Genomic DNA, 115343 nt, shown 5'->3' with positions numbered 1-115343 from the left:
CCGCCGGCAGCTTGAACCTCACCGACATCGTGATGGCGCAGTCCGGCGACGCCGGCATGTTCGAGTGGTTCATGTGGCCGCTGCTGCCGCTGTTCGTGGTCTATTTCATCTCCGGCGTGGCAGAGACCAACCGCGCGCCGTTCGACGTGGTCGAAGGCGAGTCGGAGATTGTCGCCGGCCACATGGTCGAGTATTCGGGTTCGGCGTTCGCGCTGTTCTTCCTCGCCGAATACGCGAACATGATCCTGATCAGCTTCCTGGTCTCGCTGTTCTTCCTCGGCGGTTGGCTGAGCCCGTTCCAGGGCCTGGGCATTCCCCTGCTGTCGATCGACGGCTGGTGGTGGCTGTTCGCCAAGGTGTTCTTCTTCGCCAGCTGCTTCATCTGGTTCCGCGCATCGTTTCCGCGCTACCGTTACGACCAGATCATGCGCCTGGGCTGGAAGGTGTTCATTCCGCTGACCATCGCGTGGATCTGCGTCACCGCGCTGCTGGCGTACTACAACGTTTTCACGCCGGGGCAGTGAGACAGGCATGAACCGCATCGTTTCCTACCTCAAGAGCCTGCTGCTCATCGAGCTGTGCCAGGGGCTTTGGCTGACGCTAAAGTACCTGTTCAAGCCGAAGTACACGCTGATGTACCCGATGGAGAAGACGCCGCAGTCGCCGCGCTTCCGTGGCATCCACGCGTTGCGTCGTTACCCCAACGGTGAAGAGCGCTGCATCGCCTGCAAGCTGTGCGAAGCCGTGTGCCCGGCGCTGGCGATCACCATCGACTCGGAAAAGCGCGAGGACGGTTCCCGCCGCACCACGCGCTACGACATCGACCTGTTCAAGTGCATCTTCTGCGGCTTCTGCGAGGAGTCCTGTCCGGTCGACTCGATCGTGGAGACGCACATCCACGAATACCACTTCGAGAAGCGTGGCCAGAACATCGTGACCAAGCAGCAGCTGCTGGCGATTGGCGACCGGCTTGAAGCCGAAATCGCCGAACGCCGCGCCAACGACGCCGCGTTCCGCTGAGGGCAACCATGGACTTTACGCAGATTGCCTTCCTTGCCTTCGCCGCCATGGCCACGGTCGCGGCGCTGGGCGTCATCAGCGTCCGCAACCCGGTGCACTCCGCGCTGTGCCTGGTGCTGACCTTCTTCTCCGTTGCCTGTACCTGGATCATTTCCGGTGCCGAATTCCTCGGCATCGCGTTGATCCTGGTCTACGTTGGCGCGGTGATGGTGCTGTTCCTGTTCGTGGTGATGATGCTGGACATCGACGTCGCGCCGCTGCGTGAAGGCTTCGTCCGCTACCTGCCGTTCGGGCTGGTGGTCGCGCTGATCATGCTGGGTGAAATGCTCACCCTGATCGGGGCCAAGGCCGAGATGGCCACGCCATTCGCGGACAACGCGGCGGTTGGCGATATTCCCAACACCAAGTGGCTGGCGAACGCGCTGTTCACCGACTTCATGCTGCCGTTCGAAGTCGCCGCGGTGATCCTGACCGTCGCGGTGATCGCCGCCGTGATGCTGACCCTGCGACGTCGTCCGGGCGCCCGTCATCAGAATCCGTCGGAGCAGGCTCGGGTTCGCTCTGTCGACCGGATCCGCATGGTCAAGATGGATGCGGTCAAGCCGGCTCCGCCCGAGGCGGACGCGGCGACGAATGAGGTGAAGCCATGAATCTGCTGGGAGAGGGCGTTGCCCTGGGGCACTACCTGGCGCTTGGCGCCGTGCTGTTCTGCATCAGCATCGCCGGCATCGTGCTGAACCGGAAGAACGTGATCATCCTGCTGATGTCGATCGAGCTGATGCTGCTCGCGGTCAACATCAACTTCGTCGCGTTCTCGCGCCAGTACGGCGATCCGTCCGGTCAGGTCTTCGTGTTCTTCATCCTGACGGTGGCGGCCGCCGAAGCCGCGATCGGCCTGGCGATCCTGGTAACGCTGTTCCGCAACCGTCGCACGATCAACGTCGGGCAGATCGACACCCTCAAGGGCTGAGCCGGACATCCGGATCAACGCCAGCGTCGCAGCGTGCCGGAAGAGGGCGCGGCGATCTGAAAGGCAAGCATTGGAATACCGATGGCAATCTCCAAAATTCACCTGCTGATCATCGTGCTCGCGCCCCTGCTGGGTGCGGTCCTTGCTGGTCTGTTCGGCCGTCGCATCGGGCGAATCGGCGCGCACAGCGCCACCATCGGCGGTGTTGCCGTCAGCTGCGCGCTTTCGATGTACGTGCTCTGGCAGCTGGTGTCGCACGGAGCGGCGCCGTTCAACGAGAACGTCTACACCTGGTTCCACATTGGCGGTTACGAGGCCCACGTCGGCTTCATGATCGACAAGCTGACCGCGATGATGATGGTCGTGGTGACCTTCGTGTCGTTGCTGGTGCACGTCTACACCATCGGCTACATGGAAGAAGATCCGGGCTACCAACGCTTCTTCAGCTACATCTCACTGTTCACCTTCTCGATGTTGATGCTCGTGATGAGCAACAACTTCATGCAGCTGTTCTTCGGCTGGGAAGCAGTGGGCCTGGTTTCGTACCTGTTGATCGGTTTCTGGTTCAAGCGCCCGACCGCGGTGTTCGCCAACCTGAAAGCGTTCCTGGTCAACCGGGTGGGCGACTTTGGCTTCCTGCTGGGCATTGCCGCCGTGCTGATGTACCTGGGCACGCTGGACTACGCGACGGTGTTCGCCAATGCGTCGACCATCGCCGACAAGACGATGCCGATCCTGGGTCATGAGTGGTCCGTGCCGACGGTGATCTGCATCTGCCTGTTCATCGGCGCGATGGGTAAGTCGGCGCAGGTGCCGCTGCACGTGTGGCTGCCGGACTCGATGGAAGGCCCGACGCCGATCTCCGCGCTGATCCACGCCGCGACGATGGTGACGGCCGGCATCTTCATGGTCGCGCGAATGTCTCCGCTGTTCCAGCTGAGCGAAACGGCGTTGGACTTCGTGCTGTTCATTGGCGCGACGACCGCATTCTGGACGGGCCTGATCGGCATCGTGCAGAACGACATAAAGCGCGTCGTGGCGTATTCGACCCTGTCGCAGTTGGGTTACATGACCGTGGCACTCGGCGTGTCCGCGTACTCCGCCGCCGTTTACCACCTGATGACTCACGCGTTCTTCAAGGCGCTGCTGTTCCTCGGTGCCGGCTCGGTGATCATCGGCATGCATCATGAGCAGGACATGCGCCGCATGGGCGGTCTGCGCAAGTACATGCCCATCACCTACATCACGATGGTGATCGGCACGCTGGCCCTGGTCGGCACCCCGTTCTTCAGCGGCTTCTATTCGAAGGACACCATCATCGAGGCCGCCGCCGAGCATGCGCACGAAGCGCACAACTGGATAGCGACCTATGGCTACCTGGCCGTGCTGCTGGGCGCGTTCGTTACGTCGTTCTACAGCTTCCGCCTGCTGTACATGACCTTCCACGGGAAGGAGCACTTCCACGATCCGGTGCCGGATCACTACGTGGCTCCAGAAGCGGATTCGACCGAGCACGAGGAAGCGCTGGCACACGACCACGGAGCGCACGCCGCCCATGGCGATGACCACGGCGCCGATCATGGTCACGACGACCACGCGCATACGCCGCACGAATCCCCATGGGTGGTAACGCTGCCGCTGATCCTGCTCGCAATCCCGTCGATCGTGATCGGCTTCATGACGGTTGGCCCGATGCTCTTCGGTACCGATGTGCTGGGGCATGCCAAGCAGCTGCCGTTCTTCCTGGGTGCGATTGACGTGCCGGAAGTGCAGGACACGGTCGGCAAGGTTGCCGAGGAATTCCATGGGCCGTTGGCCATGGCACTGCACGGCTTTACGCAGTGGCCGTTCATCCTTGCGTTCTCCGGCTTCCTCCTTGCAACGCTGATGTATCTGATCAAACCGGAGCTGCCGGCGAAGGCCCGCAAATTCTTCGCCTGGCCCGTGCGCGTGCTCGAGGAAAAGTACGGCATGGATACGCTGTGGATCGGCGGGTTCGCCGGTGGCGGCGTCCTCATCGGCAAGTTCTCGCGCTGGTTCGACACGAACGTGATCGATGGCGCGGTCAATGCCGGCGCTCGCGTCACCGATTTCTCCGCGCGCCTGGTGCGTCGCGTCCAGACCGGTTACCTCTACCACTACGCCTTCGCGATGATCCTCGGCCTGATTGCTGCACTGGCCGTGCTCATCCGTTACTGGCGATAACAAGAACAAGGACCTCGCAACGTGACTTCCTGGCCCTTGCTTAGCCTCCTGATCTGGCTGCCCATCGTCGGCGGCCTGCTGACACTCGCTTTCGGCAACGAGCGCCCGAATTCGGCACGCTGGTTCGCGATCGCGACCGCGCTGGCGACCCTGCTGCTCAGCGTTCTGCTGTTCACCGGAATCGATCATGCCAATCCCGGCATGCAGTTCCGCGAACTGCATGACTGGATCCCGGCCTACGACATCCGCTACAGCCTGGGTGTGGACGGCATCTCGGTCGCACTGATTGGCCTGACCACGTTGACGTCGCTGCTGGTGCTGATCTCCGCCTGGGGCTCGGTCGACAAGCGCGTCAGCCAGTACTACGCCGCGTTCCTGATTCTCGAAGGTCTGATGGTGGGCGTGTTCTGCGCGCTTGACGCCATGCTGTTCTACGTGTTCTTCGAAGCCATGCTGATCCCGATGTTCCTGATCATCGGCGTATGGGGTGGTCCGCGTCGCGTCTATGCATCGGTGAAGTTCTTCCTGTACACGTTCCTCGGCTCGGTGTTCATGCTCGCCGCGCTGATCTACCTGTACCTGAAGTGCGGAAGCTGGCAGCTGACGGACATGTACGCGCTGCAGCTGACCGCCAAGGAGCAGACGTGGATTTTCTTCGGCTTCCTCGCGGCGTTCGCGGTAAAGGTGCCGATGTTCCCGGTCCATACCTGGTTGCCGGATGCTCACGTTGAAGCGCCGACAGCGGGCTCGGTGATCCTGGCCGCGATCATGCTGAAGATCGGTGGTTACGGTTTCCTGCGCTTCACGCTGCCGATCGTTCCGGACGCCGGCATGGAGTGGGCGGGCTTCGTGATTGCGCTCAGCCTCATCGCGGTGGTGTACGTGGGCCTGGTGGCGCTCGTGCAGGACGACATGAAGAAGCTGATCGCCTATTCGTCGGTCTCGCACATGGGCTTCGTCACCCTGGGAACCTTCACCGCCTTCGCGCTGGTGCGGGAGTTCGGTAATTACGACGCTGCCCGCCTGGGCCTGCAGGGCGCGATGGTGCAGATGATCAGCCACGGCTTCATCTCCGGCGCGATGTTCACCTGCGTGGGCGTGCTGTACGACCGCATGCACAGCCGCATGATCAAGGATTACGGCGGCGTGGTGAACGTGATGCCGTGGTTCGCGACGTTCTTCGTGCTGTTCGCGATGGCCAATTCGGGCCTGCCGGGTACGTCGGGCTTCGTCGGCGAGTTCATGGTGATCCTGTCGAGCTTCCAGCAGCACCCGTTGATCGCGTTCGCCGCGGCTACCACGCTCATCGTCGGTGCTGGCTACACGCTGTGGCTGGTGAAGCGCGTGGTGTGGGGCGAAGTCGGCAATGCGCACGTGGCGGAGATGGAGGACATCAACTTCCGCGAAGCCATTGTGCTGGGCGTGTTCGCGGCGGGCGTGCTGGTGCTGGGTATCTATCCCAAGCCGCTGACCGACCTGATGGAACCCTCGATCGCCAACCTTGCCGCCCAGATCGCAACCAGCAAGCTCTAAGGGTCATCCCGGACGCGGGGAACCGCGTGGTCCAGAACAAAAGCAGGTCCCTCGCTCCGCTCGGGATGGCAGCAACAAACAGGAATCTCGATGGTTAACATGCCCACCGCCGCCGATCTGATGCCGCTTCTGCCCGAGCTGGTGCTCGTTGGCGCTGCGTTCGCCTGGCTGATGCTCGACCTGTTCATCGATGCGCGCCATCGCGTGATCACCCACTTCCTGTCCGTCGCCACGCTTGGCGTGGTGGTCGCGTTGATCGCCAGCGGCGTGGGCGGGCAGGGCACGGTGCTCAGCGGGATGTTCGTCCGCGACACCGCCGCCGACGTGATGAAGATCGCCATCTGCAGCGTCAGCGCCTTCGCGTTGATCTACGGTTGGCCGTACCTGCGCCAGCGCAACCTGTACCAGGGCGAGATCGCGGTGCTGATGTTGTTCGCGATCGCCGGCATGATGCTGCTGGTGTCGGCTGGCAGCATGGTCATGGTGTACCTGGGCCTGGAAATGCTGGCGCTGTGTTCGTACGCACTGGTGGCGGTGGATCGCGACAGTCCGATCGGCTCGGAAGCGGCGATCAAGTACTTCGTGCTGGGTTCGCTGGCTTCGGGCCTGATCCTCTACGGCCTGTCGCTGATCTACGGTGCGACCGGCACGCTGGATCTCGCGACGATTGGCGCAGCCGCCTACACGTCCAACCAGTCGACGCTGATGGTGACCGGCGTGGTGTTCGCCGTGGCGGGCATTGCCTTCAAGTTCGGCGCCGCGCCTTTCCACATGTGGTTGCCGGACGTCTATCACGGTGCTCCGACGCCGATCACGCTGTTCATTGGTTCGGCACCCAAGCTGGCGTATTTCGGCATGGCCTATCGCCTGTTGGAAACCGGTGCAAGCGCGCTCGACGATCGCTGGCGCCTGCTGCTGGCCGCACTGGCCGTGGCGTCGCTCGTGATCGGCAATCTCAGTGCGCTGGTGCAGAGCAACTTCAAGCGCCTGCTGGCTTATTCCACCGTGTCGCACGTGGGCTTCCTGTTCCTTGGCCTGGCCGGTGGTGGCAAGCAGGGCATGGCCGCAGCGATGTTCTACGCGATCAGCTATGCGGTGATGTCGGCTGCGGCCTTCGGTGCGATCGTGGTGATGGCCGGTCGTGGCTTCGAAGCCGACAACATCGATGACTACAAGGGCCTGAACGCCCGCAATCCGTGGTTGGCTGGCCTGATCCTGTGCGTCATGGCTTCGCTGGCGGGTGTGCCTCCGTTCCTTGGTTTCTGGGCCAAGCTGGCCGTACTGCGTGCCGCATTCGAAGGTGGCATGTGGTGGCTGGCCATCGTGGGTCTGGTGTTCGCGGTGATCGGCGCGTTCTATTACCTGCGCGTGGTCAAGGCGATGTACTTCGAAGAAGCCGACGAAGTCCACCCGATGAACGAAGACCAGCCGTTGCGCGTGCTCTTCGGCGTGAATGCACTGGCGCTGCTGGTGCTGGGCTTCGCCTGGAACCCGATCATGGCGTGGTGTAAGTACGCGTTTGGTGCGTGACCGGTTTGCGTAAGGACAGCCGCCGCATCGTCGATGTGGTCAATCAGGCGCTTGCGCAACCTGTTGCCGGTACGGACGTCCCGGACTCGAACCAAGGCGGCTGAAGAAAAAATTCACAAATGGCTTGCAAGGATTTTTGGAAGCCGTCATAATTCCGCTCCTGCTGCGGGGTGGAGCAGTCTGGCAGCTCGTCGGGCTCATAACCCGAAGGTCGTAGGTTCAAATCCTACCCCCGCTACCAGCTTCGGCTGGAGGAAGGCCTCTCACGAGGCTTTTCTTTTTTGGTCGTAAGGTCGGGCTTTGCGGTGATACCGGTTCATCGGCGTCACCGCACCGAAATCCAGTTGTAACGGACAAGGGGCCCACCGGGCCCCTTGTTGTTTTTGCGTTTCAGGTGCTCCACACCGCGGGACGTTCCAAGAGAAGACATGACGGACAAGGCCAACGAAATCGCCGCATTGCTCGCCCCGACGGTGACGTCGCTGGGGTTGGAGCTGCTCGGCGCCGAATACCTGCCCTCGCCGGGCGGGGCACTGCTGCGCCTGTACATCGACGTGCCGGCGCCGAACGAAGGCGACGAAGCCCGTTTGGTGACCATCGAGGAATGCGAGGCCGTGAGCCGCGAGGTCTCCGCCCAGCTCGACGTCGAGGACCCCATTTCCGGCAATTACACGCTGGAAGTCTCCTCGCCGGGCATCGATCGCCCGCTGTTCGGTGCCGCGCAGTTCGCCCGCTTCGCCGGCGAATCCGCCAAGGTCACGTTGAAGCTGCCGCAGGACGGCCGGCGCCGCCTGCAGGGGACGATCGCCGGCGTGCAGGACGGGGTTGTCACTTTCCTCGTCGACAACGCGTCGATCGCGGTTCGCGCCGACAACATCGACAAGGCGCGCCTGGTTCCCGACTGGGCCGCGCTGGGGCTGAGCGCCGACAAGGTCAAGCCGGGCAAGGCGCCGCGCCCTTCGAACAAGCAGTCCGACAAGAAATCCAACCACAAGCCGGCGGCAGACACGAAGCCGTCCCGTGCGGAGTAAAAAAAGATGAGCAAGGAATTACTGCTGGTCGTTGATGCGGTCGCCAATGAAAAGGGCGTGCCGCGTGAAGTGATCTTCGAGGCGATCGAAGCCGCATTGGCGTCCGCCGCGAAGAAGCGCTACCACGACCAGGATGTGCTGGTGCGCGTTGCGATCGATTCGAAGGACGGCAACTACGAGACCTTCCGTCGCTGGGAAGTCGTGGCCGACGACGTCGTGATGGAGTCGCCCGACCGCCAGATCCGCATGATGGACGCGATCGATGAAGCCGAAGGCGTCGAGCTGGGCGACTACATCGAAGAGCAGATCGAGAATCCCGAGTTCGGCCGCATCGCCGCACAGGCCGCCAAGCAGGTCATCGTGCAGCGCGTGCGCGAAGCCGAGCGCCAGCAGGTCGTGGACGGCTGGAAGGATCGCGTTGGCGAACTGGTCACCGGTATCGTCAAGCGCGCCGAGCGCGGCAACATCTACGTCGACCTGGGCGGCAATGCCGAGGCGATCATCCCGAAGGACAAGGGCATCCCGCGCGACGTGCTGCGCGCCGGCGACCGCGTCCGCGGCTACCTGTTCGACGTGCGCACCGAACCGCGTGGCCCGCAGCTGTTCATCAGCCGCGCTGCCCCGGAATTCATGATGGAGCTGTTCAAGCTCGAAGTGCCGGAAGTCGGCCAGGGCCTCGTTTCCATCAAGGCCTGTGCCCGCGATCCGGGCGACCGCGCCAAGATCGCCGTGCAGGCGCACGACAACCGCACCGATCCGATCGGCGCCTGCATCGGCATGCGCGGTTCGCGCGTGCAGGCGGTGTCGAACGAACTCAACGGCGAGCGCGTCGACATCGTGCTGTGGTCGGACAATCCGGCCCAGTTCGTCATCAACGCGATGGCGCCGGCGGAAGTGCAGTCGATCATCGTCGACGAAGAAAAGCATTCGATGGACCTCGCCGTCGCCGAAGACCGCCTGGCCCAGGCGATCGGCAAGGGCGGCCAGAACGTGCGCCTCGCCAGCCGCCTGTCGGGTTGGCAGCTCAACGTGATGACGCAGGACCAGGTCACCGCGAAGTCGGAAGCCGAGCAGTCCAACGCCCGCCAGCTGTTCATGGACAAGCTGGAGGTCGACGAGGAAATCGCCGGCATCCTGGTGTCGGAAGGCTTCAACACGGTCGAGGAAATCGCCTACGTCCCGGTCGGCGAACTGCTGGCAGTGGAAGGGTTCGACGAAGACATCGTCGAAGAGCTGCGCTCGCGCGCCCGTGATTCGCTGCTCAACGAGGCGCTGGCCGCCGAGGAAGAGCTCGACGAGCACCAGCCCGCCGCCGACCTGCTGGAAGTCGAAGGCATGGACGAGGAGCTCGCGTTCACGCTGGCTTCCCGCGGCGTGGTCACGCGCGACGACCTGGCCGACCTTGCCACCGACGAACTGACCGACATCGAAGGCATGGACGAGGATCGTGCCAAGGCACTGATCATGGAAGCGCGCAAGCACTGGTTTGAGTAAGCGGTAGGGCGGGTCTTGACCCGCCCGTGCAGGTTGAGGCGGGTTTGACCCGCCGACTGCGGATGAGCGGGTTGGACCCGCTTGTGAAATGCGGCGGGTCAAGACCCGCCCTACAATCGCCACCCTTGGAGTGCCTGGGGCGGCCAAACGGAACCGGAAACCGAATGTCGCAGCAAACCACCATCCGCAAGCTCGCTGAACTGGTGAACACGCCGGTCGAGAAGTTGCTGGAGCAGCTGGCCGAGGCCGGCATGAGCTTCAGCGGTCCCGACCAGGTCGTGACCAGCATCGAGAAAGTCAAGCTGCTCGGCTTCCTGAAGCGTTCGCACGGCAAGGCCGACCAGCCCGACGCCGTCGAGGCGCCCAAGAAGATCACCCTCAACCGCAGCCGCAAGGAAGAACTCACCGTCGGCGGCGGCAAGAACAAGGCCACGGTCGACGTGGTCGTGCGCAAGAAGGTCACGCTGGTCAAGCCGAGCGAGAAGCAGGACGGCGCACCGGCAACCGACGAACGCAGCGAGATCCTGCGCAAGCTGGAGGAATCCAAGCAGCGCAACCTCGCCGAACAGCAGAAGCTGGCCGAAGTCGACCGCAAGCGCGCCGAGGAACTCGAACGCGCCCGCCAGGAAGCCGAGGAAGCCGCGCGCCAGAAGGCCGAAGCCGAAGCCCGCGCCGCCGCCGAAGTCGCGCTGGCAGGGGCAGGCGAGGATGGCGAAGCGGTGGTCCGCAAGTCGCCGACCACGCACGGCCACGGCCATCCCAAGCACCCGGCCCCGGCCGCGCCGCGCGTGGATGATCGCAACGCCGCCAAGCACAAGACCCGCGGCTCGCACGTGATGGTCGCCGGCGTGGAAGACGACGATGCCGCCAGCCGCTTCGCTGGCCAGTTGCACCTGAGCGCCTCCGAACGCGCCCGTCGCACCACCGGTGCACGCGGCAAGTCCAGGCCGCAACAGCGTCGCCAGAGCGAACAGGCCCGCTCCGGCGGCGGTGCGCACGGCTTCTCCAAGCCGACCGCGCCGATCGTTCGTGAAGTCGCCATCGGCGACACCATTACCGTGGCCGACCTCGCGCAGAAGCTCGCGCTGAAGGGCGGCGACGTGGTGAAGGCGCTGTTCAAGATGGGCGTGATGGCCACCATCACCCAGAGCATCGACCACGACACCGCGGCGCTCGTGACCGAGGAACTCGGCCACACCGTGATCCGCGCCAGCGACAACAGCGCCGAAGACGCGCTGCTGGCGCACGTCGAGGAAACGCAGGGCGACAGGACCACGCGTCCGCCGGTGGTCACGATCATGGGCCACGTCGACCACGGCAAGACCTCGCTGCTCGACTACATCCGCCGTACGAAAGTTGCATCCGGCGAAGCCGGCGGCATCACCCAGCATATCGGCGCGTACCACGTCGAAACGCCGAAGGGCGTCATCAGCTTCCTCGATACCCCGGGCCACTCGGCCTTCACGCAGATGCGTGCGCGCGGCGCCAAGCTCACCGACATCGTGGTGCTGGTCGTTGCCGCCGATGACGGCGTGATGCCGCAGACGCGCGAAGCCGTGCAGCACGCCCGGGCAGCGAAGGTGCCGTTGATCGTGGCGATCAACAAGATGGACAAGTCCGGCGCTGATCCGCTGCGCGTGAAGAACGAACTGCTGGCAGAGCAGGTCGTCGCCGAAGACTTCGGTGGCGACACGCAGATGGTCGAGCTCTCCGCCAAGACAGGCGCGGGCGTCGACAACCTGCTCGACTCGATCCTGCTGCAGTCCGAAGTGCTCGAACTCAAGGCCGTGTCGACCGGCCGCGCCACCGGCGTGGTGATCGAATCCTCGCTCGACAAGGGCCGTGGTCCGGTCGCGACCGTGCTCGTGCAGCAGGGCGAACTCAAGAAGGGCGACTACCTCGTGTGCGGCGTGCAGTACGGCCGCGTGCGTGCGCTGTTCGACGAAACCGGTTCGCAGGTCGGCTCCGCTGGCCCGTCGATCCCGGTGCAGGTCCTGGGCCTGTCGGGCGTGCCCGATTCCGGCGACGACTTCGTCGTGGTCGAGGACGAGCGCCTGGCCAAGGACGTCGCGCAGCAGCGCGACACCAAGCGCCGCGAATCGCGCCTGGTCGCCCAGGCGGGCAATCGCATGGAAGACATCATGGCCCAGATGGGCGAAGGTGCCGGCCAGCAGACGCTCAACCTCGTGGTCAAGGCCGACGTGCACGGTTCCGTGCAGGCCCTGCGCGAAGCGCTCACCGGCCTGTCCACCGACGCGATCCGCATCAACGTCATCGGTGGCGGCGTCGGCGGCATCACCGAATCCGATGCAACCCTCGCGGCGACTTCGAAGGCGACGGTCATCGGCTTCAACGTCCGTGCCGACGCATCGGCGCGTCGCGTGATCGAAGGCAACGGCGTCGACCTGCGCTACTTCTCGATCATCTATGACGTGATCGACCAGGTGAAGCAGGTTGCTTCCGGCATCCTGGGCAAGGAAATCCGCGAAGAGATCATCGGCATCGCCGAGGTCCGCGACGTGTTCCGCAGCTCCAAGTTCGGCGCGGTCGCCGGCTGCATGATCGTCGAGGGCGTGGTCAAACGCTCCAAGCCGATCCGCGTGCTGCGCGACAACACCGTGGTGTTCGAAGGCGAGCTGGAATCGCTGCGTCGCTTCAAGGAAAACGTCGACGAAGTGCGCAACGGCACCGAGTGCGGCATCGGCGTCAAGGCCTACAACGACGTCAAGCCGGGCGACCAGATCGAGTGCTTCGAGCGCATCGAGGTCCAGCGCACGCTGTAACAGTCGAAGGGCAGTCGTCCCTCGCGATGCGGGGGCTGCCTTCGGTACAGGAGCAGGGCAGGTTCTCCTGCCCGCTCCGGAAATCAGGAAAAAATGCCCACCAAGTCCTTCCATCGCACCGATCGCGTTTCCGCCCAGCTCCGCCGCGAACTGGGCACGATCGTGCACGAGACCGTGCGCGAGCACGGCCTGCCGTCGGTCAGCGTCTCCGACGTCGAGGTCACCCGTGACCTCGCCCACGCCAAGGTGTTCGTCACCGCGCTGCAGGAAGAGCGTTCCAAGGAAGCCGTCAAGGCGCTCAAGGAGCTCGCGCCGCAGATGCGCTACCAGCTGGGTCGTGCCATGAAGCTGCGCCACGTGCCGGAGCTGCATTTCCACTACGACGACTCGGTGGACCGCGGCGAGCGCATCAACAACCTGCTGCGCGACAATCCGCCCGTCTCCGATGACGGCGACGCCGGCTGAGCCGTAGGGCGGGCTCAAGCCCGCCGTGCCGGGCCACCAACGGCGGGCAAGTGCGCGCGCCCCACGATCCCAGCGATGAGCAAGAAGCCCCGTACCCCCACCGTCAAAAAGACGTTCCGCAAGCTCGACGGCATCCTGCTGCTCGACAAGCCCCAGGGGCTGAGTTCCAACCAGGCGCTGCAACGCGTCCGCCACCTCTTCCGCGCGGAGAAGGCCGGCCATACGGGCAGCCTCGATCCGCTGGCCACCGGCTTGCTACCTGTCTGTTTCGGTGAAGCCACCAAGATCGCCGGCTTGCTGTTGGGCTCCCGCAAGGCGTACGAAACCACCGCAGTCCTGGGCCTGACCACCGACAGCGACGATGCCGATGGCGCGCCGTTGCTGGAACGCCCTATCCCGCAGGACCTCGACACCGCTGCAATCCAGGCCGCCTTGGCCCCGCTGCGCGGCCCGATCCGCCAGCGTGCCCCGATCTTCTCGGCCCTCAAGCAGGGCGGCGAGCCGCTCTACGCCAAGGCCCGGCGCGGCGAGTCGATCGAGGCGCCGATCCGTGACGTCGTCGTTGACCGGCTTGAATTGCTCGAACGCGATGGCCTGCGCCTGCGCCTGCTCATCGAGTGCGGTTCGGGCACCTACGTGCGCAGCCTCGTCCGCGACCTCGGTGAGGCGCTGGGCTGTGGCGCGCACGTCGCCACCCTGCGGCGCCTATGGGTCGAGCCCTTTGGCCGGCCGCAGATGTTCAGCCTGGAGGAGCTGCAGGCGATCGCCGGACGCTCCGAAGCCGAGCTGGACGCGTGCCTGCTGCCGCTTGAGGCCGGTTTGACTGCCTTCCCGAGCTGCACGCTGGATGCCACGCAGGCGGTGTGGCTGGGGCAGGGGCGGCAGATCCCGCTGGATGGTGCGATGCCGGCAGCGGTCGTGGTGGCCCACGGGCCAGACGGCCGTGCCCTGGGTCTGGGCGAGATCGACGCAGCCGGCGTGCTTCATCCCAACCGGCTGTTCAACCGGGTCTGACCCAACCGGGCGATCCAACCGGGCTGATCCGCCTCCACCCACCGGTACGGCCTTCCTTCGCGCCTGCGTCGCCATGCCGCCGTTTCGGGGCAGTCACGCCCAGTCAACGCGCGAAGCGCTGGTCGCGACGTTTTCTGATACGGCGGTTCAGCGGGTAAATCCGCCCGGCGGCGGTCGCAATCACCCCGGCTGGCTGCTACAATCCGCCGGCTTTTCAGGCGCTTGAGTAAACAGCCCGGAAAGCAATCTCCCATAGCAAGCGGCGGACCAGGCGGTGCGTCGGCAGTAGCCATTGCCGATCGCGTTCTGCAGGCCTCGCATCCACAAGGCAAATTACGATGTCCATCGATAGCAGCAAGATCATTGAAGAACACAAGCGCGGCGCGGCCGATACCGGCTCCCCGGAAGTCCAGGTCGCCCTCCTGACCGCCCGCATCGAACAGCTCACCGGCCACTTCAAGGTCCACAAGCAGGACCACCACAGCCGCCGCGGTCTGCTGCAGATGGTGAATCGCCGTCGCAGCCTGCTTGATTACCTCAAGCGCAAGGACAACGAGCGTTACAAGGCCCTGATCGAGAAGCTCGGTCTGCGCCGATAAGCTATACCAGCCGCGGCGCAGAGATGCGCCGCGGCTTTTTTCATGTCAGGCCAGGGAATGCGTTCGCGCAGATCCGGGTAACGCGGGCCACCGGTCCGCAGGTTGCGCAACGCAGCCGACCGCACGGGGCAGGGGCCTCGCGCGGAACGAATAAAACCGAGGAATCACCACCGTGGCAAAAATCACCAAGACCTTCCAGTACGGCAACCAGACCTACACCCTCGAAACCGGTGAGATCGCCCGCCAGGCCGGCGGCGCCGTCATGGTCTCCGTCGATGGCACCGTACTGCTGGTCGCCGCCGTCGCCGCCAAGTCCGCGCGCGAAGGCCAGGACTTCTTCCCGCTCACCGTCGACTACCAGGAAAAGTTCTACGCTGGTGGCCGCATCCCGGGTGGCTTCTTCAAGCGCGAAGGCCGCGCGACCGAGAAGGAAACGCTGATCTCGCGCCTGATCGATCGTCCGATCCGTCCTCTGTTCCCGGAGGACTACAAGAACGAAGTCCAGATCATCGCGACCGTCATGTCGATGAACCCGGAAGTCGACGGTGACATCCCGGCGCTGATCGGCGCGTCCGCCGCGCTCGCGCTGGCTGGCACCCCGTTCCAGGGCCCGATCGGCGCCGCCAAGGTCGGTTACAAGAACGGCCAGTACCTGCTGAACCCGACCGTCACCGAGCTCGCCGATTCGCAGCTCGAGCTGGTCGTCGCCGGTACCTCCAACGCCGTGCTGATGGTCGAATCCGAAGCGAAGATGCTGTCGGAAGAAGTGATGCTCGGCGCCGTGATGTTCGGTCACCGCGAGATGCAGAAGGTCATCAACATCATCAACGAGCTCGTCACCGAAGCCGGCACCAAGCCGTCGTCGTGGACCGCTCCGGAAAAGAACACCGCCATGATCGGCGCCCTGAAGGAAGCCGTCGGCGGCCAGCTCGCCCAGGCCTTCCAGGTCCGCGACAAGCTGCAGCGTCGCGACGCCATCTCGGCGATCAAGAAGGACGTGATGCAGGGCCTCGCCGGTCGCGCTGAATCCGAAGGCTGGAACGCCGGCGAGATGTCGAAGGAATTCGGCGAGCTCGAATACCAGACCATGCGTGGCTCGGTGCTCGACACCAAGGTCCGCATCGACGGTCGCGCGCTCGACACCGTGCGACCGATCGCCTCGAAGGTCAGTGTGCTGCCGCGTACCCACGGCTCCTCGCTGTTCACCCGCGGCGAGACCCAGGCGATCGTCGTTGCCACGCTGGGCACCGCGCGCGACGGCCAGATCATCGACGCCGTCTCCGGCGAGTACAAGGAACACTTCCTGTTCCATTACAACTTCCCGCCCTACTCGGTCGGTGAGTGCGGCCGCATGATGGGCCCGAAGCGTCGCGAGATCGGCCACGGCCGCCTTGCCAAGCGCGGCGTGCTCGCCGTGATGCCGACGATGGAAGCGTTCCCGTACACCATCCGCATCGTCTCGGAAATCACCGAGTCGAACGGCTCCTCGTCGATGGCTTCGGTCTGCGGCTCCTCGCTGGCGCTGATGGACGCGGGCGTGCCGATCAAGGCACCGGTCGCCGGCATCGCGATGGGCCTGGTGAAGGAAGACGACAAGTTCGTCGTCCTGTCCGACATCCTGGGTGACGAAGACCACCTCGGCGACATGGACTTCAAGGTCGCCGGCACCGCCGACGGCGTGACCGCCCTGCAGATGGACATCAAGATCCAGGGCATCACCGAAGAGATCATGAAGGTCGCGCTGGCCCAGGCCAAGACCGGTCGCCTGCACATCCTCGGCGAGATGGCCAACGCGATGAGCGCCCCGCGTACCGAGCTTTCCGAGTTCGCTCCGCGCCTGCTGACGATCAAGATCCACCCGGACAAGATCCGCGAAGTGATCGGCAAGGGCGGTTCGGTGATCCAGGCGATCACCAAGGAAACCGGCACCCAGATCGACATCCAGGACGACGGCACCATCACCATCGCTTCGGTGAACGCCGCTGCCGGCCAGGCCGCCAAGGACCGCATCGAGCAGATCACCTCCGACGTCGAGCCGGGCCGCATCTACGAAGGCAAGGTCGCCAAGATCATGGACTTCGGTGCGTTCGTCACGATCCTGCCGGGCAAGGACGGCCTCGTGCACGTCTCGCAGATCTCCAGCGAGCGCGTCGAGAAGGTCTCCGACAAGCTGAAGGAAGGCGACGTGGTCAAGGTCAAGGTGCTCGAAGTCGACAAGCAGGGCCGTATCCGCCTGTCGATCAAGGCCGTGGAAGAAGGCGAGGGCGTGCCGGCGGCGTAAGCTTCCGCACCATCGTCCAGTTAGCGAAAAAGCGGGCTTCGGCCCGCTTTTTCTTTGCTGTACCCGCAGGGGGCAACTACCGTACGGATTCAGACACCCTTGCGAGTAAGTCGGGCTGCAGCTGCCATCAGTGGCCGGCTAAGGAATGACCTTCCATGCCAGGTCGGCTACCGTCGCAACGGCCTGCTTGGTCGAGGACACGGCCGATTTCCAGATCGCGTTGGCGCCTGTGTTGGAATTACGCCAGAAAATGTCCGCCTTGTGGTCGCCGTCGTAGTCGCCCACATCGGAGATCTTCCAGGCGAGGTCGGTCACGCTGGTCACCGCCATCTGCTGTGACGAGGATGCGGAACGCCACAGTGCATTGGCGCCAGTGACGTTGTTCCGCCACAGCACGTCGTCCTTGCCATCGTTGTTGAAGTCGCCCACGCCCGCCACCTGCCAGTCCTGGCTGGCCACGGTCGTCATGGCCTGCTGCGTGGAGGAGGTGGCCGACAGCCACACCGCATTTTGCCCGGTGCTGGTATTGCGCCACAGGGCGTCGGCCTTGCCGTCGCCGTTGAAGTCGCCCGCACCTACGACCTTCCACGCCAGGTTGGTCACCGTCGTCAGCACGCGCCGCTGCGTGGAGAACCCGGAGTTCCAGATTTCGTCGTTGCCGGTGCTGTTGTTGCGCCAGAAGACGTCGCCCTTGCCATCGCCATTGAAATCGCCCGCCGCGACCACTTGCCATGCGGCGTTGGCCACGGTCGGGGTAGCCTGGCGTGTCGTGGAATTGGCGGATTTCCAGATGTCGTTGGCGCCGGTAGCGCTGTTGCGCCAGAAGATATCGGCTTTGCCATCGCCGTTGAAATCGGATTTGCAGGCGATCTTCCAGTCCTGGCTCGCCACCGTAGAAACTGCCGTTTGCGCCGTGGAGAGCGCTGAGCGCCAGATCCGGTTCGCGCCAGTGCTGGTGTTGCGCCAGAACAGGTCCGACATGCCGTCGATGTTGTAGTCACCGCGCGGATGGTAGGGAGCGGCCTGCACCTTGCAGGTGCTGGAACAGGTGTCGTTGTCGGAGGTATTGCCGTCGTCGCATTCCTCCAGACCTTCCAGCACGTTGTTGCCGCAGGTGGATGCCGGGATGCTGCCCACCACGCCGGCATTGTTGCGGGGAGCGGGTAGTCCACTGACGAAGTCATTGACGCAGTTGTTGGTGTCGTCCCCGGAGTCCAGCGTGGTGGGGGAACCCACCAGGTCAATCCGTCGAATTGCCGCCTTGCCGGGCAGTAGTCCACCCCCACTGAAGTTGAACGGCACGCCGACGCCGGTCTGGTCGCCGCTGTATCCGCCCCAGGCCACGCAGTCGATGGTGTCGAAGCACACCTTGCCGCCCGCTGAGATGAGCGCGGCACTCATGATCAGGTCCGCGTTCAGTCCGAAGAAGGTGACGGCCTGCGGCGTGGCGATGAGGATCTTTGCCTGGTTGGCGCCGTTGGAAACGTTGGAGGAAAAAGTGAACTCGCCGACGACGGTGCCGGCGCCGTTGTACACCGTCACGGGATGCCCACCCACGAAGTTCTGTCCGCCCGCATACATCTGCAGCACGACGTATTGCGCGGCAGGCGCGGCGGGTGTTCCCGCAAACACTTCCACGACCTTCATCAGGTGGAAGGTGGCGTGAGCGGGAGCCGTAAAGAGAGCGCCGGCGAGCAGTGCCGACACGGTGATCGATCTGAGCTGCATGGGGACACCTCGTGCCGTGGTCGGCTGTCGCGCGGATCCCGGGAGTAGGCAGCATCGCCGGGAAGCCATCGATGCGTGGTGAATACTCCTGTTCGAGCCGAGGGTCAACGGGCTGCGCGAGCGCTTTTGTATTGGTGCTCGCCTTGAACCAGTCGGGTCGTGTTGCTCGACGGTGCGGCTACGTCGGAATGCGTTGCGAAGGCGGGATAGGCCTTTCCCAGCATCCTTTTGTTCACCGCAGGTGAAGATCCGGTGCATGTGACATGACGCGGAATCCGTCCGCACCGTGGTGCATCCGGCCCCTGGCATGCCGCTCGGAGCGGCGGTGTCACGCACCAGTCCAAGTGCGAAGGAGCATCATTTCATGCGGCTGTAGCGCGCCGCGAAGAACATGCCCTGGCGACTACAGGCAGGCTCGTTGCCGACGGTGGACCGCGACTCCGGGCGCGGTCCTTTCAACATCCGGATTGGCGCGTTGCCCGTACGCAGCCCGAGGAAGCTGGAGAGAGCATGCGATGCCAACCGACTGGGCCGAAAGGCGACGAGACATGCGCGCGGCGTCGCCAATGAAAAAGGCCGGGCTACTGCCCGGCCTTTCTCGACTATCTGGTGGAGTGGAGGAGGATCGAACTCCCGACCTTCGCATTGCGAACGCGACGCTCTCCCAGCTGAGCTACCACCCCGATGGGAGCCAAAGTCTAGCGGCCCGGGGAAGGCCGCGCTAGCCCTGCGCGGCTGACGGGGCGGCGGCTGGCGCAGACAGGATCGGTGCCAGCGCGGGCTCCAGCGCTTCGCGTCGCCAGCCCGACAGAGCCGCGGGCCATTCGCCATCGTCCAACAGTGCCTGCAGCCAGCGTTTGGAAGCCAGCACGCCATCGGGCAGGCCCAGTTCCTCGGCGCGCTTGCTGACGGCGTCCTGCAGCTTGCGCAGGCGCTGCTTGTCGCGGGTTTCGGCCAGGCTGGCATCGGGCATTTCGGCTTCGTCGGCCAGCGGCGTGTTCAGCGCGAGCCACAGTGCCTCAGCGAGCTTGCGCGGCGCCTTGGGCTGCGACTCCAGCCACGCGTGCAGCGCAGTGCGATCCGCCGGTGGATTGCGGGTGAGGGCGACGGCGAGTTCGTTGTCCAGGATCCAGCCGCGCGGCCGGTCGTTGTCGCGCGCGTAGACGTCGCGCCAGCGGAGCACGCGCACCAGCCGCGCCTGCGCGTCGCGGTCGATGAATTGTGCGCTGCGCACCGCCAGGTGCGGCCAGCGTTCGGGACCTTCGCTGCGCGCGTTGCGGACGGTGCGTTCGGCGTCTTCCAGCAGCCACGGCATGCGACCGAGCTGTTCGAGCATGCCCTGCAGCGCGTCGTGCATCGCGGCGAGATGGCGGACGTCGTCCTCGGCGTAGTCGAGCTGCGACGGCGACAGCGGCCGGCGCAGCCAGTCCGATCGCGTCTCGCCCTTGGCCAGCGCGACGCCGGTGAGTTGTTCGACCAGTTTCTGGTAACCCAGCCCGGAGCCGATGCCGGCCAGTGCAGCCGCCTGCTGGGTATCGAACAGCGGGGCGGGCACGACGTCGCAGGCGTGCTTGAAGGCGACGAGGTCCTCGCTGGGGCTGTGCACCAGCTTGAGGATGGATTCGTCGGCCAGGATGGGTGCCAGCGCCTCGACCATGCCGGGCACCAGTGGATCGATCAGCAGGATCGTGTCGCCGATCGCCAGCTGCACCAGCGCCAGTTGCGGCCAGTAGGTGCGTTCGCGGATGAACTCGGTGTCCAGGCCGATGCGCGCGGGCTTGGTGGCGAAATGCGCTTGCAGCGCGGCAGGGTCGGCGATCCAGAGATGCATTGTCGGGTGGAGCGAAGGCGGAAAGTTGCCGCGGCGGGCGACAATAGCCTACTTTCGCCGTCGCCTGCCCACAGGAGCTTAGGTTGACTGGAAATTGGCGCGTGTTGCTCTGCCTCGTGGCGCTGGTCGGCGTTGGCGCCTGCGGGCGCAAGGAAGCCGCGGGCCCGGCCACGGACGACGCGCCGCTGGTCACCATCGGCGCGGATGTGAGTGTCTCGCCCGTGCCGCCGTGGCGCGCGCCGCGGATCGAGGTCGACGAAAGCAACATCACGGATCTGCGCAAGCGCGCCGCCGCCGCGTTGAAGCAATACCGCCTGTATGCGGACGCGGATTCGGCCATCCCGCTGTACCTGGCGCTGGTGCGGCACGCGCCCGAGGACGCTGCGATGCGACGCGGGCTGACCGACTCGCTCGGCGCCCTGCTGAAGGAAGGACGCGAGGCCCTGGCCGCGATCGACGACGAGCCGCAGGAGTTGCGGCACGCGCACGAAGTCGCTGCAGTCGCGCGCGTGGTCGCGCCGGCGGACCCGAATGTCGAAGCATTCCTGGACGGACTCGATCGCGCCGATGAGGCCGCACAGGCCAACAGGCAGGGCGAGATCGCGCTGAATGCCGGTCGCATCGGCGAAAAGCACGAAGCCGATGGCGCCATCGCGTATTTCAACGAAGCACTGCGTGAGCGTCCACGCGACGTTCGCGCGGAGCAGGGGCTCGCAGCAGCGGAAAGCGCGCTGATCCACCGGGCGGAAGTAGCTGCCGAACGCGACGACTACACCAGCGCGACGTACTGGCTGGAGGAAGCCGCGACCGTGCGAAAGGACGTGTCGACGGTGCGCGAGGCACGCGAGCGGATAGGGTTGCTGCGCGCGACGCGGGTCAACGCGCTGCGCGATGCCGGCATCGCCGAATTGAATTCCCCGACGCTGCCAGCACTGCGGCGTGCACGTGAACGCCTGGGCGACCTGTTGCGCATCGCTGCGCCGGGCGATCCCAGCGTGGCCGAGTTGCGCGAACGCATCGACCGGGCGACGCATTACGGCCTGTTCCGTCCGGGCCAGGTGTTCACCGACGCCATGCCGGGCGGTGGGCGCGGTCCGCAGCTGGTGGTGGTGCCGCATGGCGCCTTCAGCATGGGCGCGCCGCCGGAAGAAGCGGATTCCACCGAAGCCGAACGACCACAGCGCAACATCCGCTTCGATCGCGGCATTGCCATGGCCCGCACCGAAATTACCGTCGCCCAGTTCCGTCGCTTCGTTCAAGCGACCCGTTACCGGGCGCGCTCGACGCGACGCGGGTATTCATCGATCTACGACGAGCGCAGTGGCAATTTCGTGCGGGCGGGCAACGTCGACTGGCAGAGCGACTACATGGGCCGCCCGGCGGCGGACGACATGCCCGTGTTGCACGTGAGCGTCGGCGATGCCAACCGCTATGCGCAATGGCTGTCCGAGCAGACCGGGCAGCGCTACCGCCTGCCAAGCGAGGCGGAATTCGAATACACCCTGCGGGGAGGCTTCACCCAGCGTTTCCCATGGGCGGGCGAATCTCCGCCGGCCGCGACGGGCAACCTGACCGGTGCTGATGACGCCTCCGCCAACGGGCGGAGGTGGAGCAACGCTTTCAAAGGCTATGGCGATGGCGCCTGGGGGCCTGCCTCGGTGGGTACCTACAAGCCCAATGTGTATGGCGTGCAGGACCTGGAAGGCAACGTCAGCGAGTGGGTCGACGATTGCTGGCACAGCAATTACCGCCGCGCGCCGAAGGACGGTCGCCCCTGGCTCAATCCGGGTTGCCGCACGCAGGTGGTACGGGGCGGATCGTGGGCCAGTTCGCCCGCGCAGACGCGCTCGGCCTGGCGGCAGGGTACGGACGGGAACAACACCAGCGGCAAGGTGGGGTTCCGGGTGGTGCGGGAGATCTGAAACAGGGCATCCTTGTGCGCTGGCGGGGCGCTTGCCGTGACGTCTTCGCGGGGTGCATGCCGTCTCCGGAACCTTTTCACGGAAGCCTTGTTATTGAAGCGATTTCACAGCAGGCGACTACCGCAGCGTTAGACCACAAACGAACAACCGCAGGACCATAAGGAACCCCTATGAAGCGTGTGACCGGAATCGGCGGCATCTTCTTCAAATCAGCCGATCCCAAGGCGTTGAGCGCCTGGTACAAGAAACATCTGGGCCTCGACGTTACCGATTGGGGCGGCGTGATATTCCAGTGGGGCGGCGAAAGTAGCGAGTCCGGTATGACGGTCTGGAGTCCTTTTGCCCAGGACACGGCCTACATGGAGCCCAGCGCTGCCTCCTTCATGATCAATTACCGCGTCGAGAATCTCGACGAGCTGCTGGCGGTCCTGAAAAATGAGGACTGTAACGTCCTCGAAAAGACTGAGAGCTCGGAACAAGGCAAGTTCGGTTGGGTCATCGACCCGGAAGGCAACAAGATCGAACTTTGGGAGCCGCCAAAGGGGCAGTAGCGGCTGCGGTCCAACAACTCATCCAAGCCGGAGCCGCTCGTGGCTCGGCCCCATTCAGGCGATATGGAGCGAACATGAGAGTCGATCCCTTCGGGCGTGCCGACCAACAGATGCCGCAGCGCCGTGGTTTCGGCCTGGGCGGGATCCGCTGGTGGATCCTGCTGCTATTCGCTGGTTACGCGATGTGGTCTTGGTTCGGTAGCGCCAAGGTCGATCCCTACACCGGCGAAAAGGCGCACTACGGCGCGACGCCGGAAGAGGAAGTGCAGCTCGGTGCGCAGGCCTACCAGCAGGTGCAGAGCGACGCCTCGGCGCAGGGCGCGTTGCTGCCCGCGAACACGCAGGTCAGCCAGCAGATCCGCGAGATCGCCAGCCGCCTGATCAACCGGGTCCCGCAGGTCACTGCTGACCTGGCCGCGATGAACAACCAGCCGGCGCCGACCGATTACCAGAACTTCCAGTGGGACGTCAGCGTCATCCAGTCGCAGGAGGCCAATGCCTTCTGCCTGCCGGGCGGCAAGATGGCGGTGTACACGGGGTTGATCCCGATCGCGCAGAACCAGAACGCGATGGCCGTGGTGATGGGGCACGAGATCGCCCATGCGCTGCTTCGCCACGGTTCCCAGCGCATGGCGCAGCAAAAGCTCGTGCAGATGGGGCAGATGGCGGCCGGCGTTGCGCTAGGCGGCATGGATCCCGGGCAGCAGCGCGCGGTGATGGGTGCGCTGGGTGCGGGCGCGCAGTATGGGTTCCTGCTGCCATTCGGCCGGGCGCATGAAACGCAGGCGGACCAGGTCGGCCTGATGCTGGCGGCGGCGGCGTGCTTCGATCCGCGCGAAGCCATCCCGTTGTGGGAGCGCATGTCGGAGCTGGGCGGTGGCTCGCGTCCGCCGGAGTTCGCTTCGACACACCCGGACCCGGCCAACCGCATCCAGAGCCTGCAGGCGTTGATGCCGACGGCCGAGCAGTTCTACAGCAAGTACTGTCGGGGGCAGCCGCCGCTGAAGTAAGTGCTGGGGTGGTCGGGGCATCGTCGCCGCCTGTTTGGCGACACGGCAAAAAAAGAGCCCGGATCATCCGGGCTCTTTTTGTATTTGGACGCCGACGAAGTCAGCGCTTGGTGTCGGCCTTCGGCTTGGGCGGGGTAGTGCCCATGCTGCCGGTCATGTTCTTCTGGAACTCGGTCCACATGGCCATGTTGCGCTCGGTGAGCTGGTTCATCATCGCCCAGGGCGTCTGCCCGAGCAATCCGCCAATCTGGTTGCGGAACTGCTGCTGCTGGTCGAGGAAGATCTGCATCGACCGTTCCAGGTAGTTGCCCATGAAGCCCTGCAGCGAGTCGCCGTAGAAACGGATGATCTGGCTCAGCAACTGCGTGGACAGCACCGGTTCGCCGTCGGATTCATGCTCGGCGATGATCTGCAGAAGCACCTGGCGGGTGAGGTCGTCGCCGGACTTGGCATCGCGGACTTCGAAGTCCTCGCCATCGACGATCAGCTGGCGGACGTCCTCGATCGTGATGTAGCTGGAGATTTCCGTGTCGTAGAGACGACGGTTCGGGTACTTCTTGATGATGCGGATGGAGCTCATCGAAGACCGGCACACTCGGATCGTGGTGCCGCGCAGCATGGCGCAGCCGCCGCCGCGTTGCAACACGCGCGGTCATGTGCCGGCCGTCATGGGTCGGTTAACAGGGCTTGGCGAAAGCGATCTGTGGCATTGGGATCGATGGTGATCCCGCCAATCGCGGGCTCCACTCCCTTCGCAAGGCGAAGGGAGTGGGTGGAAACCCCTACCAGCCCATGTATTGGCCGCCGTTCGCCGACAGATTGGCGCCGGTGATCCAGCCCGCTTCGTCGGGGATGAAAAATGAGACGGCGTAGGCGATTTCTTCCGGGGTGCCGAGGCGGCCCGTCGGGATCTGCGTGATGATCTTGTTGCGCACCTCTTCAGGAACGGCCATCACCATATCGGTGCCGATGTAGCCCGGACACACCGTATTGACCGTGACGCCGAACTTCGCATTCTCCTGCGCCAGCGAGATGGTGAAGCCGTGCATGCCGGCCTTCGCCGCAGCGTAGTTGGCCTGGCCGTACTGGCCCTTCTGGCCGTTGATCGAGCTGATCTGCACGACGCGGCCCCACTTGCGTTCACGCATGCCTTCGATCACCGGGCGAGTGACGTTGAAGCACGAATTGAGGTTGGTATTGATGACATCGTTCCACTGTTGCGGCGTCATGCGGTGGAAGGTGGTGTCGCGGGTGATGCCGGCGTTGTTCACCAGGATGTCGACCGGGCCCAGCTGGCGTTCGACATCGCGGACCATCGCTTCGGCGTCTTCGGCCGTGGACACGTCGCCACGCGCGAGCACGACATCGATTCCCTGTGCACGCATCTGTTCCTGCCACGCCTTGGCTTTTTCCTCGTTGCGATAGTTGGTGGCGACCTTGTGGCCCATTCCGGCCAGGCGCTTGACGATCGAGGTGCCGATTCCACCGGTACCGCCGGTAACCAGGGCAATGCGTGACTGCATGATCTTCTCCGTAAGAGCGTGGTGACGCGAGTGTGGCAAAGCATTCTATGGAGCAAATGTGAACGGTGTATGTTGCGTTGCAGCGCCAGAGGGTTGCGCCGGACGCGGGATCTGCTCCGCGTTGAAATGTGTACGGGCAAGGCTGAGGAAGTCGGCCACGTCGGCGCCCGGGACAATGGCGGCAGGATCCTGCCCGAGCGCCGTCCATGCCGCTGCGAGCGAGGGCAGCGGATCGCCCGGATCGACGCGAAGCGCCCCTTCGGATTTCGACAGCTTCCGACCTTGCGCATCGACCACCAGCGGCAGGTGTGCGTAGCGCGGCGTTGGCAGGCCCAGCAGCCGTTGCAGCAGGATCTGTCGTGGCGTCGAGTCCAGCAGGTCCGCGCCACGCACGACATCGGTGATGCCTTGTGCTGCATCGTCGACGACTACGGCCAACTGATAGGCCCAATAGCCTTCGGTGCGGCGCAGGACGAAGTCGCCGACATCGCGCGCAACGTCCTGGGATTGGTGTCCCTGGATCGCATCGTCGAACCCGATCACGCTGCCTTCGCGAACGCGCAGCCGGATGGCGGGGTCCGGGCGTGGCGCCGTGGCCACGCAATGGCGATGGATGCCAGCGGTGGCGGCAAGGTCGCTGCGGCTGCAATGGCAGACGAAGGCATGGCGGTCGCGCAGCAGGCGATCGAGCGCGGACTGGTACAGCGTGTCGCGCTGGCTCTGCCTGACGATGGTTTCGTCCGGGTGCAGCCCGAATGCCGCGAGGGCGTCCAGCTGGCGCGTCGTAGCGCCGGCAACTTCGCGTGGCGGATCGACGTCCTCGACCCGCACCAGCCAGCGTCCGTTGGCCTGTCGCGCCAGCAGCCAACTGCCCAGCGCCGCAACGAGCGAGCCCATGTGTAGGTCCCCGGTGGGTGAGGGCGCGAAGCGACCGCGGTAGGGAAGTTGTGCAGTTGGTTCAGTCACGGTTTTGCCAATTGCCGTCCAGGAGTTGGCAGGAAGAGGTGTTGTGAGTATTGCGTGCGGAGGACTTCTTGAATTCCGCCGAGCCTGCCACATCTACGCTGGGAAGCAACGACAGCCGCACCCCACGCGGCAAGGTCCGATCGATCATGTTCAAACGCGTTTTCCTGTTCCTGGCCACCAACATGGCCGTGCTGGTATTGCTCAGTGCGGTGATGTTCGTGCTGCAGCGGTTCTTTGGCATCCAGTTGGGCAACCAAGGTGGCCTGCTGGTAATGGCGGCGATCTTCGGTTTTGGCGGCGCGATCATCTCGTTGCTGATGTCCAAGTGGATCGCCAAGCGCAGCACCGGCGCGCGCGTCATCGAGCAGCCGCGCAACGAGCTGGAGCAGTGGCTGGTATCGACCGTGCATCGCCAGGCGCAGGTTGCCGGCATCGGCGTGCCGGAGGTTGCCATCTACGAGGCCCCGGAAATCAACGCCTTCGCGACCGGCGCCAACCGCAACAACGCCCTGGTGGCAGTATCGACCGGCCTGTTGCGATCCATGACCCGCGACGAAGCCGAGGCCGTCCTCGGCCACGAGATCAGCCACGTGGCCAACGGCGACATGGTGACGATGGCGCTGATCCAGGGCGTGTTGAACACGTTCGTGATCGTGCTGGCCCGGGTGGTCGGCCAGTGGCTGGACGCCGCGATGAACGGCGACGAGGAGCGCGAAGGGCCGGGCATGTTCTATTTCATCACCGTGATGGTGCTGGACGTTGTGTTTGGCATGCTCGCCAGCGTGATCGCGATGTGGTTCTCGCGCTGGCGCGAATTCCGCGCCGACGCGGGCGGAGCGCGCCTGGCCGGTCGCGACAAGATGGTGGCGGCGTTGCGTCGCCTGTCGCAGACCCATGGTGAAAGCACGTTGCCGGGGCAGATCCAGGCGTTCGGCATCAGTGGCGCGGTCGGCCATGGCCTGCGCAGGCTGTTTCTCAGCCATCCGCCGCTGGAAGAACGCATCGCCGCGCTGCAGCGGGCGGCGTAACACGGAGCACTGCGGGATCCATGCCGGTCCCCGTACCGGTCTGATCGAATCCGCAAAGAAAAGCCCGCCAACCGGCGGGCTTTTTTCGTCATCAATCGGCAGCGCCTGAATCCGACCGCATCGGTCGGTCCGAAATCAACCGAACTCGTAGTCCATATCCGGCCCCGCAGGTGCCAGGAAGTGCCCCTGCGCGTAATCGATGCCCGCACCGAACAGCGTGGTCATGCTGCCCGCGTCCTGCACGTGTTCGGCGATGGTCTGCTTGCCCAGTTCCTGCGCTTTGGCCGCGAACTCGCGCACGCGCTTCTGGTGCTCGGGATTGGTGCCCAGGTCCTGCATGAAGCTGCGGTCGATCTTTATGAAGCTGGCGTCGAAGTGGGTGAGCAGCTGGAACGGGTTGAGACCGGTGCCGAACTGCTCCAGTCCCACCCGCACGCCGAATTGCGCCACGGCGGCCTGGAATTTCTGGGCGGCGCTGAGATTGGTGAAGACCTTTGACTCGGGAATCTGCAGCACCAGCAGGCGTCCGTCCACGGCATGCATCTGGAACTGTTCGCCGATGTAATTGACCAGGCTGTCGTCTTCGAGCGACGCCTGGGTGATCTTCACCAGCAGGCGCGTGCGCTTGTTCGCGCGCTGGCGATCGGCGATCAAGCGGATGGCGCGACCCACGACCCAGCGGTCGATGGCGCCCAACATGCCGTGTTCCTCCGCGATCGGGAGGAAGGTCATCGGCTGCACCAGTTCGCCGTGCTCGCCCTGCAGGCGCAGCAGGGTCTCGTACATCTCGTCCGGGGACCCGTGCAGCGGCACCAGCGGCTGGAAGTGCATGACGAAGTGGTCGCCGGCCAATGCCTCGCGGATGCGCGTCACCCACGCGGCGATGCGTTCCTCTTCCGCGCGATCGGTCGCGCCGGGGTCGAACAGCTGGACGCGGTTGCCGCCCACGCCAATCGTGGATTGCAGGCCGTGGTTCGCCTTGGCAAGGATGTTGGCGACGTTGGCGATCTTCTCGCCAACCTGTACGCCGCCGATGCTGATCGTGACGTTGAGCGAGTGGTCGCGCGCGGAGACGACCGCATTGGCGAAGGCGGCTCGCACCGTCTCGGCCAGCTTCGCGGTCTGGCCGTGGTCGCTGTTGAGGGTGAGCACTGCGAACTGGTGCTCGCCGAAGCGGGCAACCACGTCGGCCGGTCCCACGGATGCGGACAGGCGTTGGCCCACGGCAGCGATCAGGTCGTCGGCGGCGTCGAGGCCGATCTCCTGGAGCAAGCGGACGAAGTGGTCGGGTTCAAGCAGCAACAGGCCGTGCGGCGTGGCTTTTTCGGCGGTGGCGGCCACCGCGTCTTCGAGCGAACGCAGGAACGTGGCGCGGTTGAGCAGGCCGGTGACCTGGTCGCGCTGGCGCAGGGCTTCGACCTCGCGCGCGAGTTCCGGGTCCACCTGCTCTTCCTGCTTGCGCAGGATGACCTGCAGGCAGTTCTCGCCTTCGTAGGTGGCCTGGGTGAATTCCATGATCGCCGGGAAATTCTCGCCTTCCGGGGTAACGGCTTCGGTTTCGTAAGTCGGCGGTGGCGCTTCGCCCTTCGAGAGCCCCTTGAGCAGTTTCTTGAAGCCGTCGACCTTGGGCGGGGCCACCAGGTCCAGCAACGACATGCCCTCGATATCATCGAAAGATTCGAAGCCGAACAGCTCCAGGTAGGCCGCGTTGGCGCGGATGTGCATGCCTTCGTGGATGTAGGCGATGGCGTCGCGCGAGGAGTCGATCAGTGCGTCGCAGCGACGCTCGATCTCGCGCATCTGGCCCTGCATGCGACGAAACGAGCGGCGCGCTTCCAGGTCGAGCCATTCGGCGCGCACGACGTTGAGGATGTGGTCCATCTGCTCGCGCAGGGCCACGCCGCGCGCGCCCATGCGGGTAATCTTGAGCAGCAGCGATTCGTCCAACGCGTTGACCAGCACCAGTACGGGCAGGTCCTTACCGCTGGCGGCGACCTTCTCCAGGACCTTGTCCAGCGGAACGCCCGTGGCGTTCTGCGATGCGAGGATGACGTCCTGCAACTGGCCGTCGACCAGACTGGCGAACTCGTCCAGGTCCTCGGGACGCGAAGGGCGCACCGCGATGCCTGCATTGCGCAGGCCGCTGACGATGGCTTCTGCGGCCTCGACGCTGTCATCAACGACCAGCAGCCGCAGCGCCGTATCTTTGCCCAATTGCATTCCCCGTCCCTCCGAGCTTGCCGACGAACCGGCATCCTGCCGAGGGTCGCCGTGGCCCGGATTTATGACATGAAGCCGGCGCTCGCGTCCATTTCCTGAATCGGCCGATGTGGCGGAGTCGACATTTCTGCGGGGCTTGGGCGGCATGTCCTGTCCAACGTCGGATGCGGGCTAGAGCGGCCGCTTGCCGGGGTCGCCTGCAACCTCCCGCACCAGCCGTGGCACTAGGTAGCCTGACAGGCGCGATGCCAACGATTTGTGCAGGGCCCGGGCGTGCTCGTCGCTGACTTCGAAGTGCGCCGCGCCCTGCACGCGGTCGAGCTGGTGGAGGTAGTAGGGCAGCACGCCGGCCGCGAAGCTGCGTTCGCCCAGTTCGACCAGTGCGTCGACGGTATCGTTCACGCCGGCCAGCAGGACTGCCTGATTCAGCAAAGTCGCGCCCGCCGCGCGTAGGCGGACACAGGCGGCATCGACGGCGGCATCGAATTCGTGGGCATGGTTGGCATGCAGGACCACGGTCACCGGCCAGGGCAGGGCGCGCAGCCAGGCGAGTAGCGGCTCGTCGACGCGGTCGGGCAGGACGACCGGCAGTCGCGTGTGCACGCGCAGGCGCCGCAGGTGCGGGACCTGCGCGAGTGCATGGGTGAGCTCGGCCAGCTTGGGGGTCGCCAGCGACCACGGGTCGCCGCCGGAGAGGATGACCTCTCCTATGGAGGTGTCGGCGCGGATCACGTCGACAGCCTGCGCCCACCCATTGGCCGCGGCGGTTTCCTGCGCATAGGGGAAGTGCCGGCGGAAGCAGTAGCGGCAATGCACCGCGCAGCTGCCCGTGGCGATCAACAGCGCACGGCCCTGGTACTTGTGGATCACGCCATCGGCCGCCTTGGCTGCGGCGTCGCCCACGGCATCCAGGCTGAATCCCGGCATCGGCCGCATTTCCGCGTCCAGCGGCAGCACCTGGCGCAGCAGCGGGTCGGCGGCATCGCCGTGGCGCATCCGGGCTACAAAGGCGCGCGGCACCCGAAGCGGGAACTGGCGGGCGGCTTCGTCCGAAATCCCCAGGCTGGACGGATCCAGTCCCAGCAACGCCAGCAGTTCGCGCGGATCGCGCACGGCCTCGCGCCACTGCTGCTGCCAGCCGGGAGGCTGCAGGGGCGTGGGTTCGGCCGTTCCTGGAGCTAGCGGCCCGGAAGCCGACGGCTGGGAGAGGGAATGTCCTGCAGGTATCATGTCAGACCAGTCAATTCTGGCGCCGCCGGCGGACCGTATGGCCGTGGCAGCGCAGCCCGTCATTTTAGCCGTTCGCCGCCCCGCGGCGGCACGGCCCTACAGATCACTTTTTGGGAGTTTTTCGCATGGCCACCCTGGGCATGAACGACGTCAAGAACGGACAGAAGATCCTGGTCAACAACGACCCGTGCATCATCACCGAGACCGAATACGTCAAGCCGGGCAAAGGCCAGGCCTTCACCCGCGTCAAGTACCGCAGCATCAAGTCGGGCCGCGTGGTCGAAATGACCATGAAGGCGACCGACAACGTCGAGCAGGCGGACGTGGTCGATACCGATATGCAGTACCTGTACTCGGACGGCGAGTACTGGCATTTCATGAACCAGGAGTCGTTCGAGCAGGTCCAGGCCGACAAGGCCGGCATGGCCGGTGCGGACAAGTGGCTCAAGGGTGAAGAAGAGTGCGTGGTGACGCTGTGGAACGGCAGCCCGATCTCCGTGCAGCCGCCGAATTTCGTCGAGCTCAAGATCGTCGAGACCGACCCGGGCGTCCGCGGCGACACTTCCGGTGGCGGCGGCAAGCCGGCCACGCTGGAAACCGGCGCCGTGGTCCGCGTGCCGCTGTTCGTCGGCCAGGAAGAAGTGATCAAGGTCGACACCCGCAGCGGCGAGTACGTTTCGCGCGTGAAGTGACGATCTGGCGTGCGGCCGCGGTTTTGCACGACCGTCATCCTGAGTTGCAGGCGAAGGATCCGCCGGGTTGTTGCTGTTGTTCCGCGCAGCCCGGTATCCCGGAAAGCATCGTGACACCCAGGACGACAACACACAGGAAGACCGAATGACGACTGCTCCCGAAGCCTGCGACCTCCTCATCGAAGCCGGCTTCGTCGTCCCGGTCGAACCGCACGGCGTGGTCCTCGAAAACCACGCCGTTGCCATTCGTGGCGGCGCGATCCTCGAACTGCTGCCGATTCACGAGGCGCGGGCCCGTTACCAGGCGAAGGAAAACGTGTCGCGGCCCGACGCCGCGCTGATCCCCGGCCTGGTCAACGCACACACCCACAACCCGATGACGCTGCTGCGCGGCGTCGCCGACGACCTGCCGCTGATGGAATGGCTGCAGGGCCACATCTGGCCGATCGAAGGCGCGGTGATTGGCCCTGAATTCGTGGCCGACGGCATCACCCTGGCGATCGCCGAAATGCTCCGCGGCGGCACCACCTGCGCCAACGAGAACTATTTTTTTCCAGACGTGCAGGCCGCGGTCTACAAACAGCACGGCTTCCGCGCGCGCGTGGGCCTGCCGATCATCGACTTCCCCACGGCGTGGGCGAAGACGTCGGACGAATACTTCGATCGCGCGACCCAGGTCCACGACCAGTGGCGCCACGATCCGCTGGTGGCCATGACCTTCGCGCCGCACGCGCCGTACACCGTGTCGGACGATAACTTCGAACGCATCCGCATGCTGGCCGACCAGCTCGACGTCCCCGTGCACCTGCACACGCACGAGACCGCGCACGAGGTCGCCGAGTCGCATGAGAAACACGGCCAGCGCCCGATCGCGCGACTGGATCGACTCGGTCTGGTCAACGATCGCCTGATCGCCGTGCACATGACCCAGCTCACCGATGCCGAGATCGAGCTGTGTGCCCAGCGCGGCGTGAGTGTCGTGCATTGCCCGGAATCCAATCTCAAGCTGGCATCGGGCTTCTGCCCGATCGGCAGGCTGCAGAAAGCCGGCGTGAATATCGCCATCGGGACCGACGGCTGCGCGAGCAACAACGACCTCGACATGTTTGGCGAGACCCGCACCGCGGCGTTGCTGGCCAAGGCCGTCGCGCAGGACGCCTCTGCGTTCGACGCCGCGACTGCCTTGCGCGCAGCCACGCTCGGCGGAGCGAAGGCGCTGGGCTTCGAAGCGCAGATCGGTTCGATCGAGGCCGGCAAGCAGGCGGATCTGGCGTTGGTCGACCTGGGTCAGCTGGAAACCCAGCCGCTGCATCACGTGGTCTCCCAGCTCGTCTATGCAGCGGGCCGGCAGCAGGTCAGCGACGTGTGGATTGCCGGCAAACCCAGGCTGCGCGACCGCGTGCTGGTGGACATCGACATCGATGCCGTCATCGCCAATGCGCGGCAATGGCGCGACCGCATCGCCACGATCAGGATTTCGTGAGCCGTATCCCTGCTTTGGATTGGGCTCGTCACTCCCGCGAAGGCGGGAGTCCAGGGACGCTGCTTCCGGTCGGGAAGTGTCCCTTGGCCACCAGCTTCGTTGTTGCGAAACGTCTCCCGCGCTCGCGGGAATGATTCAACTGGGAATTGCCGCATGAGTCATCCTTCGCCATCCAATGACAATTTCAGCCAGGCCGAACTCGACAAGTTCGGTGCGTTGGCGCAGCGCTGGTGGGATCCGGAAGGCCCGCAGAAGGCGCTGCACGCGCTGAATCCGACGCGCCTGGGTTACGTGGCCGAACGCGCGCATCTGCAGGGCGCGCGCGTGCTCGACGTCGGTTGTGGCGCCGGCCTGCTCAGCGAGGCCCTGGCGCGCAACGGCGCGCAGGTCACCGCGCTGGACCTGGCGCCGGAGTTGATCAAGGTTGCCCGTCTGCATCGGCTGGAAAGCGGCGTCAGCGTCGATTACCGGCTCCAGTCGGCGGAGTCGCTGGCGCAGGAGATGCCGGGCGAATTCGATGCGATCACCTGTATGGAAATGCTGGAGCACGTTCCCGATCCCTCAGCCATCATCAATGCCTGCGCGGCGATGCTGAAGCCGGGCGGTCGCCTGTTCCTGTCCACGCTCAATCGCACGCCGGCTGCATTCGCGCTGGCGATCGTGGGAGCGGAGTACATCGCGCGCGTCCTGCCGAAGGGCACGCATCAATACCGCGACTTCATCAAACCGTCGGAACTGGCCGCGTGGCTGCGCGCAGCTGGCCTGCAGCTGGAAGACGTGAGTGGCCTGATGTACGAACCCTGGCGCAACGCGGCGCGGTTGATCCCGCGTACCGACGTCAACTATCTGGCTTGTGCGTGCAAGTCGGCGTGATGTAACAGCTGTTGGAGCCGGTGAGCGGTTGTCGTCCAGATGGGATGAGGAAACGTCACCGCAGCCCGATCAACATGCACTGACAAAAAACTGGTCCTTCGCTGCGCTCCGGACAACATTTCTTCTGACGATGCTTCCATCCACCTTTCCCAAAGCAGCGCTCTTCGACCTCGACGGCACGCTTGTCGACAGCGCCCCGGATTTCCTCGCCGTCCTCAACCGGATGCGGGCAGAGCGGGGACGCGGCGCCATGGCGCTGGAACAACTACGTCCGGTGGTGTCGAAAGGCGCCAGGGCGATGCTCGCAGCCGGTTTCCCTGACGTGGAAGCCGATCAGCGCGAGCAATGGGTTCGCGAATTCCTCGATGTCTACGAGCGCGAACTCGGTTGCCATGGCCAGCCTTTCGATGGCGTCGAGGCAATGCTGACTCAGCTTGAAGCAGCCGGCTGCCGCTGGGGCATCGTCACCAACAAACCGGAGTACCTGGCGAAGAAACTCATGCCGCTGCTGGGCTGGGAATCCCGCTGTGCGGTGCTGATTGGCGGCGACACGCTGCCTGTGCGCAAGCCCGATCCGTTGCCACTGCTGCATGCCGCGCAACTCATCGACATCGCCGCGTCCGATTGTGTCTACGTCGGTGATGACGAGCGCGACATCCTGGCCGCGCAGGCCGCCGGCATGCCATCGGTGGTGGCGCTGTGGGGCTATCGCCTCACCGAGGACGATCCGTTCTCGTGGAGGGGCGACGCGATGATCGACCGGCCCGGACAACTCTGTGATCCTGCCGCGTGGCCCGCCGCGTGCCCGACGCCATGATGATCGAAGGCGATGCAGGCCAGCGCGAAGAAGCCGGCTCCGGGCCGTCGGGTCACGGAGCACCGGAAGAAACCGGACTCGCCAGCTTCACCGGCAAATGGCGCGCGCGCTGGCCGGAGTGGGCGATCGCGGACGTGTTCGTGCCAATGGCGCAGCGCGAGGCGGCGCTGGCGTGGGCTACGCTCCAGCAGGAACTCACCGATGCCGCCTGGGGCGGCGCTGATCCGCGTCCTGGCGAGGCCAAGCTGGCCTGGTGGATGGAGGAGCTGCAAGGTTGGTCGCGAGGGATCCGCCGGCACCCTCTGGGCGTGGCGTTGCAGAAACTGCCGGCTGGCTGGACGCAACTTGCCGCCGCGTTGCCGTCGCTGCGCGACAGCCGCGAGCGACCAGCTGATGCCGACGAAGCGCGCGCCCAGGTGTTGCCTTTCGCGCAGGCGGTCTGCACGGTGGAGCAGGGTGTGCTCGGGTCGATGGACCAGTCGCATCAGCCGACGGAAGCCGTGATCGTGTGCCTGCTCCATGCACGCCTGTCGCAGCATCCGGGCGAAGCCGTCCCCCTGCAGGTCCTTGCCCGCGTCGGCAGCGATGCCGCAGTCACGCAGTGGTCGCATGACCTGGCGGACGGGCGGGCACAGCTTCGCCAGGCGATGCGCACCGCCAGCCGCGCCCGCCGCGTATGGACGGGACTTGCGTTGGCCCGCCTGGCCCAGGGTGAGCCGGTGCAACCGCTTGCGCGACTTGCCGCGCTCTGGGCGTCGTGGCGGGCCGCCCGTTCCTGATCCCACGCACCATCCCAAACCGGCCGATATCACCGACCCGAGCGCAGGGTGGCCGCGGCAAAAAAACGGCGCAAAAACAGACTGTTGCGCCCACAGGTAGAATGCCGTCGATTGCGATCCCGCCCGATGCCCCCACATCAGCCCGCATGAGCACACGCCCCGACCCTTCCCGCCGCCTTCCCGACGTCGCTTTCGACGCTGCCGCGGCTGCACGCCCGCTCGACTGGGTGGGCATGTCGAACATCGCCTTGCCACTGCGCGTGACCTCCAGCGCGGGTGACACCATCACCGTGCCTGCATCGGTCGATGTTTCGGTGGACCTGCGCGACGCCAATGCGCGCGGCATCCACATGTCGCGCCTATACCTGGAACTGCAGCACGCCTTCGCGAGCGAGACCGTCACCCCCGCAGGCCTGCGCCGCGTGCTGCAGACACTGGTCGATACCCAGGGCGGACTGTCCGGTCGCGCGCGGCTGGTGCTGCGTTACGAACAACTGCTGTTGCGTCCCGCGTTGGCCAGCGATCACGCCGGCTGGAAGCGCTATCCGGTCGAGATCGACGCGTCGCTGATCGATGGGCACCTTCGACTGGGGCTGCGCTTTGCCGTCGAGTACTCCAGTACTTGTCCGGCATCGGCGGCGCTCTCGCGCCAGCTCAATGCGGAACGATTCGTGGAGGATTTCGCCGACACCCGGCCGCTGTCCTCCGCGATCCACGAGTGGCTGGCATCTGAGCGTGGCCTCGCCGCCACGCCGCACGCCCAGCGCAGTCGCGCCGATGTCCATGTCGAATTGCGTCCGGCCTTCGACGAGTTGCCGCTGGCGGCACTGATCGATGCGATCGAGCAGGCGCTCGGCACGCCGGTGCAGACCGCGGTGAAGCGCGAGGACGAGCAGGCGTTCGCCCGGCTCAACGCCGAGAACCTGATGTTCTGCGAGGACGCCGCCCGGCGCGTAGCCTCCGCTTTGTCCAGCGACGCCCGCGTCGAGCGTTTCGACGCCCGCGTGTCGCATTTCGAGAGCCTGCACGCGCACGACGCCGTCGCGACCGTTACCGGCGAAGGGCGCGCCACGATGGACGTTCAGTCGCGCGGATAACGAACGCGCCGCAGCGCGCCGCGCCGCGATAGGCTTTAATCCGCAGGGATAACGAACGCGCCGCAGCGCGCCGTGATCGTGAAGAGCGACCGAGGACTTACTGCCCCAGCTCAAGCAGCAACAACGGATCGATCCGCACGTCGAACCGCGCCACGATGGACTTCAAGTCGCGGCGATGACGAACGCGCCGCAGCGCGCCGCGATCGTAAAGAGCGACCGGGGAATTACTGCCCCGGCTCAAGCAGCAACAGCGGATCGATCCGCACGTCGAACCGCGCCACGATGGACTTAATCCGCAGGTATAACGAACGCGCCGCAGCGCGCCGCGATCGTGAAAAGCGACCGGAGAATTACTGCCCCGGCTCAAGCAGCAACAGCGGATCGATCCGCACGTCGAACCGCGCCACGATGGACTTCAGTCCGCAGGGATAACGAACGCGCCGCAGCGCGCCGCGATCGTGAAGAGCGACCGAGGAGTTACTGCCCCGGCTCAAGCACCAACAACGGATCTATCCGCACGTCGAACCGCGCCACGATGGACTTCAGTCCGCAGGGATACGAACGCGCCGCAGCGCGGGGCGATCGTGAAGAGCGACCGAGAAGTTACTGCCCCTATTCAAGCAGCAGCAGCGGATCGATCCGCACGTCGAACCAGTTCATGCCCCAATGCAGATGCGGTCCCGTCGCGCGCCCGGTCGAACCTACCGCCCCGATCACCTGGCCCTGCAAGATGCGATCGCCCACTTTCACGTCGATGCGCGACAGGTGCAGGAAATTCGAGCTCACGCCGTGCCCGTGGTCCAGCAGTACGGTGCCACCGGTGAGGTAAAGGTCGATGTTGGCGAAGGTGACGACACCAGCAGCGGGCGCCTTCACCGGCGTGCCGGCCGCGGCGGCGATGTCCATTCCCGAGTGCGGCGACTTGGGCGTGCCGTTGTAGACGCGCTGGTTGCCGAAGCGCCCACTGATGCGCCCCTGCACCGGCCAGATGAACTTTTGCGCGAAATCGGCGCGGTCGTCGTCGCGATCGCGCGCCGCGGCCACACCTGCTCGCGCTGGATGCGCTCGGCGATCTCAGGCGGCGGGTTCACCGTCGAGGGTGGTACGCCGTTGATGTTCTCGATAGGCCAGTCGCGTGGCGTTACCGCGATGCTGATCGTGTCGCTGCTGCCATCCGGTCGCACCACTGCGATGCTGACCGGCCCTTTCTCGTCGCGGCCAACGCCGAACACCACGGTGCCGTAGGGGGTAGGGTGCAGCTGATGGCTGCCATAAGTGACCTGGCTGCCGACCGGTACTTTTCCCAGCACCATCGCGCCCTGCGACGCGCTTGGGGGGAAGACGATACGGTTGTCGGTCGATCCGGGCACATCCTTCGCGTCACTGCGGGGCGTGCCCACCACTGTCGGGTTCGCGGTGGGCGTCTGCGCGATGCCCGCGCTGGTGCAGGCGCTGACCATTGCTGCCAGCAGCGCTGTCCGCACCGCGCGTGCCTGCGTCACCGATCGAACTCCAGTCGCTGCCCCATGGCGTCGCCGACGAGCTGGTGGCCATCCCAAGCCAGCACGCCGTTGACCCAGGTGGAAGCGATGCGCGAATGGAACGTCGTGCCTTCGAACGGCGACCAGCCGCACTTGGACAACACGTCGTCGGCGTGGACCGTCATCGGCGTGTCCTCCACCAGCACCAGGTCGGCGGCGTAGCCTTCGCGCAGGTAGCCGCGTTCCTTGACGTCGAACAGGATCGCAGGGGCATGCGCGAACTTCTGCACGACCTGCGCGGTGGTGAGCTTGCCTTCATGCACCAGCTCCAGCGCGGCGACGAGTGCGTATTGCACCAGCGGCAATCCCGACGGCGCCGACGTGTAGGGACGATGCTTCTCTTCCAGCGTGTGCGGCGCGTGGTCCGTCGCCAGGACGTCGATCACGTCCGTCGCCAGCGCGTTGATCAGCGCTTCGCGGTCCGATGCGTCCTTGATCGCGGGGTTGCACTTGATCAGGTGGCCCAGACGCTCGTAGTCGGCGCGATCGAAACGAAGGAAGTGGACGCAGGTTTCCGCGGTGATCCGCTTGCCCTCGATGGGGCCGGGCTGGAACAGGGCGAGCTCATCGGCGGTGCTGATGTGCAGCACGTGCAGGCGGGTGCCGTGCTTGCGGGCGAGCGAGATCGCCAGCTCCGTCGACTTCATGCACGCCTGGCGCGAGCGGATGTCCGGATGGCACCAGGCCGGGATGTCGTCGCCGTACTGCGCCTTGTAGCGCACCAGTTCGGCCTCGATCATCGGCGTGTCTTCGCAGTGGGTGATGATCGGCGTGGGGCAATCGCGGAAGATACCGTCCAGGATTGCCGGGTTGTCGACCAGCATGTTGCCGGTGGACGCACCCATGAACACCTTCACGCCCGGCGCGTGGCGCGGGTCGAGGCGGCGGATCGAGTCCAGGTTGTCGTTGCTGGCGCCCATGTAGAAGCCGTAGTTGCCCCAAGCGCGACCGCGCGCGCGGCCGTACTTGTTCTCCAGCGCCGCCGAATCCAGCGTGGGCGGCGAGGTATTGGGCATGTCCATGAAGCTGGTCAGCCCGCCAGCGACCGCGGCGGCCGACTCGGTGGCGATATCGGCCTTGTATTCGAGGCCAGGCTCTCGGAAGTGCACCTGGTCGTCGATCATGCCCGGCAGCAAACGCCGGCCGTTGGCGTCGACGACGGTCTCGTTCGACCTGGGCGCGAGACCTGGGCCGATCGCAACGATGCGCCCGTGTTCCATGCGCAGGTCGCCGTCGAACTCGCGGCCCTCGTTCACCAGGCGGGCATTGACGATCAGGGTTGAGGACATGTGTGGGGTCCGTTTTTTGCGTCAGTGGGCGGGCGGGACGGGGTCGTGTCCGCCCGGATGCAGGGGGTGGCAGCGCATTACCCGGCGAGCGGCGAGCCAGCTGCCCTTGATAGGGCCGAAACGATCGATCGCTTCCATCGCGTAGACCGAGCAGGTGGGATGGAACCGGCAGGCTGGGCCCAGCATAGGGCTGATCCAGCGCTTGTAGCCGCGCAGCATTGCGATGAGCAGTCGACCTATCACGATTCCTTCATGCCATCAGGCGGTTACTGGCCCGGCCATCGTTGGCGTAGCGTGGTTCCATGGTTACAGCACCCGTCAGGGCGCACGAGTGGCGCGGGATTCACCCGATTTCGCAAGTGCACGAGTGCGGTTGCCGCAGTAGCCGGGGCAGGGTATAACAGCGCGCTTTCCAGATACAGGGCGACGGATCGCCGCAGGGTAGAAAGGCACGTTGCTTTTTTCGACCAGCGGCCCAACCCTAGTCCTCCGGGCAGGCCGACACGCTTGGCCCGGACCTGTCAGGGACGAACCAGCCGCAGCAAACAGCTAGCAGTAACCAGAGGACACGCCGCTCGTGGCAGCGAAGAAACCCGCGAAGAAGGCCGCCAAGGCCACCAAGAAGCCGGCTGCGAAGGCCGCCCCCAAGAAGACCGCGGCCAAGAAGCCCGCTGTTTCCAAGGCAGTAAAGAAGGTGGTGGCCAGCAAGCCCGCCGCCAAGAAGGCGGTAGCCAAGAAGCCAGTCGCGAAGAAGGTTGTTGCCAAGAAGGCCGCACCGGCCAAGCCGGTAGCAAAGAGCGCGGCAAAAGCCCCGGTGAAGGCACCCGCCAAGGCACCTGCGAAGGTGGCCGGCAAGTCCGTCGCCGCCGCGAAGCCGGTGACCAAGGCCGTTGTCGCCAAGCCGGCAGCAAAACCCGCCGCCAAGCCGACCGTTGTCAAGAAGCCTGCGCCGCGTCCGGCGACCAAAACGGCCCCCGTTGCCGTCGCGCCGGCCCCAGTCAAGCCGCCGGTCGCTGCCAAGCCGCCGGTTGCTGCCAAGGCGGTCGCCGCGAAGGCGCCGACGGCTGGCAAGGCGGCTCCGGCCCCGACCCCGTCGCGTGCGCCGGTCTCCCCGCGCCCGATTGGCAAGGTTGCCGTCGCGGTAACTGCGAACAAGGACAAGGCGCCCGCGCCTCGCGGTCCGATCAGGGTCGTCGACTACAAGACCGACGACGCCACCGGCCGTCCCATCGTGCCGAAGGGTTACGTGCCTTCCTCCGATGAGGAGTACATGAGCACGCTGCAGCTGGAGTACTTCCGCCAGCGCCTGATGAAGTGGCGTGCCGACCTGGTCGAGGAATCCAAGCAGACCATCGAGAACCTCAAGGACGAAGTCCGTGACGTCGGCGACGAAGCCGAACGCGCGACCCGCGAAACCGAGAACTCGCTGGAACTGCGTACCCGCGACCGCTACCGCAAGCTGATCAGCAAGATCGACAGCACGCTCAAGCGCGTGGACTCGGGCGATTACGGTTTCTGCGTCGATACCGGCGAGGAAATCGGCCTGGAGCGTCTCGAAGCCCGACTCACCGCCGAGCGCACCATCGATGCGCAGGAGCGCTGGGAGCACCTGCAGAAGCAGATGGGCGATTGAGCAACGCGCCCGTCTGGAATTGAAAAAGCCCCGCGATTGCGGGGCTTTTTTGTTGGTTGCCATCCTGCGGTGGATGTCCAACCCGTCTTTGCCGTTCCCCGCACCGACCGGGGAAGCCGTTCCCGGGTAGGGCGGGTCTTGACCCGCCACCGCGACGCGAGCCGGATCGTGATGTCGGGTCTTGACCCGCCACCGGATGACGGCGGGTTCGCGATGGCGGGTCGAGACCCGCCCTACTCAATGCAGTTCGCGAAGATCCAGTCGCCGCAGCTTCGGCGCCAGCTTCGCCGTCGCTCCGACCACCAGCAGCGTCATGCAACCACCGAACACCACCGACGGCACCAGCCCCAGCAGTCGCGCGGCGACGCCGGATTCGAACGCGCCCAGTTCGTTCGACGATCCGATGAAGATTCCGTTGATCGATGAGACCCGGCCGCGCATGTGATCGGGCGTCGCCAGCTGCAGGATCGTCGAGCGCAGCACCACCGACACACCGTCGCACATGCCCGACAGCATCAGCAGCAGCGCGGACAGCCAGAACGATTTCGACAGCGCGAAGGCGATGATGCACAGCCCGAATCCCGCCACCGCGTACAGCAGCACGTGCCCGGCGCGACGCTGCGGCGGATGCCGCGTCAGCCACAATCCCACGATCACCGCACCGGCGGCAGGGGCGCCGCGCAGGATGCCCAGCGCTTCGGGACCCGCGTGCAGGACATCGGCGATGAACGCCGGCAATAACGCGATCGCGCCGCCGAAAAGCACCGAGAACATGTCCAGCGCCTGCGCACCCAGCACGATCTGGTGGTTGAAGACGAAACGCAGGCCTTCGCCGATGCTGCGGAAGATCGGTGCGCGCTCGGCAGGCGGGGGCGGTTCGGTGACGCGAATCGTGATCACCGCGATCGCCGCCAACAGCGCGAAGGCGGCCGCAACCCCGTAGGCGACGGCCTTGCCACCGGTGGCGACCAGCAGTCCGCCAAGTGCCGGGCCGATCACCAGCCCGGCCTGCATGTTGACGCTGCTGACGCCTGCGGCACGTGCGTAGTCCCGGCGATGCAGCACGCGTGCCATCAGCGACATGTTCACCGGCGCGAAGAACGCACGTACCACGCCGCCCAGCGCGATTGCGGCGTAGATCGTCAGCGTGCCATGGCTCGGGACGAATCCACCGGCTACGCCGACCAGCAGCAGCGCCGTGGCGCCCAGTCCCAGGCACGCCGCCATGCCGAGCTTGCGGCGCGGCAGGTGGTCGACGGCGTAACCGGCGAACAACGCACAACAGAAATACGGAATGACTTCTGCCAGCCCGATCAGGCCCAGGGCGAACGGGTCATGGGTGATCTCATAGATGTGCCACCCGACCGTCACACCGACGATCTGGTAGGCCAGCATCGCCAGCAACCGGTACGCCAACAGGCCGGTGAAACCGCGGTTGCGGAGCAGGGAAGACGTCGTCGTTGCGACGGCGTCGGTCACCTGCTGCCCGCTCCGGGCGTTGCGCAGCCGTCAGCTAAGTGGCTGCGCTGAACCATCCGGCCGTGTCCGGCAGTTGCCTGCAGTTGCGCCTCAGCGAGGCGTCGCGCGCGCGCTCCCCGGGCTGGCGCCGCACGCATCACGCGTACTGCTGCGCCCGGTCGCGGATGAAGCCCAGCAGCGCCGCCAGTCCATTGCTGCGGGTAGGCGAAAGGTGCTTGACCAGGCCGATGTCGGCGATGTAATCGGGCTGGGTCGCCAGAATGTCCTGCGCGCTGCGTCCCGAGTACACGCGCAGCGCGAGGTAAACCAGGCCCGAAACGATCGCGGAGTCGCTGATCGCACGGAAGTCCAGCTTGTCCGCATCGCCTTCGGCGACGATCCAGACCATCGACTGGCAACCGTGCAGGCGGTTTTCCTCGACCTTCCATTCTTCCGGAAAGACGGGGAGTTTGCGGCCGAGGTCGATCAGGTACTGGTAGCGCTCGGCCCAGTCGCTGAAGAACGCGAATTCGTTACGGATGGCGCCCTGGGCGTCGCCGGTGGTCGGTTCGATGGGGAAAGTCGAGTCGTTCATGGTGCCTGCTGCTCCTCCCTTTCGCGTCAGCGAAGGGGAGGGTTGGTGAGGGGGGCTTGGTCGTCTCACGCCCGACGCCAGCGTACTCCCTGGGGTGTGTCTTCCAGCAGAATGCCTTCGGCCACGAGCTGGTCGCGGATGGCATCCGCGCGGGCGAAATCGCGGGACTTCTTGGCCGTCGCGCGTTCATCGATCAGCGCCTGGATGCGCGTGTCGTCATCACCGGTCGTGCCGCGGGCGAACCACGCGGCTGGATCCTGCTGCAACAGGCCCAGGGCCAGCCCGGCGCCAACCAGTTCGGACTTCAGGCGCTGCCTTTCGGCGGGGGCTTCGACCTTGCGCGCCTCGCCGGCGATACGCGCGATCTCCGCCAGCACCGCCGGCGTGTTGAGGTCGTCGTCCAGCGCGGCTTCCACGCTGTCGGGAATGCGCGCGTCGGCCTGCACATCCGCCAGATCGCGCAAAGTTCCGTACAGGCGATCGAGCGTGCGCACGCTCTGTTCGATCAGTCCGTCGGACCATTCCAGCGGCTGCCGGTATTGCGCCGACAGCAGGGCGTAGCGCAATGCTTCCGGCGGCTGCTCGCGTACCAGGTCGTGCACGCGCTGGATGTTGCCGACTGACTTGGCCATCTTGGCGCCGCCGAAATTCAGCATGCCGTTGTGCAGCCACCAGCGTGCGAACGGTTTGCCGCCGTGCGCGCATTCGCTCTGCGCGACTTCGTTCTCGTGGTGCGGGAACTGCAGGTCGACGCCGCCGGCGTGGATGTCGATGGTGTCGCCCAGGTGCGCTTCGGCCATGGCCGAGCACTCGATATGCCAGCCCGGTCGGCCGTAGCTCCACGGCGATTCCCAGCCGGGAAGGTTGCCGGTGGACGGCTTCCACAACACGAAATCGCCCGGATCGCGCTTGTACGGAGCAACTTCCACGCGTGCGCCGGCCAGCATCTCATCGGTGTCGCGACGCGAGAGCTTGCCGTAGCCGTCGAAGCTGGCGACCGAGAACAGCACATGCCCTTCGGCCGCATAGGCGTTGCCGTTGGCGATGAGGCGCTCGATCATCGCGATGATGTGCGGCACGTGGGCCGTCGCGGTGGGTTCCAGGTCCGGCGGACGCACGCCCAGCGCACCCATGTCCTCGCGGTAGGCAGCGGCGAACTTGTCCGTGATGGTGGAGATCGGCACGCCCTGTTCGCTGGCGGCGTTGTTGATCTTGTCGTCGATGTCGGTGATGTTGCGGGCGTAGGCCAGGCCACCGAAGCGGCGACGCAGCAGGTCGGCCAGCACGCCGAAAACCACCGGCCCACGGGCATTGCCGATGTGCACGTAGTTGTAGACCGTGGGGCCGCAGACGTACATCGTCACGCGGTCGGGATCGAGGGGCGCGAAGGCCTCGACGCGACGCGTCAGGCTGTTGAAAAGGTGCAGGCTCATGGGGTTACCGCGTTGGCTGGCGGTCATTCTAGGGCCTTGGACGCTGCCCTCCTAAAGCCGTGATTCAGGGGCCGACGCCGACAGTCGCCTACAATCCCCTTGAGCGGCCGAGCCCAGAAGGCACGCCGGACTGGATGAGTGCTTCGATGATGCGATCCCTGTTGCTGGCAACCTTGCTGATCGGTTTGGCCCTGTGGGCCGGCGCGGCGGGTGCGCAGCAGCACACCATCCTCCAGGCCGAGAACGTCCGATTCGACTACGCCCAGGTGTTGCGGGTGACGCCGGTCTACCAGACCCTCACCGCCACCCGGATAGAGCAGCGCTGCGACCCGGTCGAGCAGAAACCGGCAGGCGCGGTATCGAGGGCCGTGGGCGCGCTCAAGGATGTCCTGCGTCGCCAGCAGGAACAGAAGCAGGCGCCCGCCACCAACTGCCGCACGGTGGCGGTGGAGCGTGAGTTCCGCCGGCCTATCGCCTACGACGTCGACTACGTCTACCGGGGCGCCAAGTTCCGCTCGCGCCTGGCCGATGACCCCGGCGATCGCCTGCGGATCCGCTTTGCGGTCACCCCGGCCGTTCCTGGCGTGCTGACCACCGCGCCTTGATTCAGGCCCCCTGGCCTGAGTCGAGACAGCTGGCCTGCCATGCCCCATCCTGCTGATTCCGGATCGCCATGAGTCCGGGGTTGCGCCACCCTCCCATGCATGCGAGCATTCGCGCCCTCATGAAGTCCACCTGCGCCGCCGCTGACGTGATGACCTCCGCCTGGATGGCGGCGGGCATGACCTCGCGCGCGCGCCGACCGTTGCCGCCATCTCTGGCCGGGTAACGGTGCTGCACGCCATACGCACGATGGCATGACACACGAAAAGCCCAGCCTTCGCGCTGGGCTTTTTTGCTTTTCGGCCCAGCGACATCCCTGATTGTTTCTTGGAGACCGCGATGCAAGCCAAGCCCCACCACCGGCATTTCCTGAATACCCAGGACTGGTCCCGCCCGGACCTGGACGCCCTGCTGACACAGGCCTCGATCTTCAAAGGCAGCAAGGTTGGCGATGAGCTCAAGGGCAAGTCGATCGCGCTGGTGTTCTTCAATCCTTCCATGCGCACCCGTACCAGCTTCGAGCTGGGTGCCTTTCAGTTGGGCGGCCACGCGATCGTGCTGCAACCGGGCAAGGATGCCTGGCCGATCGAGTTCAACCTCGGCACGGTGATGGATGGAGACACCGAAGAGCACATCGCGGAAGTCGCGCGGGTGCTGGGCCGCTACGTCGACCTGATCGGCGTTCGCGCGTTCCCGAAGTTCATCGACTGGAAGTACGACCGCGAAGACATCGTGCTGAAGTCGTTCGCCAAGTACTCGCCGGTGCCGGTGATCAACATGGAAACGATCACCCATCCGTGCCAGGAGCTGGCGCACATCCTCGCGCTGCAGGAGCACTTCGGCACCACCGACCTTCGTGGAAAAAAGTACGTTCTCACCTGGACCTACCATCCCAAGCCGCTCAACACCGCAGTCGCGAATTCCGCGCTGACGATCGCTACGCGCATGGGCATGGACGTGACCCTGCTGTGCCCGACGCCGGACTACATCCTTGACGAGCGCTACATGGGCTGGGCCGAGCAGAACGTCGCCGAGAATGGCGGCTCGCTCAACGTGAGCCACGACATCGAGAGCGCCTACCGCGGCGCCGATGTCGTTTACGCCAAGAGCTGGGGCGCGCTGCCGTTCTTCGGCAACTGGGCTCCTGAAAAGCCGATCCGCGATCAGTTCAAGCATTTCATGGTCGACGAGGCCAAGATGGCGCTGACCAACAACGGCGTCTTCAGTCATTGCCTGCCGCTGCGCCGCAATGTGAAAGCCACCGACGCGGTGATGGATTCGCCGCAATGCATTGCCATCAACGAAGCCGAGAATCGCCTGCACGTGCAGAAGGCGATCATGGCGGCATTGGTGTCGTAGGGCGGGTTTTAACCCGCCGTTCCACAAACCATTCCCACAAAGCGACGGGTCAAGACCCGTCCCGCGAGAAACAAAATGACCAGCAAAGACATCGTCCTCGCCTTCTCCGGCGGCCTCGACACCAGCTTCTGCGTTCCCTACCTGCAGGAACGCGGCTGGAACGTGCATACCGTGTTCGCCGACACCGGTGGCGTGGATGCCGAAGAACGCGCCTTCATCGAACAGCGCGCCGCGGAACTGGGCGTGGCCTCGCATGTCACCGTCGATGGCGGCCCGGCGATCTGGGAGGGCTTCGTCAAGCCGTTCGTGTGGGCGGGCGAGGGCTACCAGGGCCAGTACCCGCTGCTGGTGTCCGATCGCTACCTGATCGTCGATGCGGCGCTGAAGCGTTGCGCGGAACTCGGCACGAAGGCCATTGCGCATGGTTGCACCGGCATGGGCAACGACCAGGTGCGCTTCGACCTTGCCGTGAAGGCACTGGGTGACTACGAAATCATCGCGCCGATCCGCGAGATCCAGAAAGAACACACCGAGGTCCGCGCTTACGAGCAGAAGTACCTGGAAGAACGCGGCTTCGGCGTACGCGCCAAGCAGAAGGCCTACACGATCAACGAGAACCTGCTGGGCCTGACCATGTCCGGTGGCGAGATCGACCGCTGGCAGGCACCGGGCGAGGGCGCCCGCGGCTGGTGCAAGCCGCGCGCCGAATGGCCGTCGCAGGCGTTGCAGGTGAAGGTCGGCTTCGTCAACGGCGAGGCCGTGACCCTCGACGGCGAGAAGATCGAAGGCCACAAGCTCCTCGCGAAGCTCAATGCGTTGTTCGCGTCTTATGGCGTCGGCCGCGGCATCTACACCGGCGACACGACCATCGGCCTCAAGGGGCGCATCATCTTCGAAGCGCCGGGCCTGATCGCTCTGCTCACCGCGCATCGCGCGCTGGAAGAGACGGTGTTGAGCAAGCAGCAGAACCGCTTCAAGCCCGACGTCGCACGCAAATGGGTGGAGCTGGTGTACGAAGGCTTCTTCCACGATCCGCTCAAGACCGATCTGGAAGCGTTCCTGGCCTCCAGCCAATCCACCGTCACCGGTGATGTCGTGCTGGAAACGCAGGGCGGAACGGTCAGCGCGATCGCCATCGAATCCAGGCACATCCTCAACGCCAAGGGCGCGACCTATGCACAGGCCGCGGATTGGGGCGTCGCGGAAGCAGAAGGTTTCATCAAGCTGTTCGGCATGAGCAGCACGCTGTGGGCCGAGGTGAATCGCTGAACTCTCGCTTCGCAGAGAGGTCGCTTTTCCATTGGCCGGACCGTTGTGCGCCGTGAAGCAGATCCTTCGCAGCGCCGAGGATGACAACACATGAGGACGAAATGCTCGACATCGTACTGAAGCACCTGGAAGCCCTGGTGTCCTTCGATACCCGCAATCCGCCGCGCGACATCGGCACGGGCGGAATCTTCGACTACCTGCGTTCGCAGCTCGAGGGTTTCCGCGTCGAAGTGACCGACTTCGGCGCTGGCGCGGTATCGCTGCTGGCGGTACGCGGAAATCCGACGCGCCTGTTCAACGTGCATCTCGACACCGTGCCTTCGTCGGAAGCGTGGAGCGCCGATCCGCACAAGCTGCGCGTTACCGATGACCGCGCCATCGGTCTGGGTGCCTGCGACATCAAGGGCGCGGCCGCTGGATTGCTCGCGGCGGCGGCAGTGACGAAGGGCGATGCGGCTTTCCTGTTCAGTACCGACGAAGAAGCCAACGACGCTCGCTGCATCGCGGGCTTCCTCGCGCAGGCACACGGATTCCGCGAAGCCATTGTCGCCGAACCAACCCTGTGTGAAGCAGTGCTCGCGCATCGTGGCATCAGCTCGGTGCAGATGCGGTTCCGCGGCCAAGCGGGACATGCGTCCGGCGCGAATGCGATGCAGGCCAGCGCGTTGCACCAGGCCGTGCGCTGGGGTGGCGCCGCGTTGGACCACGTCGAATCGCAGGCGCATCAGCGCTTCGGCGGACTCACCGGCCTGCGTTTCAACATCGGACGCATCGAGGGTGGCATCAAGGCCAACATGATCGCGCCGAGTGCCGAGGTGCGCTTTGGCTTCCGTCCGCTGCCTTCGATGTCGATCGAAGCCATGCACGACCTGTTCCGTGCGTTGCCAGGCGGCGCGGCCATCGAGAGCTACAACGAAACGTTCAATGGTCCGCCGCTGCCGGCTGGCGACGTCGCACGTGCCGAGCAGCGTCGCCTCGAGGCGCGCGACCTGGCCGATGCTCTGGACCTGCCCATCGGCAATGCCGTCGACTTCTGGACCGAGGCCTCGCTGTTCTCTGCAGCTGGCCTTACCGCAATTGTTTACGGTCCGGGTGACATCGCCCAGGCCCATACCGCCGACGAGTGGGTCGCGTTCGACCAGCTCGCGACTGCAACCGCCAACTACCAACGCCTGCTGGAGCATTGATCGATGAACGCCCATCTGCAACACGCGACGACTTCCCCCCAGACCGTCCTCACGGGCGATCGGGGGGTACTTCCGATCCGCTGCACATCCGCACGCTGAGTCCCGACTGACAATGACCGATATGCGCAACACGATCGTCCGACTGCTGTCCAACATGGCCAGCGCGAAGGAGATCCAGCAATACCTCAAGCGCTTCTCGCAAGTGGACGCGTCCCGCTTCGCCATCGTCAAGGTGGGTGGCGCCGTGCTGCGCGACGACATGGATGCGCTGGTGTCTTCGCTCGCGTTCCTGCAGCAGGTTGGCTTGACGCCAATCGTCGTGCACGGCGCCGGTCCGCAGCTCGACGAGGAAATGAAGAAAGCTGGCATCGAGAAGCGCACGGTCAACAATCTGCGTGTCACCGATGGGCCTGTGCTCGCGGTGGTGCGCCGTGTGATGCGCGAGGAAAATCTCAAGCTGGTCGAGGCATTGCAGGCGCAGGGCGTGCGGGCGACATCGATCCAGTCGGGCGTGTTCGAAGCTGATTTCCTCGATCGCAACGTCTACGAACTGGTGGGCAAGGTCACGCGGGTCGATACGGATGGCATCCAGGCCGCGATCAAGGTCGGCTCGATCCCGGTCATTGCGTCGCTTGCGGAAACCGGCGAAGGCCAGATCGTCAACGTCAACGCCGACTGGGCGGCGAACGAGCTGATCAAGACGCTCCAGCCCTACAAGATCGTATTCCTGACCGGCACCGGCGGGTTGCTCGACGAACACGGCAAGGTGATCGATTCGATCAACCTGTCGACCGAGTACGAGCACCTGATCGCGCAGCCGTGGATCAACGGTGGCATGAAGGTGAAGATCGAGCAGATCAAGGACCTGCTGGACGTGTTGCCGCTCTCGTCGTCGGTCTCCATCACCCGACCCGCCGAGCTGGCGAAGGAACTGTTCACCCATCGCGGCTCCGGCACGCTGGTGCGTCGGGGCGAGCGCGTGATCAGCGTGGATCGCTGGGACCAGTTGGACCTCGATCGCCTGCGTGGCCTGATCGAATCCGCCTTCGGTCGCATTTTGCTCCCGGATTACTTCGGTCGCACGAAACTGCATCGCGCCTATGTCAGCGAAAACTACCGCGCGGCGGTGATCCTCACCGATGAGGGTGGCTACACGTACCTCGATAAGTTCGCGGTCCTTGATGAGGCGCAAGGTGAAGGTCTCGGCCGCGCCGTGTGGCAGGTGATGCGCGATGAGAATCCGCGACTGTTCTGGCGTTCGCGCCGTGGCAATCCGGTCAATGGCTTCTATTTCGCCGAGAGCGACGGCTGCATCAAGGAAGAGAAGTGGAAAGTGTTCTGGTACGGACTGGAAGGCTTTGCCGAGATCGCCCATTGCGTCGAACATTGCCGCTCGCGGCCCGCGACCCTGAAGGACTGACGTGAGCGCAGAACCTGCCATTGATGCATGGAGTCAGACGCCGACACTGCGCGGCGCACACGTGGCCTTGGAACCGCTGCGCCGCGAACACGCGGACGGATTGCGTGCGGCGCTGGCCGAGGGCCGCCTGTGGGAACTCTGGTACACCAGCGTGCCTCGGCCGGAAGCGGTCGAGGAGTACATCGAAGGTGCCCTGGCCGCGCAATCGCGTGGCGAAGTGCTGGTGTTCGTCGTGCGCGACGCGGCGGGCGATGTCGTCGGCACCACGCGCTACTACCAGCTGGACCGCAAGGTGCCGCGTCTGGCCATCGGATACACCTGGTACGCCACGCGCGTGCAGCGGACCGGGCTCAACACGCAGGCCAAGCTGCTGTTGCTCGGGCACGCCTTCGAGACAATGGGGTGCGCAGCGGTCGGGTTCGAGACCAGCTGGTTCAACCTCGCCTCGCGCACGGCGATCGCGCGCCTGGGCGCCAGGCAGGATGGCGTACTGCGCAACCACATGCGCCACCGCGACGGCACGCTGCGCGACACCGTGGTCTTCTCGATTCTCGAAAACGAATGGCCGGCGGTGAAGGTGAACCTGCAGGGAAGGTTGAGCCAGCATGGCTGAGACATCCACCATCAAGCGCATCGGCATCGTGGGCGCCCGCGGGTACGTCGGATCGGAACTGATCCGCCTAGTTGCGGCTCATCCGCAGTTTGAGCTCGCGTTTGTTTCCTCGCGCGAGCGTCAAGGTCAGTTGCTTCGCGATCACGAGGCGGGCTACGACGGCGACTTGCCTTACGTCGCCTACGGCCCCGACGTCGCAGCGGGGCAGGGAGTCGATGCGCTGGTACTGGCGCTGCCGAACGGAAAAGCGGCGCCATTCGTCGCGGCACTCGACGCGGTGGCGCCAGACACCATCGCGATCGACCTGTCCGCGGACTATCGCTTCGACGACAACTGGTACTACGGTTTGCCGGAACTGACTCGCAGCCGGTACGAAGGCCAACGCCGGATAAGCAACCCCGGTTGCTATGCGACGGCGATGCAGCTGGCGATCGCGCCCATGCTCGACGCGCTGGAAGGAGCGGTGCAGTGCTTCGGAGTGTCCGGCTATTCGGGCGCAGGCACCGCGCCATCCGACAAGAACGATCCGGACAAGCTGCGCGACAACCTGATGCCCTACGCGCTCACGGGTCACGTGCACGAGCGCGAGGTGACGCGCCAACTTGGCCATTCCGTCGAATTCATGCCGCATGTCGCGCCGCATTTTCGTGGACTCACCATTACGGCTAACCTGCACTTGGGGCACGCATTCACCCGCGACGAAGTGGTCGCGCGCTATCGATCCCGCTATGCCGGCGAGCCGCTGGTGCGCGTGGCCGAGGACGCGCCGTGGGTGAGCGCAATTGCCAATGCGCACCACGTGGATATCGGCGGGTTCACGCTGTCGGACGATGGTCGTCGGCTGGTGGTGGTTTCGACCGAAGACAATCTGCTCAAGGGTGCAGCGACACAGGCGCTGCAGAACCTCAACCTGGCTTTCGGGTTCGAGGAAGTCGCAGGTATTCCGCTGTAGGACGCATCCCGATCATTGGGTGGGGACTGCGGTTCGCAACGAATGACAGATCCATCGCTGCGTCCGCGAGGACGGGCGAGGAGATAAGGAGTAAACGATGTCCGATCTGCTCTGGCAAAAACCCGGCGTCAAAGTCGACGCGCGCATCCAGCAATTCCTTGCTGGCGAGGATGTGATCCTCGATCGCGAATTCTTCCTGTTCGACATCGAAGCCAGCCGCGCGCACGCCGAAGGCCTGCAGCAGATCGGCATCCTCGGCGCGGACGAGCTCGATGGCATCAAGCGCGAACTGGCCGCGTTGTCTGACGACTACCGCGAGGGCCGCTTCGCGCTGGACGAGCGCTTCGAAGACTGCCATTCCGCCATCGAATCGCGCCTGATCGAACGCCTGGGCGACGCCGGTCGCCGGATCCACACCGGGCGCAGCCGCAACGACCAGATCCTCGTCGCCACCCGCCTGTGGCTGAAGGATCGGTTGGCGCGTGTCGCCGCTTTGTGTCGGGAATCCGCGGAAGTCGCGCTGGCCCGTGCCCAGGCCGAAAGCACCTTGCCATTGCCCGGTTACACGCACCTGCAGCGCGCGGTGGTGTCGTCCGCGGGCATGTGGTGGGCTGCGTGGGCAGAAGGTTTCATCGACGACGCCGTGCGCGCACGCGACACGCTCGCGTGGGTGGATGCGAACCCGCTCGGAAGCGCCGCAGGCTACGGGGTCAACCTGCCGCTGGCCCGCGACCACACCACACAGGCGCTGGGCTTCGGTCGCATGCAGGTGTCCGCGGCCTATGCGCAGCTGTCGCGCGGGAAATTCGAGATGGCGGCGATCGACGCGCTGTCCTCGGCGCTGCTGGACCTGCGCCGCCTTGCATGGGACCTGAGCTTGTTCACCAGCGCGGAGTTCGGTTTCGTCGCCTTGCCTGCGCAGTACACGACCGGCAGCTCGATCATGCCGAACAAGCGCAACCCCGACGTGATCGAACTGATGCGCGCGACCTATTCCGCCGCCGCCGCCGCGCGTACGGAAATCGAGCAGCTGCTGTCGTTGCCATCGGGATACCACCGCGACCTGCAGTTCTCGAAGGGGGCGATCTTCCACGCCTTCAATCGTGGCCTGGGCGCGTTGGAGCTCCTGCCGGACCTCCTGCGTAACCTCGAGTGGAAGACCGATGCGATGCGCGCCGCGCTGGATCCGTCGATGTACGCGACGGACCTAGCCGTGGACCTCGCGCGTGAAGGGATGCCGTTCCGCGACGCTTACCGGCAGGCCGCTGACCCCACGCGATGGGAGCAGGGTGATCCGCAGCGCAGCCTGGAAGCGCGTGTTTCGCCCGGTGGCGCGGCTGACCTGCGCCTGGAAGTCCTGCGCGACCGTCTTGCCGTCTTGGCGTGATCTGATCCGGTGCAGCGGGATGCTTGCGCCAGGCTGCCGGGACGACGACGATGTGCGCTCCCCAAGGAGCGCACATGGATCTGCTGACACTCGACGACTTCGCCAGCCACGTCAACGAAACGTTCCCCGCGGCGTTGAACGATGGCGAAGTTCCCTTCGTACTGGTGGAAGCCCGTGCGATGCAGGCGCCGCAGATCATTGGCGCGCGCGCACCGTTCTCGCTGCTGTTCCGTAATTCCTCGTCGTTCCTTTTTCCGCAGCAGATCTACCGGATGCGGCATCCGCGCATCGGCGATGTCGGGATATTCCTCGTGCCCGTGGCACGCGAACGCGAGGGTTTCCTGTACCAGGCCGTGTTCAATTGATTCCTGCCCTAAGGCCGGGTTGACGACTCAGGCCGAGTCGTCGGGCCAGTGCATGCGCTGGCAGGGGCCTTCGTCCGCCACGATGACAAATCCCAGCCGTTGATAGAGCCGGCGGGCGTCGGGGTTGTGGTGGTACACGTGCAGTTGCATGCCCACGCCTGCGGCGGACGCCTGTAGCTGGCTGTGGCGGATTAGTGCCGTGCCGATGCCGCGGCCTCGCAGTGCCGGGGAGATCGTGATGTCGACCAGCAGGAAGTAGCCCGACGGGCCGGTTGCATCCTCGCCTGGTGGCTGCACCCAGCGGTCGAGGTAGTAGCGGCCCACGGCACGGCCGCGTTGTTCCAGCACCAGGAAATCCGCTTGCGGATAGTGGTGGACGTAGTGCTGGTGCTGGAGCGCGAACTGGCTGTCGACGAAGGCGCGTCGCGCGGCGACCGGCCATCCTGTCTGCGCGAGCTCGCGTTCGCGCGTGCCGGCATAGAGATCCCGGAGGAAAGGCAGGTCGGATGAGATGGCGGGGCGCAGGCAGAACGCCTGCGCCGCCAGTGCTTCGGGAACCGAAAGGTCGACGCCACCGTTCACGGGGAACGCAAGCAGTGGCGGCGTCGTGACCATGGTTAAGGGAACGAGGGGAAGATGCCTTGCAGCGCGATCGAGAAGTTCACGCCAAGGTAGGGCTGGGTATTCACGTGTGGCTGGCCGTTACCGGCAGGTCCGATGGCAGTCGGGCTGAACCCGGCTGGCGTGCCGCTGAGAACGAAGGGCGAGGTGGTGCCCGGATTGCTCACGGCATTCCCCGCCGCCGGAACACTGGCGCGGTACGACGGATTGTTCTGTGCGTACAACTGCAAGGGATGCTGGTGGGATGGGATCTCGTTGGTCGTCAAGGTGACGGTGCTTGTCCCGAACGTTTCGCCAATGCTGCGCGGAGTGAGCCCTGGCCCCTGGCCCTGGTTGCAGGCCGAACGCGCGGCCAGGTTGGGCAACTGGAACGTGGTCTGGCCGTTGCCGCCGTACTGCGTGCCGAGCAGAGAGAACAGGGCGGTGTTCTGCTGGATGGCCAGGGTGGCGCCATTGCAGAAGGCCCATCCGCGTGGCGCGAAGTTGAAGCCGAACAGCTGGATTTCGCCAATGAAGGGTTCGGTCACGGTGATGCTCCTTGAGGTGGGTGCAAGCGCGCCATGAAGGCGCGGCTGGCAATGCAACGACGGTCAGCCCTGCGACGGGTAGATTCCCGCCCAGGCAATGCAGAACTGCACCGTTAGTGTCGGCATCAGGTTGTCGTGTGGCTGGGTGCCGCCGGCGTTCGATGTCGACTGCGGCGACATCAAGACAGGAGTAGCCCCGGTCAGGTTGGTCACGTACATCGCGTCGCCGCTGGGTGCGCCAAGCAGCAGATTGGATGCGGGCGCGGTTGCCGACGCGGCCGCGCTGGTAGCCACCATCGAGTGCGAATGCGCTGGCATCTGCGTGCCCAGCAGCGTCACCGTCTCGGTGCCTGAGGACTGGCCAATGACGTAGTTGCTCAGTCCAGGTCCTTGGCCTTGGTGTACCGGCAAGCGGCCGCGCATGTCGGGCACGGCGAACGTGGTTTGCCCATCACCGCCGTAGGTGGTACCGAGCAGGGTGAACAGGACTTCGTACTCCGCGATCGACAGGAGGCTGCCATCGCACGCCTGCCAGCCATTGGGAACACGGGAAAAACCGAACAACCGGATCTCTCCGACGAAGGGTTGGCTCATGATTCAACTCCAGAAAGGATGTGGTCGGAACGACAGGGCGCGCATCAGTTGCGCGATGGGAAGATGCCCTGAAGCGCGATGGTGAAGTTGATCGTCTCGTACGGCTGTATGTTGCTGTGCGGCTGTGTGCCGCCCGCCGGAGCTACTGTCGAAGGATCCAGCGGGACGGTGGCCCCGGGCGATGCGTAGATCGCAGCGGTGCTGGTTCCGTAGATTTTTCCGGCTGGGTTACGGGAGGTCCCTGCGGAAGCGGTGCCCTGGAACTGGTGGGTGTGCGCAGGCAGGTTGGTCTGGTTGAGGGTGACGTTCTCCACGCCGCCGACCTCACCCATCGAGACCTGGCTTGGTTGCCAGCCGGGATCCACCGATGAGAAGCCAGCTCCGACCGGAACGCGGCTCATCATGTTGGGCAGGGCGAAGTTGGTAGTTCCGTTTCCGCCGAACTGCGTGCCAAGCAGCGAAAACAACGCCTGGTTCTGGGCAATCGGCAGCAACTGTCCGTTGCAGAGCGCGAAATATTTTGGCGCGAAACCGAACCCCGTGAGCATGATCTGCCCGATGAAGTATTCACTCATTGTCCGTCCTCTGGTTGAGGCGCCACCGCCTGGAGCGCGGTTGCGACTGTCTGCCACGTTCCGGCAATTGGCAATAGGCGCATTTGGTCACTTCCCGGGTTTTCGAGGTTGCACTATCCATTGGCCTGATTTGCTGCTTGAATCCGTTCCCACAGAGCAGTCCGGCCAAAACCGACCGGCCTCACGAGACACGGACAGTCATCCACCGGGACATCACCGGTGCGACGGCGGGTCACAAGACATCGCCAGGAGCCATTGGATGGGCGGGGAATACGGTAAGCAAGTAAATATCGATCGCGGTTGCCGGTAAGGGCGACCACGCGTGGCACCCCTGGTTTCGGGGGTGCGGGGCAGGGCTGCGATCTGTAGCCTGAAAAATGGCGTGTCTGCTTTCGCGAGCGTGGACACCACGAGCAACACAGGGGATGGGCATGGAACAGTCTGGGATCAGCGTCGGGCGCCGGCAGTCGAAGCGGCATGGGGTAGGGGCCTGGATGCGCGGTGTGTTCGCGCTCTTCCTGCTGGTGCTGGGGGCAGGGCCTGCATGGGCCGTGTGCTCGTCGCCGCAGACGGCCTCGATTCCTGCGGGCGGCACGGCAACCTTCGAGTGCTCGTTGTTCGGGTTCGAGTTCCCCGTCCCGACTGCCGCGCACGGCACGGTCTCCTACGGCACGCCGACCAACATTGCCGCGCTGGTCTATGCGAACAACAGCGATGGTGCGTTGTTGGACACCTTCCAGGCCACCGATTCCGATGACGGCTCGACGGTCACCTTCAACATCACCATCGCGCCGGCCACATCGCCGTTGACGGTAAGTCCGGCGAGCCTGCCGACGCCGAATGTCTCGGTGGCCTACAACCAGACCCTCACCACCAGCGGCGGCACTGCTCCTTACTCCTATGCCCTCAGTGGCGGCACGTTGCCGCCGGGGCTGTCGCTTTCAACGGGCGGCACGATCTCAGGTACTCCGACGGCGTCCGGTCCGCACACGTTCTCGATCCTGGTCACCGATTCGACACCGGTCACGCCCCTGACGGCCACCAAGTCCTACACCGTCAACATTCCCGCGCCGGTGCTGAACATCACGCCCGATGTCCCGCCGAACGCCGCCCAGGGCATCCCCTACAACCTCACGTTCACCGGTTCGGGCGGCACCGCGCCGTACGCCTTTTCGATCCAGTCCGGCAGCTTGCCGACCGGGCTGAGCATGAACTCGTCCGGCGTGGTTTCCGGCACGCCCACGACGCTTGGCGCCTTCACGTTCTCGCTGAAGCTTGACGACAGCACTACCATTTCCACTGGCGGTGATCACTTCATCGCGCAGAGCGTGACGATCACCGTCGTCGCGCCGCCGACCATCGTGGTCAATCCGGCCACGTTGCCGGGAGCGACTGTCGGGGCGGCGTACAGCCAGACCACCAGTGGCAGTGGCGGGACCGCGCCCTATACGTTTGCCGTGAGCGCAGGCGCGCTTCCGAACGGACTCGTGCTCAACACCAGCTCGGGCGCAATTACCGGTACGCCGACGGCTTCGGGCACGTTCAACTTCACCATCCGTGCGACGGACGCGAACAGTTTCAGCGGTACCCGCGCCTACACCGTGGTATCGGCTCCGCCGACGATCTTTGTTTCGCCCACCACGCTCCCGGCGGCCGCCGTTGGCTCCGGGTACAGCCAGACTGTGACCGCAAGCGGTGGCATCGCGCCGTACGGCTTCACGGTAACGGCCGGCGCGTTGCCGGCGGGACTGACGCTCGCTTCCAACGGCACCCTGTCCGGAACGCCCACGGCCGGCGGCACCTTCAACTTCACCGTCACCGCGACCGACAGCAGCACGGGGACGGGCGCGCCGCATACCGGTAGCCGGGCCTACGCGCTGACCGTTATTCAGGCGCTTGCGGCCTCGATCACGTCCACCACCAACGTGTCCTGCAACGGCGGGAGCAATGGCAGCCTGACGGTCACCGCGTCCGGAGGCACGTCGCCCTATATCTATTCGTGGGCGCCCAGTGGTGGCTCGGCGGCGACTGCTTCGGGGCTTACGGCGCAGTCCTATACCGTCACCGTCACCGACAACGTCCTGAACTCGGTGAGCGCGACCGGAACGGTCACGCAGCCGTCGCTACTGGTAGTGACCCCGGCCAGCCTGCCTGGCGGGACGGTCGGATTGGCGTACTCCCAGACGGTGGCTTCCACCGGAGGCACGCCTCCCAGCGGATTCTCTCTTTCCTCCGGGACACTGCCGACCGGACTGACGTTGAGTGCCGGCGGGGCGCTGTCGGGCACGCCGACGGCCTCGGGCACGTTCAACTTCACCGTGCAGGCGACCGATGCCAATACCTGCACCGCGAACCGCGGCTACACGGTCGTCATCGCTCCGCCGCCGACGATCACGCTGTCGCCGACAACGCTTCCCAATGGCGCCGTCGCGTCTGCGTACAACCAGACCATCACGGCCAGTGGCGGCACGGCGGCGTACTCCTTCGCCATCACGGCGGGCAGTTTGCCGGGCGGTATGACGCTGTCGTCCGCTGGCACGCTGTCGGGCACGCCGACGGCCGGTGGCACGTTCAACCTCACCGTCACCGCGACCGACGCGAACAGCTTTACTGGCTCGCGGGCCTACACACTGGTCATAGCCGCGCCGACGGTCTCGCTTGCACCGGCAGCGGGGCCGCTTGTTGATGGCACGATCGGCACCGCCTACAGCCAGACGTTCACGGCCAGCGGTGGTAGCGCGCCCTACAGCTATGCGCTGACTGCGGGTGCATTGCCTGCGGGCCTGACGCTCAGCGCGACTGGCGTCCTCAGCGGCACGCCGACAGAATTCGGGGCCTTCAGTTTCTCCGTTACCGCGACCGACAGCAGCACGGGCTCGGGTCCGTACACCACGACCAATGCCTACACGCTCACGATCGCCGACCTGGTGCCGGTGGCGAACGCGGTTTCGGCCACGCTCGCCTATGGCAGCAGTGCCAATCCGATCACGCTGAACATCACGGGCGGTACGCCCAGTTCGGTGGCGATTGCCAGTGCGCCAGCCAATGGCACCGCCATTGCGAGTGGCACGTCGATCACCTACACGCCAAGCGCTGGCTTCGCGGGTGCCGACAGCTTTACTTATACGGCGACCAATGCCAGCGGTACGTCCGCACCGGCGACGGTGAGCATCACTGTCAGCGCGCCGACCGTGGTCGTTGCGCCGGCGACGCTGCCCGATGGCACGTCAGGCGTTGCGTACAGCGAGGCAATCACTGCAAGTGGCGGCGCGGCGCCGTATTCGTTCGCGGTCACCGCTGGCGCGTTGCCGGCCGGCTTGAGCCTGGCCAGCGACGGCACCTTGTCGGGTACGCCGACGGCCGGTGGCACCTTCAACTTCACCGTCACCGCGACCGACAGTTCGAGCGGCGCGGGACCGTTCACCGGTTCGCAGGCCTATTCGCTGACCGTCAACGCGGCGACCATCAGTGTGTCTCCGGCGACGTTGCCGACGGCCGCTGTGGGTGCGGCCTACAACCAGAGCATCAGCGCCAGCGGCGGCACTGCGCCGTATTCGTTCTCGCTCACGGCCGGTTCGATTCCTGCCGGGATGAGCCTGAGCAGCGTGGGCGTGCTTTCGGGTACTCCGACATCGGGCGGCACGTTCAACTTCACGGTCACTGCAACCGACAGTTCGACCGGCTCGGGGCCGTTCACTGGTTCACGGGCCTACTCGCTGACGGTAAGCGCACCGACGCTCGTGTTGTCGCCATCGACGCTGCCTGATGGCACGTTGAGCACGGCGTACAGCCAGGCGCTCGCGACTAGCGGCGGCATTGCGCCTTATGCCTACGCAGTGACGGCGGGGACCCTCCCCACTGGACTGAGCCTGAGTTCCAGCGGCCTGCTCAGCGGCACACCGGTGACTGTGGGCAGCTTCAGCTTCTCCGTCACGGCGACCGACAGCAGCAGCGGTACCGGTCCATACACAGTCACCAATGCCTACACGATCAACATTTCCGACCTGGTGCCGATCGCGAACGCCGTTTCGGCGACGGTGGGCTACGGCAGTGGCGCCAATCCGATCACGCTGAATGTCACTGGCGGTACGCCGAGCTCGGTCGCCGTTGCCAGCGCCCCGACCAATGGCATCGCGATCGCCAGTGGTACGTCGATCACCTACCAGCCCAATCCCGGCTTTGCCGGAAGCGACAGCTTCACCTACACCGCAACCAACGCCAGCGGTACGTCGGCGCCGGCGACGGTGAGCATCACTGTCGGGGCTCCGACCATCGTGGTGGATCCCCCAGCCCTTGGCATATTCCCGGTCGCGGGATCGGCGTACTCCCAGACTTTCACGGCCACTGGCGGTGCCGCACCGTATTCGTTCTCGTTGGCCAGCGGGACGTTGCCGGCAGGCGTGAGCCTGAGCAGCGCCGGTGTCCTGTCCGGCACGCCGACGGAGAGTGGCACGTTCAACTTCAGCATCGTTGCCACCGACAGTTCGACGGGCACCGGTCCGTTCACGGGCGCGCAGGCCTACTCGCTGACCGTCAACACCGATACGCTGGTGTCACTGAGCTCAGCGCCGGACGGTGCGGTTGGAACGCCTTACAGCCACACCTACACCACGAGTGGTGGCATCGCGCCTTACATCTATGCCGTGACGAGCGGCGTGCTGCCGCCCGGCTTGACCCTGTCTTCCAGCGGCGTGGTGTCGGGTACTCCGACTGCGGGCGGGACCTACTCGTTCGTCTATCAGGTGACCGACAGCACCGGCGGGACGCCCGCGACGGTTTCGGTCCCCGCCGCCATCGCCATCACTGCGCCCACGATCACGCTGGCACCCACGACACTTCCGGGTGGCGTTGCCAGCAACGCATACAACCAGGTGCTGTCAGCATCGGGTGGTTCGGGTCCTTACACGTTCTCGCTCGTGGGCGGGGCACTTCCGATCGGCACTTCGTTCACTTCTGCGGGCGTCTTGTCGGGCACGCCGACTGCGGCGGGTACGTTCGACTTCACTGTCCGGGCGACGGACGCAAATGGCTTCACTGGCGATCAGGCCTACGCCCTGACGATCACCGCACCGACGATCACGCTGACTCCGACAACGTTGCCTGGTGGCACAGCCGGAACCGCGTACAGCCAGGCGCTGGCCGGAGCGGGCGGTGCGGGCCCGTACTCGTTCTCGATCCTGTCCGGTGCACTGCCGGTGGGCGTGTCGTTCAGTTCGGCGGGTGTGTTGTCCGGTACGCCGATAACGGCGGGCACGTTCAACTTCACCGTCCGTGCGACGGATGCGAACAGCTTCAGCGGAGATCAGGCGTACACGGTGACGATCACCGCACCGACGATCACGCTCACACCGACGACGTTGCCTGACGGCACGGCGGGAGCCGCCTACAGCCAGACGCTGACCGGTGCCGGCGGTGTGGGTCCGTACTCGTTCTCGCTCCTGTCCGGTGCACTGCCGGTCGGTATGTCGTTCAGTTCGGCGGGTGTGTTGTCCGGTACGCCGATAACGGCGGGCACGTTCAACTTCACCGTCCGTGCGACGGATGCGAACGGCTTCACTGGCGATCAGGCCTATGCCCTGACGATCACTGCGCCGACGATCACTCTCACGCCGACGGCGCTTCCTGATGGCACGGCGGGAACCGCCTACAGCCAGACGCTGACCGGTGCCGGCGGTGTGGGGCCGTACTCGTTCTCGCTTCTGTCCGGGGCACTGCCGGTCGGCATGTCGTTCAGTTCGGCGGGTGTGTTGTCGGGTACGCCGACGACGGCTGGCGTGTTCAATTTCACCGTGCAGGCGACGGACGCAAACGGCTTCACCGGTTCGCAGGCCTACACGCTCACGGTGAGCGCTCCGACAATCAGCATCACGCCGGCATCGCTGCCGGCGGGTGGGGTCGGGACTGCGTACAGTCAGGCGCTGAGTGCCAGCGGCGGCTCCGCTCCTTACACGTTCACCGTCACTGCCGGTGCGCTTCCGGCGGGACTGGGGCTGTCGACGGCCGGTGTGCTCAGCGGTACGCCCACGGCCAACGGTTCGTTCAACTTCACCGTGACCGCTACTGACAGCGGCGGCTTCACTGGCAGTGCGAGCCATACGCTGGTGATCGCGGCGGCTACGGTGACGATCAGCCCGACGACGTTGCCCGGTGGCATCGGCGGTGTTGCCTACGATCAATTCGTCAGCGCGAGCGGCGGCATCGCCCCGTATTCGTTCTGGATCAGCAACGGCACCTTGCCGACCGGCGTTGGTTTTGACGGTGGCGGTCATCTGCAAGGCACGCCGACCACTGCAGGCAGCTTTACGTTCGAAGTCTCGGCCAGCGACAGTAGTGGCGGTACGCCTTCGACGGCGACGCAGACCTATACGGTTGTGATCACTGCGCCAAGCATCACGCTGGCGCCAGCAACGTTGCCTGATGGCGCGGGCGGAGTCGCCTACAGCCAATCGATTGCCGCGACGGGTGGTACCTCGCCGTATACGTTTGCCATACAGAGTGGTGCGTTGCCTACGGGCCTGACGTTGTCGGCTTCGGGGGTGTCCGGTACCCCGACGGCAGCGGGTAGTTTCACCTTCACCATCCAGGCGACGGATGCGAACGGCTTCACCGGCTCGCAGGCGTACACGGTGGCGGTCACCGCGCCGACGATCACGTTAGCTCCCACGACGTTGCCTGGCGGCGCTGTTGGTTCGGCCTACAACCAGTCGATCACGGCCGTGGGCGGCACCTCGCCGTACACGTTCGCGTTGCAGGTGGGTGCATTGCCGTCCGGCATGTCGCTGTCGACGACCGGTGTGCTTTCGGGCACGCCGACCTCGGCGGGCAGCTTCAACTTCACCGTGCAGGCGACGGACGCGAACGGCTTCACCGGTTCGCAGGCGTACACACTGGCAATTGCCGCGCCGACGATCACGCTCGCGCCGGCAACCCTGCCCGGTGGTGCTACCGGCTCGGCCTACAGCCAGACGATCATCGCCAGCGGCGGCACGGCGCCTTACAGCTACACCGTCACGAACGGCGCGCTGCCCACGGGTGTCAGCCTGGATGCCGCGGGCAACCTCACAGGTACACCTACGGCGGCGGGCAGCTTCACGTTCGAAATCACCGCGCTCGACAGCTTCGGCTACGACGGTCTGCGTTCCTACACGGTCGCGATCATCGACGCAGCACCGGTTGCGGCCAACGATGCGGCGACAACCAATGCAGGATCGGCAGTCACCGTGCCCATCACTGCAAACGACACGGGCGTCATCAGCTCCGTGGCGGTGGCATCGGCGCCGGCCAACGGCACGGCGGTCGTGAGCGGACTGAACATCGTCTACACGCCGAACGCAGCGTTCTTCGGTACCGACAGCTTCACCTACACGGCAATCGGTCCGGGCGGTACTTCCAATGTCGCTACAGTGACGATCACGGTCCTCGCACTGCCGGTTCCCACCGGCGTGCCGCAGAGCGTGTCGACGCTGGCGGGGCAGGCGGTGTCGTTCGACGCGGCCACCGGCGCAACCGGCAGCCCGTTCACCGGCATCACGGTGGTGTCCGCTCCGGCGGATGGCACGCTACAGGTCAGCGGCACCGTGGTGACGTACACGTCGCTTGCCACGGCTTCGGGAACGGTGTCGGTCACCTACACGCTGAACAACGCGTTTGGTGCTTCTGCTCCGATCACGTCGACGATCATCATCACCCCCAGGCCTGTCGCCGTGGCGCACACCGCGACGACGATGCAGGGCGTGCCGGCGTTCGTCGACCTGAACCCGGGTGCCTCGGGCGGTCCGTTCACTGCGGCGGCCGTTGTGTCGGTGTCGCCGGCGACGGCGGGCACCACGCAGGTCACCGAGAGCGGCAGCCACGCCGATCGTCAGTTCCGCCTGAAGTTCACCCCGACCGCTGGCTTCACCGGCGTCGTGCACGTGAGCTACACGCTGGCCAATGTGTTCGCGACGTCTACTCCGGCCGATGTGACCATCACCGTGACCGAACGTCCGGACCCGTCGCATGATCCGGAAGTGGCCGGACTGCTGGCAGCACAGACGACGGCGGCGCGCAGGTTCGCGAACAGCCAGATCGGCAACTTCCAGCAGCGCATGGAAGGCTTGCATGGCGGCGAGAATGGCGAAGGCTTCAGCAACGGCCTCACCGTGACGATCGCACGTCGTTGCATGGACGGTCGCCTGAAGCGTCCGGACCTGCCGTGTGAGCACGAAGCCATGAATGGCCTGACCAATGCGCAGGATGCCGACCTGGCATCCGGCAACGGCGAAAAGGGCAAGCACGGTGGGCCTGCAATCTGGGCCTCGGGCAACATGACCTTCGGCGATTACGATGCGCAGCGTGGCACCGGCGGGGATGGCTTCGAGTTCGAAACCAGCGGCATCAGCGCCGGTGCGGACTACCACGTGACCTCGACCTTCGCCATCGGCGCGGGCATCGGCTACGGCCGCGACGTCACCGATGTCGGCGACAACGGCACCCGCAGCAAGGCGTCCGCGCGCAGCGTGGCGATCTATGGCAGCGTCCATCCGGGTGGCGCGTTCTACCTGGATGGCCTGCTGGGCTACCAGTGGATGTCGTTCGACTCGCGCCGGTATGTCTCGGCCACGGGTGGTCACGTCGATGGCGACCGTGACGGCACGCAGTGGTTCGCCTCGCTGTCGGCCATCTACGAGCGCCGCACCGACGCCATGCTGATCGCGCCGTACCTGCGCGTCGACCTGGCCCGCGCCAAGATCGACGCCTTCACGGAAAGTGGCGATCCGGTCTACGCGCTGCATTACGGCGAACAGGACGTGGACACCACGACCGGCAACCTGGGCGTGCGGTTCGAGTTCCGTCGCCGCACGTCGTGGGGCATGTTCTCGCCGTTGCTGCGCCTGGAATACCAGCACGACTTCGAGGATCCCGGCTCGGTGACGTTGAGCTACGCTGATATGCTCGGTGGGCCGGTGTATCGCGCAGAGATCCTGGGTCGGGACCGCAGCCGCTTCATGTTCGGTATTGGCGGGATCCTGCAGACCGAGCGTGACTGGATGCTGCGCGCCGAGTACCGCGGTCTGTTTGGTGGCGACGATAGGGACGAGCAGTCGATCCTGATCAACGTCGAGAAGAAGTTCTGATTTCCACGACGGGCGCGATGAAAGTCGCGCCCGTCGTGCGGTTTTTGGAGACCGGCAATCGATGACGCTGGCCCGAAGTCATCTGGAACGTGTTGAATTGCTCGCCGACGGCGTTGAGAAATGCCGGCTGAGACCGCCGCGGGGAGAACCGCTCGAACTGTTCATGGCCGGCTTCGATGCCGCGTCCTTTCATCCGGGCCAGTTCGCTGCCCATGGCATCGACCTGCCTGAGCGGATCGCCCAGAGCGTTCCCAAGCGCCAGGCCGAATACTTCCACGGGCGCATCCTCGTCCGGACCGCGCTGCTGGCATTGGGCCTGCCCTCGCAGGACATCGCCAGCGGCGCGCACCGTGAACCGCTATGGCCCGATGGCCTCATCGGCAGCATCACCCACACGCAATCGCGCGCCGCCGTGATCGTCATGCCCGCCGGACGGTTGCGTGCCATCGGCATGGACATCGAGACGGTATCGCCGCTGCTGGCCGCGTCGCCGCTGCGGGAAGAGGTGTTTTCGGCGGACGAAGTCGCACAACTCGACGCCGTGGCGACTAATGGCTTGCGTGAGGCGCTTTACACCGTCGGCTTCTCCGCAAAGGAGAGCTTCTTCAAGGCCGCGTTCGGGCAGGTGGGGCGGTATTTTGGATTCGACGCGCTTGGGGTGACGCGCATCGACCTCGACGAAGGCGCCATCGAGTTCATGGTGCTGCAGGAACTGTCCACGGAACTGACACCGGGCGCGCGAGTGCAAGTCCGGTTCACCCGCATAGACGAATCAACGGTGCTCACCGTGTGCGAGCTTTGACGACGATCCAGGCGGCTCGCAACCTCGACTAGTGCCGATACGCGAGCCGCAATCGCAGGCTGGTCAGGGAATCGTTTTCCCTGCTGGCGCCATCCGCGCGACGCACCTGCAGCGGCACATGCAGAATCTCCGCGCCCAGCAGCCAACGTTCGCCGACATTGCGCGACACGCCCAGAGTCAGATAGGGAAGGGTGTCCCGCGCCACCAGGTGCGATCGATCGTGGATGTCGAAGGTGATCGCGTCCACCTGCACCTGCGGCTCCATGCGCGCGACGCCGAGCGTGGCGTGCCATTGCCAGGCAGCACGCGTCCACGCAGTCGTCAGGTCCGCACCGTAGTAGTCGAGGCGGATGTGGTCCCTTGACGCCCGCTGGCAGCCGTAGGGATTGCGCTCCGGATCGGGATCGCCCGCGAGGTTGCTGGGGCAGGTGACATCGCCAATGGCCACGCCGTGCTGCCCGTGCACGCGCGCAGACAGGCTGAAGCGCTCGCGCGAAACCAGCCGACGCCCGACCGCCGCCGCGAAAAGATCGCGCGTGTGCAGGCCATCGATCCGGACAGGCGGCGTATAGCCCAGCTCGATGACCCAGCCCGCGGGCAGGCCAACGCTGGCACGCACGCGACCGAACACCGGGGACTTGTTGAGGTCCTCGGTCTTGAAGCCGTTGAACCCCACCTGCCGCTGCGATGCATCAAGGCGGGGAATCTGCGTCAGTTCCGCCGCAACGTTCCATTCGCCCGATGCCAGTACCGGCATCGCACCGAACGACGTCATCAGCGTCGTGCTGGTGAGATAGCTCATCGCCCAGGCCTCGGGCCGATCCGATGACAGGATTTCCTCTTCGCGGAAATCGCTCTGCGCATGTGCGGCCGGTGCGTCCAGAAGCAACGCAGCGGCCAGGAGCGGCGCCAGCAGGATCGATGCGCGGTGCATATGCCTGTCCCATCGCGTGGATGAGGCGATCCTACCCCGTCACACCGCCTCAGGCCTCAACTCCCGCGCTTGTGGAAGTAGACCTGCTCGGCGGCCCAGCGCAGGGGCGGGGAGTGCAACAGCAGGTCGAAAGGCCAGTCGAACTGCAGGCGATCGAACGCCCAGCGCAGCGCGCGTTTGGTGCGGAAACGCGGCGCAACGGCGACCGCGACCTGTTCCGGTTGCGGTCCGCCTTCGCGCAGGTGCGATGCCACCGCGCGACCCACTTCCCAGCCGTGTTCCCACGCCGAATGGATGCCGCCTGCCGTCACCGGCGACACGATGCCGGCGGCGTCGCCGGTGAGGATCGCGTGGTCACGCGCCATCTGCAGCACCGGTCCGCCACACGGAATCAACCCGGCACGCGTGTGCCCGGGTCGGAGCAGCCGAGGCAGGCCGGCCGCGGCGCCGACACGCAGCAGGAAGCCATCGATATCCGGCACGCGTGGATGGATGGGATCGTGGCGCAACGCGAGGCCCGCCTGTACCCCGCCGGGGTTCTGCGCGATCCAGCCGATGTAGCCCGGTGCATAGCGCTTGCTGATGAAGCAGTGCAACGCGCCGGGTTGCGCGAGGCACGCGCCGGGGAATTCGTACTCGATGCCATACAGGAACTGCGTCACCTGGCCCAGGCCGCAGCGTTCGGCGACGCGCGAACGCGCACCATCGGCGCCGACCAGGTAGCGCGTGCGTCCAACCCCTTCGACTTGCCAACCGCCTTCGATCCGATTGCATTGGGTGAACGATGTTCCCAGCCGCAGGTCGACCCCGTTCGCGACCAGTTCGCGCGCCAGCCAGCGCATCACCTCGGGCGTGTCCGTGGTCAGGAAGTAGTAGCCCGGCGCGGCCAGTGCCACCTGTTTCAGGCTGGGCGCGTACAGGCGGACCTGTTCGACGCGATGGGTGAACTTCGCGGGCAGCTGGTTCAGCAGCGTCTGCTCTGCGGCTTCCTTCACGATGATGCCGGTGGTGCGCAGCTTTTCGCCGGGGTCGCGCTTGCGTTCCAGTACGCACACGCGCAAGCCGCGCTGCGCGGCGGCGAGCGCGCAGGCGCTGCCGGCAAAGCTCGCGCCTACGATGGTGAGGTCGAAATCGAAAACAGGTTGGCTGGGCATTCGCGTCAGGCTGGTGTGATCCGCGAACAGCCTCGTCGGCACCGGCGAAGACCCGATGTGCGAACAGTGAAGTGGGTGCGAAGTCTCCTCGGGCGAAAGTGATGGGTGCCCCCGCCCACTTGCTTCCACGCGCGCGGCGGGCTATCTAGCCGCTATCTGGCCTTCGTACCGGGCAACCGCACTTCGCCATGACCACAGCAGACGCGAATCCCCGGCTGATCGAGGTGATCCGGACCCAGACCGAGATCGCCAAGCTGGGCCACGACCTGGGCCGCGTGATGGACCTGGTGGCCGAGCGTGCGCAGCAGCTGACTGGCGCCGATGGCGCGGTGGTCGAACTGGCCGAAGGCGACGACATGGTCTACCGGGCCGCGACGGGTTCGGCGACATCGCACCTGGGCCTGCGCCTTGCGCGTGCCGACAGCCTGTCCGGCGCATGCATCGCCGCGGGGGCGCCATTGACCTGCGTGGACAGCGAATCCGATCCGCGCGTCAACGTGGACGCTTGCCGCAGGGTCGGATTGCGCTCGATGATCGTCGTGCCGTTGCACCATCAGGAAACCGTCGTGGGCGTGCTCAAGGTCCTGTCTTCGAAGCCCGCGCACTTCAGCGATGACGACCTGAACATGCTGGGCCTGATGTCGGAACTGATCGCCGCCGCGATGTTCCATGCCACGCGCCTGGGTGCGAGCAAACTGTTCATCCAGGCCACCACCGATGCCTTGACCGGCCTGCCCAACCGCGCGCTGTTCTTCGAGCGCCTGCGCACCTGCCTGGCGCGCGCGCAGCGTGAAGACCAGCGTTTTGGAGTGCTGAACATGGACATGGACGGACTGAAGCAGATCAACGACACGCTGGGCCATCGCGCGGGCGACGCGGCATTGCAGGCCTTCGCACAGCGCCTGCGCGAAGGCGCGCGCGCAAGCGACACGATCGCGCGTGTCGGTGGGGACGAGTTCGGCGTGATCCTGTCACTGGTGGAGGGTCGGGATGCAGCATCCGCCTGTGCGTCGCGTTTCCAGCAAGCCATCCACGGTGGCAGTTTCACCTTCGGGGAGACGCGCCTGCCACTGGCCGCCAGCATCGGGCTGTCGCTGTATCCCGACGACGGAACGGACCTGATCACGCTGCTCGACAAAGCCGACCAGGCCATGTACGAAACCAAGCGCGCGCGGAAACGGTGACGTGCTCCGCTGACCCGGGGTGAGGGCGAGCCGTCGCAATCTGCCTCATCCGCGCTTCCGATGCCTTGTGGCACCCATGGGCAATGTCGGAGTGCGGCTTCGTGGGGATTTTTCCGGGCCGCGTGTCGATTCGCGCCCTCGCCATTCGTCGTCATGACGAGACCAGGTTTCCACGACCTGCCATCGTCCGGTCCATGCGGATCGGACAAACCTTCAGGAGATACTGCATATGCGATTCCTTTCCATGATCCGCGTCCGCGAGAACACCGGCCAGGTCCCCAGCGAGCAGCTCATGACTGACATGGGCAAGCTGATAGACGAGATGACCCGTGCCGGCGTGTTGCTGGACACCGCCGGCCTCACCCCGACCTCGGATGGCGTGCGCATCCGGCTCGCCAGCGGAAAGATGACCGTCGTCGATGGCCCTTTCAGTGAGTCGAAGGAAGTCGTCGGCGGCTACGCGATGCTGCAGGCGGACTCGAAAGAGCAGGCCATCGAGCTGACGAAGCGCTTCCTCGCCATCCATGGCGACGAATGGGACATCGAGTGCGAAGTCCGCCAGCTGGTGGAACCGGATTTCGTTTGACGCGATCTGCTGCTCGGGGCGTTTACGCCCCGATCTGGCCGAGCGTTTAGGCCCCGATCTTGCCGAGCGTTTAGGTCCCGATCTTGCCGAGCGTTTAGGTCCCGATCTTGCCGAGCGTTTAGGTCCCGATCTGACCGCTACCTCGACCGGGCACGCGCCCACGCATCGGACTACCTGCGACAACTGCCATCGCGCCATGTCGGGGCGATGGCCAGTCGTGAGGAACTGCTGGCCACGCTGCGTATTCCGCTGGCGCCTCGGGGCGAAGACGGCCGCGAAGTGCTTGACCTGCTCGCCGCGCAGGCACCGCGCGGCGCATCCGCATGCGGGTCGCCGCGCTATTTCGGCTTCGTGATCGGCGGCGCGTATCCGGTGGCGCTCGCCGCCGACTGGCTGGTGTCCGCCTGGGACCAGAACGCCGGCATCCACGTGATCTCGCCCCTGGCGGCCGCGGTCGAGGAAGTGGCGGCGGGGTGGTTGCTGGATCTGTTCGACCTGCCGCGCGATGCAGGCGTCGGCTTCGTCACCGGTTGCCAGATGGCCAACTTCACCTGCCTGTCCGCCGCGCGCCACGGCGTGCTGCGCCGCGTCGGTTGGGACGTCGAAGCCGACGGACTGCACGGCGCGCCGCGCATCAACGTCGTGACCTCGGCCGAATCGCACGTCACCGTGGATGTCGCGCTGCGTTACCTGGGGCTGGGCACGCGCTCCGCCTTGCGGGTGGACTCCGACGCCCAGGGCCGCATGCGCGCCGACAAGCTGGCCGAACTGATGGCCGCGCTTTCCGGCCCGACCATCGTCTGCGCGCAGGCGGGCAACGTGAACACGGGTGCGTTCGATCCACTGCGCGACATCGGCGCCATCGCGCGCGAACACGGCGCATGGCTGCACGTCGACGGTGCATTCGGACTGTGGGCACGCGCCAGCCGCCACCTTGCCGCGCAGGCGGACGGCATCGAGATGGCCGATTCCTGGGCCACCGACGCGCACAAATGGCTCAACGTGCCCTATGACTGCGGCGTGGCGATCGTCCGCCACGCGCAGGATCATCGCGATTCGATGACGTCCACGGCCGCCTACCTGATCCAGACCCATGGCGGCGAGCGCGATGCCGTCGACTGGGTTCCCGAATTCTCGCGTCGCGCTCGCGGCGTACCGGTGTACGCGACGTTGCGCACGCTGGGACGCGAGGGTGTCGAAGGCCTGGTCGACCGTTGCTGCGACCGGGCCCGACAGTTCGCGGAACTGCTCGGTGCCGAAGACGGCGTGCGCGTCCTCAACGATGTCACGCTCAACCAGGTGCTGGTCCGGTTCGGTGACGATGACGACACCACCCGCGGCGTCGTGAGCGGCGTACAGGAGGATGGCACCTGCTGGTTGAGCGGTACCACCTGGCATGGACTGGCCGCGATGCGCATTTCCGTGTCGAACTGGGCGACGACGTCGGACGATGTCCGACGCACCGTGGACGCCATCGTGAATGTGTTCCGGAGGCTGCGCGCCGCGTGAGCAGTGGACGCGGGACGTTGATTCCGCGACATGCGGGGTGCCGCTGCTGAGCGGTAGCGCCGCAGGCGCGAGGCCAGATGTCCGGGCATCCTTCGACTTCGCTTCGCTACGCTCATGATGAGCGGGTTCTGGTCGAAGTCGGAGCCCGCGCGATCCGGACGCCTTCGATTTGGCGTTGCTTCGCCCTGTAAGAGTCGGTATCGGGGTTGGATAGGTACCGCTCACCCTGAGCGTAGCGCCGCAGGCGCGGAGTCGAAGGGCCGGATGTCTGGGCATCCTTCGCGCATTCTTCGACTGCGTTTCGCTACGTCCTGGATGAGCAGGTTCTGGGGAGGAGTCGAAGCCCGCGCGATCTGGAGGCCTTCGATTTGGCTTGGCTACGCTCAAGGATGGTTAGTGCCTCAGGGGCAGGGTCCGTTGCGTGGTTGAAACATACCCTGAGGTATGGTTCTCTCAAGGCGTCTCAGCTCGATACCTCCTCAGATGCGGAACCTCCAATGATCCGGCTCCAGGTCGAACGCGTGCTTCCAGCGCGGCCGCACGATGCGTTTGCCCTCGCACTGGATCCCGTGCGCTTCCCGGCGATGTTCAGTGGCAGCGGGCCGGTTCCGGGGCTGCGCCGCATCACGCTGCACGCGCCGCCTGCCGTCGGCAGCACGCGTGAGCTGGAGAGCAGCGATGGTTCGATGTTGATCGAGCGCATCACCGCGCTGGAGTCGCCGCGCCTTCATGCCTACACCCTCTCGGGCATACGTCCACCGCTGGGCTGGCTGGTGCGCGCCGGGCATGCGCGATGGACCTTCCTCGTGCAAGGCGATGCGACGCGCGTGGAATGGCGTTACGAGTGGGAGCCCAGCAATGCACTGGCATGGCCGCTGGCATGGCTGCTGCTGCATGGTTTCATGCAATCGGCGATGGCTCGCTGCCTGCATGCGATGGGACGCGAGCTGCAATCGCAAGTGCCACCCAATGGAGAACGTGGCTGATGGAGAAGTGGATCCTGCTCGGCATGGCGCCGGTATTCCTCGGGTTGATCGCGCTGGAGGCGTGGTACTGGCACAGACGCAGACCCGGGATGTACAGCCTGGTCGACACGCTCTCCAACGCGGGCCTAGCGCTGATGCACCAGGCCGCCGACGCCGTCGCGTGGGCGGTCGTGATCGGTGTGTATTACCTGGTCTACCAGCACCGCCTTTTCGATCTGCCGGCGTCGGCGTGGACGATCGCCGCCCTGTTCGTGGCGCAGGACTTCTTCTACTACTGGTTCCATCGCGCCAGCCACCGCATCCGCTGGCTGTGGGCGTCGCACGTCACCCACCACTCGTCGGAGCGGCTGAACCTGTCCACCGCGTTCCGCCAGAGCCTGACCTATCCGATCTCCGGCATGTGGGTGTTCTGGCTGCCGCTGGCGTGGATTGGCTTTGAGCCGCGCCACGTTGTCGCGGTCGTCGCGATCAACCTGGCGTTCCAGTTCTTCGTCCACACGCAGGCGATCGGCAAGCTGGGCAGGGTGGAGCATGTGTTCAACACGCCTTCCATCCATCGCGTACACCACGCGCGCAACCCGAAGTACATCGACCGCAACTACGCCGGCGTGCTGGTGGTGTGGGACCGGTTGTTCGGCACCTACGTGGAGGAAGATCCGGCAGTGCCATGCGAGTACGGCATCGTCGGACAGGTCAGGAGCCACAACCCGATCCGGCTCACTTTCCACGAATGGATCGCGATGTTCCGCGACGCCGCCAGGGCAGGGCGACTGCGCGGCGTGCTGGCGCAGCTGTTTGGCCCGCCGGAGCGGGCCGCGTCGCACCTGCGCGAGGCAGGCGACGATCCGCGCTTGCCAGAAGCAGCGAACCTGTGACCTGAAAGGAAAGGGTGGCCTGACGCGAAGGCGCCCGGCAATCGCCGGGCGCCCTGACGAACGCATCTGGCTTCAGTCGCAGACTCAGCTGATCTGCTGCAACCCAAGAATGGCAATCAGCACGGCGCCGAGGATGGCCCACGAGTTGTCGCTGTCGTCGTAGTAGCCATGACGGTAGTCGCGTCCGTATCCGTCCTGGTAGCCGCGGCGGAATCCCTCGCGGAAGTAGTACTCGTACTCGTCGCGACTGACGTAGTAGCCGTAGTAGCCATAGTTGGCATCGAGGTAGGCCAGGTTGTGGCGGTAGTCGCTGCCCCAGCCGTCGAGGCGGTCGGCGCGACCGGCGCGGACGCCTTCCTGGTAGCCGTAGCGGACGGCTTCGCGCAGCAGGTCCGCGGCGTACTGGTTCACCGCGTAGTAGCGGCCCGCGCGGTAGTAGCGATAGCTCACCGGCGTGTAGTAGTACGGATCGTTGTAGTAGCTGTAGTTGCGAGCCCACCACTGCGCCTGAAGGTCGCGCTGGCGCTGCCAGTACCACTGCTGGTAGCGGTACTGCTGCAGGCGCTGCTGCTGCGCAAGGACGGCGATGCGCTCGCGTTCGGTCGCCTGGCGCGCCGCCATGTAGCGGCGATACTCCGCGGCACGTTGCTGCTGGAGTGCGATCAGGCGCAGGCGCTCGGTTTCAGACAGGCGCGCGTCGCGTCGCGCGGCGGCCACGCGCTGGTCGCGCCACGAGTCGAGCCGGCGTGCATTGAACTGGCGTGAATGGCGTGAGTCCGCAGCGTCGTGACGGGTAGTCGCACGGTGCTGGGTTTGCTGATGCCAGGTGGCTTCGTCGCGGTCTGTTGCTTGGCGACGGAGCTGGTCTCGACGTTGCGCGTCCCGGTGCATCTGGGCCTGCACCTGCTGGCCATGGATACGCTGGCGTTGCAGGGTGGCGCGATCACTGCTGCGTTGCGAATGGATGCGGGCCTGTTCGATGTCGCGCTGCGTGCGCTGGCGCGCAGCTGACTGGCGATCAATGGCTTCACGCTGGGTGGCCTCGTGCTGGCGTCGATCACTGTCGTTGCGATGCTGCTCAGCCAGGTGCTGCTGGCGAGTGCGTGCCTGCTCCGTGGCGCGCTGGTGCTCCATGCGACCCAGTGCATTTTGCTGCTGCTCGCGCTGCCGCGACTCGTTGGTGCGCTGCTGTGCGGCACGCTCCTGCTGGATGCGTGCTTGCTGCTGGCGATCCTGAGGCGCCTGTTGTTCGCGTTGTCGCTGCATCGACGACCGTGCGGCCGCCTGCTGTTCGCGGTAAGCCTGCTCTCGTGAAGCCTGTTCCTGGCGCGAAACCTCAGCTCGTTGCTGCGACACGCCCACCTGTTCCTGCCTGTGTTCCTTCTTCTGCTTCTGCCGCCCTTCGTCTTGTTGTTGCTCGGTCTGGCTCTGCCCGTGGTGCGGCTGCAGCGCCAGCGCCGGACTGGCCGTGCCGACGGCCAAGCCGGCGACAATCACCCGGACAAGGAGTTGTTTGCGGATCGTGTTCATGCTTCCACCTGCGAAGGGCAACTGCTGCCCACGCGGGAAGTTGGCGCGATCCGCGCTTAACGCGATCTGAGAATCACGACGCGGCGATCACGCGTTCAGCATTGGTAGCGCGATGCGAAGACGACGCACACGCACATTGGGTCTGGCACTGTGGATGCGGCATTCATGTGGAATGAATGGCCCTTGGCGACGCGGCAAAAATAGGAACGAGGCGATCGCTCGCCTCGTTCCCGTTCGCGCCCGATCTACATATGGGAAGCAGTCAGCTTGATGTCCGCGTGCTCCCACGCCTTGGTGAAGCGTCGATCGACCTCGTCGGCCTCAGCGCTGCGCTTCTGCGCGCGCAGGCTCTGCGCCAGGCCGAACAGCGACCAGCCATTCTCGGGGTTCCGCTTGAGCTCTTCGCGATACACGGCCTCTGCTTCCGCGGCCTTGCCGTCGGCGAGCAGCATCGCGCCCAGCGTGTGTCGGGTCGGGGAGTGCCAGCCGGGCGGCTCGTCGTAGGGGATCTTGTCCTCGATCAATACGGCCTCTCGCAGGGCGGCGATGCCTGCGGCGCGATCACCGCGCGCGCTGGCCAGTTCGCCCGCGAGGGTGCGCTCGGCGATGTGCGCCGCGTTCGACAGTGAGTAGCGATCCCACACGGTCAGCTTCTCGATCGCGGGATCGCCGGCCAGCTTGGCCAGTTCCTTCAGGTGCTGGTCGGCTTCCTCCATCCGGTTCTGGCGCACGGCCGCCATGCCCTGCGCGTAGTGCCAGATCGCCGTGACATAGGGCAGGTCGGGCGCGGGATTGGCGACTCCGACTATTTCGTCCCAGCGACCAAAACGCACGCGGTAGAACCACGGCGTCATCCAGTAGTGCTGCAGGCCACCGAATCCGTCCTTGCGCATCAGCTCGGGCAGGTTGGTTTTCTCGGCGGTTTTCTCAGCGGACGATTTCGCCAGCGCACTGGTGCCTTCCATGCTGGAGGCGAACCACAGGAAGTGATGGTTGTGCGGCACGTAGCCCAGCGGATAGAGGCCCTTGGTGTTGCCGCGACAGATGGCGAGGTAGGCGTCATCGGCCTTGATCGCCACCTGGTTGGCCAGCACCGCGTCGTGCCAGCGGCCCACGCGGGAGTAGATATGCGCCGGCATGTGCACCAGGTGGCCAGACGCGGGAATCAGCGTGCGCAGGTGGTCGGCTGCAGCAGCGCCACGTTGCGGATCGGAGGAAGCCTCCACCGCATGCACGTACAGGTGCAAAGCGCCGGCGTGGTCGGGATTGCGCTTCATCACCGATTCCAGCGTGGACACGATCTCGGCGGTGTTGCCTTTTGGTTGGAGCTTCTCGTCGTAGTAATCCCACGGTTGCAGGTCCATCAACGCCTCGGCGTGGAAGGTCGCCGCATCGAGGTCGTCAGGAAACTGTTTCGCCAGCTCGCCGGTTGCCTTCGCGTACGCCTCATCCAGTGGCTTGCGATTCTCTGGCGCGTTCTGCGCGTAGCGTGCGGCGAGCGCATGGATGAACGCCTGTTCTCGCGGTGTGACCTTGGGTGCCAGTGCGACGGCCTTCTGCAGTCGCGACCAGGCATTGGCGTTGTTGGTCGGGTCCATCGCCGCGTTGACGTGCGGTCCCAGCACCAGCGATGCGCCCCACCAGCACATGGCGCAATCCGGGTCGATCTCCGTCGCTTTCAGGTAGGAGCGTTCGGCGGCGTCGTGGTTGAAGCCATAGGTCAGCATCAGTCCCTGGTCGAACCAGCGCTGGACTTCCGGCTTCGTGGTGGTGATCGCGAAGTGGTAGTTGCCCAGGCCTTCCAGCAGGGTGGCCCCCACGGGCCCCTGCAGTTCGGGCGCCGCTGTCGATGGCGCCGGAGGGGCAGCATTCGGCATTGCCACCTGTTTGGGCTTGTGCGAATACAGCAGGCCGCCCACAGCAACGGCGGCGGCCAGTGCGATGAGCAAAGGGCGCTTCATGGCGATTCCTTGTCCGTTTGGCAGCCTTGTTCTACGCCGCTGGCGGGGACGAATCAATTCATCCCTCCGCACATCCTCCCGCTGGCCGGATCATCGCATCCCCCATCCGGGTCACGCGGGTGGGGCGGCAAAAACGATCACCATGGACGCCATTGGTGCAGGCCGCCGGTTCACGTTGCGGCGCTTCCTCGTTTCATCCGCCCGGTCAACGGGCACTCCAGGAGACATTCCATGCAACGTTCCGTGCTTGCGGCCGCGCTGGCGGCCACCCTGTGTGCCGTCGCGGCCTGCCAGAAGGCTGATACCCAGGCGCCCGCCGAAGCTGCCGCGCCCGCCGCCCCGGAGTCGACGCCGCCGGCCGAAGCCGCCCCGACGGCGCCGCCCGTCGACCTGGCCCAGCTCGCCCAACGCCTGGTCACCCAGAGCGCTGCCGTCAAGGAAGGCGAGGTCGTCGCGATCACCGGCCTGCCCAGCGATGCCGCGCTGATGGAAGACATTGCAGTCGAAGTGCGCAAGGTGGGCGGCTTCCCCTACATCGAATACAACAGCGAGCAGCTCGCCAAGCGACTGTTCTTCGACGTCCCGGAGAAATACGACACCCAGGTCGACGGGCTCGCGATGAAGATGGCGGGCGTCATCAACGTCAACATCGCCATCCAGAACTTTGCCACCGAGAACCTGTTCGAAGGCGCCGATCCCAAGCGTGTCGCCGCGCGCGGAAAAACCAACGAGGTCGTGGCACAGGCGTTCACGAAGAACAAGGTGCGCACCGTGGAGGTGGGCAACAACCTCTATCCGACGGCGTGGCGCGCGCAACGTTATGGCCTGTCGACCGATGCGTTGTCGCAACTGTTCTGGAACGGCGTGAACGTCGACTACACCCAGCTGCAGGCGCGTGGTGAACTGGTGAAGAGCGCGCTGGAAGCGGGTGGCGAGCTGCACATCACCAACCCCAACGGCACGGACCTGAAGTTGAGTGTGAAGGGGCGCAGGTATCTGGTCAGTGATGGCGTCGTGTCGCCGGACGACATCAAGCAGGGTGGCGCCGCCGCATCGGTTTACCTGCCGGCCGGTGAGGTGTACACCACGCCCGTCCCGGGAAGCGCCGAGGGCAAGGTCGTAAATTCGCACCAGTTCTTCCGCGGCAAGCAGATCGACAACCTGACCCTCACCGTCGTCGGTGGCAAGGTCACCGCGATCAGCGGATCGGGCCCCGGGTTTGAGGGTTACAAGGCCGAGTACGACGCCGTAGACGACGCACGCAAGAACGACTTCGCCTTCGTCGATTTCGGCATCAATCCCAACGTGAGCCTGCCCGCCACCAGCATGGTGGGTACCTGGGTGCCTGCAGGCGCGGTCACCGTTGGCACGGGGTTCAACATGTGGGCGGGTGGCGACAACTCGGTGCCATTCAGCCTCGTGGCGTTCCTGCCCGGAAGCACGGTGACGATGGATGGCAAGACCATCGTCGATGCGGGTGCATTGAAGCTCTGATTCCAGGACGCAACAAGAGATACCGTGAAGATCCATCGGACGTCGCCCGGTAGTCCGGGTGACGTCGGTGCACGCAGCCGTCGCGTCATTCCGTGCTGCGCGGCGGCTCCACCCGCAGCAGTTTTCCATCGCCCTCATCGGTGAGCACGTAGAGGTTGCCATCGACGCCCACCCGGACGTCGCGGATGCGCGCACCCAGCTCGCGCAGCAGTCGTTCCTCGCCCATGATCGTGTCGCCCGCCAGCGACAGGCGGATCAGGCTGCCATCGGCCAACGCGCCGAGGAACAAGCTGTTGTTCCATCTCGACTGGGCGTGATTGACGTAGAACGCCATGCCTGACAACGCCGGCGACACCGCCCAGTAGTGGTGCGGCGGTTCCATGCCCGGCGCCGATGTTCCCACTGCTTCGGGAATCGGCAGGCCGGAATAGTTGATGCCGAGCGTGACGATCGGCCAGCCGTAGTTCCTGCCCGGCCGCGGCAGGTTGATCTCATCGCCGCCGCGCGGGCCGTGTTCGCTTTCCCACAGCGTGCCAGTTCGCGGATCCACGGCCAGGCCTTGCGAATTGCGATGCCCGTAGCTCCAGATTTCCGGCCGCGCGTTCTTCCGGCCCACGAACGGATTGTCCGCAGGAATGCTGCCGTCGAGATTCAGGCGCACCAGCTTGCCCTGCAGCATGTCCAGCTTCTGCGCCGTGGGCCGGTCGTTGCGTTCGCCCTGGCTGATGAAGATGTGGCCATCGTGGTCGAAGGCGATGCGCGACCCGAAGTGGTTGGGTCCGACCAGTTTCGGTTGCTGTTGATAGATGCGGCGCACGTCGGTGAGGGCGGAATCGCCCAGCGTCGCCAGCGCGACCGCGGTTCCCGCCGTGTCGCCATCGCCGGATTCGGCATAGCTGAAATAGATGCGTCGACTGGTGGCGAAGTCCGGTGCCAGCGCGACGTCGAGCAGGCCGCCCTGGCCATGCGCATACACCGGTGGCAGGCCCTTCAGCGGTTCGCTGATCGAACCGTCGACATCGATGCGACGCAACCGCCCGGGTCGCTCGCTGACGAGGAAGCCGCCATCCGGTAACAGCGCGACGGCCCAGGGATGCTCCAGGCCGCCAGCAACGATGGTGACGCGGATGTCGCCCAGGGTGCTGGGGAGTTCGCGCGCCGGCATCGGTCGGGACGCACCGGTGTCGTAGTCGTCGTCTTCGCTGCCTTGCGGACGCGCGGTACAGGCCAGCAGCAGGTGGAGCAGGCAGGTGACGGCAGCGCAACGGATGAATCGGTTCATGTCGCTGCTCCTGAATACCGACCTTGGCCCAGGTCGGGAAGGAGTTGCGTAGGGCGGGTCTTGACCCGCCATCATCGCCATCAGCATTGCGGGTCGATCCATCGTCGCCATCAGGACGGCGGGTCAAGACCCGCCCTACCGATAGCCCGCCGCCTGCAGTTCGAACAATTCCGCATAGCGTCCGCCTTGGGCGAGCAATTCCACGTGAGTGCCGCTGGCTTCGAGCCGACCTTCGGCCAGCACCAGGATCCGGTCCGCCATCCGCACGCTGCTGAACCGGTGCGAGATCAGCACCGCGGTCTTGCCTTCGGAGAGTTCCTTGAAGCGCTGGAACACTTCGAACTCGCTGCGCGCGTCCAGCGCCGCCGTCGGTTCATCGAGGATCATCACCTGCGCGTCACGCATGTACGCGCGGGCGATCGCGATTTTCTGCCATTGCCCGCCGGACAGGTCGACGCCGCTCTTGAAGCGCCGGCCGACCAGCTGGTCGTAGCCGTGCGGCAGGGGTTCGATCACCTGGTCGGCCATTGCCCGCCGCGCGGCCTCACGGATGCGCGTGGCGTCGTACATCGCGTCGATCTGCCCGACGCCGATGTTCTCGCCCGCGGTCAGGTGGTAACGCACGAAGTCCTGGAAGATCACGCCGATGTTCGCGCGCAGGTCGTCCAGGTCGTACTCGCGCAGATCGCGGCCATCCAGCAGGATGCGGCCCTCGTCCGGGTCGTACAGGCGCGCGAGCAGTTTCACCAGCGTCGTCTTGCCGGCGCCGTTCTCGCCGACCAGCGCCAGCACTTCGCCTGCTCGCAGCTCGAAGCCCAGCCCGCGCAGTGCCCAGCGTTCCGCATCGGGGTAGCGGAAGCCCACGTTCTCGAACACGAAGCCGCGCGCAATCGGCTGCGGCACCGACAGCGCATTGGCGGGCGATTGGATTTCCGGCTTGATCTCGAAGAACGAGAACAGGTCGTCGAGGTACAGCGCTTGTCCAGCGACCTGCGAGAAACCGACCAACAGACCTTCTAGCAACTGCCGCAGCCGCAGGAAGCTGCCGGCAAGAAAGGTCAGGTCACCGATGCTGAAGTCGCCACGCACCGTGCGCCAGGCGATGTACGCATACGCCACGTAATAGCCCATCGTGCCCAGCGCGGCGAGCAGCGTGCCCCAGAGCGCGCGACGTCGTGCCAGCGCGCGGTTGGCGGCGAAGAACTTGCTGGAGAGTTCGCGGAACCGGGTGATGAAGAAGCGGTTGAGGTTGAAGATCTTCACCTCTTTCGCCGTTTCCACGCTGGCGCCCATCTGCCGGATGTACTCCAGCTGCCGGCGCTCGGGCGTCCATTGGAAGTTGAGCGAATAGCCCAGCGCGTTGAAGTGGGCCTCGCCGACGAAGGCGGGAATCAATGCAATCGCGAGCAGCAGGATCAGCCACGGCGCATAGACCAACAGTCCAGCGGCGAAACTCACGACGGTGATTGCGTCCTGCACCTGCCCGAACAGCTGCGCCATCAGGTTCATGCGCCCCATCGTCTGCCGGCGCGCGCGGTCGAGCTTGTCCTGCAGGTCTGGATCTTCGAAGTCCTCCAGGTCGAGCGTCGCCGCGTGTTCCATCAGGCGCACGCTGGTGGCGTTGGTGAACAGCTCCGACAACAGCGCGTCGCCATAGCTGATGAACCGGCCCAGCAGGTCCGAGCCGATGGCCAGGGCGAACTCGATGACCAGCAGCCACGACAAGTGGGCGAGTTGCCCGCTGTTCCAAGCGGCCGCCAGCGACTCCTGCATCGTTCCTGCGCCGACCAGTCGCACGGCCTCGTCGATGATCAGCTTGCCCACGTACAACGTGGCGATCGGGAGGAACGCACGGACCAGCCGCAGTCCGAGCGTCGCCAGGGTCAGCGCCCGGCTGGTCGCCCAGATCTGCGAAAGAAACGGCGGCAGGTTGCGCAGGGCGTTGAAGCGTTCGCGCAGGCTGGGCTGTCTGGCGGGACGGGGGGAAGCTGCGCCCGGTGAAGTCGCATCAGGAATGGCGGTCATCGCGCGATTGTGCCCGCGCGTTGCGCCGAGCGGGAGCAGGAAGGCACAGCGCGTGCGTCGCCCGGGAAAGGCGGCAGCGGCACCCGGGGTTGCCCGTAGTACCGGGCGCGCAGCGCTCATCCGGGGTTACGTCCATGGCCGTGCTCAATTGCCTTTGCGCATTGACTCGATCACATCGATCGGCAGCGGGAACACGATGGTGGAGCTCTTCTCGCCGGCGATCTCGGTGAGCGTCTGCAGGTAACGCAACTGGATCGCGCGCGGATCGCCACTGAGCAGGCGCGCGGCTTCGACAAGGGTTGCGGCGGCCTGTTTTTCGCCTTCGGCATGGATGACCTTGGCGCGACGCACGCGTTCGGCTTCAGCCTGCCTGGCGATCGCGCGGACCATGGTTTCGTTGAGGTCCACGCGCTTGATCTCGACATTGGCGACCTTGATGCCCCAGGCGTCCGTCTGTGCATCGAGGATGTTGCGGATGTCGGCGTTGAGGCGCTCGCGTTCGGCCAGCATTTCGTCCAGGTCGTGCTGGCCCAGCACCGAGCGCAGGGTGGTCTGGGCGAGCTGGCTGGTGGCTTCGTAGAAGTGCTCGACGTTGATGATCGCCTTCTGCGGATCGACCACGCGGAAGTACACCACCGCATTGACCTGCACCGAGACGTTGTCACGCGAGATCACGTCCTGCGGCGGCACGTCCATGACGATGGTGCGCAGGTCCACGCGGACCATCTGCTGGAAGACGGGAATCAGCACGATCAGGCCAGGACCCTTCACTTTCCAGAAACGGCCGAGCTGGAACACGACACCGCGCTGGTATTCGAACAGGATCTTGATGGCACTGAACGCCAACAGGGCCAACAACAGGAACAGGGGGAAGTACGCGATGACGGCCATGGTCTATCTCCTGTGTTCGTCGAGCGGGCTGACGTGCAGCACCAGACCGTCGAGCGCCTGCACCCGCACGGATTGGCCGCGTTGCACGGGAAGATCGGATTGCGCCTGCCAGAGTTCGCCGCGGATCTGCACCTGGCCACGGCCGTGGAAATCACCGGTAGCGAGGGCGGTGCGGCCGATCAGGTCCTCGACGCCGCTGACCACCGGCTGTCGACGCGCCCGTGTCGCCAGCCAGATGACGCCAGCGAAAGCGACTGCACTGGCCACGCCGATCCCGAACACCAGCTGCCCGGGTACGCCAAATCCGGGCATGTCGGTTTCGAACATGATCAGCGAACCCGTCACCAGCGCCGCCACGCCGGCGATGCCGATCGCGCCGAAGCTCTGCACCACGAATTCGACGGCGATCAATCCGACACCCAACACGATCAGTGCCACGCCTGCGTAGTTCACCGGCAACACCTGCAGGGCGTAGAGCGCCAGCAGCAGGCAGATCGCGCCGACAGTGCCGGGCATGATCGCGCCGGGTGTGTAGGCTTCGATCACCAGGCCGTACAAGCCGACCAACAGCAGCAGGTAGGCCACGGTGGGGTCGGTGATGACGGCGAGGAAACGCGCCCGCCAGTCCGGGATGAGTGTGGTCACGTGTTGCCCGGCCGTGGCCAACGTTACCTTGCGCTGTCCGAGTCTGACGGTGCGGCCGTCAGCCTGGCGGAGCAACGCGTTGATGTCAGGCGCGAGGATTTCCACCACGCCCTGCGCGTAGGCCTGGCTCGCAGTCAGGGTCGCGGCTTCGCGCACGGCGGCTTCGGCAAACACCGCATTGCGGCCGCGCAGTTCGGCCAGGCTGCGCAGGTAGGCGGCAGCGTCATTGACGACCTTGCGCTCCATTGCCGTGCCCGGTTCGTGGGATGGGGCTTTGCGCTGGGCTTCGCGGTCCGGCGACTCCGGTTTTGCAGCGGGTTCGGTTGCGGGTGGTTGTTTGGTGGGCTCGTTGCCGGGGAAGGGGCCGCCCATCTCCACGGGCGTCGCCGCACCGAGCGAGGTCGCTGGCGCCATAGCCGCGACGTGACAGGCATAGAGGATGTAGGTGCCGGCGCTGGCCGCGCGGGCGCCTTGCGGTGCGACCCAGGCGATCACCGGCACGGGCGAGGCCAAGATGGCCTGGTTGATGTCGCGGGTGGCGGCATCCAGTCCGCCCGGTGTGTCGATGCGCAGCACCACCGCGCGGACGTGGTCGTTGCCGGCCCGCTTGAACCCACGGAGCAGATAGTCGCGTGTGGCCGGACCGATGCCGCCCTTGATGTCGAGCAGCAGCACGCCACCGGACGCGGGCGCGTTCGGCGCCGGGGCAGATAGCACCGGTGCCAGCGCCAGCGCACAGATCAACAGCCATGCACCTCTACAGAGCCGCATGACCCACTCCCACGGCGTGCAGCGCCGAGTCCGACTGCAGTTAAACGCAGGGCCTGTTAAGGCGCTGGGATGGGCGTATGCGGCTTACATCTGCCGGAACAGGTGCAGGTAGCTGCGGCTCACCGGCAGGACTTCACTGCGACCGCGCAGGTGGATGGTGGCGGTTTCGTTCTCGCCGCGGGTGACGTGGCTGACGGCGCGCAGGTTCACCACTACGGACCGGTGGACCTGGGCGAAATGCACGGGTTCTAGTTGCGTTACGAGTTCCTTGAGCGCGGTATTGATCAGTGCTTCTCCGGGTTGGCCGTTGTCGCCGCGCCAGGCGATCAGCGTGTACTTCGCATCCGAACGCAGGTAGTCGATGTCCTCCACCGGGATCAGGCGCAAGGCCTGGCCGACCTGCGCGCGGATCCAACGCAGCGGCGTCGATGGCGCGGTGCGCTGCAGTTGCTCGGCAAGCTGGCGCAACAGCGCATCGGTATTGGAAGCAGGCTGCGCCGTCCGCAGGCGTTCCTTCAGGCGCAATACGGTTTCAGCGAGGCGCGCGGATTCCACCGGCTTCACCAGGTAGTCGAGCGCGCCCTCGTCGAAAGCCTGCAGCGCGTACGAGTCGTAGGCGGTGACGAAGACCAGGTGCGCGCGCCGGCCGATCTTATGTGCGGCCTCGACGCCGGAAATGCCCGGCATGTGCACGTCAAGGAAGCAGATGTCGGGCCGCCGGGTTTCGAACAGGCGCACGGCATCGCGGCCATTGCGGGCCATCGCGACGACTTCGAGTTCCGGCCACGCCTGCGCCAGTTGGCCTGCCAATGCGTCGCGCAGCAGGGGTTCGTCGTCGGCGATGAGGGCGGTCGGGCGGGTCATGGCGGAGATGCCTGTGCAGGCAGCTCGACTTCGGCGGACACGCCGCGCGGATGCTGCTCGCGGATGCGCAACTGCGCGTCGTCGCCGAAGACCAGCTGCAACCGCTCACGCAGCGACGTCAGGCCGGTGCCCAGGCCCTGTCCAGTGGCATGCGCGAGGCCGACGCCGGTGTCACTGACGCGCACCAGGCAGCGATCGCCAAAGCGCTGCACATGGATGTCGATGCGGCCGCCTTCCTCGGCGGGGTCGATGCCGTGGCGCACCGCGTTTTCCACCAGCGTCAGCAGTGTCATCGGCGGGCACGGCTGGGAGCGCGCGGCGTCATCGACATGCAGCGCGAACTGCAGGCGATCGGGCATGCGCATGTGCATCAGCTCGAGGTAGGCCTTCGCCAGTTCGAGTTCCTGGCCGAGTGTCGTGGAGATTTCGTTCAATCGCGGCACCGCGGCGCGCAGATAGGCGACCAGGCTGCGCAGCACGGCGGACGCCTGCGGCGATCCGGCATCGACAAGCGCCTGCACGTTGGCCAGCGTGTTGAACAGGAAATGCGGCGACACCTGCGCCTGCAACAGGTGCAGGCGGGCGTCGAGCGCCTGTCGTTCCAGTTCGCTGCGTTCCAGTTCGAAGGCGAGCGCCTGATGGCGTGCGAGCGCGTCCTTCTGTCGCACCAGCGCCCCCAGCGCCACCCAGGGCGACAGGAATATTCCCAATCCGCACAGGGCACTGAAGCCGCCCATGCGTTCCATGTCATGCCAGAAGGGCGGCGCGCCGTGCTTGGTCGACAGCACGTAGATCCAGGCCGTGCCGATGGGCATGGAAATCGCCACGCCGACCACCTGCAGCATCCAGCGTGCCAGCCACGCCGGCAGGCGCCGCGGCCATTGTTCGAACACGCCGAACACCACCATCGCCACCATGCCCAGCGCCATCACGCGTATGACTGCCGACGACCAGCCCGATTTCCAACCCAGTCCGACCAGCGCGCCCACGACGAACGAGAACAGCAGGGTGAAGCGCACGCGGCGCCATCCGAACATCAATGCGAGCCCGTGGGGTCGTTCGGAAAGGCGGGGCGCAGGCACGGAAGGGGCAGGGCGAGCGGACATGGCGCGAGCATAGTGCACGCGGTCAGGCGCCGCGGCTGCGTGGTTGCCTGGATCGACGGACTAGATGCGCGGCAACCAGAGGATGGCCGTGGCTGCGACGATGCCGCCCAACGTGCCCAGCGCCGCGATCCCCAGCGTGGTTGCCGTCATCAGTTGCGTGCGCGGTTGTGGGCTGGCCTGCGCACGCAGGTACAGCTCAAGCAGCGCCAGCGGCAGCAGGTATTGCGCGAAGGCCAGCCCCGTGAGAAACGGGCCGCTGAATGTCCTGGGATCGAAACCGACCGGCCCGCGATTGAGCACGAGCCACAGCATCAGGCCGATGCGGAAGAACCAGCCGCCGTTGACCGCGAGAAACAGGCGCATCGCCCAGCGCCGGTGCGCGTCGATGCGACGCGCCCGTGCATGGCGCCACGCCATGGCGACAAAGCCGAGGATCAGCAGCGCGTTGATGCTGATCGCGATGTGCTGGCTCATGTCGCCGGCGGTGGTGCGCGTCCAGATCATGACGAGGCCGCCCATCGCCGCGACCACGGCCGACACGACGAAGACGTGCCCGTTCCAGCGATGCACGCGCGGATGGCGTTGACGCAACCACGGCAGCATCTGCAGCACACCGCCCACCGTGACGATGAAACCGAACGCCAGATGCGAGGCCAGCACCGCGTTGCCGACGCCGTCGCCCGGGATGTACCCGCCCTGCAGCACCTTGTTCCAGTCCTGCGGTCGTCCTGCCAGTGCAGCGCGGCCATAAAAGCCGAGCAAATAGACCGCGAACATCAGCTGTCCCAGCATCATCGCGACGAGGGCGCCTGCAGCTGAGGCATGCAACGACCTGCGCGCGAAGTTTGTGGCTGGCGTAACGGCGCGTCCCGGTGCGATTGACGATGTGATTGCCTGTGCGGATGGGATGGCTTCGATTCCGCCGTCCATCACGTGCGCTCCATCGCGTCGGTGCGCTGGATTGCTGCAGCTGCCGGATTGCGTCGCCTGATCAGCACGCGGCCCAGCCAGTAGAGCACCACGACGGTCACGACCAGGACGGGAATCGCGCGCAGGCCGATGTGCTGCCGCAGGAAATCGGGGAACACCTTCGGCTGGCCGATGAAGAACGAGGTGGTCGCGATCCACATGCCGAAGCCCATGCGCCACAGGTGCCGCGCCAGGCGATGTGCGCCTTCGATGCGGCCTGCCCACAACATGCGCGCGTCCAGCAGGCCACTGGCAAGACCGATGATGGCGAACATGAAAATCGGCTGCGGCGGAATGTGGCCAACCGTTCCGTTGGGACTTCCCAGCGTCTGGAACGCGAGCGAGAACGCCCACGCGCTCAGTGCCAGTGCCGTCAGCATCAACCCGGCGGTCAGCGCGCGCATCTGCTCCACGCGGCGCTTCACGGTGAGCATGGCCGTGCTCACCAGGTAGAAAGTCATCGATCCGGCCATGACGTTGACCGGGTTCGGCTTGAAGAAAATTGCCATCACCGCACCCGTGGACGACATCACCAGCATCGCCGCGACGAAGACGGTGCCGGCCCGGCGGTGCAGGGGCGAGCCCTTGGCGGCAGCCAGGGCGATGGCACCGGAGATCAGGGCCAGCAGCCCGGCAACGATGTGGATCAGCTTCATGCGTGCTCCCCGTTCGCGCGGCCAGCGGGCCGCTGCGGCAGTCTCGGGGGCGGCCCACGGGCCGGGAAGGCGGCTCGCGACGAATGACGGAGCGGGTGGTACGGATTGCGGCTGGGGGCGACCGGTGGCGCCGCCGGAGTGCGGCCGTTGGGGGCGGCACGGCCCGATCCGCCGAGGTGCCCTAAAATACCGGCCTCGCCCGCAACCCCACCGGCCGCCCGTGACCGCCAGCAACAGCAAGCCCGTTTCAAGCACGCCCGTTTCGACCATGCCTGTTTCAATCCGGCAGGAAGACCTGATCCAGTCCGTCGCCGACGCGTTGCAGTACATCTCGTACTACCACCCGGTCGACTACATCAAGAACCTCGCCGCCGCCTACGAGCGCGAGGAGTCGCCGGCTGCGAAGGACGCGATCGCGCAGATCCTGATCAACTCGCGCATGTGCGCCGAAGGCCACCGTCCGATCTGCCAGGACACCGGCATCGTGACCGTGTTCCTTGAGATCGGCATGAACGTGCGCTGGGACGACGCCACGATGGGCGTGGAAGACATGGTCCACGAAGGCGTCCGCCGCGCCTACAACCATCCGGACAACAAGTTGCGCGCCTCTGTGCTCGCCGATCCGGCGGGCAAGCGCACCAACACGAAGGACAACACGCCCGGCGTGGTCAACGTGAAGGTCGTGCCGGGGAACACCGTCGACGTGATCGTCGCGGCGAAGGGCGGCGGATCGGAAGCCAAGTCGAAGTTCGCCATGCTCAACCCGTCCGACTCCATCGTGGACTGGGTGCTCAAGACCGTGCCGACCATGGGCGCCGGCTGGTGCCCGCCGGGCATGCTCGGCATCGGCATCGGCGGCACCGCAGAGAAGGCGATGCTGCTGGCGAAGGAAGCGCTGATGGAGCCGATCGACATCACCGACCTGCAGCAGCGCGGCGCGTCCAATCGCGCCGAGGAACTGCGCCTGGAGCTGTACGAGAAGGTCAACGCGCTGGGTATCGGCGCGCAGGGCCTGGGTGGCCTGACCACGGTGCTCGACATCAAGGTCAAGGATTACCCGACGCACGCCGCGAACCTGCCGGTGGCGCTGATCCCCAACTGCGCCGCCACGCGCCACGCGCATTTCACGCTGGACGGCAGCGGCCCGGTGATGCTGGATCCGCCGTCGCTCGAAGACTGGCCGAAGCTGACCTACGACGCCTCCAAGGGCCGTCGCGTCAACCTCGATACGCTGACGAAGGAAGACGTCGCGTCGTGGAAGCCCGGTGAAGTGCTGCTGCTCAACGGCAAGCTGCTCACCGGCCGCGACGCCGCGCACAAGCGCATGGTCGACATGCTCAACAAGGGCGAGCCGCTGCCGGTCGACCTCAAGGGTCGCTTCATCTACTACGTCGGCCCGGTCGATCCGGTGCGTGACGAAGTCGTCGGCCCGGCTGGCCCGACCACGGCCACGCGCATGGACAAGTTCACCGAGCAGGTGCTGGCGCAGACCGGCCTGATGGGCATGGTCGGCAAGGCCGAGCGCGGCCCGACCGCGATCGAGGCGATCAGGAAGCACCAGTCTGCCTACCTGATGGCCGTCGGCGGCGCGGCGTACCTGGTGTCGAAGGCGATCAAGGCCGCGAAGGTCGTCGGATTCGCCGACTTGGGCATGGAAGCGATCTACGAATTCGAAGTGCAGGACATGCCCGTGACGGTGGCCGTGGATTCGCAGGGCACCTCGGTGCACAACACCGGCCCGAAGGAGTGGCAGGCGCGGATTTCAAGCGGGATGATCGGGAAGATCCCGGTGGTGGTGGCCTGACGTCCCGCAGACCATCACGATGTACAAGTACAGGCCGGCAGATACCGGCCTGTATTGTTTTCAGTCATCGGTCGGATTCGCGATGCCGCGCCACTGCTCCCGGAGCGGCTGGCAACTCAATACCACTCCAGCAGCGACACCCCCAGCCCCAGGTACATGGCGCGGTGGTCGTAGTCGATCAGGCTTTCGCCATACCCGTCGAACATCTGCACGTGCCCGCGCAGGGTGCGGCTGATCGGAAAGCCCCAGTCGAACTCCACCGCGCCGCGCGAATTGTCGCCGGTGCGCAACGAGTGCCGCGCCATCAGCGCGAATTCGTGGTCGTTCCAGCGATGCACAACGGTGACATCGCCGCGGCCGACGTAGTCCTCGATGCCCGGGTTCTCGTCCTCGTTGCGGCCGTCGGGGATGCGCCACCACGGGCGGATCATCACCGCCCAGTCGTCGCGATCCAGTCCGATGTTCATGACCACGCGGTTCCAGCTGCGCGTGATCGGGTCGGCGCGGCCGTTGGACTGGTGGTTGATGCCCAGGCCCAGCATCCGCCCGTGCCAACCCGCCAATGAATAGTTGTTGCGGAAGACCAGCATCACTTCCGGTTCGTAGTTGGTCTCCCGGAAGGGGCGGGACTCGTCGGCGTTGTAGACCTGCCAGCGCGAGCTCTGGGTGTAACCCGCCCACAGGTCGCCGTTGTCGCCGAACAGGTTCTCCGCGACCTTGGTCTTGAAGCTGATCTGGAACTTGGCCTCGACGTCCTGCAGTGACTGCCGCTGCGCCAACACGTTCGGATTGGATGTGGTTGGCAGCTCGTTGGTATCGCTGGTCCACACGACGGGCAGCAGGTACACGGGCTTGTAGGCGCGGAAATTGAACGTGCCCAGCTTGGAGTCCTGCGCCAGCTCCCACCGGCTGTCCAGCATCGATCCCTTGCCGGCATTGGCGATGCGCTGGTCGAAGACCGAAGCGTGCTCCGTCGCGAACAGGTCGCTGACGACGCGGCGGACGCGATCCTTGGGCGGGAGTGCCTCGCGATCGACGCGCTCGTATTGCTGGATCACTTCCCGGGTGGCTTCGGCCTCGCTCGCTGCTTCGTCCGCGGCCGTGGTGTCCGCGGCCGTGCGCTTCATCGCCGCGTCGTAGCAGGCCAGTCGCTGGGCGTCGACGGCGATGGCGACGCAGGCTTCCGGCTTTGCCGCGCCGTCCTGCGCGCTGGCAGAACCGGGAGTGCCAGCACTGCCGGCCAGCTGTGCCAGCACCGCCAACGGCACCATTGATGCGAAGGCGCTCATACCAGCCACGCCAGCACGAACAATCCGACCATCACGAACGCCACGCCGAGCTTGAGGATCGTGCCAACGACTATCCCCATCCAGGTGCCCAGGCCGACCTTGGTCGCCTTGCCCAGTTCCTGTCCGCCGACGCCCTTCAGCCAGATCAGTTCGCCCACCAGTGCGCCGATGAAGGGACCGACGAAGATGCCGACGACGCCGAACAGCAGCCCGGCGAAAGTGCCCAGCATCGCGCCGACCAGCGCGACCTTGCTGGCGCCCACGCGCTTGGCGCCCAGCATCGTCGCCATGAAGTCGATGCCCAGGGAAACCAGCGTCAACACCGCGAGCACGGCGATCACCCAACCGCCGACCTGCTGGAAGTCCCCGGCCCAGGCGGCCAGCAGCATCCCGGCGAACACCAGTGGCAGGCCGGGCAGGGCAGGCAGGACCGTCCCCACGATTCCCAGCACCATCATCACCACCGCCAACACGTAATAAATAGCCTGCAGATCCATGTTTTCTCCGTTCGTGACACCGGCCGGGAAGCGGCCTTGGGCGTCGTTGCATTTTGGCCAATCCCGGTGTTACCGTTCGGGCGCTGTGTTTGCCAGGGTCACCGTGAACCGTGGCCCGATGCGGTTGATCCATCGATCCGCTACATCGTTGCACCTCGCTTCCTCCTTGCGAACCAGCGCACACGACTTCCGTCGTGTCTCAACCAGCAAACGTTCCAGGGAGCAAGTAAAAATGTCCGCACGCGAGACCGGTACCGTCAAGTGGTTCAACGACGCCAAGGGCTTCGGCTTCATCAGCCGTGAAAACGGCGAAGACGTGTTCGTGCACTTCCGCGCGATCCAGAGCCAGGGCTTCAAGAGCCTGAAGGAAGGCCAGAAGGTCACCTTCACCGTCGTCCAGGGCCAGAAGGGCCTGCAGGCCGACGCCGTCGAGCCGATGTAATGCCTCTTGCCTGATCGCCGCTTCGGCAGCACTCAGGAATTTTGAAACCCGGCTCCGGCCGGGTTTCTTTTTGCCCGGCTTCGCCGTTGTGAGCGCTACGCGGCTTGCGGGGACGGCAATAACTCGAGTCTTTAAAGGCCCCCGATCTTGTCTGATTGCTGCAGAATTCCACGGCGCTGCGCGATCCAACCGCCAGGGCCTGTCCAAAACAGAACGGCCCGCTTGCGCGGGCCGTCTGCATTGCGAGCGTTGCGGAGATCAGTTCCGGTTCGGAGTGTTCTCGGCGAAGTACTCGTGGTTGTCGGCGTTGTCCACCGCGTTGGTCGGGTTGGAGATCGACAGGTTGTGCGCGCCGGTCTGGCCATAGACCCAGTCGTTGGTGCCGGCCACGACATTGAAGTGGCTCATCTCGTGGATCAGGGTGCCGGCCTTCGAGTCGGTGCCCTTCGCCGGTGCCGGCCAGAAGGCGCGGCAGACGAAGATCTCATACGCGGAGTTCGGATAGACGTGGGCGTACTCGCTGCCCGAGCAGGCGCAGTTGATCTTGATCTGGCCAGCGCTCTGGTCCATTGCGCCGTCGATCGCCACGAAGTGCTGGTTCATGGTCGAGTAGCGGCTGGTATTGAACGCGCCGAACCACCAGGTGTAGCGCTCGCCAGTGTTGTTGGCGGCCAGGTAACCCTTGGCGTTTTCGGTGTAGCCGCGCGCGTCAACCACGGCCTGGCCGGCCTGGCTGATCTGGGTCGACGAGCAGCCGGCGAAGGTCACGCCGTTGACCACGGTGGTGGTGCCGCCACCCGGCTTGGCCTTCAGGGCGTTCGGGCCGAAGCCGGTGCCCTTCATGAAGGTGCTCAGCGTGACGCTGGTGGCCAGCATGGGCGTGTCGTTGTCGCGCTTGAGCATCTCACCCGTCGACAGCGAGGCGTACTGCATCGGCGAGGAGAAGGTCACCGTGTACTGGCCGGCCTTCGACATGTCGTAGCTGGCCGCCAGGTCGACGATCGTGCGGTAGCTCTGGCCGGCGCGCAGGATCGCGAAGTCTTCGGCCTTGGGCAGGCCACGCTTGGTCATGCGGCCCTGGTAGGCGACCGGCTTGCCGTCACGGCTGATGAAGAACTGCTGCCCTTCCGGGCTGCTGCTCGGCAGCTCCCACTTCGGCACGCGCAGGGTGTGGTGACTGGTGTTGGTGTAGATCACCTCGACCGCGCCATCGAGCGCATACATGTTGACGCGAAGCGGGTTGACCTTGGCGGCGGGCGCGGCCAGGGCGGCGGAGGAAATGGCGAGCGAGGCGAGGCCGATGACGGCCGGGGCGAGCGAATGCTTCATGCGGATGGAGCCCTCGGAATGGGATGGGCCCGGCGGGGGCGGGCGCGGCAACCTAACCTGTCGGGTCGCCTAACGCATTTTGCGTTGCACAATTGTGGCGGGTTTCCCGATTCTCCACGGTTTGGCTCCGCCAAAGCGAAAGGCCGCCCGGGGGCGGCCTTTCGAGGGGAAAACGGGCGTCAGCGGACCCAGGCGCGGCCGTTGCCCACGCGGACGTAGGAGCCCTCGCGGATGCCGCCCAGATCGGTCTGGGTGACGGTGACTGCGCGACCGTCGTCCATGCGGACGTAGACGTTGAAGCGCGTGCCGCGGGTGCTGCGTTCGATGGCGTTGCCGGCCAGCGCACCGGCGGCGGCGCCAGCGACCGTGGCGGTATTGCGGCGACCCTTGCTTTCGTCGTCGGCCAGTTCGCGGCCCGCGGCTGCACCCACGATGCCGCCGAGTACCGCGCCGGTCACGCCGCGGGTGGGCGTGCCGACTTGTTCTATACGGGTCACGGTGCCGCAGTCGTAGCAGCGCGCGGAGCCGTAACCGGAATCGCCATAGCCGGAGTTGTTGCCGTAGCCACTGCCGTAGCCCGGCGAAGTGGCACAGCCGGCCAGCGCGACAGTGGCCGCGACGGTGCCGATGAGAAGGGGATTACGGATGTTCATGCGACGCTCCTTGCAGTAGGACGACATCGTGGCGCGTGCCACGCGATCCCAACCTAGGTGCGGCGTCGTGAACCGGCCATCAATTGAAGGCCACTCCCGCTGGCGCGTTCAGCGCGCAGCGGGGGATGTGTCGAGCGAGTGTTCGATTTGAGCGGACCTGCTTACGCGGACATGTTGAAGCGAACGTGGTCCGCGGATGCCGGTCAGCGGAAGTCCTGGTGGCAGGCCTTGCATGCCTCGCCGACGGACTTCGCTAGCGTCTCGGCCCCGGGACAGTTGAGTGGAGGAGCGGCCAAGGATGCGTCCAGCTTGCCTCTGAGCGAACTAGCGTGTTCCTTGAACCGGCTTTCCTCTGCCAAGTCGGGGAACGCGTATTCGAGGTCGTCAGCCATGGCCCTAAGCGACTTGATATGCGGCAGCGTGTCAGTGGCTCCACAACGATTCAACTTGATGTTTTCTTCGACTGAGCTCAAGTGAGCATCCATGACGTGCATGGCGGCGTCAGGCCAATTGTCGCGCCACGTCTTCCTCCCCTCCCAGGTACGCAGGAGCATCACCACGGCCACCGCGCCGATCACCAGGCCCAGCAGGAACAGGAACAGGTACCTGGAACCATTGCCCTTGCGGGGACCGGCCGCAACGCCCGGATTGGGGTCGCTCATGGACTCACTCCTTCACGCTTGTTCAAAGAGGCCCGCACCATAACAAGGCGGCGCCGGGATTGGCCATCGGGTCGGCCATTACAATGTGTCGATGACTACGCAGCAGATCGACCCGCGCTGGCAGGAGCGCTTTGGCGGCATCGACCGTCTCTACGGAAAGGGCGCACTGGCCCGCTTCGCCCAGAGCCGGATCGCCGTGGTGGGGATGGGGGGCGTGGGGTCGTGGGTGGTGGAGGCCCTCGCGCGAAGCGGCATCGGCCACCTATGCCTGATCGATGCGGACGACCTGTGCGTCTCCAACACCAACCGCCAGTTGCCGGCGCTGCAGGGCCAGTACGGCCGCAGCAAGGTCGAGGCAATGGCCGAGCGTTGCCGCGCCATCAATCCGGGGGTCGAAGTCGAAGCGGTTTCCAGCTTCCTCACCGCGGGCAATGTCGAAACCCTGCTGGATCGTGGCTTCGACCTCGTGCTGGATGCCTGCGACAGCTTCCGCAGCAAGGTCGAACTGATCGCCTGGTGCCGACGTCGCAAATTACCGCTGATCGTGTGCGGGTCCGCCGGTGGTCGCACCGATCCGACGCTGGTTCGCGTGCGCGACCTGTCGCGTACCGAGCACGACGCCATGCTCGCGCTGATCCGCAAGAAGCTGCGCAGCGAATTCAACTTCCCCAAGAATCGCGACCGCTACTTCGGCGTGTCGGCGATTTATTCGCTGGAGAACGTGCAGTACCCGCAGGCAGACGGCAGCGTGTGCGGCGTGCGGCCGCAGGTGAGCGGCGATGCGGCGCTGAAGCTGGATTGCGGCGCCGGGTTGGGCGCGGCGACGCATATCACCGGGACGTTTGCGTTCGCGGGCGTGGGCAAGGCGCTGGAGATACTGCTCAAGCCGAAAAAATGAGCCGCGCTGGACTGTGACAAACCCTGTCATCCCGAGCGCAGCGAGGGATCTGTTTTTTGTCTGACTGCTAAAGCAGATCCCTCGCCGCGCTCGGGATGACAGGTTTCTTTGCCTACGCCCGCAGGGACGGCAATCCGAACAACCGCTCGGCATTCGCCGTTGTTGCGGCCGCGACAGTGGCTTCGTCTTCGCCACGCAGCCGTGCAATCACCCGCAGTACTTCGGCGACCCGGGCGGGCTCGTTGCGCTGGCCGCGGATGTCCGCGTCGGGCTGGTCAGGGGCGTCGGATTCCAGCATCAGGAATTCCAGAGGCATCGTGGCCGCCAGTTTGTGTAGCCGGTTTGCGCGTTCGTAGGTCACCGGTCCACCCAGGCTGGTGAGGAAGCCCAGGTTCCACAGCTGTCGTGCCTGTTCGGTGCTGCCGGAATAGCTGTGCACGACGCCGCGCAATCCGCCGACGCGACGGATCGAGGCAATCACCGCATCCACGGCGCGCCGGGCATGCACGATCACTGGCAGGTCGAATTCACGCGCCAGCCGCAATTGCCCGTCGAAGTAATGTCGCTGCGTCTCGGGATCGAGACCTTCGACGAAATAGTCCAGTCCGCATTCGCCGATGGCCACGGGGCGTTCGGCTGCGATCCAGTCGCGCAGCTGTGACAGATGCTCATCGCGATGGGCGGCCAGGTACATCGGATGCAGTCCGTACGCGGGGAACAGGCCATCGGCGCCAGCGCAGACGTCGCGCAGTTTCGGCCAGCCCGCGGCATCTACAGCGGGAACGACCTGTCGGGCCACGCCCACGGCGCGCGCGCGCGCGATGACATCCGGGCGATCGGTGTCGAACTCGGGTGCGTCGAGGTGGCAGTGGCTGTCGACCAGCTCCATGCTTCAGCAGGACGCAGGCTTCAGCGACGCGACTCGCCTTCGATCACGTCCTTGGGCGGCGACGGCGGTGCCTTGCGGGTCTTGAAGTTGGCAAGCAGCAGGCTGCCCAGGCCGAGCAGTATTTCGTCGACGAGTGGAATGAAGTCCGGGACGATCAGGTCGATCACGAACAACGCCGCAGTCAGCATGAACAGCCGCGGGTAGCTGAGGCGCCCAAGGAAGCCCAGCACCGGTGCAAGGAGGGGATTGGCCATCGCGACAACCTCCGGAAAGCGATGTGTGCACGCTATCACGCTGTGAACAATTGGTTCATTTGCCCATGGATTGGTGGCAATCGGCTCCGCGCTCGTTCAGGTTCGCAGTGCTGCAATGCCCCCGTCCCAACCAACCCGCGGGCAGTCCCCGCTGCAGGAGGCTTTCAATGAACAAGAACATGCTCGCCGTCGCGCTGGCATCGCTGCTTGTCGGCGGTGTCGCGGTGGCTGCCTACAACAGCTTCCGCTCCAGCCACGACAACGATGCGCAGGCGCAGTTCACCACGGCTGACCAGGCTGCGCAGGCTCCGGTCACCACGGGCGATGCCCCGGCGGATACCGCCATCCAGGGCAGCAAGCTCGAATACGCCGACGTCGTCAACGTCAAGGAACTGACCGAGAAGCAGGCGCTGTACGCGACCGTCATCGGTTCCGAACCGGTGAAGGAAACCAGCACCACCAACACGCCGCGCGAAGTCTGCGAGGACGTGGTCGTGCAGGAACGCGCGCCGGAACGTGATGGCAATGTCGGCGGTACCGTCGCGGGCGCCGTGATCGGTGGCCTGCTCGGCAACCAGGTCGGCAAGGGTGATGGCCGCAAGGCAGCGACTGCGGCGGGCGCCGTGGCCGGTGGCTTCATCGGCAACCGCGTCGACCGCAACCACGTCGGCGGCAAGGTCGTGAACCGCACCGAGCGCAAGTGCCACACCGTTTCCGACACCAGCACCACCAGCAAGACCGTGGCCTGGAACGTCACCTACCGCAATCCGGACGGTACCACCGGCACCATGCGCACCGGCAGCAAGCCGGGCAGCAAGATCCGCATGGGCAACGAGGACCACGTGACCGGCTACGACGTCACCTACAGCTACAACGGCCAGCAGCAGACCATCCGCATGGATGAGAAGCCGGGCGACAAGCTGCCGGTGATCAACGGCCAGGTCGTGACCCAGACGGCCTCGGCCGGTACGGGCGCCCCGCAGGGCTGAGGCCGCTGCGAAGGTAATACCCCAACGGGGCCGGATCATCCGGCCCCGTTTCTTTTGGGCGACGGCACCGGACGTAGTGCGGGCAACGCGGATTTGGCATTCCGTCAGATTCCGTCGTCATTTTGTGCAATCAGTTCCGGCGATTCGGCCAATTCACGGCTCCCGCCCCGCAGCCGCGTCGATACAATGTCGCCTTCGTCCGCGTCCGAGCCCCCCTGATGGCCCTGCATCCCTTCGATCTGTACGACGTCCGTTCCCTGCTTAGCGAGGAGGAGCGTGCCGTCCAGGACGCCGTCGCCCGCTTCACCAACGAGCGCGTCCTGCCGATCATCGGCGATGCCTTCGACGAAGGCCGCTTTCCGCGCGAACTGATCCCGGAAATCGCCGAACTCGGCCTGCTGGGCTCCTCGCTGCCGGAAAAGTACGGCTGCGCCGGCCTCAACGCCGTCAGCTACGGCCTGATCTGCCAGGAACTGGAACGCGGCGACAGCGGCATCCGCAGCTTCGTCAGCGTGCAGTCTTCGCTGTGCATGTACCCGATCTACGCCTACGGCACCGAAGAGCAGCGCATGCGCTGGCTGCCGTCGATGGCGCGCGGCGAGACCATCGGCTGCTTCGGCCTGACCGAACCGCACGGCGGCTCCGATCCGGCGAACATGAAAACCAACGCCCGCAAGGACGGCGGTGATTGGGTCCTCAACGGTTCCAAGATGTGGATCACCAACGGCAACGTCGCCGACATCGCCATCGTCTGGGCACAGACCGATGAAGGCATCCAGGGCTTCGTGGTCGAGAAGGGGATGCCCGGTTTCGCAGCTCAGGAAATCAAGCACAAGATGAGCCTGCGCGCTTCGGTCACCAGCGCGTTGTTCTTCGACAACGTGCGCGTGCCGGAAGCCAACCGCCTGCCGAACGTGAAGGGCCTCAAGGGTCCGCTGGGCTGCCTCACCCAGGCCCGCTACGGCATCACCTGGGGCCCGATCGGCGCGGCGATCGCCTGCCTCGAGGAAGTCCTGGCCTATACCAAGGAACGCATCCTGTTCGACCGCCCGGTGGCGGCGACGCAGAGCGCGCAGATCAAGATGGCCGAGATGGCCCGCCGCATCACGCTGGCGCAGTTGCTGGTCGTCCAGCTGGGTCGATTGAAGGACGCCGGCAACATGCAGCCCGCACAGGTGTCGCTGGCGAAGTGGAACAACTGTCGCATGGCCATCGACATCGCGCGCGAGTGCCGCGACCTGCTCGGCGGCGCTGGCATCACCACCGAACATTCCGCGATCCGCCATGCGCTGAACCTGGAATCGGTCATCACCTACGAAGGTACCGAGACCGTGCACCAACTGGTGATCGGTCGTGAGCTGACGGGTATCAGCGCGTTCTGACATCCATGCCCGTCATCCCCGCGAAGGCGGGAGGCGCTTCACAACAACGAAGCCAGCACCTCTGCCGGAGGCGCGTGGACCAAGGGTAACAGTCGCTGGATCCCCGCCTTCGCGGGGATGACGGCTGAAGCAAGGCGAGGACTCCAGCTTGGCTACTTCCTTCGATATCCAGCTCGAAACCGAACGCCTGATCCTGCGCTTGCCGCGCATCGAGGATTTCGAGCGTTATGCCGAAATGCTGGCGCACGAGAGCTCGCACCATATCGGCGGACCGTTGCTGCGCCACGAGTCCTGGCGCCGCTTCCTACAGATGCCGGGCGCTTGGATGCTGCAGGGATTCGCGATGTTCTCCGTCGTCGAGAAGGCGAGCGGACTGTGGATGGGGCAGGCCGGACCGTGGCAGCCCGATGGCTGGCCTGGCACCGAAGTGGGTTACTCCTTCCATCCCGACGCGCGTGGCAAGGGTTACGCCACCGAAGCCTGCGCGGCCGCCATGGACTGGGCCTTCGACGTGCTCGGCTGGACCGACATCATCCATTCCATCGCACCTGCCAACACCGCTTCGCAGGCAGTCGCACAACGGTTGGGGTCGCGCAATCGCGGACCGGGCAAACTGCCCGCGCCGCTGGACGCGCACCCCATCGACATCTGGGGCCAGACGCGTGAGGAATGGTTCGCGCGACGCAAGGCAGTGGACGCATGATCACCGTCCACGGTTTCTCGCCGTCGGGCAACTGCCACAAGGTGCGCCTGCTGCTGGAACAGCTCGGTTGCGACTACCGCTGGGTGGAAGTGGACAGCAGCCAGGGCCAGACGCGCACGCCGGATTTCCTGGCGAAGAATCCCAACGGCCGCGTTCCGATCATCGAACTCGATGATGGTCGCGTGCTGGCCGAATCCAACGCGATCCTGTGCTGGCTGGCCGAAAGCGCGTCGCCTTCCAACGGGAGTTTCCTGCCGGCCGATCCGTGGTTGAAGGCGCAGGCGCTGAGCTGGATGTTCTTCGAGCAGTACAGCCACGAACCCTACATCGCCGTCGCGCGTTTCATCTGCGGCTGGACACCGGCCGATTCCCCACGCCGTGCCGACTTGCCGCGACTGCGCGAGCGTGGCCACCAGGCGTTGGCCGTGATGGAGCGTCACCTGGCTTCTAATGCGTGGTTCACCGGTGCCGATTACGGCATCGCCGACATCGCGCTGTTCGCCTATACCTGCGTTGCCGACCACGGTGGCGTGAGCCTGGAAAGCTATCCCGCCATCCGCGACTGGCTGGCGCGTGTCGAACGCACCCCCGGTTTCGTCCCGCTACCGGCACCGGATGCGGCAGCGCAGGCCTTGATCGATCAATCCACGTAGGGCGGGTCTCGCCCCGCCACCACCGTTACAGAATCAGAAACGGCGGGCCAAGGCCCGTCCCACAAGGGCAAGACCATGTTCGCGACCATCCCTAATCCCATTCCCGCCCGCATGAAAGGCCTCAACCGGGCCGAAATCTGCGACGTCAATTTCAGCGAGTTCGTGAAGGGCTGGAACGGCAGCAGCGACGTGAAGCCCGCGGCGCACGAGGCCATCCTCGACGGCAGTGCGCTCGATGCGCAGGGCTTCCGCGACCTGTTCGAGTCGCAGCTGATCAGCCGTCACCTCGATCTGATGGCGCGCGTACTGCGTGTGCAGAACAAAGTCTTCTACACGATCGGTTCGTCCGGCCACGAAGGCAATTCGATGGTTGCGCGACTGACGCGCCATACCGATCCGGCGTTCCTGCACTACCGTTCCGGCGGTTTCATGGCCGAACGCTTCCGCAAGCTGCCGGGCATGGATCCGGTGATGGATTCGGCACTGTCCTTCGCGGCGAGCAAGGACGATCCCGCGTCCGGCGGCCGCCACAAGGTGTGGGGCAGCAAGCCGTTGTGGGTGCTGCCGCAGACCTCGACGATCGCGTCCCATCTTCCGAAGGCGCTGGGCACCGCCGTCGCCATTGAAGCCGGCAAGCGCCTCGGTCATGCGCTGCCGATTCCCGACGACAGCATCACCATCTGCTCCTTCGGCGATGCGTCGGCCAACCACGCTACCGCGCAGACCGCGTTCAACGCCGCGGCGTGGACGGCCTACCAGAAGCTGCCCGCACCGGTGCTGTTCGTCTGCGAGGACAACGGCATCGGCATCTCGGTGAAGACGCCGTCGGGGTGGATCGCCAACCGCTTCCAGCATATGGACGGCCTGGATTACTTCTTCGCCGACGGCCTGGACCTGGCGTCGGGTTACGGCGACGTGCAGAAGGCGGTGGAGCATTGCCGTCGCACGCGTCGCCCGACGTTCCTGCACCTCAAGACCAATCGCATCATGGGTCATGCCGGTACCGACTTCGAAATCGAATGGCGCTCGGTCGAGGAGCTGTGCACGGTGGAGGCGGGCGATCCGCTGCTGCGATCCGCGCAGATCGCGCTGGAGTCGGGCCTGATGTCGAAGGACGAAGTGCTCGCCTTGTACGAAGCCACGCGCAAGAAGTGCTTCGCCGCGGCCGAGGAAGCCGACCGTCGTCCGAAGATCGAGACGCTGGAACACGTGATCGCGCCGCTGGCGCCGTACACGCCCGCCGCGGTGAAGAAGGAAGCCGAGCGCTTCGACTATGCGGACCGTCGCCTGGAGGTGTTCGGCAGCGAAGCCAAGTTGCCGGAAAACCAGCCGCCGCGGCACATGGCGATCCAGATCAACAACGCGCTGCACGACACGTTCGCCAAGTATCCCGACACGCTGCTGTTCGGCGAGGACGTCGCGCAGAAGGGCGGCGTCTACACCGTCACCAAGGGCCTGCAGAAGGCGTTTGGTGCGCGTCGCGTGTTCAACACGCTGCTCGACGAGACGATGATCCTGGGCATGGCGCAGGGCTTCGCCAACGTCGGCATGCTGCCGATCCCGGAAATCCAGTACCTGGCGTATTTCCACAACGCCTGCGACCAGATCCGTGGCGAAGCGGCATCGCTGCAGTTCTTCTCGAACAACCAGTACGCCAACCCGATGGTCGTGCGTATCGCCGGCCTGGGTTACCAGCGCGGCTTCGGTGGCCATTTCCACAACGACAACTCGATCACCGCTTTGCGCGACATCCCGGGCCTCGTCGTCGGTTGTCCCTCGCGTGGCGACGATGCCGCAACGATGCTGCGCACGCTCACCGCGCTGTCGAAGGTCGACGGACGCGTCAGCGTGTTCCTCGAGCCGATCGCGCTGTACATGACCAAGGATCTGTACGAAGCCGGCGACGGCCAGTGGCTCACCACGTATCCTAAGCCGAATGAAGCGATGACGCTGGGCGAAGGCCGCGTCTACGGCGAGGGTAACGATGAACTGGTGATCTTCACCTACGGCAACGGCGTGCCGATGAGCCTGCGTGCCGCTCGCCGCATCGAGGAAAAGCACGGCTGGAAGGCGCGCGTCGTCGATCTGCGCTGGCTTGTGCCGCTCAACGAGGTGTACATCGTCGAGCAGGCCAAGTCGGCCAAGCGCATCATCATCGTCGACGAGGGCCGTCACAGCGCCGGTGTGGGCGAGGGCGTGATTACCGCGATTGCAGAAGGCGGCTACGGCGGTCGACCGTTCCAGCGCGTGGTGGGTGTCGATACCTACACGCCGCTCGCGGGCGCTGCGTTCCTGGTGATTCCGGGCGACGACGACATCGTGGCGGCGGCTGACCGGCTGGCTTGATTCGGCGTTGGGTCGGGGTGTCTGCCGTCGGACATGCCGTGAAAAATGAGGGATCTGCTGGTGCCGCAATGCGGTGACAGCAGGTCCCTCACTTCATTCGGGATGTCGGGGCGGCGGCGCGGCAGATCCTGCAAAATGTACGTCCGCTATCCCGCCGAGCAGTCCGATGTCCGCCGCCCCCGCTTGCCCGCAGTGCACCTTGCGCAACACCTATGTCGACGGCGCCCAGTACGTATGCGCCGATTGCGGTTTCGAGTGGCCCATGTCGGAAGAGTCGGCGGGCGAGGGTGGCACGGTCGTCCGCGACAGCAACGGCAACGCGTTGGCCAATGGCGATACCGTCGTCGTCATCAAGGACCTGAAGGTCAAGGGTTCGTCCATTCCGCTCAAGCAGGGCACGGTGATTCGCAACATCCGCCTGGTCGAGGACGACGCCGAGCACATCGAAGGCAACTCCGAGAAGATCAAGGGTCTGGTGCTCAAGACCTGCTTCTTGCGCAAGGCGTGATCGTTTCGTCGACGCTCGTGCGCTTGCGTCATCGAGTATCTGGTCGCTACATCGCGCCGACGATGCAGGCCGTGGCGGTCGACTACGTGGTCCAGCTGGCGGCTGTCATGCAGGTTCGGCCGCAGCCAGCCGCCCGCGATTGACGGTCCTGCACCAAGTCCACGCTGGCGGGCATCACCAGGTCGACCCAGCGGTTGGATCAGGGCGTGAAACTGAATGGGCCAGCCAGCCTGATTCGCCACGGCGCACCGTTTCGCGTACAGTTCGCCCCGTTCCGCGCACGGCTGAACCGTTTTCCTAGGTAAGCCCGCCGCTTCCGGTCATCGACCGGGTCATGCGGCCCATATCCCGTACGCCTTTCGTCGCGCAGACACGGTCCGGAGCTTCCGGCACCGTCCAATCAGAACACTCGCAGCGCGGTATCAGGAAAGCTTCGAGTCCGCGGTCGGCATGTCCGGTCGCGAATCCTCACGGAGCTTCAAACATGTCCTTCGAATCGCTCGGGCTGGCGCCCGCGCTGCTGCGCGCCCTGTCCGAAAACAACTACACCACGCCCACGCCGATCCAGGCCGAAGCCATCCCGCTGGCGATGGCCGGCCATGACCTGCTGGGTGGCGCGCAGACCGGCACCGGCAAGACCGCCGCATTCGGCCTGCCGCTGCTCAATCGCCTGTCCAAGGCCACGCCGCCCAACGGTCCGCGCAAGCCGCGCGCCCTGATCCTCGTGCCCACGCGCGAGCTGGCGGTGCAGGTGTGCGACAGCCTGCGTGGCTATTCCAAGCATCTTCGCCTGAGCATCACCGCCATCTACGGTGGCGCCGGCATGCAGCCGCAGGTCGATGCGTTCCGCCGCGGCATCGACGTGCTCGTCGCGTGCCCTGGCCGACTGATCGACCACCTGGAGCGCGGTACCGCGCGCCTGGACAACGTCGAGATGCTCGTGCTGGACGAAGCCGACCGCATGCTCGATATGGGCTTCCTGCCGGCGATCAAGCGCGTCCTCGGCAAGCTGCCGCCGCAGCGCCAGACGATGCTGTTCTCGGCCACGTTCGAGGAGCAGATCAAGGCGCTGGCGCTGGAATTCATGCGCAATCCCAAGCAGGTGCAGATCGCGGGGAACAACACCATCGCCGAGACCATCGCGCACCGCGCGCACCCGGTCGAAGCGTCCCGCAAGCGCGAGTTGCTGACGCAGATCCTCGCCCAGCGCCACACCGACCAGGTGCTGGTGTTCGGCAAGACCAAGCACGGTTGCAACCGCCTGGCGGAGCAACTGGAAGCTTCCGGCCTGCAGGCCGTGGCGATCCACGGCAACAAGAGCCAGGGCCAGCGATTGAAGGCGCTCGCGCAGTTCAAGTCGGGCAAGGCGCGCGTGCTGGTGGCGACCGACGTCGCTGCCCGCGGCCTCGACATCCCCAACCTGCCGCTGGTCATCAACTACGACCTGCCGATGGTGGCCGAGGACTACGTGCACCGCATCGGTCGCACCGGTCGCAACGGCGCGCAGGGTGAAGCCCTGTCGCTGGTGTCGCACGACGAAGCCGGATTGCTGCGCCAGATCCAGCGCATGCTGAAGACCGAGGTGAAGCTGGTGGACGTCGCCGGTTTCGAGCTCAGCCGTCCGCTGCGCATCGACAATGCGCCGGTCGTGCCGCGTGGCACGCGTCCCCCGCAGCGTGGGCATCGTCCGCATGGCAAGCCGGGCGTGCCGCGCCAGGGCCACGCCGGACCGAAGCAGCATCGCGGTGGCGGCAACGGCCAGGCGGCCGGCAAGCCCGCCGCACGTCGCGACCAGCGCGCCTGATCGCGCAAACCCGCAGCGTCAGTCGCTGACGCTGCGGGACCGCTTGCGCCCTTGCGCGCAAGCCATCAGCAAGCCATCCAAATAGGCAGCAAACCGTCTGTCGCCCGTGTTACGGACAGCCGGTGACGCGCATGCGGATCACTGGTACATACTGGCCCGGCACAGAACCGCACCAGGGGGAGCGATGGCTGGGGCAGACACGCGTTATGCGCGAATGGACTCGCCCCTCCTGCGCTTCGCCGATGCCGGCGTCGAGCAGGCCTATCGAAGCTTCTTCCTCGAGCAGGACAAGCGACAGGCGTTCTTCGCCGTGGGCTTGTATGCAGCGCTGAAGGCATCCTTCGCCGCCATCGACCTGATGGTGCAGGCCACGGGGCAGGTCGAGTGGGTGCTGCTGATGCGATTCGCCTTCGTTGCGGCATCGTTGCTGGTGATGGCGATGATCCCTCGCCTGCGCCGGCCCGTGCACTACGACGCGTTGATGTTCGGCTGGTGCATGCTGGTCGTCGCAAGCACGTTCTATACGATCGCGCATCGGCCCGCGGACCACTTCGGGTTTGTCAGCACGTCGCCGCTGCTCGTGGTCCTGTTCTTCGTATTCTTCCGCAACCGGTTCGAGTTGCAGTTGCTCGCCAGCGCGTCGCTGGTGGCGGGCGACCTTTTCACGACCTTCGTGCTCCGCGATCCGCAACCGATGGCCGTGCTGATCCAGATCTGTGTCAGCTATGGCGTGGCGCTCGTGGTGGGCATCGCGGTGTCGCGACAGCTGAAGGACTCGCGGCGCAACCACTTCGCCACCTTGCAGCACGAGCGCGAGCTGTCCGATGCATTGCGCGAACTGGCCTATCGCGACGAACTCACCGGCATCCTCAACCGCCGCAGTTTCCTGCAGCAGGCCGGCGCGTCGTGGCGCTGGTCCGCCAACAGCGTGAGCGATTGCGTGCTGGTCATCGACCTTGACCACTTCAAGCACCTGAACGACCGCTATGGGCACGATGCGGGCGACCAGGCACTGGTCGGGTTTGCACGGGTAGTGGAGGGCATCAAGCGGGAACAGGATCTCTTTGGCCGCATTGGCGGCGAGGAATTCGCACTGCTGCTGCCGACCACGCAACTGGTCGAGGCCGAACTCATGGCGCAGGACATCGTGGCCGATTGCCGCAGCCTGCGGCTGGCGAACGTCGGCGAGCACCTGTCCGTGTCGGTCGGCATCGCGCGCGTCGAGCCTGGCGACCAGGATCTTGCCGCCACCCTGCGCCGTGCGGATCGTGCGCTTTACCAGGCCAAGGCATTGGGGCGCGGACGCAGTGTGACGGCCTAGGAACGCCTGTTAGGAACGCCTGAACAAATCAAATGTCGTCCCGAGCGCAGCGAGGGACCTGCTGTTTAACCGCGAAAAACAGATCCCTCGCTACGCTCGGGATGACAAAGCTTGTTGACAGGCCCGGGTGCCACCGCGCTCACCGCATGGCGCAGTCCCTCAGGCGGCCAACCCCGCCGCGTGGCCGGACGCCCAGGCCCACTGGAAGTTGTACCCGCCCAACCACCCGGTCACGTCGATCACCTCGCCGATGAAATACAGGCCCGGCACGCGCCGTGACTGCATCGTGCTGGAGGAGACGCCATCGGTATCCACGCCGCCCAGCGTCACTTCCGCCGTGCGATAGCCTTCGGTGCCGCTTGCCACCAACGGCCATGCTTCCAGCATCGCGGCGATGTCGCGCAGTTGCGGCTCGTTGAACTGGCGGATCGGGCGATTGGGCAGCCAGTGTTCGCATAGGCGCTGTGCGAAGCGTTTCGGCAGCAATTCGCCCAGCACGGTTTTCAGTTCCGCGGCGGGCCGCTGCGCTTGCCACTGGCGCAGCGTCGCCAGTGCGTCCATGCCCGGCAGCAGGTTCAGCTGCAGGTCGTCGCCGGGTTGCCAGAACGAGGAAATCTGCAGGATCGCGGGGCCGCTGATGCCGCGATGGGTGATCAGCAGGTAGTTGCTGAAAGATTGCCGGCCGCAGCGCGCTTCCACCGGGAATGCGACGCCGCTGAGGTCCTGCAGGCGTTCCTGGTGCTTGCCACTGAGCGTGAGTGGTACCAGGCCGGCGCGTGTGGGCAGCACGTCGTGGCCGAACTGGCGCGCTACTTCATAGCCGAAGGCGCTCGCGCCCATGCTCGGGATCGACAATCCGCCGCTCGCCACCACCAGCGACGGCGCGGTGAACACACCGCGCGTCGTGTGCAGGTGGAATTTCCCTGGCGAAGCCGGCCCGCTGTCGCCGTGGATGACGCGCTCGATGCTGCATGAGGTTTCGATGCGCACGCCGGCCGCCGCGCATTCGTCCAGCAGCATCTTGACGATGAGCTTGGACGACTCGTCGCAGAACAGCTGGCCCAGTTCCTTCTCGTGGTAGGCGATGCCGTGGCGTTCGACCATCTCGATGAAGTGCGCCGGGGTATAGCGGGCCAACGCCGACTTGCAGAAATGCGGGTTGGCCGACAGGTAGTTGGCGGGCGTCGCACCGGTGTTGGTGAAATTGCAGCGCCCACCGCCGGACATCAGGATTTTCTTGCCGACGCGGTTGGCGTGTTCGATCACCACCACCGACTTGCCCAGCTGCCCCGCGGTGATCGCACACATCAGTCCAGCGGCGCCACCGCCAATGATGAGGACGTCGGTCGCGGTGGCGCTCGGCATGCAGCTGGGGTCCGGAAAACAAAGGAGCCCATTCTAGGCGCTCGCCTGCCGCGCCCGGAGGCATCGCGCCGGCTCGTCGGTGCGATGCCTGTTTTTCCCAGCGGACCGCGATTGCCCGCCGCTCAGGCCGCTGCCTGTCGCAGCACGTCCAGGTCGATCTTCTTCATCTGCAGCATCGCCTGCATCGCCTTGGGATTGCGGATCAGCTGCGGCAGCTCCCTCGGAACGACCTGCCAGGACACGCCGAACTTGTCCTTCAGCCAGCCGCACTGCTGCGCTGTCGGATCGCCGCCCTGGGACAGCTGGCCCCAGTAGTGGTCGACCTCCGCCTGCGTCTGGCAGTTGACCACCAGCGAAATCGCCTCGTTGAACTTGAAGTGCGGACCGCCGTTGATGGCGACGAAATCCATGCCGTCGAGCTGGAACGCGACCGTCATCGCCGAACCCTCCGCCTGTCCCGAGGCCTGCGCTGCGGCCTTGTCGTAGCGGCTGATGTCGCCGACGCGTGAATTCCCGAAGATGCCGGCGTAGTAGTGGGCGGCTTCTTCCGCGTGCTTGTCGAACCAGAGGAACGGGGTGATGCGCTGGAAGCGGGTCTGCATGGTCTTTCTCCTCACGTAGCAGGGGCGAACAGGCCCGTTCTGGGCCCTTCAGTGACAACGACGAACGACCCGGGGCGAAATCGACATTCCGGGGCGAGGATGGTCGCGACGGGAATGAGTCGCCGGTGAGGGCCGGAACGAAGCGGACGCTGGAAAATCGTGGCGACAAGGCGCCGGGAGTATCCTTGGGGCGCCAGATCGCACGAAATGGCAATTCGCTGCGAAGAAGGACGACGCGATGAGCATGCCTGGATCGCACGGATGGACGCGGCATGCATGGACAACAGGCAGGTACGAACCACGCATGGATGAGCAGTCACGGCTGGAAGGACCATGAGTCCCGATCCCCAATCAGCCAATACGGGTTATCAGTTGCGCCTGACGCCGCGCGGGGACTTCCTGCAGGTGGACGTCAGTGGCGACATCGACGCGCAGACGATCCGCATCGCCTACTGGCGCCAGATCGCGGCCGAAGCCAAGGCCCTGGGCCTGCGCAAGGTGCTGGTGACCGATCGCAAGAAGCACCAGCCGGCCACGCCGGCGGAGCTGGGCGAACTGGCGCTGCTGTTCGCGGGCGAAGCAGGAAATTTCGACCGCGTGGCGGTGATCGAACCCATCCCGGAGTTCCTCCCGGCCGTTGAACATGCGCAGATCTTCGGCCAGGGGCTGGGGATCAACGTGCGCATCTTTGTCGATCCCGACGAAGCCGAGCGCTGGGTGCGCTACGGCTCGCCGGATGACCTGCCAGACGTCTAGGGGCGACGTTTCGACGTAGTGGGGAGACCTTCCAGACGTCTCGGGGAGTCGTTTCGAGGTGGTGGGGAGACCTTCCGGACGTCTCGGGGAGTCGTTTTGACGTGGTGGGGAGACCTTCCAAACGTCTCGGGGAGTCGTTTTGACGTGGTGGGGAGACCTTCCAAACGTCTCGGGGAGTCGTTTTGACGTGGTGGCGAGACCTTCCGGACGACTCGAGGAGTCGTTTCGAGGTGGTGGGAAGGCGTGCCCTGCGTCATCCCGAGCGCAGCGAGGGACCTGCTTTTCTTCCAGTAGGTGGCCCTTCAAACAACAGGCCGCCCGAAGGCGGCCTGTCAAACCTTCCGCAGAGCGGCTCAACCCGCCACGGGCGCCACCTGCCGACGCTGCCTGGCCCAGCGCGACCCCAGCTCCTTGCGCATGTCCTCCAGCCCATGCGCCGCGCCTGACAGCTTGAGCTGGCCGTAGCCTTCCATCGCCACGTCCATCACGTCGCTGCCCAGCGCCGACACCGTGTCATCAAGCTGCGAGAACAACTGCTGCAGTTGTTCCAGCACCGGACGCAGTTGGTCCAGCGCAGCCAGGTCACCCTCGGCGGCGCTCAAGCCCAGACTCGGCGGCACGATCTGCAGGTTCTGCTTGAGCACCCGCACCGTCTGCCGTGCAAACACTTCCGTCTTCGGCCCCATGTACTGGATACCGCGACGATCTTCGGGCGCCAGCGAAATCAGTCCCGGCAACGCGGCCCGGATCTGTGCGATGCCCGCCAGTGCGGCGGCCTGCTGTTCCGGGGTTACCACCATTGAAACGAGGTCTTGCGACACAGCCATCTCCTTGTGCTTTCCATGTGTGTGCCGGCGATGTTGCCGGCAGCGTCCTTGCTCCGCCGCGTTCCGTGTGGCGTTGGGTGATCGCTACGGGGCGATCGGAGCGGGGGGAGTGTGGCAGGGAGCGGGCTGGGTTGGAAACCCGTGCCCAATGGGATGGAGCCTGGTCGAAGCTGTACAAGAGTTCGAGCGCCCAGCTGCCGACGGGGGCATCCTGCACCACCTTCTCGTTGCTTGTGAGTTCAGAGCAGGTCTCAGCTTTCACGCGATCTTAATAGGCCTCGCTTAGCCTGACTTCCGACAGGGATACGCCGGGACCAGCGACGAACTGGCCCCGGCGCCTTGTCTTGGGGCCATGGGTATGTCGCACGAGTCGCACGCAGGGCGTCTCCTCACTGCCGTCCTCTTCATTCTCGTTTCCCTCACGTTATTGGCACCTGCGGGCCTATTGGTCGCCAGCGCTTTTGCCGGCGTTGCGGCTGCCGCGGCAACGGCGGTCACCCCTGACACCGCTTCCGACTCCGTGGCCGCCACCGCTGCCGAGTTCCGCGTCGACGAGTCCGGCGCCGCGACCTACAGCATTCCCCTTTACGGCGTTCCCGGTACGGCCGGAGTTTCGCCCAAGCTGGCGCTGAACTACACCAGCCAGGGCGGCTACGGACCGATCGGCAAGGGTTGGTCGATCAGCGGCCTGTCCTCGGTCAGCCGTTGTCGTGCGACCCGCGAGGCGGGCGACTTCATCGTCGGGGGCGTTGCCGCGGACGGCACCGCCCAGCCGGTCAACTACAGCGCCACGGACCGCTACTGCCTCGACGGCCAGCGCCTGATTCCCGCGCCCGCCGGCAGCGCTGGCTGCACGGCGGTGGCGAACATGACGGCCACCAACCTGCGCACCGAGCTCGAGTCCTTCCAGCGCGTGTGCGCCTACACACCGACGGGCGGAACGGCAGGTGTCGCGTTCTTCACCGTAGAGCGCAAGGACGGCTCCATTTCCTGGTACGGCGATCGGGTCATCAATGCGACTCAGAACCTGACCTACAACGGCTACTTCAACAGCACAGTGCCGGGTAAGACGGGATTCGCGCTGTCCTGGGCGCAGACACGCTTCCAGGACTCCACCGGCAACTACATCGATTTCGTCTACTACCAGAATGCCGACGGCGTGACAGGCGAACACCTGCTGCGTGAGGTGCGCTACACCGGCAAGGTCGCTCTCAGCGGACAAACCAGCAATCTCAACCCGTACGCCCGCATCATCTTCACCTACAGCCTGCGCAGCGCCGGCACGCAGGGGAAGGGGTATCAGGGCGGCGGCCTCCTGACCCAGGCCCATCGCCTGGACAGCATCACGGCGTGCAATTCGCTGACGCTGTGCGACGTCGCCAACCAAGCCCGGCATTACAAGCTGACGTACGCCGCCGCGCCTTCTGGCAGCGGACTGGACACGCTCACCAGTTTTCAGGAGTGTCGCGACAACGGCGCCAGTGCGGTGTGCTTGTCGGCAACCACGTTTGCCTGGAGTGCGGGCAAATACGAGTTCGCGAGCAAGGAGTATCCCCCGAATCTGCCCACCGGCAGCCTGGCCAAATTTTCGGGATTCAAGCTCGGGGACGTCGATGGCGATGGTCGCCAGGACATCGTCTACCTGAAGGACGACGTGTGCAGTACGGAGGGCCTGTTCGTCCTGTATGGCATCGTCGGTACCGGCGGCACGCCGAGCTTCACCCAGAGCGCGTCGATCTGTACGCCCTCGGAATTGCACAGCTACGGTGAAGGCAGCTGGCACCTGATCGACTACAACGGCGATGGCCGCGACGATCTGTTTGTCCGTGGGGCCAGTTCGTGGGCGGTGTATCCCTCGCAGGGCCGCGCCGGAAGCATGAATTTCGACACGTCGCAGAACCTGATCGCGAACCTGTCACCAGCCATTCCGTCCCAGGCCGACAAGAAGGACCAAGTCCAGTTGGCCGACCTCAACGGCGATGGTCTTACCGACATCGTGTATCCCAGTGGCAGTGCGTTGAAGGCCCGGCTGATGGAGCGCCAGGCGGGTGGGTTCGTCTGGGGAGCCGAGCGCTCGATCAACGTCGACCTGAGCGCACTTGGGCCCTTTGACCCTCGCTGCGGCAATGGTTATGTCTGCTTCCGGATGCTGGAAGAGGTAACGCCAAAGACCGGCTTCAACCAGTTGGCGGACTTCAACGGCGACGCTGCGTCCGACCTGCTGATCGGGGTAAACGAGCAGGTCGAACAAGTGGGCAACTGCACACCGCAGTTCGCTGACCCCGGTACGACGGCCGCGTCCGCGGATGACACGGCCACTCCCTACCGGTTGCAGATCTCCCAAGCGTCCGTCGCGAAAGCCGCGGCGACGGGAATGTGCGAGATCGACAACATCCTCAGGACGCACGCTTTTACCGTCACCTCGCTGACGGCGACAACCGTGCAGTTGGGATCGTACGCCTACCTGCCCGGGTACCCCGACACCATCAGCCTGGCCGATGCCAACGGCGATGGCCTGACCGACGTTTTCTATCGACCGCAGTCGAACAGCGAGTGGAGCTACCAGATCAACACCGGCGCTGGCTTTGCCAGTCCCGTCCAGCTGACGCTGCAGACATTCCTGGGGCAAACCCGCTTCGCCGACGTGAACGGCGACGGCCGCGCCGACGTCCTGCACCCGGTCAGCTCGTTGTTCAATAAGGCCTACTACGCACGCTACGCGCTGCCCAACGGCGGGTTTGGGGCCGAAACCGCTTTGCCCGGGGGCAACGCTCTGCTGTGCGAGGGTGTGTCGTGCGATGAGAATCTGAAAGTTCCGATGTTCTCGGACTTCGATGGCGACGGGAACACCGACTTCCTCTCGCTCAAGATGGACGACAACGCGGATCTGCTGCTCTCTCGCTCCAATGGACGCTTTGCACCTCGCGACGTCATTTCCCGGATCACCAACGGCTTTGGCGCGCAAACGAACATCGGCTACGCGCCGCTGACCAATGCGGCGCTGTACCGGCGCGATGCCGGCACGCGTAATGCCACCAACTGGGGACGCGGTGCCCCGGTACTCGATCTGCTTGCCCCCATGTACGCAGTGGCCAGTGCCTCCAGCAGCTCGCCACAAGCGAGCGACCCCAATGCTTTGGCTGCGCTGTACTACCGCTATGCCGGCGCCAAAGTGCAGGCCGGTGGCCGCGGCTTCCTCGGTTTTGAGGAGATCGTGACCATCGATCCCAACCATGCCGGCGGTTACGTCACCACGGCGACCACCTACGATCAGAATTTCCCGTTCGTCGGCATGCCACTGCGGACGATCAAGCGAGTGAATGCCGGGTCGAGTTATGTCGTGCCCGTGTGCCTGAGCGGCACCATCGACGACAGTTGCTACGCCAATCCAGGCGATGGATTTCCGGCGCTTGCGGGAAGTTGGTTCGTCGACAACACGCAGGTCTGGGAAGGCGACACCGATTTCGCCGGCACAGCCATCACCGCCTTTGCAGCGGGCGTGCAGGCACCGGTACAGGTGCGTACCGCAGGCACGACGGAGAACGCGCGCGACCCGTTCACCCTGTCATGGACCAGCAAGATCCTGACGACCTTCGACTACGGCGCGTATGGCAACGTGACCGCGACAACGGCCGATACGTACACCGGGGCCGTCGCGACGCCGATGTCCACGCTCATCACGGCGAACACCTACGCCAGCGACAACGCCGCTCAGTGGCGGCTGGGGCGCCTGACCCAGACGATCGTGACGCATCGTCGCCCTGGCCGTACCGACGTGGTGCGTACATCCACCTTCGGCTACACCATGACAGGAGCCATTACCGGGCTGCTCAACGCCGAGCGTGTGCAACCCGGTGGAGGCGCCAACCTTGAATTCCTCAAGGAGTACACGCTCGACCAGTTCGGGAACCGCACGCTGGCCGAGACCTGCGCATCGCCGGCGACCGCGTGTGATACCGCCATCGTCTTCCATCCTGCTACGCCCACCGCGATCGAGCGCTACAGCCGAACGGCCTACGACGCCATTGGCCGCTATCCACTGGCGACGTACGAGCCCTTCTGGACCGCTTCGGGCGGTGCCGAGGTAAAAACCCAGGACATCCTGGCGCGCAACATCTTCGGCGATGTGATCGATGCTGCGGACGTCAATGGTGTTCGTGCTCTCGCGGTCCCGGGCACACTGGGGCGGCCCTACTACACGTGGGTGCAGACCGTCGCGGCGGCGCCGCCGGGCGAACCGACGCAAGGACGTGAAGCGTGGACGACGTACCGCTGGTGCGGTACCGGTTCGGGCGAAGTGAACTGCCCCGCGGGCGCACGGTTCCGGCAGAAGGTCGTGGCCGAAGGCGCAGCGCCCGCGTGGACGTACTACGACGTGCTAGGTCGCACGGTCATGGCGGCCGGTGGCACCTTCAACGTCAATGTAAGTGCCAAGGATGTCAGCGCCGTATGCACGGACTACGACATTTCCGGCAAGCCGCGCCGGGTCTCCAATCCATTCTTTCTGGCGGGCACGGCCGGTGCTGACGGCCCCACTGGATTGGACTCGGTTTGCTCCAACGCCAGTCGGCTGTGGACGACAACCACCTATGACGTTCTCGGGCGGCCCACCGACGTCACCACGCCCAATCAGAACGAGCCGGGCGGTTTGGCGGTCGTATCGACCGACTACAACGGCAATACCACGGTCATCACGGACGCCCGTGGCAAGAGCACCAGTCAGGTCCGCAACGGCAAGGGCGAACTGGCCAGCGTGACCGACGCGGACGGACTGGTCACAAATTACGGCTACTACGCGGACGGCGGTGCCTACTACGTACAGCGCGATGCCGGCCGCGGCATCGTCCAGAACGTCTTCTATTACGACGTGCTGGGCCGAAAGATCCAGCAGAACGATCCCGACACCGGGGTCACCACCTTCGAGTACAACGCGCTAGGCGAACTGACCGCCCAACAGGATGCGGCCGGCAACCGCATCGAGAACGAGATCGATGCCCGCGGCCGCGTCTGGCGTCGCACCGTCCGCAAGGCCAGTGCGAGTGTCGAGTCCCAATCGACCTTCACCTTCGACACCGCCACCAATGGGGTTGGACAGGCCACCTCGGAAGCCATCACCGGTGTCTACGACGGCTGGGCCGCGCTTGCCGTGACGCAGCCGCAGTTGAACCTGAGCTACAGCCGCAGTTACAGCTACGACTCGATGGGGCGTCCGCTGGGCAGCACCACCACGATTGACGGTGCCAACTACACGGCCGCCGTGCAGTACGACACGCTCGGCCGTGCCTGGAAGGCACTGGATGCTTCCGGCAGATGGGCCAAGACGCTGTTCAATGCCCGGGGCATGGCGACCGCCACATGCACCAGCACCGTGGGCGACACGGCCAACGCCTGTCCGAACGACAGCAACACCTACCTGCAGAACATCGAGACCGATGCCTGGGGCCACGTCATCAAGGAGCGGCGCGGCAACAGCACTGCAATGGAGGTCACCCGCAGTTACAAGCCCGACACCGGGNGCACGCGAAGGAAAACCGGTACCTCGAATCCTTCGCGTACGACGATCTCAGTCGGTTGACGACCGCCACATTGACGATGCAGGACGGCGTCACGGTCAATCAGGTTGCCCAGACCGTCGAGTACGACCTGCTGGGCAACATCTGCCGACGCACGACCTTGGGCCAGGCGGCCATCGACTTCACGTACGTCGGCCGGTCGGGGTGTGGGCTTGGTGGTGCGAACAGCATCCACGGCAGCGGCGGAACCGGGCTCGCCAGCCCACATCAGGTGAGCGGGATCGGCACGACGAATACCTACGTCTACGATCCAAGGGGCAACCAGACGGTCAAAGACACGGCTTCAGCGAGCTTCGACCGCACCATCAGTTACTCGCTTGACGACCATGCGCATGAGGCGGTCTCGGGAACGGGCGTGCGC

General features: G+C 65.4%; 91 protein-coding genes, 2 tRNA genes and 5 pseudogenes (1 of these 98 running past the window's edge). 58 read left to right on the top strand and 40 right to left on the bottom strand.

Features of this window, described 5'->3' with window-relative positions; genetic code table 11:
- The 16 genes and pseudogenes from nuoH to pnp all read left to right on the top strand — a co-directional run.
- On the top strand, positions 1-524 hold the 3' end of the coding sequence (nuoH, locus tag ACYVD7_RS09445; protein ID WP_460762142.1) for an NADH-quinone oxidoreductase subunit NuoH. 535 nt of this gene lie to the left of the window's left edge; 524 of the gene's 1059 nt are visible here — the last part of the coding sequence; its start codon lies off the left edge, out of view; the stop codon is at positions 522-524.
- 7 nt (positions 525-531) lie between these two features.
- A complete protein-coding gene (gene nuoI, locus ACYVD7_RS09440; protein ID WP_460762139.1) occupies positions 532-1020 on the top strand; it encodes an NADH-quinone oxidoreductase subunit NuoI in 489 nt (162 codons plus the stop codon).
- Positions 1021-1028: 8 nt separating this feature from the next.
- Positions 1029-1670 carry an NADH-quinone oxidoreductase subunit J gene (locus tag ACYVD7_RS09435; protein ID WP_460762136.1) on the top strand — a complete coding sequence of 214 codons (642 nt, stop codon included), beginning with the start codon at positions 1029-1031 and terminating at the stop codon, positions 1668-1670.
- On the top strand, positions 1667-1990 hold the full coding sequence (nuoK, locus tag ACYVD7_RS09430) for an NADH-quinone oxidoreductase subunit NuoK (protein ID WP_460762133.1): 324 nt from the start codon (positions 1667-1669) through the stop codon (positions 1988-1990). Before ACYVD7_RS09435 ends, nuoK begins: the two co-directional genes overlap by 4 nt.
- Before the next feature lie 75 nt (positions 1991-2065).
- Positions 2066-4195 (top strand): NADH-quinone oxidoreductase subunit L, encoded by a 2130-nt coding sequence (nuoL, locus tag ACYVD7_RS09425; protein WP_460762665.1) that lies wholly within the window; start codon positions 2066-2068, stop codon positions 4193-4195.
- 21 nt (positions 4196-4216) lie between these two features.
- Entirely contained in the window at positions 4217-5728 is a 1512-nt protein-coding gene (locus tag ACYVD7_RS09420) for an NADH-quinone oxidoreductase subunit M (RefSeq protein ID WP_460762131.1), read from the top strand.
- Between the two features lie 99 nt (positions 5729-5827).
- Complete coding sequence (gene nuoN / locus ACYVD7_RS09415) at positions 5828-7258, top strand: NADH-quinone oxidoreductase subunit NuoN (RefSeq protein ID WP_460762128.1); 1431 nt, start codon at positions 5828-5830, stop codon at positions 7256-7258.
- A 164-nt stretch (positions 7259-7422) separates the two neighbouring features.
- Positions 7423-7499: transfer RNA gene (locus ACYVD7_RS09410), tRNA-Met, on the top strand.
- Between the two features lie 187 nt (positions 7500-7686).
- Positions 7687-8289, top strand: a complete 603-nt coding sequence (locus ACYVD7_RS09405) for a ribosome maturation factor RimP (RefSeq protein ID WP_460762126.1) — start codon at positions 7687-7689, stop codon at positions 8287-8289.
- A gap of 6 nt (positions 8290-8295) precedes the next feature.
- A complete protein-coding gene (nusA, locus tag ACYVD7_RS09400) occupies positions 8296-9783 on the top strand; it encodes a transcription termination factor NusA (RefSeq protein ID WP_460762123.1) in 1488 nt (495 codons plus the stop codon).
- Positions 9784-9947: 164 nt separating this feature from the next.
- A pseudogene (locus tag ACYVD7_RS09395) lies at positions 9948-10472 on the top strand (translation initiation factor IF-2 associated domain-containing protein); the annotation flags it as partial.
- 84 nt (positions 10473-10556) lie between these two features.
- A pseudogene (infB, locus tag ACYVD7_RS09390) lies at positions 10557-12566 on the top strand (translation initiation factor IF-2); the annotation flags it as partial.
- Between the two features lie 93 nt (positions 12567-12659).
- Positions 12660-13031 (top strand): 30S ribosome-binding factor RbfA, encoded by a 372-nt coding sequence (gene rbfA / locus ACYVD7_RS09385; protein WP_460762119.1) that lies wholly within the window; start codon positions 12660-12662, stop codon positions 13029-13031.
- A gap of 75 nt (positions 13032-13106) precedes the next feature.
- Entirely contained in the window at positions 13107-14045 is a 939-nt protein-coding gene (truB, locus tag ACYVD7_RS09380) for a tRNA pseudouridine(55) synthase TruB (RefSeq protein ID WP_460762116.1), read from the top strand.
- 338 nt (positions 14046-14383) lie between these two features.
- Positions 14384-14644 (top strand): 30S ribosomal protein S15, encoded by a 261-nt coding sequence (gene rpsO, locus ACYVD7_RS09375; protein WP_460762114.1) that lies wholly within the window; start codon positions 14384-14386, stop codon positions 14642-14644.
- A gap of 172 nt (positions 14645-14816) precedes the next feature.
- Complete coding sequence (gene pnp / locus ACYVD7_RS09370; protein WP_460762111.1) at positions 14817-16925, top strand: polyribonucleotide nucleotidyltransferase; 2109 nt, start codon at positions 14817-14819, stop codon at positions 16923-16925.
- Positions 16926-17063: 138 nt separating this feature from the next.
- Here pnp and ACYVD7_RS09365 read toward each other — a convergent pair whose 3' ends face one another.
- The 3 genes from ACYVD7_RS09365 to rnd form a co-directional block, all read right to left on the bottom strand.
- On the bottom strand, positions 17064-18653 hold the full coding sequence (locus tag ACYVD7_RS09365; RefSeq protein WP_460762108.1) for an FG-GAP-like repeat-containing protein: 1590 nt from the start codon (positions 18651-18653) through the stop codon (positions 17064-17066).
- A 607-nt stretch (positions 18654-19260) separates the two neighbouring features.
- Positions 19261-19336: transfer RNA gene (locus tag ACYVD7_RS09360), tRNA-Ala, on the bottom strand.
- Positions 19337-19374: 38 nt separating this feature from the next.
- Complete coding sequence (gene rnd / locus ACYVD7_RS09355) at positions 19375-20484, bottom strand: ribonuclease D (RefSeq protein ID WP_460762106.1); 1110 nt, start codon at positions 20482-20484, stop codon at positions 19375-19377.
- Between the two features lie 101 nt (positions 20485-20585).
- Here rnd and ACYVD7_RS09350 point away from each other — a divergent pair, with 101 nt between their 5' ends.
- The 3 genes from ACYVD7_RS09350 (at position 20586) to ACYVD7_RS09340 (ending at position 23967) form a co-directional block, all read left to right on the top strand.
- A complete protein-coding gene (locus tag ACYVD7_RS09350; protein ID WP_460762103.1) occupies positions 20586-22406 on the top strand; it encodes an SUMF1/EgtB/PvdO family nonheme iron enzyme in 1821 nt (606 codons plus the stop codon).
- 170 nt (positions 22407-22576) lie between these two features.
- Positions 22577-22957: a VOC family protein gene (locus tag ACYVD7_RS09345; protein ID WP_460762101.1), complete on the top strand. Its 381-nt coding sequence runs from the start codon at positions 22577-22579 to the stop codon at positions 22955-22957.
- A 74-nt stretch (positions 22958-23031) separates the two neighbouring features.
- Positions 23032-23967 carry a M48 family metallopeptidase gene (locus ACYVD7_RS09340; protein ID WP_460762098.1) on the top strand — a complete coding sequence of 312 codons (936 nt, stop codon included), beginning with the start codon at positions 23032-23034 and terminating at the stop codon, positions 23965-23967.
- 121 nt (positions 23968-24088) lie between these two features.
- On the opposite strand, the pseudogene phaR reads toward ACYVD7_RS09340, so the two are convergent.
- From phaR to gluQRS, 3 genes and pseudogenes are all read right to left on the bottom strand, one after another.
- A pseudogene (gene phaR, locus ACYVD7_RS09335) lies at positions 24089-24547 on the bottom strand (polyhydroxyalkanoate synthesis repressor PhaR); the annotation flags it as partial.
- Between the two features lie 202 nt (positions 24548-24749).
- The gene (gene phbB, locus ACYVD7_RS09330) at positions 24750-25490 is read right to left on the bottom strand and encodes an acetoacetyl-CoA reductase (RefSeq protein ID WP_460762096.1); all 741 of its coding nucleotides are present in this window, start codon (positions 25488-25490) and stop codon (positions 24750-24752) included.
- Between the two features lie 45 nt (positions 25491-25535).
- Complete coding sequence (gene gluQRS, locus ACYVD7_RS09325) at positions 25536-26387, bottom strand: tRNA glutamyl-Q(34) synthetase GluQRS (protein ID WP_460762094.1); 852 nt, start codon at positions 26385-26387, stop codon at positions 25536-25538.
- A gap of 215 nt (positions 26388-26602) precedes the next feature.
- Here gluQRS and htpX point away from each other — a divergent pair, with 215 nt between their 5' ends.
- Positions 26603-27484, top strand: a complete 882-nt coding sequence (htpX, locus tag ACYVD7_RS09320) for a protease HtpX (protein WP_460762091.1) — start codon at positions 26603-26605, stop codon at positions 27482-27484.
- A 135-nt stretch (positions 27485-27619) separates the two neighbouring features.
- Here the strand turns inward: htpX and ACYVD7_RS09315 are convergent, their stop codons facing one another.
- Positions 27620-29704, bottom strand: a complete 2085-nt coding sequence (locus ACYVD7_RS09315) for an EAL domain-containing response regulator (RefSeq protein WP_460762087.1) — start codon at positions 29702-29704, stop codon at positions 27620-27622.
- Positions 29705-29875: 171 nt separating this feature from the next.
- Positions 29876-30934 (bottom strand): EF-P beta-lysylation protein EpmB, encoded by a 1059-nt coding sequence (gene epmB / locus ACYVD7_RS09310; RefSeq protein WP_460762085.1) that lies wholly within the window; start codon positions 30932-30934, stop codon positions 29876-29878.
- 125 nt (positions 30935-31059) lie between these two features.
- On the opposite strand from epmB, the gene efp reads away from it, so the two are divergent.
- The 6 genes from efp (at position 31060) to folE2 (ending at position 36675) form a co-directional block, all read left to right on the top strand.
- Complete coding sequence (efp, locus tag ACYVD7_RS09305; RefSeq protein ID WP_460762082.1) at positions 31060-31626, top strand: elongation factor P; 567 nt, start codon at positions 31060-31062, stop codon at positions 31624-31626.
- A gap of 145 nt (positions 31627-31771) precedes the next feature.
- Positions 31772-33109 (top strand): TRZ/ATZ family hydrolase, encoded by a 1338-nt coding sequence (locus ACYVD7_RS09300; RefSeq protein ID WP_460762079.1) that lies wholly within the window; start codon positions 31772-31774, stop codon positions 33107-33109.
- A 153-nt stretch (positions 33110-33262) separates the two neighbouring features.
- Positions 33263-33982: a bifunctional 2-polyprenyl-6-hydroxyphenol methylase/3-demethylubiquinol 3-O-methyltransferase UbiG gene (gene ubiG, locus ACYVD7_RS09295; protein ID WP_460762076.1), complete on the top strand. Its 720-nt coding sequence runs from the start codon at positions 33263-33265 to the stop codon at positions 33980-33982.
- Positions 33983-34112: 130 nt separating this feature from the next.
- Complete coding sequence (locus ACYVD7_RS09290) at positions 34113-34799, top strand: phosphoglycolate phosphatase (RefSeq protein ID WP_460762662.1); 687 nt, start codon at positions 34113-34115, stop codon at positions 34797-34799.
- Positions 34784-35578, top strand: coding sequence for a phytoene/squalene synthase family protein (locus ACYVD7_RS09285; protein ID WP_460762073.1), 795 nt, complete (start codon positions 34784-34786; stop codon positions 35576-35578). Before ACYVD7_RS09290 ends, ACYVD7_RS09285 begins: the two co-directional genes overlap by 16 nt.
- Positions 35579-35724: 146 nt before the next feature.
- Positions 35725-36675 carry a GTP cyclohydrolase FolE2 gene (gene folE2 / locus ACYVD7_RS09280; RefSeq protein WP_460762071.1) on the top strand — a complete coding sequence of 317 codons (951 nt, stop codon included), beginning with the start codon at positions 35725-35727 and terminating at the stop codon, positions 36673-36675.
- Positions 36676-37287: 612 nt separating this feature from the next.
- On the opposite strand, the pseudogene ACYVD7_RS09275 reads toward folE2, so the two are convergent.
- The 3 genes and pseudogenes from ACYVD7_RS09275 to yidD all read right to left on the bottom strand — a co-directional run bounded on the left by ACYVD7_RS09275 (position 37288) and on the right by yidD (position 39724).
- Positions 37288-38075: pseudogene (locus ACYVD7_RS09275) on the bottom strand (M23 family metallopeptidase).
- A gap of 98 nt (positions 38076-38173) precedes the next feature.
- Positions 38174-39505, bottom strand: a complete 1332-nt coding sequence (locus ACYVD7_RS09270; protein ID WP_460762068.1) for a dihydroorotase — start codon at positions 39503-39505, stop codon at positions 38174-38176.
- Between the two features lie 21 nt (positions 39506-39526).
- A complete protein-coding gene (gene yidD, locus ACYVD7_RS09265; RefSeq protein WP_460762065.1) occupies positions 39527-39724 on the bottom strand; it encodes a membrane protein insertion efficiency factor YidD in 198 nt (65 codons plus the stop codon).
- 358 nt (positions 39725-40082) lie between these two features.
- Here yidD and dksA point away from each other — a divergent pair, with 358 nt between their 5' ends.
- Positions 40083-41138 carry an RNA polymerase-binding protein DksA gene (gene dksA, locus ACYVD7_RS09260; RefSeq protein ID WP_460762062.1) on the top strand — a complete coding sequence of 352 codons (1056 nt, stop codon included), beginning with the start codon at positions 40083-40085 and terminating at the stop codon, positions 41136-41138.
- 237 nt (positions 41139-41375) lie between these two features.
- Here the strand turns inward: dksA and ACYVD7_RS09255 are convergent, their stop codons facing one another.
- The 3 genes from ACYVD7_RS09255 to cysS all read right to left on the bottom strand — a co-directional run bounded on the left by ACYVD7_RS09255 (position 41376) and on the right by cysS (position 44624).
- Positions 41376-42617 carry an MFS transporter gene (locus tag ACYVD7_RS09255; RefSeq protein WP_460762059.1) on the bottom strand — a complete coding sequence of 414 codons (1242 nt, stop codon included), beginning with the start codon at positions 42615-42617 and terminating at the stop codon, positions 41376-41378.
- 136 nt (positions 42618-42753) lie between these two features.
- Positions 42754-43191 carry a SufE family protein gene (locus tag ACYVD7_RS09250; protein ID WP_460762056.1) on the bottom strand — a complete coding sequence of 146 codons (438 nt, stop codon included), beginning with the start codon at positions 43189-43191 and terminating at the stop codon, positions 42754-42756.
- 65 nt (positions 43192-43256) lie between these two features.
- The gene (gene cysS / locus ACYVD7_RS09245) at positions 43257-44624 is read right to left on the bottom strand and encodes a cysteine--tRNA ligase (RefSeq protein WP_460762053.1); all 1368 of its coding nucleotides are present in this window, start codon (positions 44622-44624) and stop codon (positions 43257-43259) included.
- A gap of 146 nt (positions 44625-44770) precedes the next feature.
- Here cysS and ACYVD7_RS09240 point away from each other — a divergent pair, with 146 nt between their 5' ends.
- The 9 genes from ACYVD7_RS09240 to ACYVD7_RS09200 all read left to right on the top strand — a co-directional run bounded on the left by ACYVD7_RS09240 (position 44771) and on the right by ACYVD7_RS09200 (position 53779).
- Complete coding sequence (locus tag ACYVD7_RS09240; RefSeq protein WP_460762051.1) at positions 44771-45229, top strand: hypothetical protein; 459 nt, start codon at positions 44771-44773, stop codon at positions 45227-45229.
- Positions 45230-45566: 337 nt separating this feature from the next.
- On the top strand, positions 45567-46586 hold the full coding sequence (locus tag ACYVD7_RS09235; protein ID WP_460762048.1) for an N-acetylornithine carbamoyltransferase: 1020 nt from the start codon (positions 45567-45569) through the stop codon (positions 46584-46586).
- Between the two features lie 75 nt (positions 46587-46661).
- Entirely contained in the window at positions 46662-47855 is a 1194-nt protein-coding gene (locus ACYVD7_RS09230; RefSeq protein ID WP_460762046.1) for an argininosuccinate synthase, read from the top strand.
- 101 nt (positions 47856-47956) lie between these two features.
- Positions 47957-49042, top strand: coding sequence for an acetylornithine deacetylase (locus tag ACYVD7_RS09225; protein WP_460762043.1), 1086 nt, complete (start codon positions 47957-47959; stop codon positions 49040-49042).
- 112 nt (positions 49043-49154) lie between these two features.
- A complete protein-coding gene (locus tag ACYVD7_RS09220; protein ID WP_460762040.1) occupies positions 49155-50462 on the top strand; it encodes an acetylglutamate kinase in 1308 nt (435 codons plus the stop codon).
- Position 50463: 1 nt separating this feature from the next.
- Entirely contained in the window at positions 50464-51075 is a 612-nt protein-coding gene (locus tag ACYVD7_RS09215) for a GNAT family N-acetyltransferase (protein WP_460762037.1), read from the top strand.
- On the top strand, positions 51068-52027 hold the full coding sequence (argC, locus tag ACYVD7_RS09210; RefSeq protein WP_460762034.1) for an N-acetyl-gamma-glutamyl-phosphate reductase: 960 nt from the start codon (positions 51068-51070) through the stop codon (positions 52025-52027). Before ACYVD7_RS09215 ends, argC begins: the two co-directional genes overlap by 8 nt.
- Positions 52028-52124: 97 nt before the next feature.
- Entirely contained in the window at positions 52125-53414 is a 1290-nt protein-coding gene (gene argH / locus ACYVD7_RS09205; RefSeq protein ID WP_460762031.1) for an argininosuccinate lyase, read from the top strand.
- 74 nt (positions 53415-53488) lie between these two features.
- On the top strand, positions 53489-53779 hold the full coding sequence (locus ACYVD7_RS09200; RefSeq protein ID WP_460762029.1) for a DUF6916 family protein: 291 nt from the start codon (positions 53489-53491) through the stop codon (positions 53777-53779).
- Positions 53780-53806: 27 nt separating this feature from the next.
- Here the strand turns inward: ACYVD7_RS09200 and ACYVD7_RS09195 are convergent, their stop codons facing one another.
- The 4 genes from ACYVD7_RS09195 to ACYVD7_RS09180 form a co-directional block, all read right to left on the bottom strand.
- On the bottom strand, positions 53807-54394 hold the full coding sequence (locus tag ACYVD7_RS09195) for a GNAT family N-acetyltransferase (RefSeq protein WP_460762026.1): 588 nt from the start codon (positions 54392-54394) through the stop codon (positions 53807-53809).
- A gap of 2 nt (positions 54395-54396) precedes the next feature.
- Positions 54397-54927 (bottom strand): phage tail protein, encoded by a 531-nt coding sequence (locus ACYVD7_RS09190; protein WP_460762024.1) that lies wholly within the window; start codon positions 54925-54927, stop codon positions 54397-54399.
- Positions 54928-54990: 63 nt separating this feature from the next.
- A complete protein-coding gene (locus tag ACYVD7_RS09185) occupies positions 54991-55521 on the bottom strand; it encodes a phage tail protein (protein ID WP_460762021.1) in 531 nt (176 codons plus the stop codon).
- A gap of 44 nt (positions 55522-55565) precedes the next feature.
- Positions 55566-56096, bottom strand: a complete 531-nt coding sequence (locus ACYVD7_RS09180; protein WP_460762018.1) for a phage tail protein — start codon at positions 56094-56096, stop codon at positions 55566-55568.
- 815 nt (positions 56097-56911) lie between these two features.
- On the opposite strand from ACYVD7_RS09180, the pseudogene ACYVD7_RS09175 reads away from it, so the two are divergent.
- Together ACYVD7_RS09175 and ACYVD7_RS09170 are read left to right on the top strand one after the other, a co-directional pair.
- Positions 56912-65212: pseudogene (locus ACYVD7_RS09175) on the top strand (putative Ig domain-containing protein); the annotation flags it as partial.
- Between the two features lie 61 nt (positions 65213-65273).
- On the top strand, positions 65274-66014 hold the full coding sequence (locus ACYVD7_RS09170; RefSeq protein ID WP_460762015.1) for a 4'-phosphopantetheinyl transferase family protein: 741 nt from the start codon (positions 65274-65276) through the stop codon (positions 66012-66014).
- Between the two features lie 28 nt (positions 66015-66042).
- Here the strand turns inward: ACYVD7_RS09170 and ACYVD7_RS09165 are convergent, their stop codons facing one another.
- Together ACYVD7_RS09165 and ACYVD7_RS09160 are read right to left on the bottom strand one after the other, a co-directional pair.
- Positions 66043-66948, bottom strand: coding sequence for a hypothetical protein (locus tag ACYVD7_RS09165; RefSeq protein ID WP_460762012.1), 906 nt, complete (start codon positions 66946-66948; stop codon positions 66043-66045).
- A 56-nt stretch (positions 66949-67004) separates the two neighbouring features.
- Entirely contained in the window at positions 67005-68102 is a 1098-nt protein-coding gene (locus tag ACYVD7_RS09160; RefSeq protein WP_460762009.1) for an NAD(P)/FAD-dependent oxidoreductase, read from the bottom strand.
- A gap of 188 nt (positions 68103-68290) precedes the next feature.
- On the opposite strand from ACYVD7_RS09160, the gene ACYVD7_RS09155 reads away from it, so the two are divergent.
- From ACYVD7_RS09155 to ACYVD7_RS09135, 5 genes are all read left to right on the top strand, one after another.
- Positions 68291-69286, top strand: a complete 996-nt coding sequence (locus ACYVD7_RS09155; RefSeq protein WP_460762006.1) for a diguanylate cyclase domain-containing protein — start codon at positions 68291-68293, stop codon at positions 69284-69286.
- Between the two features lie 229 nt (positions 69287-69515).
- On the top strand, positions 69516-69872 hold the full coding sequence (locus tag ACYVD7_RS09150) for a YciI family protein (protein WP_460762003.1): 357 nt from the start codon (positions 69516-69518) through the stop codon (positions 69870-69872).
- A 207-nt stretch (positions 69873-70079) separates the two neighbouring features.
- Positions 70080-71381, top strand: coding sequence for a pyridoxal phosphate-dependent decarboxylase family protein (locus tag ACYVD7_RS09145; RefSeq protein ID WP_460762000.1), 1302 nt, complete (start codon positions 70080-70082; stop codon positions 71379-71381).
- Between the two features lie 497 nt (positions 71382-71878).
- Complete coding sequence (locus ACYVD7_RS09140; protein ID WP_460761997.1) at positions 71879-72367, top strand: SRPBCC family protein; 489 nt, start codon at positions 71879-71881, stop codon at positions 72365-72367.
- Positions 72367-73242 carry a sterol desaturase family protein gene (locus tag ACYVD7_RS09135; protein WP_460761995.1) on the top strand — a complete coding sequence of 292 codons (876 nt, stop codon included), beginning with the start codon at positions 72367-72369 and terminating at the stop codon, positions 73240-73242. Before ACYVD7_RS09140 ends, ACYVD7_RS09135 begins: the two co-directional genes overlap by 1 nt.
- Positions 73243-73326: 84 nt before the next feature.
- On the opposite strand, the gene ACYVD7_RS09130 is transcribed toward ACYVD7_RS09135, so the two are convergent.
- Together ACYVD7_RS09130 and ACYVD7_RS09125 are read right to left on the bottom strand one after the other, a co-directional pair.
- A complete protein-coding gene (locus tag ACYVD7_RS09130) occupies positions 73327-74772 on the bottom strand; it encodes a hypothetical protein (protein WP_460761992.1) in 1446 nt (481 codons plus the stop codon).
- Positions 74773-75017: 245 nt separating this feature from the next.
- Positions 75018-76733 carry a tetratricopeptide repeat protein gene (locus ACYVD7_RS09125; protein WP_460761989.1) on the bottom strand — a complete coding sequence of 572 codons (1716 nt, stop codon included), beginning with the start codon at positions 76731-76733 and terminating at the stop codon, positions 75018-75020.
- Positions 76734-76964: 231 nt separating this feature from the next.
- Between ACYVD7_RS09125 and ACYVD7_RS09120 the strand changes: the two genes are divergently transcribed.
- Positions 76965-78227, top strand: a complete 1263-nt coding sequence (locus tag ACYVD7_RS09120) for an aminopeptidase (protein WP_460761987.1) — start codon at positions 76965-76967, stop codon at positions 78225-78227.
- A gap of 85 nt (positions 78228-78312) precedes the next feature.
- Here the strand turns inward: ACYVD7_RS09120 and ACYVD7_RS09115 are convergent, their stop codons facing one another.
- The 8 genes from ACYVD7_RS09115 to ACYVD7_RS09080 form a co-directional block, all read right to left on the bottom strand.
- Positions 78313-79509, bottom strand: coding sequence for a PQQ-dependent sugar dehydrogenase (locus tag ACYVD7_RS09115; protein WP_460761984.1), 1197 nt, complete (start codon positions 79507-79509; stop codon positions 78313-78315).
- Positions 79510-79644: 135 nt separating this feature from the next.
- A complete protein-coding gene (locus tag ACYVD7_RS09110; protein WP_460761982.1) occupies positions 79645-81534 on the bottom strand; it encodes an ABC transporter ATP-binding protein in 1890 nt (629 codons plus the stop codon).
- Between the two features lie 144 nt (positions 81535-81678).
- Positions 81679-82425 (bottom strand): slipin family protein, encoded by a 747-nt coding sequence (locus ACYVD7_RS09105; protein ID WP_460761979.1) that lies wholly within the window; start codon positions 82423-82425, stop codon positions 81679-81681.
- A gap of 3 nt (positions 82426-82428) precedes the next feature.
- Positions 82429-83841, bottom strand: a complete 1413-nt coding sequence (locus ACYVD7_RS09100; protein WP_460761976.1) for an NfeD family protein — start codon at positions 83839-83841, stop codon at positions 82429-82431.
- Between the two features lie 84 nt (positions 83842-83925).
- The gene (locus tag ACYVD7_RS09095) at positions 83926-84705 is read right to left on the bottom strand and encodes a LytR/AlgR family response regulator transcription factor (RefSeq protein ID WP_460761973.1); all 780 of its coding nucleotides are present in this window, start codon (positions 84703-84705) and stop codon (positions 83926-83928) included.
- On the bottom strand, positions 84702-85742 hold the full coding sequence (locus tag ACYVD7_RS09090) for a sensor histidine kinase (RefSeq protein ID WP_460761970.1): 1041 nt from the start codon (positions 85740-85742) through the stop codon (positions 84702-84704). The genes ACYVD7_RS09095 and ACYVD7_RS09090 overlap by 4 nt, the downstream gene beginning before the upstream one ends.
- Before the next feature lie 129 nt (positions 85743-85871).
- Entirely contained in the window at positions 85872-86606 is a 735-nt protein-coding gene (locus ACYVD7_RS09085) for a DUF2306 domain-containing protein (protein ID WP_460761968.1), read from the bottom strand.
- A gap of 134 nt (positions 86607-86740) precedes the next feature.
- The gene (locus ACYVD7_RS09080; protein WP_460761965.1) at positions 86741-87436 is read right to left on the bottom strand and encodes a DUF2306 domain-containing protein; all 696 of its coding nucleotides are present in this window, start codon (positions 87434-87436) and stop codon (positions 86741-86743) included.
- 268 nt (positions 87437-87704) lie between these two features.
- Between ACYVD7_RS09080 and ACYVD7_RS09075 the strand changes: the two genes are divergently transcribed.
- Complete coding sequence (locus tag ACYVD7_RS09075) at positions 87705-89240, top strand: fumarate hydratase (protein ID WP_460761963.1); 1536 nt, start codon at positions 87705-87707, stop codon at positions 89238-89240.
- Between the two features lie 116 nt (positions 89241-89356).
- Here the strand turns inward: ACYVD7_RS09075 and ACYVD7_RS09070 are convergent, their stop codons facing one another.
- Together ACYVD7_RS09070 and ACYVD7_RS09065 are read right to left on the bottom strand one after the other, a co-directional pair.
- Positions 89357-90529, bottom strand: a complete 1173-nt coding sequence (locus ACYVD7_RS09070) for a phospholipase A (protein ID WP_460761960.1) — start codon at positions 90527-90529, stop codon at positions 89357-89359.
- The gene (locus tag ACYVD7_RS09065; protein WP_460761958.1) at positions 90526-91026 is read right to left on the bottom strand and encodes a DUF456 domain-containing protein; all 501 of its coding nucleotides are present in this window, start codon (positions 91024-91026) and stop codon (positions 90526-90528) included. The genes ACYVD7_RS09070 and ACYVD7_RS09065 overlap by 4 nt, the downstream gene beginning before the upstream one ends.
- 232 nt (positions 91027-91258) lie before the next feature.
- Between ACYVD7_RS09065 and ACYVD7_RS09060 the strand changes: the two genes are divergently transcribed.
- Entirely contained in the window at positions 91259-91468 is a 210-nt protein-coding gene (locus tag ACYVD7_RS09060; RefSeq protein WP_460761956.1) for a cold-shock protein, read from the top strand.
- Positions 91469-91726: 258 nt separating this feature from the next.
- Here ACYVD7_RS09060 and ACYVD7_RS09055 read toward each other — a convergent pair whose 3' ends face one another.
- From ACYVD7_RS09055 to ACYVD7_RS09045, 3 genes are all read right to left on the bottom strand, one after another.
- On the bottom strand, positions 91727-92797 hold the full coding sequence (locus ACYVD7_RS09055; protein WP_460761953.1) for a M35 family metalloendopeptidase: 1071 nt from the start codon (positions 92795-92797) through the stop codon (positions 91727-91729).
- 179 nt (positions 92798-92976) lie between these two features.
- Complete coding sequence (locus tag ACYVD7_RS09050; RefSeq protein WP_460762660.1) at positions 92977-93444, bottom strand: glycine zipper 2TM domain-containing protein; 468 nt, start codon at positions 93442-93444, stop codon at positions 92977-92979.
- A gap of 209 nt (positions 93445-93653) precedes the next feature.
- Positions 93654-94112 carry a hypothetical protein gene (locus ACYVD7_RS09045; protein ID WP_460761951.1) on the bottom strand — a complete coding sequence of 153 codons (459 nt, stop codon included), beginning with the start codon at positions 94110-94112 and terminating at the stop codon, positions 93654-93656.
- Between the two features lie 91 nt (positions 94113-94203).
- Here ACYVD7_RS09045 and ACYVD7_RS09040 point away from each other — a divergent pair, with 91 nt between their 5' ends.
- Positions 94204-95010 carry a tRNA threonylcarbamoyladenosine dehydratase gene (locus tag ACYVD7_RS09040; protein ID WP_460761948.1) on the top strand — a complete coding sequence of 269 codons (807 nt, stop codon included), beginning with the start codon at positions 94204-94206 and terminating at the stop codon, positions 95008-95010.
- A gap of 112 nt (positions 95011-95122) precedes the next feature.
- Here ACYVD7_RS09040 and ACYVD7_RS09035 read toward each other — a convergent pair whose 3' ends face one another.
- Together ACYVD7_RS09035 and ACYVD7_RS09030 are read right to left on the bottom strand one after the other, a co-directional pair.
- Positions 95123-95899 (bottom strand): TatD family hydrolase, encoded by a 777-nt coding sequence (locus ACYVD7_RS09035; protein WP_460761945.1) that lies wholly within the window; start codon positions 95897-95899, stop codon positions 95123-95125.
- 20 nt (positions 95900-95919) lie between these two features.
- On the bottom strand, positions 95920-96153 hold the full coding sequence (locus tag ACYVD7_RS09030; protein ID WP_460761942.1) for a DUF6116 family protein: 234 nt from the start codon (positions 96151-96153) through the stop codon (positions 95920-95922).
- Positions 96154-96320: 167 nt separating this feature from the next.
- Here ACYVD7_RS09030 and ACYVD7_RS09025 point away from each other — a divergent pair, with 167 nt between their 5' ends.
- The 8 genes from ACYVD7_RS09025 to ACYVD7_RS08990 all read left to right on the top strand — a co-directional run bounded on the left by ACYVD7_RS09025 (position 96321) and on the right by ACYVD7_RS08990 (position 105859).
- Positions 96321-97142: a glycine zipper 2TM domain-containing protein gene (locus tag ACYVD7_RS09025; RefSeq protein WP_460761939.1), complete on the top strand. Its 822-nt coding sequence runs from the start codon at positions 96321-96323 to the stop codon at positions 97140-97142.
- A 218-nt stretch (positions 97143-97360) separates the two neighbouring features.
- On the top strand, positions 97361-98524 hold the full coding sequence (locus ACYVD7_RS09020) for an acyl-CoA dehydrogenase family protein (protein WP_460761936.1): 1164 nt from the start codon (positions 97361-97363) through the stop codon (positions 98522-98524).
- 148 nt (positions 98525-98672) lie between these two features.
- Positions 98673-99227 carry a GNAT family N-acetyltransferase gene (locus ACYVD7_RS09015; protein WP_460761934.1) on the top strand — a complete coding sequence of 185 codons (555 nt, stop codon included), beginning with the start codon at positions 98673-98675 and terminating at the stop codon, positions 99225-99227.
- A complete protein-coding gene (locus ACYVD7_RS09010; protein WP_460761931.1) occupies positions 99224-99880 on the top strand; it encodes a glutathione S-transferase family protein in 657 nt (218 codons plus the stop codon). The genes ACYVD7_RS09015 and ACYVD7_RS09010 overlap by 4 nt, the downstream gene beginning before the upstream one ends.
- Before the next feature lie 111 nt (positions 99881-99991).
- Complete coding sequence (locus ACYVD7_RS09005; RefSeq protein ID WP_460761928.1) at positions 99992-102226, top strand: thiamine pyrophosphate-dependent enzyme; 2235 nt, start codon at positions 99992-99994, stop codon at positions 102224-102226.
- 166 nt (positions 102227-102392) lie between these two features.
- Positions 102393-102734 carry a zinc ribbon domain-containing protein YjdM gene (locus ACYVD7_RS09000; protein ID WP_460761925.1) on the top strand — a complete coding sequence of 114 codons (342 nt, stop codon included), beginning with the start codon at positions 102393-102395 and terminating at the stop codon, positions 102732-102734.
- A 484-nt stretch (positions 102735-103218) separates the two neighbouring features.
- Positions 103219-104538, top strand: a complete 1320-nt coding sequence (locus ACYVD7_RS08995) for a DEAD/DEAH box helicase (protein WP_460761922.1) — start codon at positions 103219-103221, stop codon at positions 104536-104538.
- 214 nt (positions 104539-104752) lie between these two features.
- Complete coding sequence (locus ACYVD7_RS08990; RefSeq protein WP_460761920.1) at positions 104753-105859, top strand: GGDEF domain-containing protein; 1107 nt, start codon at positions 104753-104755, stop codon at positions 105857-105859.
- Positions 105860-106018: 159 nt separating this feature from the next.
- Here the strand turns inward: ACYVD7_RS08990 and ACYVD7_RS08985 are convergent, their stop codons facing one another.
- Both ACYVD7_RS08985 and ACYVD7_RS08980 read right to left on the bottom strand, forming a co-directional pair.
- The gene (locus ACYVD7_RS08985) at positions 106019-107224 is read right to left on the bottom strand and encodes a BaiN/RdsA family NAD(P)/FAD-dependent oxidoreductase (protein WP_460761917.1); all 1206 of its coding nucleotides are present in this window, start codon (positions 107222-107224) and stop codon (positions 106019-106021) included.
- A gap of 122 nt (positions 107225-107346) precedes the next feature.
- Positions 107347-107826 (bottom strand): VOC family protein, encoded by a 480-nt coding sequence (locus ACYVD7_RS08980; RefSeq protein WP_460761915.1) that lies wholly within the window; start codon positions 107824-107826, stop codon positions 107347-107349.
- 333 nt (positions 107827-108159) lie between these two features.
- Here ACYVD7_RS08980 and ACYVD7_RS08975 point away from each other — a divergent pair, with 333 nt between their 5' ends.
- Complete coding sequence (locus tag ACYVD7_RS08975) at positions 108160-108582, top strand: hypothetical protein (RefSeq protein ID WP_460761912.1); 423 nt, start codon at positions 108160-108162, stop codon at positions 108580-108582.
- 353 nt (positions 108583-108935) lie between these two features.
- On the opposite strand, the gene ACYVD7_RS08970 is transcribed toward ACYVD7_RS08975, so the two are convergent.
- Positions 108936-109403: a hypothetical protein gene (locus ACYVD7_RS08970; protein WP_460761910.1), complete on the bottom strand. Its 468-nt coding sequence runs from the start codon at positions 109401-109403 to the stop codon at positions 108936-108938.
- Between the two features lie 358 nt (positions 109404-109761).
- Here ACYVD7_RS08970 and ACYVD7_RS08965 point away from each other — a divergent pair, with 358 nt between their 5' ends.
- On the top strand, positions 109762-114984 hold the full coding sequence (locus ACYVD7_RS08965) for an FG-GAP-like repeat-containing protein (RefSeq protein ID WP_460761907.1): 5223 nt from the start codon (positions 109762-109764) through the stop codon (positions 114982-114984).
- A gap of 17 nt (positions 114985-115001) precedes the next feature.
- Positions 115002-115343 (top strand): hypothetical protein (locus ACYVD7_RS08960; protein ID WP_460761905.1); only part of this gene is annotated, 342 nt, incomplete at its 3' end.

Source organism: Lysobacter fragariae, from assembly GCF_054779775.1.
Note: the sequence above shows the minus strand (reverse complement) of the source record. Positions and strands in the feature narration are given on the sequence as shown.

What these genes read in the sequence shown, in the direction of transcription:
- nuoI (WP_460762139.1), top strand. Translation starts at nt 532, where the DNA reads ATGAACCGCATCGTTTCCTACCTCAAGAGCCTGCTGCTCATCGAGCTG.
- ACYVD7_RS09435 (WP_460762136.1), top strand. Translation starts at nt 1,029, where the DNA reads ATGGACTTTACGCAGATTGCCTTCCTTGCCTTCGCCGCCATGGCCACG.
- nuoK (WP_460762133.1), top strand. Translation starts at nt 1,667, where the DNA reads ATGAATCTGCTGGGAGAGGGCGTTGCCCTGGGGCACTACCTGGCGCTT.
- nuoN (WP_460762128.1), top strand. Translation starts at nt 5,828, where the DNA reads ATGCCCACCGCCGCCGATCTGATGCCGCTTCTGCCCGAGCTGGTGCTC.
- ACYVD7_RS09405 (WP_460762126.1), top strand. Translation starts at nt 7,687, where the DNA reads ATGACGGACAAGGCCAACGAAATCGCCGCATTGCTCGCCCCGACGGTG.
- nusA (WP_460762123.1), top strand. Translation starts at nt 8,296, where the DNA reads ATGAGCAAGGAATTACTGCTGGTCGTTGATGCGGTCGCCAATGAAAAG.
- rbfA (WP_460762119.1), top strand. Translation starts at nt 12,660, where the DNA reads ATGCCCACCAAGTCCTTCCATCGCACCGATCGCGTTTCCGCCCAGCTC.
- truB (WP_460762116.1), top strand. Translation starts at nt 13,107, where the DNA reads ATGAGCAAGAAGCCCCGTACCCCCACCGTCAAAAAGACGTTCCGCAAG.
- rpsO (WP_460762114.1), top strand. Translation starts at nt 14,384, where the DNA reads ATGTCCATCGATAGCAGCAAGATCATTGAAGAACACAAGCGCGGCGCG.
- ACYVD7_RS09365 (WP_460762108.1), bottom strand. Translation starts at nt 18,653, where the DNA reads ATGCAGCTCAGATCGATCACCGTGTCGGCACTGCTCGCCGGCGCTCTC.
- rnd (WP_460762106.1), bottom strand. Translation starts at nt 20,484, where the DNA reads ATGCATCTCTGGATCGCCGACCCTGCCGCGCTGCAAGCGCATTTCGCC.
- ACYVD7_RS09345 (WP_460762101.1), top strand. Translation starts at nt 22,577, where the DNA reads ATGAAGCGTGTGACCGGAATCGGCGGCATCTTCTTCAAATCAGCCGAT.
- ACYVD7_RS09340 (WP_460762098.1), top strand. Translation starts at nt 23,032, where the DNA reads ATGAGAGTCGATCCCTTCGGGCGTGCCGACCAACAGATGCCGCAGCGC.
- phbB (WP_460762096.1), bottom strand. Translation starts at nt 25,490, where the DNA reads ATGCAGTCACGCATTGCCCTGGTTACCGGCGGTACCGGTGGAATCGGC.
- gluQRS (WP_460762094.1), bottom strand. Translation starts at nt 26,387, where the DNA reads ATGGGCTCGCTCGTTGCGGCGCTGGGCAGTTGGCTGCTGGCGCGACAG.
- htpX (WP_460762091.1), top strand. Translation starts at nt 26,603, where the DNA reads ATGTTCAAACGCGTTTTCCTGTTCCTGGCCACCAACATGGCCGTGCTG.
- ACYVD7_RS09315 (WP_460762087.1), bottom strand. Translation starts at nt 29,704, where the DNA reads ATGCAATTGGGCAAAGATACGGCGCTGCGGCTGCTGGTCGTTGATGAC.
- epmB (WP_460762085.1), bottom strand. Translation starts at nt 30,934, where the DNA reads ATGATACCTGCAGGACATTCCCTCTCCCAGCCGTCGGCTTCCGGGCCG.
- efp (WP_460762082.1), top strand. Translation starts at nt 31,060, where the DNA reads ATGGCCACCCTGGGCATGAACGACGTCAAGAACGGACAGAAGATCCTG.
- ACYVD7_RS09300 (WP_460762079.1), top strand. Translation starts at nt 31,772, where the DNA reads ATGACGACTGCTCCCGAAGCCTGCGACCTCCTCATCGAAGCCGGCTTC.
- ubiG (WP_460762076.1), top strand. Translation starts at nt 33,263, where the DNA reads ATGAGTCATCCTTCGCCATCCAATGACAATTTCAGCCAGGCCGAACTC.
- ACYVD7_RS09290 (WP_460762662.1), top strand. Translation starts at nt 34,113, where the DNA reads ATGCTTCCATCCACCTTTCCCAAAGCAGCGCTCTTCGACCTCGACGGC.
- folE2 (WP_460762071.1), top strand. Translation starts at nt 35,725, where the DNA reads ATGAGCACACGCCCCGACCCTTCCCGCCGCCTTCCCGACGTCGCTTTC.
- ACYVD7_RS09270 (WP_460762068.1), bottom strand. Translation starts at nt 39,505, where the DNA reads ATGTCCTCAACCCTGATCGTCAATGCCCGCCTGGTGAACGAGGGCCGC.
- yidD (WP_460762065.1), bottom strand. Translation starts at nt 39,724, where the DNA reads ATGCTGCGCGGCTACAAGCGCTGGATCAGCCCTATGCTGGGCCCAGCC.
- ACYVD7_RS09250 (WP_460762056.1), bottom strand. Translation starts at nt 43,191, where the DNA reads ATGAACGACTCGACTTTCCCCATCGAACCGACCACCGGCGACGCCCAG.
- cysS (WP_460762053.1), bottom strand. Translation starts at nt 44,624, where the DNA reads ATGAGCCTGCACCTTTTCAACAGCCTGACGCGTCGCGTCGAGGCCTTC.
- ACYVD7_RS09240 (WP_460762051.1), top strand. Translation starts at nt 44,771, where the DNA reads ATGATGCGATCCCTGTTGCTGGCAACCTTGCTGATCGGTTTGGCCCTG.
- ACYVD7_RS09235 (WP_460762048.1), top strand. Translation starts at nt 45,567, where the DNA reads ATGCAAGCCAAGCCCCACCACCGGCATTTCCTGAATACCCAGGACTGG.
- ACYVD7_RS09230 (WP_460762046.1), top strand. Translation starts at nt 46,662, where the DNA reads ATGACCAGCAAAGACATCGTCCTCGCCTTCTCCGGCGGCCTCGACACC.
- ACYVD7_RS09225 (WP_460762043.1), top strand. Translation starts at nt 47,957, where the DNA reads ATGCTCGACATCGTACTGAAGCACCTGGAAGCCCTGGTGTCCTTCGAT.
- ACYVD7_RS09220 (WP_460762040.1), top strand. Translation starts at nt 49,155, where the DNA reads ATGACCGATATGCGCAACACGATCGTCCGACTGCTGTCCAACATGGCC.
- argC (WP_460762034.1), top strand. Translation starts at nt 51,068, where the DNA reads ATGGCTGAGACATCCACCATCAAGCGCATCGGCATCGTGGGCGCCCGC.
- argH (WP_460762031.1), top strand. Translation starts at nt 52,125, where the DNA reads ATGTCCGATCTGCTCTGGCAAAAACCCGGCGTCAAAGTCGACGCGCGC.
- ACYVD7_RS09200 (WP_460762029.1), top strand. Translation starts at nt 53,489, where the DNA reads ATGGATCTGCTGACACTCGACGACTTCGCCAGCCACGTCAACGAAACG.
- ACYVD7_RS09195 (WP_460762026.1), bottom strand. Translation starts at nt 54,394, where the DNA reads ATGGTCACGACGCCGCCACTGCTTGCGTTCCCCGTGAACGGTGGCGTC.
- ACYVD7_RS09185 (WP_460762021.1), bottom strand. Translation starts at nt 55,521, where the DNA reads ATGAGCCAACCCTTCGTCGGAGAGATCCGGTTGTTCGGTTTTTCCCGT.
- ACYVD7_RS09180 (WP_460762018.1), bottom strand. Translation starts at nt 56,096, where the DNA reads ATGAGTGAATACTTCATCGGGCAGATCATGCTCACGGGGTTCGGTTTC.
- ACYVD7_RS09170 (WP_460762015.1), top strand. Translation starts at nt 65,274, where the DNA reads ATGACGCTGGCCCGAAGTCATCTGGAACGTGTTGAATTGCTCGCCGAC.
- ACYVD7_RS09165 (WP_460762012.1), bottom strand. Translation starts at nt 66,948, where the DNA reads ATGCACCGCGCATCGATCCTGCTGGCGCCGCTCCTGGCCGCTGCGTTG.
- ACYVD7_RS09160 (WP_460762009.1), bottom strand. Translation starts at nt 68,102, where the DNA reads ATGCCCAGCCAACCTGTTTTCGATTTCGACCTCACCATCGTAGGCGCG.
- ACYVD7_RS09155 (WP_460762006.1), top strand. Translation starts at nt 68,291, where the DNA reads ATGACCACAGCAGACGCGAATCCCCGGCTGATCGAGGTGATCCGGACC.
- ACYVD7_RS09150 (WP_460762003.1), top strand. Translation starts at nt 69,516, where the DNA reads ATGCGATTCCTTTCCATGATCCGCGTCCGCGAGAACACCGGCCAGGTC.
- ACYVD7_RS09145 (WP_460762000.1), top strand. Translation starts at nt 70,080, where the DNA reads ATGGCCAGTCGTGAGGAACTGCTGGCCACGCTGCGTATTCCGCTGGCG.
- ACYVD7_RS09140 (WP_460761997.1), top strand. Translation starts at nt 71,879, where the DNA reads ATGATCCGGCTCCAGGTCGAACGCGTGCTTCCAGCGCGGCCGCACGAT.
- ACYVD7_RS09135 (WP_460761995.1), top strand. Translation starts at nt 72,367, where the DNA reads ATGGAGAAGTGGATCCTGCTCGGCATGGCGCCGGTATTCCTCGGGTTG.
- ACYVD7_RS09130 (WP_460761992.1), bottom strand. Translation starts at nt 74,772, where the DNA reads ATGAACACGATCCGCAAACAACTCCTTGTCCGGGTGATTGTCGCCGGC.
- ACYVD7_RS09125 (WP_460761989.1), bottom strand. Translation starts at nt 76,733, where the DNA reads ATGAAGCGCCCTTTGCTCATCGCACTGGCCGCCGCCGTTGCTGTGGGC.
- ACYVD7_RS09120 (WP_460761987.1), top strand. Translation starts at nt 76,965, where the DNA reads ATGCAACGTTCCGTGCTTGCGGCCGCGCTGGCGGCCACCCTGTGTGCC.
- ACYVD7_RS09115 (WP_460761984.1), bottom strand. Translation starts at nt 79,509, where the DNA reads ATGAACCGATTCATCCGTTGCGCTGCCGTCACCTGCCTGCTCCACCTG.
- ACYVD7_RS09110 (WP_460761982.1), bottom strand. Translation starts at nt 81,534, where the DNA reads ATGACCGCCATTCCTGATGCGACTTCACCGGGCGCAGCTTCCCCCCGT.
- ACYVD7_RS09105 (WP_460761979.1), bottom strand. Translation starts at nt 82,425, where the DNA reads ATGGCCGTCATCGCGTACTTCCCCCTGTTCCTGTTGTTGGCCCTGTTG.
- ACYVD7_RS09100 (WP_460761976.1), bottom strand. Translation starts at nt 83,841, where the DNA reads ATGCGGCTCTGTAGAGGTGCATGGCTGTTGATCTGTGCGCTGGCGCTG.
- ACYVD7_RS09095 (WP_460761973.1), bottom strand. Translation starts at nt 84,705, where the DNA reads ATGACCCGCCCGACCGCCCTCATCGCCGACGACGAACCCCTGCTGCGC.
- ACYVD7_RS09090 (WP_460761970.1), bottom strand. Translation starts at nt 85,742, where the DNA reads ATGTTCGGATGGCGCCGCGTGCGCTTCACCCTGCTGTTCTCGTTCGTC.
- ACYVD7_RS09085 (WP_460761968.1), bottom strand. Translation starts at nt 86,606, where the DNA reads ATGATGCTGGGACAGCTGATGTTCGCGGTCTATTTGCTCGGCTTTTAT.
- ACYVD7_RS09080 (WP_460761965.1), bottom strand. Translation starts at nt 87,436, where the DNA reads ATGAAGCTGATCCACATCGTTGCCGGGCTGCTGGCCCTGATCTCCGGT.
- ACYVD7_RS09075 (WP_460761963.1), top strand. Translation starts at nt 87,705, where the DNA reads ATGCCTGTTTCAATCCGGCAGGAAGACCTGATCCAGTCCGTCGCCGAC.
- ACYVD7_RS09070 (WP_460761960.1), bottom strand. Translation starts at nt 90,529, where the DNA reads ATGAGCGCCTTCGCATCAATGGTGCCGTTGGCGGTGCTGGCACAGCTG.
- ACYVD7_RS09065 (WP_460761958.1), bottom strand. Translation starts at nt 91,026, where the DNA reads ATGGATCTGCAGGCTATTTATTACGTGTTGGCGGTGGTGATGATGGTG.
- ACYVD7_RS09060 (WP_460761956.1), top strand. Translation starts at nt 91,259, where the DNA reads ATGTCCGCACGCGAGACCGGTACCGTCAAGTGGTTCAACGACGCCAAG.
- ACYVD7_RS09055 (WP_460761953.1), bottom strand. Translation starts at nt 92,797, where the DNA reads ATGAAGCATTCGCTCGCCCCGGCCGTCATCGGCCTCGCCTCGCTCGCC.
- ACYVD7_RS09045 (WP_460761951.1), bottom strand. Translation starts at nt 94,112, where the DNA reads ATGAGCGACCCCAATCCGGGCGTTGCGGCCGGTCCCCGCAAGGGCAAT.
- ACYVD7_RS09040 (WP_460761948.1), top strand. Translation starts at nt 94,204, where the DNA reads ATGACTACGCAGCAGATCGACCCGCGCTGGCAGGAGCGCTTTGGCGGC.
- ACYVD7_RS09035 (WP_460761945.1), bottom strand. Translation starts at nt 95,899, where the DNA reads ATGGAGCTGGTCGACAGCCACTGCCACCTCGACGCACCCGAGTTCGAC.
- ACYVD7_RS09030 (WP_460761942.1), bottom strand. Translation starts at nt 96,153, where the DNA reads ATGGCCAATCCCCTCCTTGCACCGGTGCTGGGCTTCCTTGGGCGCCTC.
- ACYVD7_RS09025 (WP_460761939.1), top strand. Translation starts at nt 96,321, where the DNA reads ATGAACAAGAACATGCTCGCCGTCGCGCTGGCATCGCTGCTTGTCGGC.
- ACYVD7_RS09020 (WP_460761936.1), top strand. Translation starts at nt 97,361, where the DNA reads ATGGCCCTGCATCCCTTCGATCTGTACGACGTCCGTTCCCTGCTTAGC.
- ACYVD7_RS09010 (WP_460761931.1), top strand. Translation starts at nt 99,224, where the DNA reads ATGATCACCGTCCACGGTTTCTCGCCGTCGGGCAACTGCCACAAGGTG.
- ACYVD7_RS09005 (WP_460761928.1), top strand. Translation starts at nt 99,992, where the DNA reads ATGAAAGGCCTCAACCGGGCCGAAATCTGCGACGTCAATTTCAGCGAG.
- ACYVD7_RS09000 (WP_460761925.1), top strand. Translation starts at nt 102,393, where the DNA reads ATGTCCGCCGCCCCCGCTTGCCCGCAGTGCACCTTGCGCAACACCTAT.
- ACYVD7_RS08995 (WP_460761922.1), top strand. Translation starts at nt 103,219, where the DNA reads ATGTCCTTCGAATCGCTCGGGCTGGCGCCCGCGCTGCTGCGCGCCCTG.
- ACYVD7_RS08990 (WP_460761920.1), top strand. Translation starts at nt 104,753, where the DNA reads ATGGACTCGCCCCTCCTGCGCTTCGCCGATGCCGGCGTCGAGCAGGCC.
- ACYVD7_RS08985 (WP_460761917.1), bottom strand. Translation starts at nt 107,224, where the DNA reads ATGCCGAGCGCCACCGCGACCGACGTCCTCATCATTGGCGGTGGCGCC.
- ACYVD7_RS08980 (WP_460761915.1), bottom strand. Translation starts at nt 107,826, where the DNA reads ATGCAGACCCGCTTCCAGCGCATCACCCCGTTCCTCTGGTTCGACAAG.
- ACYVD7_RS08975 (WP_460761912.1), top strand. Translation starts at nt 108,160, where the DNA reads ATGAGTCCCGATCCCCAATCAGCCAATACGGGTTATCAGTTGCGCCTG.